This window comes from Desulfocurvus sp. DL1XJH-121 (assembly GCF_054819825.1).
This window is the reverse complement of sequence record NZ_JBTVWW010000010.1, coordinates 1-112,932: the sequence shown is the minus strand read 5'-3', so window position 1 is coordinate 112,932 and position 112,932 is coordinate 1. Positions and strand designations below refer to the sequence as shown.

The window sequence follows — 112,932 nt, the reverse complement described above, 5'->3', positions numbered from 1 at the left end:
CACCAGGCCCGGCGAACTGCTGTCGGCCTACATGGCCGGGGGCGACGATTTCTATTCCGGCACGGCCCAGGCCATCGTCAGCGAGCTGCGGGCCATGGAGTCCGGCGGCCGCCGCGACGATCCCGACCATGCCGAGGCCGTGCGCGCCCAGTGCGTGCTGCTGTTGGCCTATACCCGCGAGCAGGCCCTCATGGAGGTCGGCGGACTGGACTCCGGCGTGGAGGGCGCCTGGGAGGACATGGGCCGCAGCCTGGGCCTGGACGAGGAGGACGCGCGGGAACTGGCGCGAAGCGCCGCCCCCGGGTTCCTGCCGGACCTGGACACCTCCCCGTATGCGGCTCCCGGGGACTGGGATCCCGTGCTGGAGGCCTTCCTGCGCCTGCTGCCCGCGGACGCGGCCCTGTGCCTGGACGACGAGGGCGTGGCCCAGGCCCTGCGCGAGCGCGGGGTGGCCTTCGCCCCGGCCGGGGACGACGCCCCGCCCCAGGAGGACCCGCAGGCCTGGGCGGCGGCCCGGGCCACCGGCTACGCCCTGCTGGGCAGGCGCGTGGGCCAAGACCCCGCGCTGCTGGCCGAGCGCCTGATACTGACCCGCTGAACGCAACCGATTGACGAGCGAGACGACGTGCTGATTTGCAATGATTTCCTGGATTCCGGTTTTCTGGATGGCCTCAAAGGCGTGGCCTTCGACTGCGACGGGGTGCTCTTCGACTCCTGGGAGGCCAACAAGGCCTTCTACAACTCCATCCGCCAGTCCTTCGGCCTGGGGGTCATGGACGCGGCCATGGAGCATTACGTCCACGCCCACGCCGTGCGCGAGTCCGTGGCCTGCGTGGTGCCCGAGGACAAGCTGGAGGAGGGCCTGGCCATGGCCCGGGGCATCGACTACCGCACCCTGTTGCACCACATGATCCCCGAGCCCGGGCTGGAGGAAACCCTGACCTCCATGCGCGAGGCCGGGCTCAAGCTGGCGGTGTTCACCAACCGCACCAACACCATGGAAACCGTGCTGGAGCTCTTCGGCCTGGAATCCTATTTCCATCCCGTGATGACGGCGGGCAAGGTTCCGCCCAAGCCCCGGCCCGACGGGCTGGTGCGCATCGGCGAGGCCTGGTGCGCGGACCCCGGCGAGATCGCCTTCGTAGGCGATTCCAGCCTGGACCAACAGTCGGCCCGGGCCGCCGGGACCCGGTTCTGGGCCTACAAGGCCCCGAGCCTCGGCGCGGATCTGCATCTGCCCGATTTCTGGTCTCTGCGGCGCCACGTGTTGCGCCGCCGGGGGGCGGGCGGGGCCGGGCAGAGCTAATTTTCCCTTGATAACCGGCATGGTCTGTGCCAACAATTTCACCTACGTCGCCCTCCCGGTTCCCCTTTGGACGGCGGCGGGATGCCTGTTCCAAGGAGGTTACATTGGGCCTGTTCATCCGAGGTATCGCCGAAGTTCTCGCCATAGTCCTGAATTTGTACATGTGGGTGGTCATCATTTCCGCCCTGTTGAGTTGGGTTAATCCCGATCCCTACAACCCCATCGTACGCACCCTGAGGAATCTCACGGAACCCGTGTTCTGGCGCCTTCGGCGCTGGCTTCCGTTTCTCAACATCGGGGGGCTGGACCTGACGCCCATCGTGGTGCTTCTGGCCATCGTCTTCCTGAAGACGTTCCTGGTGGGCAACCTGTACAACCTTTCCATGATGTTCTGATGGGGGACGATCCATGTCCGTGAGCAAAATCGACGTCCTGAACAAGATATTTTCCCGTTCCTTCCGCGGCTACACCTGCGTGGACGTGGATGTGTTCATGCAGGAGGCGGCCGAGTCCCTGGGGGCCCTGGCCCAGGAGCGCGACTCCCTCATCGAGCGCGTGGAGCGCCTGGAGGAGGCCCTGGAGGAGCACAAGAGCAGGGAGCAGACCCTGCGCGACACCCTGATGACCACCCAGCGCATGATCGACGACATGAAGGCCAACGCCCAGCGCGAGGCCCAGCTGATCATCGACGCTGCCAACTCCAAGGCCGAGGTCATGCTCCAGCAGTCGCACCAGCGCCTGGCGCAGCTGCACGGGGACATCACGGAACTCAAGAAGCAGCGCACCCAGTTCGAGATCAAGCTGCGCTCCATCCTCGACGCGCACATCCGCATGCTCGAGGCCGACAAGGAGGAGCAGGCCGAACTGGATGCGGCCGAGTCCAAGCTGAAATTCATGGCCAAGGCCGGAGCCTGATGCGGGGGGCCGGTGCCGGAATGCCTGGGAGGCGGCCATGACCGAGCCGCAATACGCGCGGCCCGAAGGGGCCGGAGCGTGGCTGCTCACGGTCTGGGTGCAGCCGGGGGCCCGCAAGTCAGAGGTGGACGGGGTCCACGACGGCAGGCTCAGGATCAGGCTGCAGGCCCCGGCCGTGGAGAACAAGGCCAACAAGGCCCTGGCCGCCTTCGTGGCGGAACTTTTCAAGATACGGAAGAACCGTGTGACCTTGGTGCAGGGCGAAAAGAGCCGCGCCAAGACGTTGCGCATAGAATCGGAAACCACACCCCTCTGGCCGGCGTGAAGCCGGTAGTCGGCGGGCCTGCCGCCGTGGGGGCGGGAACCACAACCACCAGGAGATGGGTCAATGGAAAAGACTGATCTGGAATTGATCGCTGTACTCTCCGAGCGGAACCCCGAGATCAAGATTCTATGGGAGGAGCACCTCCTATACGAGAAGCAACTGGATAAGTTGGAAAAGAAGGCCGTACGCAGCCCCGAGGACACGCGGGTGATCAAGGAACTGAAGAAGAAGAAGCTGCTCGGCAAGACCAAACTCGACAAGTTATTGGAAAAGTACCGCTCGGAGGAATGATATGGAGCTCACTGGGGCTCAGATCTTACTGGAAAGTTTGAAAAAGGAAGGAGTTGATTCGATATTCGGGTTCCCTGGCGGGGCCGTCATCGACATATACGACGAACTTCCCAACCATCCGGAACTCAAGCATTACCTGGTGCGCCACGAGCAGGGGGCCATCCATGCGGCCGACGGCTACGCCCGGGCCACGGGCAAGGTCGGCGTCTGCCTGGTGACCTCCGGCCCGGGCGCGACCAATACGGTCACGGGCATCGCCAACGCCTACATGGATTCCATTCCCGTGGTGGTGTTCACCGGCCAGGTCCCTTCCCCGCTCATCGGCAACGATGCGTTCCAGGAAGTGGACATCGTGGGCATCACCCGCCCCTGCACCAAGCACAACTATCTGGTCAAGGACGTGACCAAGCTGGCCCGGACCATCGCCGAGGCCTTCTATCTGGCGCGAACGGGCCGCCCCGGGCCGGTGCTGGTGGACCTGCCCAAGGACATCCTGCAGCAGAAGACCTCCTACAGCTATCCGCGCTCCGTGTCCCTGCGCAGCTACAACCCCAACGTCAAGCCCAACGCCAAGCAGCTGGCCAAGGCCGTGGACCTGCTGGCCAAGGCGGAGAACCCGCTGTTCTACGTGGGCGGCGGGGTCATCAGCGCCGACGCCCACGCGGACCTGACCTGGCTGGCCAAGACCCTGAAGGTGCCGGTCACGGCCACCCTCATGGGGCTCGGGGCCTTCCCGGGCAACGAGGACCTCTGGCTGGGCATGCTGGGCATGCACGGCACCTACGCGGCCAACCGCGCGGTGCAGGAGTGCGACCTGCTGGTGGCCGTGGGCGCGCGTTTCGACGACCGCGTCACCGGCAAGCTGGACACCTTCGCGCCCAACGCCATGGTGGTCCACGTGGACGTGGACCCCACGTCCATCCGCAAGAACGTGCATGTGGACGTGCCCGTGGTGGCCGACTGCAACCAGGCCCTCGCGGGCATGCGCAAGCTGGTGGAGGGGGCCAAGGGCTCGCGCCGCAAGGCCCACCGCGACTGGCTCAAGCGCATCGCCAAGTGGAAGAAGGACCACCCCCTGAGCTACACGCCCGGGGAACAGGGCGTCATCAAGCCCCAGTCCGTGGTCCAGGCCCTGTACGAGCTGACCAAGGGCGAGGCCATCATCTGCACCGAGGTGGGGCAGAACCAGATGTGGGCGGCCCAGTTCTACGACTACCACAAGCCCCGGACCCTGATCACCTCGGGCGGGCTGGGCACCATGGGCTACGGCTTCCCCGCGGCCATCGGCGCGCAGGTCGCCTTCCCGGACAAGCTGGTGGTGGACGTGGCCGGCGACGGCTCCATCCAGATGTGCATCCAGGAGATGGCCACGGCCATCTGCTACGGCCTGCCCGTGAAGATCGTGATCCTGAACAACGGCTACCTGGGCATGGTCCGGCAGTGGCAGGAGCTGTTCTACGAGCGCAACTACTGCGCCACGTGCATGGACGTGACCCCGGACTTCGTCAAGCTGGCCAAGGCCTACGGGGCCGAAGGCTTCCGCGTCTCGGACCCCAGGCGGGTCAAGGCCGTTCTCAAGAAGGCCTTCGCCACCCCAGGCCCGGTCATCGTGGATATCCCGGTGGCCAAGGAGGAAAACGTCTATCCCATGGTCCCGGCGGGCGCGTCCCTGTCCGAGATGCTGGTGGTCTAGGAGGTCGCCATGCCGAGACATGTGTTGTCTGTTTTGGTGGAAAACGAGCCCGGAGTGCTGTCGCGCGTGGCCGGGCTGTTCAGCGGGCGCGGCTTCAACATCGAATCCCTGAACGTGGGGCCGACCCAGGAAGAGGGCGTGTCGCTCATGACCATCACCACCTCGGCCCCCGAGGTGGTCATCGAGCAGATCATCAAGCAGCTGCGCAAGCTGGTCACGGTGATCCGCGTGGTGGACATGAACGAGCACCGCTCCGTGGAGCGCGAGATGCTCCTCGTGAAGGTCGACGCCGTGGACTCCAAGCGCGCGGAGATCCTGCGCATCGTGGACATCTTCCGCTGCAAGGTGGTGGACGTGTCCCCGGACGAGCTGGTCATCGAGAGCACCGGGGACCGGGGCAAGATCGAGGCCATCCTGGACCTGCTAGTACGATTCGGGATCAAGGAAATCGCCCGAACCGGTACGGTTGCCCTCAAGCGAAGCATGCAGTAGGGAAATCCAAGGCCGGGCGACCCCGGCCAGCCACTTTCAGACAGAAACGATAGTCGGGCAGCCGCCGGGGGACCTCCGGGCGGCTGATTTCCGTCTGCACATTCATACATGAACAAACCAAACGATTAGTGAGGAACCCATGAAGATGTATTACGACAACGACGCCGATCTCGGTCTGCTCAAGGGCAAGACCATCGCCGTCATCGGCTACGGCAGCCAGGGCCACGCCCACGCCCAGAACCTGCGCGACTCCGGCCTCGACGTGATCATCGGCCAGCGCCCGGGCGGCGCCAACTACGAGCTGGCCAAGGAGCACGGCTTCGAGCCCATGCCCGCCGCCGAGGCCGCCGCCAAGGCCGACGTGGTCATGATCCTCTTGCCCGACCAGGTGCAGGCCTCGGTGTACCGGCAGGACATCGCCCCCAACCTCAAGGCCGGGGACCTGCTGCTCTTCGCCCACGGCTTCAACATCCACTTCTCCCAGATCAAGCCCGCCAAGGACGTGGACGTGGCCATGATCGCCCCCAAGGGCCCGGGCCATCTGGTGCGCCGCGTGTACACCGAGGGCGGCGGCGTGCCCTGCCTCATCGCCGTGGAGCAGGACGCCTCCGGCAAGGCCCACGACATGGCCCTGGCCTACGCCCGGGGCGTCGGCGGCACCCGCGCCGGCGTCATCGAGACCACCTTCAAGGAAGAGACCGAGACCGACCTCTTCGGCGAGCAGGCCGTGCTCTGCGGCGGGCTGTGCAGCCTGATCCAGAACGGTTTCGAGACCCTCACCGAGGCCGGGTACCAGCCCGAGATGGCCTACTTCGAGTGCCTGCACGAGATGAAGCTCATCGTGGATCTGATCTACGAGGGCGGCCTGGCCAACATGCGCCACTCCATCTCCGACACCGCCGAGTACGGCGACTTCACGCGCGGACCGCGCGTGGTGGACGCGGAGTCCAAGGCCGAGATGAAGCGCATCCTCACCGAGATCCAGGACGGCCGCTTCGCCAAGGAATTCATCCTCGAGTGCGCCGCGGGCCAGGCTTCCATGCACGCCATGCGCAAGCAGACCGCCGCCCATCCCATCGAGGTCGTGGGCGCCAAGCTGCGCGGCATGATGAGTTGGCTGAAGAAGTAGCGACGAGCCCGGGGTAGGGGTGCCCCGGCTGAAAAGCACATGAACCGCAAAGGCCGCGTCCCGCGAGGGGCGCGGCCTTTTGTCGTGCCCGGGAGGGGGCGGCCCTGGGGGGCGGGTCGGGAAGGTGAATTGCCAGACTGTATCGATGATATGATACTGTTGACGGCGTGTTGTTTTAATCATCGCTATTTCCTTGATTGCCAGTACGTTTTGGAGAATCAAAAAGCCTTTATTTTGTCGCGTGGAGACTGCGTGCGGTTGCAGCGGGAATAATGATTCGGGCCATAGGTCTGTTGTTGGCCGCCCCGGCGGGGAGTACAAGAATAAACGTATTGTGTATGGACATGAATAAATGGTGCTGATAGGGTGTATACAATAGTTTGTCCGGCGTTTGCGCACCATTATGGCGCAAAACGACGATAAGGAGCGTCAATGTCCAAGGCTTTTGTGATTCATGAGTACGGCGGCCCCGAGGTCCTGTCCTGGGAGGACGTGGCCGTGGGGCGCCCCGGGCCGGGCCAGGCCCGTGTGCGCCACAAGGCCGTGGGCCTCAACTTCATCGACGTCTATCACCGCACGGGTCTCTATCCGCTGCCTTCGCTGCCCTGCGTGCCCGGCCTGGAGGCCGCCGGGGTCGTCCTGGAGGTGGGGCCCGGGGTCCAGGGCCTGAAGCCCGGGGACCGCGTGGCCTACGCGGGGGTGCCGCCGGGGGCCTACGCCGAGGAGCGGCTGATTCCCGCCGACCGCCTCGTGAGGCTGCCCGAGTCCATTTCCTTCGAGCAGGCCGCGGCCATGATGCTCAAGGGCATGACCGCGCGCTACCTGCTCTACGGCTGCTTCAACGCCACGGCCGGGAACACCGTCCTGGTGCACGCCGCTGCCGGCGGGGTGGGGCAGATCCTGGTCCAGTGGGCCAAGGACAAGGGCGCCACGGTCCTGGCCACGGCCGGATCGCCGGAAAAGGCCGACGTGGCGCGGGCCCTGGGCGCGGACCACGTGATCCTCTACAAGGACGAGGACTTCGCCGAGCGCGTCAGGGAGATCACCGGCGGCCGGGGCGTGGACGCGGTCTACGACGGGGTGGGACGGGCCACGTTCATGAAGTCCCTGGACTGCCTGCGGCCCCTGGGGCTCATGGTCAGCTTCGGCAACGCCTCGGGCCCGGTGGAGCCCTTCGACCTGGGCCTGTTGTCGGCCAAGGGCTCCCTGTTCCTCACGCGGCCCTCGCTCATGACCTACACGGCCCGCCGCGCGGACCTCCTGGACCACGCCCGCGACCTGTTCGACGTGGTGGAGCGCGGGGCCGTGCGCATCGACGTGGGCCGGACCATGCCCCTGGCCGAGGCCCCCCGGGGCCACGCGGACCTGGAGGCCCGGCGTACCGTGGGTGCCACCGTGCTCGTGCCCTGAGCCCGTTCTGTTTTTACGCCGAAGAAAAAGGCCGCCGGGTTGAACCCGGCGGCCTTGTTTGCTTCGTGTGTAGTCCGGTTCGCCGGCTTTACGCCTCGGCGGCGTCGGTGTTGGTGTCCGCCCCGGTGAACAGGTTCTTGATGACGATGGAACTCTCGATGATCATCCAGATCTCCAGGACGAAGACGATCAGGCCGAGGGTGAACAGCATCCAGTTGCCCTTGGCGTAGAAGTTGGCCAGGTTCACGATCATGGCCCAGCCGGTCATGACGACCATGAAGACCAGAGGCACGGCCGTGAAGACCACGGGCTTCTGCTTGCGCTTCAGATACACGGTGATGACCAACAGGGCCATGGCGGCCAGGAGCTGGTTCACAGTGCCGAACAGGGGCCACAGGGACAGGGCCGCCTTCTTCACAGCGGTAACCTCGAAGCCGCCGTTGAAGCAGATCAGGGCGGCGGTGCCCACGGCCACCAGGGTGGCGCCGGAGGGAGTGGTCAGAGGCTTGATGTTGTAGGCCTCGGCCAGCTCGGCCACCACGTAGCGCTGGATGCGGGTGGCGGTGTCCAGGGTGGTGGCGGCGAAGCTCACCAGGAACACGCCCATGATGGTCAGGGCGATGTCCTTGGGAATGCCGTAGGCCACCATCATGTTCGCGGAACCCTGCACGAAGGCGCCGAGCTTGGCGCCCAGGCCGGCCGCGCTGGACCAGTTGGCGTAGTGGGTGGTGAAGGCGGTGACGCCCGTCAGCACCTGGCCGTCGGACGTGTGCAGGCCCAGGCCGATGCCGCCGCCCACGGCCACGATGACCAGGGTCGCCAGGGCGGCCTCGGTGAGCATGGAGCCGTAGCCGATGAACAGGCTGTCACCCTCGGTCTCGCACTGCTTTGCGCTGGTGCCGGAGCTGACCAGGGAGTGGAAGCCCGATATGGCGCCGCAGGCGATGACCACGTACAGGAAGGGCAGGATCGGCGGAGCGCCGGCGGGATGCAGGTCCAGGGCCGGGGCCACGAAGGTCGGATGCGCCACGAGCACGCCCAGGCAGAGCAGGCCCAGAGCGATGAGCAGCTGGTGGCCGTTGATGTAGTCGCGGGGCTGCAGAAGCACCTGTACGGGCAGGGTCGAGGCGACGTAGGCGTAGACCAGCATGATCAGGATCCACATCACCAGCGGGTTCAGGCCGAGCATGGTGGGCAGCTTGATGGGGATGTAGGCGCCCATGAAGACCGTGATGTACATGGCGATCACGGCCACGATGCCCAGGATGGTGATGTTGCCGCCCTTCTTGTAGATCAGGTAGCCCAGGATCACGGCGATGGGGATCTGGAACCAGACCGGGAAGACCGAGGCCGGGTACATGGTGAACAGGATGCCGATGATCAGGGAGAACACGGCGATGACGATCATCAGGGCGAAGAAGATGATCAGCTGGAACAACAGGCGCGCCCTGGGGTTGATCAGGCTGGAGGCCACGTCGCCCACGGAACGGCCCTTGTTGCGCATGCTGACCATCAGCGCGCCGAAGTCGTGCACGGCGCCCATGAAGATGGAGCCGAACACGGTCCAGATGACTGCGGGCACCCATCCCCAGATGATGGCGATGGCCGGTCCCACAATGGGGCCGAGGCCCGCGATGGAGGTGAAGTGGTGGCCGAACAGGACTTCTTTCTTGGTGGGCACGTAGTCCGTGCCGTCCTCAAGGGCGCTGCTCGGGCATTCCCGTGACGGGTCCACGTCGAAAATTTTCTTGGCAAGGAACTTGCCATAGGTGTGGTAGGCCACCACGTAACCTACGAAACACAGCAGGGCAATAATGAGTGAGTTCATGCGTTTCCTCCAAAAGTTGGTTTGCCCGTGATATATTCCTCTCCACTCCGGTGTCCCCGAGACCCCGTCCGGTTCCTTCCGCGCACTGCAAGCGGACCGCAGGAGCCTTGCGCCCCCCATTGGTCGCAATGATCTCGCCGACTTTGTCCGATCGCGGTGTGCGGCATCGTCCGTTCTATCCGGTCCCCCGGTTCTATTTGTAGTTTTCTCTATGGCAACGAACAAAAAGCGTCAATGAACATCCCGGTATTTTTAGTTTTTTGCACTTTTAGACGCTTCACCTGTCGGTTTTTGCGTTTGAAGTGCACGGGCCCTGGGCACGTTTTTGTTGGTGCGTTGGCGTATTCGGGGGATATCTGCGCCCTTCTCGTGGCGGATGGTGGTCGGGATGGAGAGTCTTTTAGGCCAGCCCATCTGGTATGTCAATTTGAGTATCCAGACGAGTTTTCGGCCCGGAGATAGAGATTCCAGTGGTTCGTATTGCAGATGTCGAAGGGCTGGTTTCCGGCCGGTGGGGCATAAAAAAGGGCCGCCGGCTGATGCCGGCGGCCCCGTGCGTGGCTCGGAAGGGGGGTTAGGCCGGGGTCGTCCCCGAGGGTTCGGGCCCCGTAGCCAGGGACTTGAGCACGATGAGGCTCTCGATGATCATCCAGATTTCCAGCAGGAACACGGCCAGGCCGATGAAGAACAGCATCCAGTTGGCCTTGGCGTAGAAGGTTCCCAGGTTGATGACCATGGCCCAGCCCGTCATGACGACCATGAACACCAGGGGCAGGGCGGTGACGAAGGTGGGCATCTTCTTGCGCGCCAGATACACCGTGATCACCAACAACGCCATGGCGGCCATCAGCTGGTTCACGGTGCCGAACAGCGGCCACAGGGCCAGGGCTCCCTTGGTCACGGCCTCCTTGGCGAAGCCGTTGTGGAAGCAGACCAGCGCGGCCGAACCCACGGCGATGAGGGTCGCGCCCACGGGGGTGGCGGCGGCCTTGACGTTGTAGGCCTCGGCCAGCTCGGCCACCACGTAGCGCTGGATGCGGGTGGCGCTGTCCAGGGTGGTGGCGGCGAAGCTCACCAGGAACACGCCCATGATGGTCAGGGCGATCTCCACGGGGATGCCGTAGCTCTCCATGAGATTGGCCGAGCCTTCCACGAAGGCCTTGAGCTTGGCGCCCAGGCCGGCGGCGCTGGACCAGCTCGCATAGTGGGTGGTGAAGGCCTCCGGGCCCGTGAGCACGGTGCCGTCGGCCAGGTGCAGGCCCATGCCGATGCCCGCGCCCACGGCCACGATGACCAGGGTGGACAGGGCGGCCTCGGTGAGCATGGAGCCGTAGCCGATGAACTGGCAGTCGCGCTCGTTTTCGCACTGCTTGGCGCTGGTGCCCGAGCTGACCAGGGAGTGGAAGCCCGAGATGGCGCCGCAGGCGATGACCACGAACAGGAACGGGAAGATGGGCGGCGCGCCCGCCGGAGTCATGTTCACGGCCGGGGCCACGAAGGTCGGATGGGCCACCAGCGCGCCGATGCACAAGAGGCCCAGGGCCACCAGCAGCTGGTGCCCGTTGATGTAGTCGCGCGGCTGCAGCAGCGCCTGCACCGGCAGGGTGGAGGCGATGAAGGCGTAGACCAGCATGATCAGGACCCAGATCACGATGGGGTTCAGGCCGAACATCTCGGGCATCTTCAGGGGCACGTACGCGCCGATGATCACCGTGAGGTACATCAGGATCACGGCGGCGATGCCCAGGCCCGTGTGCCCGGCGCCCTTCTTGTAGATCAGGTAGCCCAGGGCCACGGCGATGGGCACCTCGAACCAGACCGGGATCACGGCGGCCGGGTACATGTTGAAGAGGATGCCGATGATCAGCGAGAACACCGCGATGACGATGAGCAACTCGAAGAAGATGATCAAGAGGAACAGGGTCCGCACCCTGGCGCTGATCAGGCTGGAGGCCACGTCGCCCACGGAGCGGCCCTTGTTGCGGATGCTGACCATGAGCGAGCCGAAGTCGTGCACCGCGCCCATGAGGATGGAGCCGAAAAAGACCCACAGCACCGCGGGCACCCAGCCCCAGATGATGGCGATGGCCGGGCCCACGATGGGCCCCAGGCCCGCGATGGAGGTGAAGTGGTGGCCGAACAGGACTTCCTTCTTGGTGGGGACGTAGTCCTTGTCGTCCTTGAGGGAGCAGCTGGGGCATTCCAGCGCGTCGTCCACCTTGAAGATTTTTTTGGACAGGAACCTGCCGTAGGTGTGGTAGGCCACGATATAGCCCACGAAGCACACCAGGGCGATGACGAGTGAGTTCATGCTACCCCTCCGGAAGTTGGATGGCCATCAGGTATATCTGCAATCAACAGTGCCGGGAAGGCACTGAATGATTCCAGTGTTCCTGCATGGATGGAGAGAGGGAGAGGGGGTTGTCCAGCTGTAACGTGAACCGTTGCGCGTCGCAGGCGCCGTGTCGTCGGATGCAGTGGCTCCATGCCTGGCGAACAGGCTCTGGCCCATTCTGCTCTGTTGCGTATGACAATGCGAAGGGACAGTCAATGATAAAGGACGGTTTCTTTGACCTTTCCTTGCGATCGGAGGCCGGGGCGACCGTTCAGCGTGGCAGGCCGTAGCGGCTCATGATGCGGTCGATGGAGCCGTCCTCGCGCATGGCGCGGATCACCTCGTCGAATCGGTCCAGCAGGCCGGCGGGGGCGCAGCCCTTACGGATCAGCAGGTGGAAGGGCTGGTAGGAGATCACGGCCCCGGTGGACACCTGCTCCACGCTGTCCTGGACCCCGGCCTCCCGGATGCCGGGCCAGGCGCTTTCGGGCCATTCGATGGCCAGGTCTCCGCGCCGCCCACCCAGCATCAGCCAGACGTTTTTCAGGGTCGGGGTCCGCAGGCAGGGGATGTCCGCGGACTCCACGAGCAGCCTGTTCCAGCCGTTGCCGGAATTGGTGACCACGGTGAAGCCCCCCTTCTTGATGTCGGGGATGCCCCGGATGGCGCGCAGCTCCTCCATGCGCGGATGCCCCGCGTAGGTAAACAGGTGCAGGGGCTTGAGATAGAAGGGCTCGTCGTGGGTCACGGTATAGGCGCTCCGTTCCGGCGTGGGCACGGTGACCAGGGCGTCCTGCCTGCCTTCGCGCACCAGGGCCTGGCAGCGTTGCCAGGGGTAGGGCGACCAGGCCAGGGGCACGCCCATGCGCGTCTCCAGAGCCTCGCTGATGATGTCGTGGAAGAAACCGTGCATGGCCCCGCCCTCGTCCCGCCAGAAATAGGGCCGGTATTCGGGAAAGGCCACGCGCAGGGGCTCCCGCGCCGCCAGGGGCGGGGCGGTCAGCGGGATCATGGCCGCTAGGGCGGCGGCGAACAGGGCGGGAAGCCTCATTTTCCTCATCCTGGCTCGTTGGCGGGGCTTCGCGCCCGGCGGCTGTCGGGGCGCGCCGGGCGTTGGTTTGGAGTGCTGATATGCTACTCCCGGTTTCGCCTTCTGTCGATATGCGGGGCGGCACGGTTTCTGTCGAGTCCTGCGAAGGGAGGGCGTGTGCCCGCTGCTCCGGATCGGGGTTTCCGTCAACACGAAAGTCCCGGGTTTTCCGATGCGGCGGTCGTGTCCAGAACATCCTTGATTTTGCCTTGCGAAAATGTAGGGTTTTGGGCATCGTCCATTGTTTTCCAGCGGAACTGCTGGGGTGTAGAGTGGAGAGTGAATTAAGACGTCGCCAATCATATGAGGAGGCATCATGAAAAGGTTCGCATTCATCCTGTTCGCCGCATTCCTGTGCGCGGCCCTGACGGTCCCCGCCTTTGCGGCCAAGCTCACCGTGGGCACCGACACCAACTTCCCGCCCTTCGAGTTCAAGGATCCGGCCAGCGGCAAGCACACCGGGTTCGACGTGGAATTGTGGGACGCCATCGCCAAGAAGATCGGCGCGGACTACGACCTGCAGCCCATGGACTTCAACGGCATCATCCCCGGCCTGCAGTCCGGCCAGCTGGACGCGGGCATCGCGGGCATCACCATCAAGCCCGAGCGCGCCAAGGTCGTGGACTTCTCCGACGGCTACTACAACGCGGGCCTGCTCGTGCTGGTGAAGAAGGACAACGCCGACATCAAGGATATGGAGTCCCTCAAGGGCAAGGTCGTGTCCACCAAGCTGGGCACCACCAGCGAGGACTACGTCAAGGCCCACGCCCAGGCCAAGGAAGTGAAGCTTTTTCCCAACAACGACGCCATGTTCATGGAGCTCATGGCCGGCGGCGCCGACGCCGTGGTCTTCGACTCCCCGGTCATCGCCGACTTCATGCGCAAGGCGGGCAAGGGCCAGGTCAAGGTGGTCGGCCCCCTGTACCAGGGCCAGTCCTACGGCATCGGCTTCCCCAAGGGCAGCGCCCTGGTGGCCAAGGTCAACGAGGCCCTCAAGGCCCTGAAGGCCGACGGCTCCTACCGCGAGCTGTACGTGAAGTGGTTCGGCACCGAGCCCAAATAGGCGCGGTTTCCTGATTCTTTCGGCCGGGGGCGGCCCTTCGCCCCCGGCGCATCCCCGATTTCGAGGCGCACATGGCTTTTCAGTTTGAACCGAGCGTGATGATGGACACCCTGCCCATGCTGGGGCGGGGCCTCAAGTGGACCATCGTCATCACCCTCGGCGGCCTGTCCCTGGGGTTCGTGCTCGGCGCGGCCGCCGGGCTCATGAAGCTGTCACGCGGCCTGTTCACCCGCAAGGTGGCCGGGGCCTACATCGAGACCATCCGGGGCACGCCCATGCTGGTGCAGGCCATGTTTTTGTATTTCGGCGTGCCCATGGCCCTGGGCATGCGCATCCCGCCCCTGGTGGCGGGCATCGTGGTCATCGCCGTGAACTCCGGGGCCTACATCGCGGAGATCGTGCGCGGGGCCGTGCAGTCCATCGACCGGGGGCAGGTGGAGGCCGGGCGCTCCATCGGCCTGAGCCGCGCCCAGACCATGGGCTACATCATCTGGCCCCAGGCTTTCCGGCGCATGATCCCGCCGCTGGGCAACCAGTTCATCATCAGCCTCAAGGACACCTCGCTTCTGGCGGTCATCGGCGTGGGCGAGCTCCTGCGCACCGGCCAGGAGATCGTGGCCGTGAATTTCCGGGCCTTCGAGGTCTACCTCACCGTGGGCCTGGTGTACCTGTGCATGACCATGGCCATCGCCTACGGCCTGCGCAGGCTGGAGAACCGTCTGGCCAGCCGATCCCGCTAGGAGTTTCGCCATGATCCATATCCAGAATCTGCACAAGAATTTCGGGGACCTGGAGGTCCTCAAGGGCGTGGACCTGCACGTGGCAGCGGGCGAGGTGGTCTGCATCATCGGGCCCTCGGGCTCGGGCAAGTCCACGGTGCTGCGCTGCATCAACCGCCTGGAGGCGCCCACATCGGGCCGCGTGGTGGTGGACGGCCACGACATCACCGACCCGGCCACGGACATCAACATGGTGCGCACCGAGGCGGGCATGGTCTTCCAGCAGTTCAACCTCTTCCCGCACATGACCGTGCTGGACAACGTGACCCTCGGGCCTGTGAAGGTGCGCAAGATTTCCCGGGCCGAGGCCGAGGACAACGGCCGCAAGCTCCTGGCCAAGGTCGGCCTGGCGGAAAAGGCCGGGGCCTACCCGGACCAGCTGTCCGGCGGCCAGAAGCAGCGCGTGGCCATCGCCCGGGCCCTGGCCCTGCAACCCAAGGTGATCCTCTTCGACGAGCCCACCAGCGCCTTGGACCCCGAACTCGTGGGCGAGGTGCTGGAGGTCATGAAGAAGCTGGCCCGCGAGGGCATGACCATGGTGGTGGTGACCCACGAGATGGGCTTCGCCAAGGAGGTCGCCGACCGGGTGCTCTTCGTGGACCAGGGCGTGATCCAGGAGCAGGGCCCGCCCCACGAGTTCTTCGGCAACCCCGCGAACCCCAGGTTGCGGGATTTTCTGGGCAAGGTCGTCGCCCACTAGCGGGTTGCCCCAAGCAGCACGTCTGCCGCGTCGCTTAGCGGCTTCGCTGCCGCGAAAACCACAACCCTTCGCGTACTGCCCGTACGCGAGGGGTTGTGGTTTTCTTGCGCTTTGCATCCGCCATTTGGAGGCAGCCTGAGCGCAAAAAATCGTTTCGGGCCTAATGTTCCCCCGGGGGCGGCCGATACGAGAGGAAGAGACGGTAAGTTGTGCCCTCTTGCCGCGCCGGTTGCGTCCCCGAGCCGGGCGTGGCATTCTGGAGCCGAGGCGGAACCGTTCAAACCCAAGCGAGTGGAGCCTATGCCTTTTTTGAGCGCCGGCGGCCCGAGCGTGGCCTCCCAGTCCACGGTGACCAACAGCGGCACCAAGATGACCAAGGCCACCCTGCGGGACAAGGTGGCCAACGGCATGGAACTGACCGTGTCCGACGCCACGGCCGCGTCCTATATGTGGTCCCGGGAGGTCGGCACCCAGTATCCCAGCATCCTGGACCTGCCGCGCCGCAGCCCCATCGCCGCGGAGCACCTTCTGGGCCTGATCCGCAACCTGCGGACGTAGCCCCCGTTTCCCGCCCCCCGCACCCCTGACCACGGCCGCTTCGCGCGGCCAGGGATTCCCCATGCTCAGTTCCACGCAGATTGAAGAATACGCCCGGATCATGCTCTGGGCCCTGGACGCATCCAGGCCCGAACCCGTGGCCCCGGGCCAGGCCGTGCTGGTGCGTTTCGACGCTCCGGGCATGGAGTTGGCCGAGGCCGTGCACCGCGCCCTGGTGGAGCGCCGCGTGAACCCCGTGGTACGCCAGAACCGCACCAGCGTCATGGAGCGCGACTTCTACCTCGCGGCCTCGCCCAAGCAGCTGGCCTTCGTGCCCCCGGGCACGCGGGAGCTGTACGAGGCCGTGGCCGGGTCCATCCACGTGCTCGCGCCCAGGGAGCTGACCCACCTGGCCGACGCCGACCCCATGGACATCGCCGCGGCCGCCCGGGCGCGCAAGCCCTTCCGGGACATCCTGGACCGGCGCGAACTGGCCGGGGAGTTCTCCTGGACCCTGTGCCTGTATCCCACCCTGGGGCTGGCGGAGAAGGCCGGGCTGGACCTGGACGAATACGCCCGCCAGGTGGCCAGGGCCTGCTATCTGGACCGGCCCGAGCCCCTGGGGGAGTGGAAGAGGACCATGCGCGAGGTGCGCGAGCTGCGGGCCTGGCTGGACGCCCTGCCCGTGCGCTCCCTGCGCGTGGAGTCCGAGCATGTGGACCTGGAGGTCACGCCCGGGGAATCCCGGCGCTGGGAGGGCCTCACGGGCCACAACATCCCCAGCTTCGAGCTCTATCTCTCCCCGGACTGGCGCGGCACGCGCGGGGTGTACTACGCGGACCAGCCGTCCTTTCGGGGCGGGAATCTGGTGCGCGGGGTGCGCCTGGAGTTCGTGGACGGACGGGTGGTGGACGCTTCGGCCGAGCAGGGCGGGGGCTTTCTCGCGGCCCAGCTGCGCACGGACGAGGGCGCTTCGCGCCTGGGCGAGTTCTCCCTCACGGACCGCCGCTTCTCGGGCATCGACCGCTTCATGGCCATGACCCTGTTCGACGAGAACTACGGCGGCGAATTCGGCAACTGCCACGTGGCCATCGGCGCGTCCTATCCCTCCACCTACGCGGGGGACGCGTCGGAGCTGGACGACGCGCGCATGCGCGAGCTGGGCTTCAACACCTCGGCCCTGCACTGGGACCTGGTGAACACCGAGCCCAAGACCGTCACCGCCCGCCTGGCCGGGGGCGAGACGCGGGTCATCTACGAGAACGGCGAATTCAGGAACTGAGGCCCCGGGCCCCGTCCGCCTAGTCCTTGGTCCCGTTGCAGTGGCGGTAGACCAGCACCTGCACCGTTTCGCGCACCACCAGGCCCTCCTTGATGATGGCGTTGATCCTGGGCAGGAAGGCGTCGATTTTGGCCGGCGAATCCACGATTTGCGTCATGATGGGCAGGTCCTCGGACAGGCGCAGGATCTTGGTGGTGTGCACCAGGCTGTTGGCCCCGAAGCCGGAGATGCCGCGCAGCACCGTGGCCCCGGCCAGGCCGTTCTTCCTGGCGTCCTCCACGATGACCTCGTGCACGGGCCGGCCCTCGAACAGGTCTTGCTCGCCGCTGTAGATGGTCAGCCGTTCGGCTTCCTGGGGATTCTTGATCTGGCAGCTATCGGCGATGGACATGGGAAACTCCTTTTAGGATGCGTATCGGGCCAGCGCCAGGCCCGCGAACACCAGGACCAGGCCCGCGACGTTCTGACCCACCATGTTCAGGAGGGCGTAGGCCCATTGTCCGGCCCGCAAGAGGCCCGCGCTTTCGAAGGCGTATGTGGAGAAGGTGGTGAAGGCGCCCATGAAGCCCGTGAGCACCAGCAGCCGCGCCTGGGGCCCCAGGACGGCGCGGTTCTCGGCCAGGCCCCAGATGAACCCGAAGAGCAGGCAGCCCAGGGCGTTGACCGTGAAGGTGCCGAAGGGGAAGGAGCTGCCGGCCAGGCGCTGGGCCCAGCCCGCCACGAGATAACGGGCCAGGGCTCCGCAGCCCCCGCCCAGGACGACGAAGAGAAGCTTCTGCAAAACACGTTTCCTTTGGCGTCGTTGCGGTCCGGGGCGCGAGGGTCTATCCTGCCGGGGACAGGAGGTGCGGCCATGCCCATGGAGACGGAACTCAAATACCTTGATGCGGACCTGGACGCCGTGCGCAGCAGCCTACATGCTTTGGGTGCGGATTTCCAGGCCCGCCGCTTCGAGACCAACGAGGTCTTCGACGACGCGAAGAAAAGCCTTTCCGGGCGTGGGGTTCTGGTGCGCCTGCGCAGCGACGGCCGCAATATCCTGACCCTCAAGCAGCCCCCGGACGAGCCCGTCCCCCAGGGGGTCAAGGCCATGCTGGAGGAGGAGACGCAGGTGGACGACCCCTGGGCCGTGCGCGCGCTGTTCACCGCCCTGGGCCTCAGGCGGGCCTTCAGCTACGAGAAGCTGCGCGAGGAGTGGGAGTACGGGGGCTGCCACATCTGCCTGGACCACCTGCCCTTCGGGGACTTCGTGGAGATCGAGGGCGAGCCCGAAGCCCTGCGGGCCGCGGCCCGGGATCTGGGCCTGGACGCCCTGGAAACTTCCACGGCCAACTACCACCAGCTGAACAGGGAGCACCGGGCCCGCCTGGGCCTGCCCCACGAGGACGGCTTCGCCTTCGATCCGGACGAGGCCGAACGCCTGCGCGCGTGAGAGCGCAACCGGTCCGCATCTGGACAAATTCCGCGCCGGTCTTAGCATAAGAGCGTGTCGGGGCCGTTTTCACTTTACCTGCCCGGGCGATTTACGTATCGTGAACATACTGGCGGAACCCTTTCCCCGCCTAGGCGGAGAAAGGTTCCGGGAACAAGGAGGAACCAGTGGCGGATCCTTTCGCGCGGCCCGGGGAGCCCGGCGTCTACATAGAGGACGAGGTCCGCGAGCCGCGCAAGTACAAGGTGCTGCTGCACAACGACGACTACACCACCATGGAGTTCGTCGTGAAGGTTCTCAAGACCGTGTTTTCCAAGACGGAAGCCGAGGCCATGGACGTCATGCTCAAGGTCCACAACGAGGGTGTCGGCGTCTGCGGAATCTACACGGCTGAGGTGGCGGAGACCAAGGTCGCCCTGGTGCGGCAGATGGCCGGCCGCGAAGGGTTTCCCCTCAAGTGCACCATGGAAGAGGTATAGATGCTCTCGAAGCGCCTGGAAAACGTGCTCGGTTCGGCTGTCAAGGAAGTCAAGCGACGCAACCATGAATACCTGACCCTGGAGCACCTGCTGTACGCCCTGCTGCTTGAGGAGGCGGGCCGCGACATCATGGTCAACTGTGGTGTCAACGTCATCCGGCTCAAGCATCAGTTGGAGCGGTTCTTCATCGACCACATGGAGATCCTGCCCGACGACTCCTCCACGGAGGTGGTGCAGACCCTGGGAGTGCAGCGCGTGTTGCAGCGCGCCATCCTCCAGATCCAGAGCGCGGGCCGCGACGAGGTCCGCGTGGGCGACGTGCTGGCCGCCCTGTTCGAGGAGGAGGACTCCTACGCGGTGTACTTCCTGCGTTCCCACGGGGTCACGCGCCTGGACGTCCTGGACTACATTTCCCACGGCGGCGGCAAGGAGCCCCGCTCCGGATGGGACGCCCCGGGCCTGCCCGGCAAGCCCGCGTCCGCGCCCGAGGCCGAGCGCCCCGGCGTGGAGGGCGGCGGCATGCTGGAGCAGTTCACCACGGACCTCACCGAGCGCGCGCGGGAGGGCGGCATCGACCCCCTCATCGGCCGCGGCCACGAGATCGGCCGCGCCGTGCAGGTGCTCTCGCGCCGACGCAAGAACAATCCCCTGTTCGTGGGCGACCCCGGCGTGGGCAAGACCGCCCTGGCCGAGGGCCTGGCCCTGCGAATCGTGGAGGGCAAGGTCCCCGAGGACTTCCGCCAGGCCCGCATCTTCGCCCTGGACATGGGCGCCATGCTGGCCGGGACCAAGTACCGGGGCGACTTCGAGGCCCGCATGAAGGGCGTCATCAAGGAACTGGTGGCCATTCCCGGGGCCATCCTCTTCGCCGACGAGATCCACACCATCGTGGGCGCGGGAGCCACCACCGGCGGCACCATGGACGCCTCCAACATCCTGAAGCCCGTGCTCCAGTCCGGAGAGATGCGCTGCATCGGCTCCACCACCTACGAGGAGTACAAGAACCATTTCGAGAAGGACCGCGCCCTGTCGCGCCGGTTCCAGAAGATAGACGTGCCCGAGCCCTCGGTGGACGAGACCTTCGAAATCCTCAAGGGCCTGGCCCCGTACTATGAGAAGCACCACGGCGTGCACTACACCTCCGGGGCCCTGCGCTCGGCGGCCGAGCTGTCGTCCCGCCACCTGGCGGACCGCTTCCTGCCGGACAAGGCCATCGACGTCATCGACGAGGCGGGCGCGGCCTACAAGCTGCAACCCCGCCGCCGCAAGGCCGACGACATCCGGCCCACGGACATCGAGAAGGTCATCGCGCGCATGGCGCGCATCCCCGTGGACCGTATCACCACCACGGACCGCGAGCGCCTGCGCGAACTGGGCGAAACCCTCAGGGAGCAGGTCTTCGGCCAGGACGAGGCCGTGGGCATCGTGGCCCAGTCCATCAAGCGCGCCCGCGCCGGGCTCCGGCAGCAGGGCAAGCCCACGGGCAGCTTCCTGTTCGTTGGCCCCACGGGCGTGGGCAAGACCGAGCTGGCCCGCCAGCTGGCCCAGTGCCTGGGCGTGAACTTCGTGCGCTTCGACATGAGCGAATACATGGAGAAGCACGCGGTCTCGCGGCTCATCGGCGCGCCTCCGGGCTACGTGGGCTTCGACCAGGGGGGCCTGCTCACCGACGCCATCCGCAAGAATCCGTACACCGTCCTGCTCATGGACGAGATCGAGAAGGCGCACCCCGACGTCTTCAACATCCTCTTGCAGGTCATGGACTACGCGACGCTTACGGACAACAACGGCCGCAAGGCCGACTTCTCCCACGTGATCCTGCTCATGACCTCCAACGTGGGGGCCTGGGAGGCCAGCGGCAAGGCCTCCATGGGCTTCGCGGGCTCCAAGTACGAGGACCGCTCGGACAAGTGCCTGCAGGCCGTGGAAAAGGTCTTCAGCCCCGAGTTCCGCAACCGCCTGGACGGGGTGGTCTCCTTCTCCAACCTGACCCCCGACGTCATGGGCCGCATCGTGGACAAGTTCATGGACGACCTCAACGCGCGCATGGCCGAGAACCGCGTGTCCGTGCGCCTCACGCCCGGCGCGCGGGCCTGGCTGGCCGAAGAGGGCTACGACAACGCCTTTGGCGCGCGGCCCCTGGCGCGGCTGATCCGCAAGGAGATCGAGGACCCCCTGGCCGACGAGCTGTTGTTCGGGTCCCTGGTCTCGGGCGGCGAGGTTGTGGTGGAGGCCCCGCGCGGCAAGAAGGGCGGCAAGAAGGGCGGCAAGCCCCGGTTCAGGCTGCCCGGCCAATAGGCGGGCGGGTTTTTCAAAAACCAGCGGCGCGGGCGGCCAGCCGTCCGCGCCGCTTTCGTTGCGGACCTTTTGATGCCCCTGGAATACATTCCCCCGGGTTCCCTGTGGTTCCCCGACCCCGAGCGGGGCGGGCGCGACGGGCTCTTGGCCTTTGGCGGGGACCTGGCCGTGCGCACCCTGGTGCTGGCCTATTCCAAGGGCCTGTTCCCCTGGTACGGCCCGGGAGACCCCATCCTCTGGTGGTCGCCGGACCCTCGCCTGGTGCTTGCGCCCGACGAGCTGCACGTGCCCCGGTCCCTCAGGCGGGTGGTCAATTCAGAGCGCTACGAGATCACGCTGGATACGGCTTTCCCGGACGTGATCCGGGGTTGCGCCACGGCTCCGGGGCGCGGGATCGAGGGCACCTGGCTGCTGCCGGAGATGATCGCGGCCTACGAGGCCCTGCACCGCGCCGGGTTCGCCCACAGCGTGGAGGCCCGCCTGGACGGCGAACTGGTGGGGGGGCTGTACGGCGTGGCCGTGGGCCGGGCCTTTTTCGGGGAGTCCATGTTCTTCCGCGCGCCCGACGCCTCCAAGGTGGCCTTCGTCTGGCTGGCGCGGCTGCTCGGGGACTGGGGCTACGGCATGATCGACTGCCAGCAGACCACCGGGCACCTGTTGCGCTTCGGCGCGCGCGAGGTCCCGCGTTCGGAGTTCCTGGAGCGCCTGGCCGTGTTGCGCGGCGTGTTTCCGGACGCCGGGTCCTGGACAGTGCCCGAGCGTTTTAAACCTCTTTGAGGGTTTCCCACGATCGCCCCGGTGTGGTACAGGGCCGGTTCCCGGCCGCGCCGGGGAACGGCCGTTGCCTAGTGTTCTTTCTTATATTTTTAATAATTCGAACCAGTTCATGAATCGGGAGAAAACGCCAATGCGCGGTATTTGCATCTGTCTTGTTCTGGCCCTGGGGCTGATGTCGGCTGCCCCGGCCTTGGCCGCCGACGCGGGCCCGGCCGTCCGGCTGGAGGCCCGCGCGGGCGTCGCCGCCCCGGCGGACTTCGACGACCGCGACGGCGGGGTCTCGGTGGCGCGCGCCGGGGTTTCCGCTTTCGTGGACCGCTTTCGCCTGGACTACGACCTGCGTACCTACCATTGGGACGACGGTGGCGAGCTGCCCCTGGGCGGCGGCTCGGACGAGCCCTGGGACAGCCTGCATTCCCTGGCCCTGTCCGCGCAGGGCGGCGGCCACCTGGGGGGCGCGTGGGGCTGGTTCTGGACCGCCCGGGGCGGCGCGGCCTGGGAGGAGGAGATGGACGACGCCTTCAGCGCGGCCGCCGGAGGCGGCGTGAGCTACGCCCTGGGCCGGGACCTGAGCCTGCGCGCCGGGGGCGTGCTCGCCCTGGGCCCCCTGGGCTGGAAGGCGCTGCCCTTGGCGTCCCTGGCCTGGCGCGAGGGCGCGGAGCAGGGCTTTTCCGCAGGCCTCGGCCTGCCCGGCAGCCACGTGACCTATCGCTTCGATTCGGCCTGGGCCCTGCGCCTGTCCGGGACCATGGAGGACGGGGTCTGGCGGCTGGCAGACGACAGCGCCGTGGAGCGCAAGGGCTACCTCCGGGAGTCGGGCATCCGCGCCGGGCTCTACGCCCTGTGGTCGCCCCTGGAGAACCTGGACCTGCGCTTCGGCCCGGAATGGACCTTCGCCCGCTCCATGAGCGTGTACAACGACGACGGGGAAAAGCGGAGTTCCTACGGCCTGGGCTCCGCCCTGGGCGCGTCCGCAACCCTGGGCTACCGCTTCTAACCCCGGCCCGCAGCAATCAAAAAGGCCCCCCGCCGAGAGGCGGGGGGCCTTTCATTTTAAGGGAAAGGGCGGTTGGCTAAGTTTCACAAGGTTGCCGTGCGCAGGCCGCTCAAAAATAGTGAGATGCAAGGCGCAAGAAAAAATCAAGACCGAAGCGTACTCCCCGTACGCGAGGTTTTGATTTTTTCGCAGCAACGCAGCAGATCGCTGTTTTTCAGCGGCCTGCGTCAGCGGTTGGTGAGGCGGGCGATGGCCGTGAGCACCACGTTCATGTCCGCCAGGGGCTTGATGAACACGTCGTCGTAGGTGACGCCCACCTCCCGAAGCTCTTGGGGCAGCTTGTAGTTGGTGGATCCGGTGTGGACGATGAACTTGGTGTCCGGGCTGACCTTGTGGGCGCGGACGATGAATTCGCTGCCCGCCATGCCCGGAAGGCGCATGTCGATGATGCCCACCTGAACGGAGTTTTCGGCCAGGATGCTCAAGGCCTTTTCCCCGTTGCTGGCCGTCAGGGGCGTGAGCCCCTCGTCCTCAAGGAACGCCTCCAGGTTTTCTCGAACCATCTGTTCGTCGTCCAGAACGAGAATGGTGATTCCGGTCAAATCCGTCATGGCCGTCTCGGTCCGTTTGAGTTTCCATTGCCGCCGCTGATACGCCTGGGGGCCCGTCGGCACTGCCCTGACTTGCGGTCGGTTGCAGTTTCTTTGGTCGGACTGACCCTTGTATACCAAAAAGTATCGTCACAGTGAACAGAAAAACAATTTGGTTCGGCTGCATTCGGAAACGGGATGGCCCGGACGGGGCGGGCAGGGGGACGATCCTCCCGCAGCCCGTGCTTTGCGGGGCTTTATCCGTTTCGCCGCGTTTCGGATCGACATGAAATAGTCACCGGATTTCCATGCGCGCGACCATTCGCCCGGCCGGGATTGGGCTAACGCATCGGCATGAAGGTCGGCGGGCGCTGCGGCGCAGGGCGTTTTTCGCGCCTCCCGCCGCCGAAAGAACCATCAGGAGATTGTGACATGTTGGAGGCCGTGAGGGGATTCGGCTCCGGGCTATTCGCCAGGGACCAGGCTGGACAGGCGCAGGAGGACGGGAACAAGGGCTCGCAGCTGTCGTTCATGCGACCGGGAGGCCGGGAGCGCATCGAGGCCTTCCTGGACACCGGAAGCGTCATGGCGCTGTTCTACGTGGAGGTGGAGAACTTCCAGGTCTTCAACGACATCTACGGCAGCCTGGCCGGGAACCGCATCCTGGCCGCCGTGGACGAGGAGCTGAAGAACCTGCGGGTGGAGCTCCTGGGCGGCTGCCGCATTCATTTCCTGGAACGCCTGGAGCCCGGGCGCTTCCTGCTGTTGTGCGGGGACGCGGGCTGGGAGCAGAAGCAGCTGGGCGACCTGGTGCTCAGCCTGCGCCTGAAGCTCAAGAGCCGCGTCAAGCAGGAGGCCCTGAACCTGAGCGGCCAGGGCCTGAACGTCCTGGCCGGGTACGGGGCCTTCAGGCGGGTGGAGACCAGCCTGGAGGACACGGTGTACGCCGCCCTGTCCGACGCCAGGCGCGTGGCCGCCGGGCTTCTGGACGTGAGCAAGCTCGCCCTGCTGCGGGAATTTCGCGAGATCGTGGGCGGCGAGGCCCTGCAGCCCGTGTTCCAGCCCATCGTCAGCCTGGACAACGGCGGCATCAAGGCCTGGGAGGCCCTGACGCGCGGCCCCGTGGACTCGCATTTCCATTCCCCGGCCGTGCTCTTCGACTTCGCCGAGGAGGTGGACCAGGTCTTCGCCCTGGAGCGCTGCTGCCGCGAAGGGGCCATCACCCGCCTGGGCACCCTGGGCCAGGACCAGTGCCTGTTCCTCAACGTGCACCCCAGGACCCTGGTGGACCCGGATTTCAGCTCCGGGGAGACCGCCGCGCTTCTGGGGCAGGTGGGCCTCACGCCCCAGGACGTGGTCCTGGAGATCACCGAGCGCCACAGCGTGCGCGATTTCGAGCTCTTCCACCGCACCCTGGACCACTACCGCAGCCAGGGCTTCAAGGTGGCGGTGGACGACGTGGGCACGGGCTATTCCGGGCTCTGGACCATCGCCAACATCCGCCCGGACTACCTGAAGGTGGACATGTCCCTGGTGCGCGGCATCAACCACGACCCGGTGAAGCGCGCGCTGCTCGAAACCCTGGTCACCTTCTCGGACAACATCGGCTGCAGCCTCATCGCCGAGGGCATCGAGAGCGAGGGCGAGCTCATCAGCCTGATGCGCATGGGCGTGCACTACGGCCAGGGCTTTTTCCTGTCCCGGCCCGGGAACCCCAAGCCTGGCCTGTCCCCGGAGGTGCAGCGGCTGTTCTCGCGCTCGGGCAGGCCCGTGCGCGGGGACCGGGGCATCGTCTCGCCCCTCAAGGAGCTGCTTGACGACGTGCCCCACGTCTCGCCCGAATGCACCGTGGCCGAGGTCAAGGAGCTGCTCAGGGGCGCCGGGCCCATGGGCTCCGCCGTGGTGGTGGACAACAACCGGCCCATGGGTCTGGTCATGCGCCACCACCTGGACCGGGCCCTGTCCTCCCAGTACGGGGTGGCCCTGTACCTGAACCGGCCCGTGAGCCTGATCATGGATCCCTCGCCCCTGTACGCCGAGAGCACCCTGCCCGTGGAGAACGTGGCCCGCGAGGCCATGAAGCGGCCCAAGGACAAGGTCTTCGACCACATCGTGGTCACGGAGCGGGGGCTGCTCTCCGGGGTGGCCTCGGTGCAGGGCATCATGGGCGTCATCGCCACGGCCCAGGTGGAGATGGCCAAGGGCGCCAACCCCCTCACCGGACTGCCGGGCAACGTGGTCATCGAGCTGGATCTGGAGCGCCGCTGCAACACGGGCGACGCCTTCGCCATCATCTATGCCGACCTGGACAACTTCAAGGTCTACAACGACACCTACGGCTTCAAGAACGGCGACCAGATCATCAAGCTCATCGCCACGGTCATGCAGTGGGCCGTGCGCCGCCACGGCGACTCCAGCAAGGATTTTCTGGGCCACATCGGGGGCGACGACTTCGTGGCCATGTGCAGCCCGGAGCGCGCCGAGCGCATCTGCCAGGGCGTGATCCGCTGCTTCAAGCGCCTGGTGCGCGGGTTGTACACCCCGGCGGACCGGGAGCGGGGCTGGATCGAGGCCAGGGGCCGCGACGGCAAGGTCCAGCAGTTCCCCCTGGTGTCCGTGTCCCTGGCCGTGGTGGATTGCCGGGGCCTGTGCGACCTCTCCCTCCTGGGGCACCGCGCCGCGGAGATGAAGAAGTACGCCAAGGGCATCCAGGGCAACTCCTTCGTGCGCGACCGCCGGGGCGTCATCGGCCATGTGCCGGGCGAGGACGGCGGGGAGGAATCGGAAGGAGAGGGGAGGGAGGACATGTCCGCGTCCCCGCCCTGCCTGTGCGTTCCGCCCGCGCCCGGAGTGGAGAGCGTCGCCTAGGCCCGTCCGCCGGGGGCTTGCCCCGGCTCCCGCCTGGACACGTTCGCCGTGATCCGGTAGATAACCCTATTATGCGAAAGTCTGTTCGGAAGGCCTGGCCGCGCCTTGTCTGCGGCGTTTTGCTGGCCGCGCTCGCCCTGGGCGCGCCGCCGCCGTCGGCCGCCGCCGAGGCGCAGCGGGTCTACACGGTGAGCTACGACCCGGGCGCGCGCATCCACGTGCTGGTGCGCGACCGGCTCATGGCCGTGTACGGCCGGGTCGGGCTGAACGTCAGCTTCCTGCCCATGCCCCACAAGCGCTCCCTGCACTGCGCGAACGCCGGCCAGGTGGACGGCGAGGCCGGGCGGGTCTCGAACATCTGCAAGGCCTATCCCGACCTGCGCCGCGTGGACGTGCCCGTGGCCCGTATGGTGGGCGTGGCCTACGTGCTGCGCGGCAGCGGCATCGGCGGCTATGCCGACCACCTCCTGGACTCCGCGCGGGTGGGCTGCGTGCAGGGGGTGCTCTGGACCGAGAAGCTGCTGGCCGGGCGGCCCGCCACCCTGGTCAAGGATTACGAGGGCCTGTTCGATCTCCTGCTGCGCGGCCGCGTGGACATGGTCCTGGGCTCCCGCTACAGCTCGCGGTCCGTTCTCTCCAGGCTGGAGCAGGGGGCCGGGGACGTGCGGGAGCTGCGGCCCGTGATCAACGACACCTATCTCTACCATTACGTGCACAAGAAGAACGCGGCCCTGATCCCGCTGCTGGAGCGGACCTTGCGCCAGCTCTGGAGGGAAGGGCGCTGGGACGACCAGGACGCCAAAGTGCCCGTGGATTCCCTCCAGCCTTAGAGCCCGCCCGCGCCATTCATCCCCGCCGCCCCGTCATGGACAAACGCGTTGCATTGCTCTATGCCTTGCGGTCACGTGTGCTGGAAAATCGATTTTTGGAGGCATAATGAGCAAGACCGTCTACTACATCGAGGGCGACGGCATCGGACCGGAAGTCTGGGCCGCAGCCAAGCCCGTGCTGGACGCCGCCGTGGCCAAGGCCTGCGGCCCGGGCGAGGCCATCGACTGGGTGGAGCTGCTGGCCGGGGAGAAGGCCTTTGCCGAGACCGGCGAATATCTGCCCCAGGCCACCCTGGACGCCCTGTCCGGGGCCGAGCTGGCCATCAAGGGCCCCCTGACCACCCCCGTGGGCAAGGGCTTCCGCAGCCTGAACGTGACCCTGCGCCAGACCCTGGACCTCTACGCCTGCATCCGGCCCATCCGCTACTACGAGGGCGTCCAGTCCCCGGTGAAGCGGCCCCAGGACGTGGACATGATCGTGTTCCGCGAGAACACTGAGGACGTGTACGCGGGCATCGAATACGCCTCCGCCACCCCCGAGGCCCAGCGGCTCATCGCCTTTTTGCGCGACGAGATGGGCGCCAACGTGGACCCGTCCGCCGGGGTGGGCATCAAGCCCATGACCGCCCGCTGCTCCAAGCGCCTGGTGCGCAAGGCCCTGGCCTACGCCGTGGCCCAGGGCAAGCCCAGCGTGACCATGTCCCACAAGGGCAACATCATGAAGTTCACCGAGGGAGCGTTCCGCGCCTGGGGCTACGAGGTTGCCGCCGAGGAGTTCGCGGACACGGTGATGACCGAGGAGGAGGCCGCCAAGGGCGGCGCCAAGCCCGTGGTCATCAAGGACCGCATCGCCGACGCCATGTTCCAGAACGTGCTCATGTACCCCAAGGATTACAGCGTCATCGCCACCACCAACCTGAACGGCGACTACCTGTCCGACGCCCTGGCCGCGCAGGTGGGCGGGCTGGGCCTGGCCCCGGGCATGAACATGTCCGACGGCCTGGGCTTCTTCGAGGCCACCCACGGCACCGCCCCGACCATCGCGGGCCAGGACAAGGCCAACCCCGGCAGCGTGACCCTGTCCGGCGCGCTCCTGTTGGAGCACGCGGGCCTGGGCGAGGCCGCCAAACTGGTGCACGCGGCCGTGGACAAGGCCGTGGCCGGACGCCGCGTGACCATCGACCTGGCCTCCCAGATCGAGGGCGCCGAAGTGGTTGGCTGCAAGGAGTTCGGGGAGATCATCCTTTCGAACCTCTAACGGCCGTTGAAAAACAGCGATCTGCGGCGTCGCTACGCTGCTGCGGAAAATCCAAACCCTCGCGTACGGGGAGTACGCGTCGGCCTTGAATTTCCCTTGCGCCTTGCATCTCACTATTTTTGAACGGCCTGCACCCAAGCTGGAGCGGCTTTCAGAAAACTCTGTAAGGCCTTCCTTCCCTGCCTTTCGAGCCCCCGCGCGGAATCCGCGCGGGGGCTTTTTCGTGACGTTTTTAGTCAAGGGTTACGGTCCTGTGGACTTTGCGTGACGTCTGGCCCGCCCCCCTTTTTTTTTATCCAAATTTACATACGTTCGGTGGCTGAACATTTGTGCGCGCCCTGCGGCGCGCCTCGGGAGGCCATGTGAACAAGGAACTGGAAAGGGACGAGGCCCTGAAGGCCAGGGTGGCCTGGGCCTACTACAACGAGGGCCTGACCCAGGCCCAGATAGCCAAGCGCATCGGCATCAGCCGGGTGCGGGTGAACCGGCTTTTGCAGCACTGCCGCGAGGTGGGGCTGGTGCAGGTGTCCATCAACTCCGGGCTTTCGGCCTGCGCCGGGCTGGAATTCGACCTGGAGCGGGCCTTCGGCTTGCGGCGGGCCGTGGTGGTGCCCACCCCCGAGGACCCGGGGGCGCTCTACAAGGCCGTGGGCGAGGCCGCGGCCGGATACGCCGCCGCCGCCCTGGAGGAGGGCCAGGCCCTGGGCCTGGGCTGGGGCGCGACCCTGCACGGCAGCCTGGGCGGGGTTCCCTACTACAGCGGCACGCGGGACAACACGGTGGTCTCCCTGTTCGGGGGGCTGCCCGTGAGCATCGCCACCAACCCCTATTCCATCGCCTCGGAATACGCCAAGCGCCTGCGCGCGGCCAAGTGCCTGTACATCGCCGCGCCCATGTACGCGCCGTCCGTGGAGATTTGCGGGGTGCTGCGCGCCCAGGCCGGGTTCTCCGAGGTGCACGAGCAGGCGGCGCGCGTGGACGTGGCCCTGGTGGGTTGCGGCGACATGACCGCCGCCTCCACCAACGTGGTCCTCGGGGCCCTGTCCCCGGAGGAGGGCCGGGCCCTGCACGACGCCGGGGCCGTGGCCGAGATCTTCGGGCATTTCATCGGCGAGGACGGGGAGGTCGTGGACCACGAGGTCAACGCCCGCTTCACCGGGCCGACCATGGAATCCCTGCGCTCCATCCCCATGACCATCGTGGTGGCGGGCGGCCCGCAGAAGACTTCGGCCCTGAGGGCCATGCTGCGCGGGCGCTACGCCACGGTGCTGGTCACGGACGAGGATTCGGCCAGGGCGGTGCTGGCATGAGCGGCGCGCAGACCGTGGCCGGAGTGCTCTGGGACATCGACGGCACCCTGATCCTCACCGAGGACCTGCACTTTCGCACGATCCTGGATTTCTGCGCCTCGCGCGGGGTGGTCCTGACCCCCGCGGACAACGCCGCGCTCCTGGGCAAGACCATGCCCGAGAAGTGGCGGCACCTGCGCGACGCGCACCGCATCCCCGACACCCTGGACGCCTTCCGCTACGCCTGTCTGTTGACCTACCGCCGGGGCCTGCCGGGCTGCGCGCACAGGCCCGGGCCCCTGTCCGTGCTGCACGCGGCCCACGCCCGGGGCCTGGCCCAGGGCTGCGTGTCCAACGGCGACGCCCAGGTGGTGGACGCCAACCTGGAGGCCCTGGGCATCGGGTCCATGGTGCGCTTCGCCCTGCACTGCGGGGACTACGGCCGGGGCAAGCCCGATCCCGAGCCCTACGCCCTGGCCTGCGAGCGCCTGGGCCTGGACCCCGGGCGTTGCCTGGCGGTGGAGGATTCCGCCGTGGGCGTGCTCGCCGCGGCGCGCGCCGGGCTCACCGTGGTGGCCTGGCCCGACCCCGTGCACGGGCCCCTGGACGCCGATTTCTCGTCCGCCGACTACGTGGTCGGCTCCCTGAACGATTTCCCCCTGCATTTGCTGGGGCTTGCAATCACCGAACTGGAGGTGCGCCATGAGAATAGAAGTCCGGAATCTGTGCAAGCGCTTTGACGAGCACGAGGCCCTGAGGGACGTGGGCTTCAGCGTGGAGAGCGGCCAGCTGCTGGTGGTGCTCGGCCCCTCGGGCTGCGGCAAGTCCACGCTGCTGCGCCTGCTGGCCGGGCTGGACCGGCCCGACTCGGGCGGCATCCTTTTCGGCGGCAGGAACGTCACGGCCCTGCCCCCGGCCCAGCGCGGCTTTTCCATGGTCTTCCAGAGCTACGCCCTGTTTCCGCACCTGAGCGTGCGCGAGAACATCGTCTTCGGCCTGCGCACCCGCAAGCGCGGCCGCGAGGTCATCCAGGAGCGCCTGGACAAGGCCATCGGCCTCCTGGGCCTGGACGGGCTCTTGTCGCGCAAGCCCGGGGAGCTCTCGGGCGGGCAGCGGCAGCGCGTTGCCCTGGGCCGGGCCATCGTCTCGGAAAAGCCCATCTGCTTCATGGACGAGCCCCTGTCCAACCTGGACGCCAAGCTGCGCGAGGCCATGCGCCGCGAGATCCGCAAGCTGCAGCAGGACCTGGGCATCACCATGATCTACGTGACCCACGACCAGACCGAGGCCATGACCATGGCCGACAGCATCCTGCTGCTCAAGGACGGGGCCACGGTGCAGCACGACGCCCCGGCCGACCTCTACGAGCGCCCGGCCTCGGTGTTCGCGGCCCGGTTCATCGGCACCCCGCCCATGAACCTGTTCACCAACGCCCAGAACGCGGCCTTGCTCACCGGGGTGCGCCCGGAGAACGTGCGTCTGGCCAAGCGCGGGCTGCCCGCCCAGGTGCAAAAGACCGAATACCTGGGCGCGGATACCCTGGTCAGCTGCGCCATCCGCGGCGGGGAGGAGGTCTGCGTGCGCTGCCAGGGCAAGCATTTCCTGGCCCCCGGGCAGGAGGTCTGCCTGAGCTGGGAGCCGGAGCATCAACATCTTTTCGACCGCGCCAGCGGCAGGAACGCCCAGCCCTCCATCCAGGAGGCCTGGGCGCAGAGGGGAGCCGCCTGACGGTCGGCGGACCTGGCCCAAAAATACTCGAGACCCGAACCATCAAACCCGACGGAGATTCATCATGCGTAAACTGTGGAGCATCATTGCGGCCTCCCTCGTCCTGAGCATCGCGCTCGGGGCCCAGGCCATGGCCGTGGACCTGACCATGTACTACCCCGTGTCCGTGGGCGGACCCATCACCAAGATCGTGGACGGCCTCATCGCCGACTACGAGAAGGACAACCCCGGCGTGCGCATCAAGGCCGTGTACGCGGGCAACTACGACGACACCCGCACCAAGGCCATGGCCGCGCTGAAGTCCGGCGAGCCCGTGCAGCTGTCCGTGCTGTTCTCCATCGACGCCTTCGACCTGCGCGACCAGGACCTCATCGTGCCCTTCGACGAGCTGGCCAAGACCGACGCCGACCGCCAGTGGATGAAGAGCTTCTACCCCGGCCTGATGGAGAACGGCCAGATCGACGGCAAGGTCTGGGGCATTCCCTTCCAGCGCTCCACCATCGTCATGTACTACAACAAGGACGCCTTCCGCGCCGCCGGCCTGGACCCCGAGCACGCCCCGGCCACCTGGGACGAGCTGGTCTCCATGGGCAAGAAGCTGACCAAGCGCGACGCCTCGGGCAAGGTCTCCCAGTGGGGCGTGGAGATTCCCTCCACGGGCTACCCCTACTGGATGTTCCAGGCCCTGTGCATCCAGAACGGCCAGAAGCTGATGCAGGACGGCAACAAGGTCTTCTTCGACTCCAAGCCCGCCGTGGAGGCCCTGACCTTCTGGAAGGACCTGGGCGGGAAGCACGGCGTGATGCCCCAGGGCACCGTGGAGTGGGGCACCCTGCGCCAGACCTTCCTTGAGGGCAAGACCGCCATCATGTGGCACTCCACCGGCAACCTCACCGCCGTGAAGAAGAACGCCTCCTTCGACTTCGGCGTGGCCATGCTCCCGGCCAACAAGCGCCTGGGCAGCCCCACGGGCGGCGGCAACTTCTACGTCTTCAAGCGCGCCTCCGCCGAGGAGCGCGAGGCGTCCCTGAAGTTCATCCAGTGGATGACCGCCCCCGAGCAGAGCGCCAAGTGGTCCATGGGCACCGGCTACGTGGGCACCTCCGCGGCCGCCTACCAGACCGAGGCCCTCAAGGAGTACGCCGCCGGGTTCCCGGCCGCCGCCGTGGCGCGCGACCAGCTGAAGTACGCCGTGGCCGAGTTCTCCACCCACGAGACCGCGCGGGTGAAGAAGTTCCTGGACGACGCCATCCAGTCCACCCTGACCGGCGCTTCCGACCCGGCCAAGGCCCTGGCCAAGGCCCAGAAGTCCGCCGAGCGCGTGCTGCGCGGCTACAAGTAGCATCACAACCGGCCCCGGGAAGTCCCAATGCGCGTATCCAGACAAGTCTACGGCTGGCTCCTGTTTTCGCCCGCCGCCATCCTCCTGGTGGCCTTCACCCACTATCCCATCCTGTCCACCATCCGGGCCAGCTTCTTCACCACGCCCAAGGGCGCGTCGCCCGCCGAGTTCATCGGCCTGGAGAACTACGCCTGGCTCCTGGAGGACGAGGTCTTCCTGAAGACCCTCGGCAACAATTTCCTCTACGCCCTGGGCACCATCCCGGCCAGCGTGGGCATGGCCCTGGCCATGGCCCTGTGCGTGAACGCCAGGCTCGCCGGGCGCGGGTTCGTGCGCGCCGCGTATTTCACTCCCACCATCCTGCCCATGGTGGCCGTGGCCAACATCTGGCTGTTCTTCTACACCCCGCAGGTGGGGCTGGTGGACAACGTCCTGGCCCTGTTCGGCGTGCATTCCCACAACTGGCTGGGCGACCCGTCCACGGCGCTGCCCTGCCTGATGGTCATGGCCGTGTGGAAGGAATCGGGGTTCTTCATGGTCTTCTATCTGGCCGCGCTCCAGGCCGTGCCCCCGGAGCTGCTGGACGCCTGCCGCATCGAGGGGGCCGGGCGCTGGCGCACCTTCCGGCGCGTGGTCTGGCCGCTGCTCATGCCGACAACGGTCTTCGTGCTGGTCAACGCCACCATCAACTCCTTCCGCGTGGTGGACCAGCTGTTCATCATGACCAAGGGCGGGCCGGACAACGCCTCGTCCCTGCTCTTGTACTACATCTACCAGACGGCCTTCGAGTTCTGGGACACGGCCTACGCCTCGACCCTGACGGTGGTGCTGCTGGCGCTGTTGGCCGCCATCGCCCTGGCGCAGTTCTTCTATCTTGAGCGGCGCACGCACTACAAATAGGGAGGCTGACATGAAGTTCTCGGACATCCTGACCCAGGCCGGGGCGTGGCTCCTGGCCGCGCTCTGGGCCTTCCCCCTGCTGTTCGCCTTTTGGGCCGCGTTCCATCCCCCGGCGTATCTGGCGCATTTCGACCTCTCCGCGCCGCTGACCCTGGTGAATTTCCGCCACGCCTGGAGCACCGCGCCCTTTGCGCAGTATTTCCTGAACACGTTCCTGTACACCACCATGACCCTCGCGGGGCAGTTCGTCCTCTGCACCCTGGCGGCCTACGCCTTCGCGCGCTTCAGGTTCCCGGGGCGCAACACGGCCTTCGCCCTGGTGCTCCTGCAACTGATGATCATGCCCGACCAGCTGATCGTGGAGAACTACCGCATCATGAGCGGGCTGAACCTGGTGGACACCATTGCGGGGATTTCCCTGCCCTACGTGGCCTCGGCCTTCGGCATCTTCCTGTTGCGCCAGGCCTTCATGCAGGTGCCCCAGGAGCTGGAGGACGCGGCCCGGGTGGAGGGGGCCGGGCCCCTGCGCACCCTGTGGAAGGTCTTCGTGCCCGTGTGCAAGCCCACCTACGTGGCCTACGGTCTGGTGTCCGTGAGCTGGCACTGGAACAACTTCCTGTGGCCCATCATCATCACCAACTCCGTGGGCACGCGGCCGCTCACCGTGGGCCTGGCCATCTTCGGCGCGCCCGAGTCCGGGGTGGACTTCTCGGTGATCTCGGCGGCCACCCTCATGGCCGTGGCCCCGCTGTTGGTGGGCTTTCTGCTCTTCCAGCAGCAGTTCGTGCAGAGCTTCATGCGCGCTGGCATCAAATAGGGGAGGGCGGACATGCTCATCGCACAGATATCCGACAGCCACCTCACGGCCACGGGCACGGCCTGCGGCGTGGCGGACACGGCCGGGGCCCTGGCCCGGGCCGTGAACTGGCTGAACGCCCTCGACCCCGCGCCCGACGTCGTGGTGCTCACGGGCGACGTGGCCGACTCGGGGCAGCCCGAGGGCTACGAGGCGGCAGCGGGAATTCTCGGCGGCCTGGACGCGCCGTGCCTGGCCCTCCCCGGCAACCACGACCAGCGCGCGCGCATGCGTTCTGGCCTGGCGGCGCTGCCCGGGGCCTGCGGCCGGGGGCCGGGCGGGCGCATCCAGTTCGCGGAGGACGCGGGCGGCGTGCGCCTGGTGGGCCTGGACACGCTGGTCCCGGGCCGCCCCGGGGGCGCGCTGGACGCCGGGGCCCTGGACTGGCTGCGCGGGGCCCTGGACCACGCCGGGCCCGTCATGCTGTTCATGCACCATCCGCCTTTCGCCGTGGGCGTGCCGGGCATGGACCTGGCCTTCGGGGGCTCCGGGGAATTGGCGGCCGTGGTGCGCGGGGCGGGCAACGTCCTGGCCGTGTGCTGCGGGCATCTGCATCTGCCCGTGGCCACGCGCTTCGCCGGAGCCCAGGCCTGCACAGCGCCCTCGGTGGGCATGCCCCTGCATTTGGACCTGGCCACGGACGGGCCGCCGCAGTTCATGACCGAGCCGCCGGGCCTGGCCCTGCACCTGGCCGGGCCAGGACAGGGCGGCTGGCGCGTGGCCACGCATTTCCCCCTGGTGCCGGGGGGCGGTTTCGAATTCGCCGGGCCGCACCCGTTCACGGATTCCGCGCTGCCCGTTTGAGCCGGACCGCGGACAAAAGGACCGCCGCCCCTCCGGGGGCGGCGGTCCTTTTCCCGTGCGTCGCCAGCGCGGGCTCAAGTGGCCAGGTCGTCGATGACGGTGTTCAACTCCTGGGCCAGCTGAGAAAGTTCCAGAACGGCCCGCGAGGCCTGTTCCATGGCCTCGGCGGTCTCGGCGCTGATGGTGTTCACCGCGTCCATGGACTGGGTGATCTCCTCCACGGCGGCGGACTGCTCCTCGCTGGCCGTGGCCATGCTGGTGATCCGCTCGCTGGTGGCGCCCACGATGTCCACGATCTCCCTGAGCATGCTTCCGGCCTGTTCCGCGAAGTCCGAGCTCTCGTCGATGCTGGCCAGGGTCTCGTCCATGGCCTTGATGTTGCGGGTGGTCCCCTGTTGGATGCGGTTCACGGCGTCGCCCACTTCCTGGGTGGCGCCGGTGGTCTTTTCGGCCAGCTTGCGCACCTCGTCGGCCACCACGGCGAAGCCGCGCCCGGCGTCGCCCGCGCGGGCGGCCTCGATGGCCGCGTTGAGCGCCAGGAGGTTGGTCTGGTCCGCGATGTCCGTGATCACGTTCATCACCGAGCCGATGTCCTTGGCGTGGCGGCCCAGGTCGCCCAGGCTGTCCTTGAGCTCGCTGGACTGCTCGCGCAGCTTGGCCATGGCCGCCAGGGCGTCGTCCATGATGCCGCGCCCGGTTTCGGCCTTGTCGCGGGCGTCCTTGGCGTTTTCGGCGGACAGGCCCGCGTTGCGCGCGATCTCGATGATGGAGGCGCTCATCTCCTCCATGGCCGTGGCCGCCTCCACGGTGCGCTGGCGCTGCTGCCGGGTGCCCGTGGCGGTCTGCTCCACCTGGGCGGAGAGCTCCTCCGAGGCGGCGGCGGTCTGCTGGGAGATGCGCCCGGCGTGCTCGGCGGCCTCGGTGATGTTCTTGTTCTGCTCCACGATGTGGCGTTCCTGGCGCTTGGCCACGCTCATGTCGGTGTAGATGCCGAAGGCGCCCACGCGGTTCCCGTCCAGATCGTCCAGGGGGTAGAGGTTGGCCAGCACGTCCACGATGCCGCCCTTGCGGCCCTCGATCTGCACGTCCAGGTTCACGAGGCTTTCGCCCTGCTGGATGCAGCGGCTGATGAAGGTCTTGCGGCTGGCGTCCTCGTAGAAGATTTCGGCCATGGTGCGGCCGTATTGGCGCTCCACCGGGCCGCCCAGTTCCAGCATGTTCAGGCAGGCCTGGTTCGTGAGCATGCAGCGCTCGTCGGCCCCCATCATCAGGAAGGGCATGGGCAGGTTCTTGACCACGCTTTCGGCGCGGCCCACGCGCAGCTTGAGGGCGCCGAGCAAGCCCCGCACCGCGTCGCGGATTTCGAGCATCTCGCGCGGCATGTCGCCCTCGGCCTTGGCGTTCATGTCGCCGGCGGCCACGCTGTTGATGGCGGTTACGAGGATGGAGGAGGAGGTGCGCAGAGTCCTGAGGGCCCACATGGAGGTGGCGCAGGAGACGCCAAGCCCCGCCACGGCCAGGGTGGCCATGATCTTCTCGGGTGGCAGGCCGCCTACGTCAGGCAGCGCCTCCCCCCAAAAACCCTTGATCGCAATGGCGGCCAGAAGCGCGCCCAGGATCACGAAACCGGAAACCAGAATGGACTTGATGCTGCCGACACGAGACATACGGTGCTCCCTTGCATCGCTGCCTTTGTGGCCCGAACGTGTTTCCTGGATACACCTGGGGAGGGGGGGATTGCAAGTGTAAAATCCAAGGATTCCAGAGTATTGAAATTGGTTTTTCGCGGACGGGAGAGCCCGGGTTGGAGTGATTGATTGTTCAATCAATACAGGCGGCTAGATGAGGCCCGCAAGGTGGGCGCAGGGGAAATAGGGTTGGCTGGCGCGGGAAAATCCGCATCGGGGTCGGTCCGGGCCGCATACCCCTTGACTCCGCGCGGGGCCTTGCGTAGGAATTGCCGGTCATAGCCGGAGTGGCGGAACTGGTAGACGCAGCAGACTCAAAATCTGCCGCCTGTATGGGTGTGGGAGTTCGATTCTCCCCTCCGGCACCAAAGGATTTCAACAGGTTGACGGTTTGTCTGGGCGGGAGCGGTCTATTTGCTAGGTGGACGACTCCCCCCTGACTCCCCCCTCGGGGGCCGTCAGCCTGTTCGTTTTTTGAAGAGGTCGGCCACGCCGGGGGCACGATCCTGCCCGACCATGGGACGGATGTAGCGGTCTGTGGTGGAGTAGTTTCGGTGGCGCAGAAGGTCATAGGCCGCGCCGATGCCGAGCTCCTTGCCCACCACGGTGGCGGCAAAGCGTCGGATGGCGTGGAAGCCCTTGTATTCGACGCCTGCACGCTCCGCGATGGTCTGGAGCATGTGCGTGTCCCGGCTGAAGGGCTCGCGGGTTTCAAGCCGGCGGCCGCCCACCATGCGTACCACCGGCCGGGTGAAGACGTGTTTTTGCGGGCCTACGCGCAGGCGATGCTCGCGCAACATGTCGCATACGTAATCCGGCAGGGGGCAGAGGTCGCTTTCCATGCCTCCGCGCCGCTTGCGTGTGCGCAGGCGCATGGTTTTGGCCTCCAGGTCCACGTCTTGCCAGAGCAGGTGGAACAGCTCTTGTTTGCGGGCGGCCGTTTCGATGTAGCAGGTGAGCATGACGCGCCAGTCGTCATCCGCCGCCTTGAGCAGCTTTTCCAATTCCTCGCCCGAGTAGACGGGGCGGCGGGGCTCCTCTGTCTTGAAGGGCCGGGTTTCCCATTGGCCGGTTGGCGGGAATTCGCATTCATATCTCGCCCAATTCCAGCAGCCGACGATGAACACCCGGATGCGGTTTGCCCGCTTGGGGCCTTTGCGACGGGCCAAGCCCTTGAGGAACTGCGCCACGGAGCCCTTGCGGATATCCTGGGCCGGGGTATCTGCGCCCATGGCCAGAACAAACGCCGTCAGGCCCCGGGCCACGTCCTGGTAGTGGCGGTGACTGCAACGGGCTTGCACATCATCCAGATAGGAGTTGGCCAGCTCACGCAGGGATACCGTGTCGGGTTGGTTCCAGTTCGTCGAGGCTGCGGCCTTGAACGCCGCTTCCCAAGCGCGCGCTTCGGCCATGGTTTTGCACTTCTTGGCGCGTTCCTGCCCCCGGATGCGCACCCGGCCATAGATCGCTATGCGGCCGTGCTTGTCCTTCTTTCTGATTGGCATTGTAATCCTCCTTGGGATTACAGGCACTTCGATTGTCAAAGAGCATGTCCCATACGTCGGGGTGGAAGTACCAGGATCGCCCCAGCTTCTTTCCTCCCCATTCCTGCGCATGAGCATTTACCGTGCCTACCGTGAGGCCCAGGGCCTTGGCAACCTCGCTGGCGGGTATGGGGGGTTGTTTCTTTTGCTCGGTGGTCATGGGCTACTCCTGAGTGGCTTTTCGTGCAGCAGGTCGCATAGTTTGCGTACGCACCCTTTCTTGCCAATGTGCGGCTTCATTGTCCGGTTCGCAGCCAAGCTCTTTGCGGACGGCCAGGAACTCCCCTGCCGTTATTGTTTTCATGACATTCTGTATGAGGCTGTGGCCGCAATAATGCTGTGACGGCATTGGACCGCTGCCTTCATGTCGGATTGCGAAAAGTTCCTATGTTTCTTATCGGGCAGACAAAATCGCTTTTACCATGGGTCATTTGGCATGTACCATTCATAAATTCATACATTTATAGCTGTGGAGGTATGTGTCATGTCTAGACTGCCATGGAATTGTATGACCTGCGATCGGCCTTATAGGGTTGTGCTGCTCAAGGTGCCGGCGAATTGCTTTTATGCTTGGACTCCGGCAGGGGAGATTATGGGGCGGGCCAAGTCCATCTGCCGCGACGACTGCCGCTTGGGAGGTTGGGTTCCCGCCCGACGTCCCAAGCCCGAGGACTGAGTGCAACCGGGTGGGCATGGAGCGGGTGCCTGGCCGTATGGTCATGCCGCTTCCGGACGCCATTTGATGAGCACGCCTCGAAAAGGCAGGCCGTGGGTCTTTTCGAGCCAGGCGTACATGGACGTGACGTTCTCAAATCCGTCGTCGCGCGCGAGGGCGCGGATCTCGGGGCGGGTGAGGGGGTGGCCGGAGACGGTGACGTGGGGTTGGCCGGTGGGGCCGGAATAGGCGATGCGCACGGGCTCCACGCTGGTGCAGATCGGGTCCGGGTTCACCAGCTTGCGGCAGGCCTTGGTCATCATGCCCGTGTAGAGCTGCACGCGTTCGCCCGGGCGGGCGTGGCGGCGCTTGCCGTCGGCGCGTATGGTCTGGCGCTTGTCGCCGCTCTCCACCTTGCCCGCGAATTGCTTTTGGAAATTATAGGCGCTCATTCGTCCTCCTTGGCGTTCCAGAGCAGGGCCGCGAAGATCAGGGCGGCCAGGAACAGGACCGTCAGGCCGCAGGGGGTGGTCAGTATGTCCCACAAGGTCGGGGGCGGTTCGGGGATGCGCAGCATGGGGCTCCTATGGTTTGAGCAAGGCCGCGAGGGAGAAGAACATGGCGGCCTGGGCAAATGCAGCCGTGCGGTAGGCCCGCCACCCAAGGACAAAGCACCAAATGGAGGCGAGTGTGACCACGAGGTCAAAATACGGTCCCGATGCCGCTAGCAATTCCTGCATGTCCCACCCTCCCCGCGCCGGGTGACGGCGGTTACTTCGGCCTGGTCGCCCGCGGCGGACTGGAAGCGGCGGCGGGCGTCCCGGCGGGAGCGGGCCAGCACGGGGGCCGTGCGCGCGGCGCCCTGGTGGGTGTATTCGACGTCGTAGGTGCGCAGGCCGCCACGGTCCGGGCCGGGGTTGGTCATTCTCGGGCCCTCCTTGGGGTTCCTGGCCACGGCCCCGGCGTCCTGCAGGGCGGCCTCGGCCAGGAAGTGGGCCAGCAGGCTCAGGTCCTGCGCGCCCATGGTCACCAGGGCCTCCAGTTGCGCGCGCTCGGGGGATGTGGGGCGGGACATGGTCAGGCCGCCTCTACGCCGCCGGGGGCGGCGGGGTTTCGTTTAAGTGGTTGATGAGGGCGGCGGGGCGGAGAGTGCGCATCTTGGCGCGCAGCTCCACCACGTTGGGGGCCGTGACGCCGCGCACGGGGCGTCCGCCCACGAGGGCGCGCAGGCGCGCCTCTTTGGGGTGGGTGAGGTCAAGCGTTGGCGTGAAGGGAATGATGTCGCACATGTTCCGCTCCTTGTTTTTGCTTGATGTTTGATGCGGCCTTTGTAAGTGTTCTCCTATTATGCAAATGCCGAATGTAAAAAATGTGGTGAAGGACGATGAACACGGCGTAACTTATGAAGTTTTGGCCTACAGAAAGATTAGCCGCGCCGAGGCCGATTATGCCGTCCGATTTTACTTGAGCCAGCAGAAGAGGCCGAAGCCCGGCACCACCGTGCGAATAGTTTCTGTAATTGGTTGTAACGATTACTAACTGGGGCGATGTCATGCGTGTGTGGGTGGCAAAGCATGCTGTTGTTGTCTTGTTCGTCGTGAATGTCGCTGCTCTGGTCGCGGGGAGCGTGTGGGTGGATGTGAGGATGAACAGGATCGAGGCCGCGATTTCGAGGACCGAGTTTTTTTCACGGATGGCTGACCATTCCATGGACGAGAAGTTTTCCGCCCTGGCCGCCTCGCCGCAGTTCGATGCGGCGATGAGAGAAGCGCTGGCGAAGAAAAGCGGAATCTACGCCCCAGGCCTCCCGGAACGGGTGGCTCCCAGCAAGTAGTCGGCTGTCAAAGAACTCCCAACACCAGCCTTGATCCGATCCGGCGCTGGCCGTTTCCCCGGTGCGATGTCGCGGGGACGGTCGCCTGGCGCTCGGGCAAGATGTTGCGCCTGATGTTGAATATATGTTGCCAGCAGGAAACATTGCGGTCAACAAAAAATTTCGAAGTGCGCAACAAACCGAGGAGAAGGGGAAACAAAAGCCCCGCCGAGTGGGCGGGGCGATGGTGGCGGGGGCAGAAATTATTATTTCATTGCCGCGTTGAGTCTTGCGAGTTCCGCCCGGGCTTCGCGCTCGGCCTTTTCTTTTTCCTGGGCGGCTAGCTTCTGATCGAGGATGAGCTCGATCATGGTTTTCATAAGCGGAAAATGCGCGCGGCATTCATCGTCGGAAAGTTCATGGACGCCCTTGCTGAGAACGTTGTAGAGCGCAGCCTTATTCTCCACAAGAATGGGAGGAAGGGCGTCCCCTACCATGCCGATGCGTTCCGTCACGCGTTTTCCTTGAAGGTCTTCTGGCTTTAGCTGTCCGGAACCAACAGCGTCTGTTACCGCCTCGTCCACAAGGGTTTCAAAAATCCTTCGCAGATAAACAAAAGCCCCTGTTCCGATCCCATGGGCGGCAAGACCTATGGCTTTGTTTAGTTCGGAAAAGTATGGTTTATCGAGAGCCTTGCTGTATTTTTTGGCAGCAGCAATTTTGATGTCGGCGAAGGACGGGTGTTGGCCTACTTTCATAAGAGTGAGATATTCGAAATTATGTGGCGTAAGCAGGAGGTCAAAATGAAATCGTGAATTGCATCTCTGGCATTTAAATTCAATTTGAATAAAGATTGGTACTAGAATGACTATTTGTCTTAAAGGTTTGTCAATGTTTCTTAGGCCCATTTGATTTATCAAAAAAGAGTTGTTTTTACATTGTGGGCAATATGCCTCAATGGTTTTATCTGGCTTGTCTAACTCGTCAATGATTGTTTCAAGTTCTATAGTTTCGCCAGTTTCCGCATCGTAGGCATAATCTTGATCGGTGTTGATCTCTTCATAGAGAGGCGTATCGATCAGAAAATTTTGTAATCTCAATTTATACTCCCTCCAGCATTGTGCTTAAGGCCTTTACTGTGCTGCCCCCAAAGGACGTTTCCTAAACTAATGGCGTCATCCATCGTTAAACGCGCCGTTCCGTTGCGGATGGTGCGCCAGCGGCGGCCGGGGTCGCCGTGGTTTGGCCAGGCGCGGCGGGCAAGCTCCGAGTGGGAGAGGCCGAGGGTCTGGGCTCGCTCCACGCAGCGGGCTACGAAGGCGCGTTCATAGGCGTGGGCGTTTGGCATGGTGCGCGGCTAGGCTTGGCTGCCGTTTTTCAGGGCCTGGAGCTTACCGAGGAGGTCCTGGTACTGGTAGAGGCCTTTCATGATTTCCTGGGCAAAGAGGATGGCCACGTCCAGTTCGTCGGGGCCGATGGCCGTGTAGTCCCGGGCCTCTACGTGGGCCGCGTCGTTGCCCAGGATGCGCAGCTCCTGGGCGGCGTCGAGGAGGGCCATGGGGAGAGTGACCTTGGTCTTCAGGTCGTCGAGGCGTTGGAAGAGGTTGCCCCCTTGCGCGCCCACGTCGTCGCAGATCACTTCCAGGGTGCGGCGCACCATGATGGCCGAGGCAATGAAGCAGTTGTTGGTGCGGCAGGTGAGGGCCTCCTGGAAGCAGGCGCAGACAGATTCAGGTATGCCCGATGTGTCGAAGGGAATTGCTTCTTGGGGATATGAGGCTAGGACGTCGGTTCCCATTCTAATAAGGAATATAATTCCTTTGCATTCTACGTTTGTGCAACGATTTATGCTGACATGGTAAGGCCCATTGTTGATTTCATAATTTGCAATAAGCTGAAGATTTGTGTGGCGTTTGCAAAATGGGCAAAATATAGACGCTCCGGGAATTCCAACTTTATTTGTTTCGCTGCAGTAAATATACATTATCTCTTCTCCTTTCTCCATTTCGCAGGGAAAACAACTTCGGCGCCAGGGGCGTAGAAGCCGCAGGCTGCAGCTTTGGCCTCGGCGTTGGCGGCCTTGAGGGCGTCCAGGTGCTTCTTGTTGGGCTTGTAGTAGACCGGGAAGGCCAGGCCCGCGCGGGCCAGCTCCAGGTTGAGCATTTCGCCGTTGGACCAGACGTAGGCCAGAAGCCGATGGTAACGGTCGTGTTTGTCCAAGTCGTATTCCAGATCCAGCAGGCCGCGCAGGCAGAACGCGCGCACGAAGTCCTTGGCCTTGTCGCCCCAAGGGTCCTGGTCGTACTCGGGGGCGTCCACGCCCAGGAGACGGACCTCGGTATGCACGCCGTGGAGCTCCACAAGGATGGAGTCCCCGTCGATGGCCTTGAGGAAGTGGGCCTCCTCGGCGTGGGCGGGGAGGCCCAGGAGCAGGAGGAGGGTGATGGTGACGTAGATTCTATGCTTCATCGTCCTGCGGCTCGTTTCTGGGGTCCAGCTTGAAGAGGATGCTTTCTATGATGGTCAGCTCGCGGGCGAATGTAAAGAACATGCTTGGGTCTTTGGCCCTGCTTTTGGCCTCGTTGAGGAAGAACACCGGGTCCAGCTTTGGGCGCAGGTGCAGGCAGATGAAGAACGTGGCGGCGGCGGCCAGGATGAAGGGGTACTGTTCGCGGTAGATCAGCATGCCGGCCACGGGGAGGGCCACAAAGAATTGCAGCCCGGAGAGAAAGGCGCTGATGCTGCGTGAGCCGAAGGGGTATTTGAAGAATAGCGGGTACTTGAGGATGACTTCGATTTCCTCCCGCAGGAAGGTGTCCGGGTTTGGGGAGAAAGTCGAGGAGGCCATGATCTGTGGGAACAGGAAATAGCCGGACGCAATCAGGATGACCACGGAAATAGCGGCGGGGAAAAAAAGTCCCAGGATCAGCAATATAAGATTGAATAATATTGCAAACATCGTCCCCCCCCCTCTCCATTTTTGATTTGTTTTCCGATTAAATCACCATGAAAAAAGGCCGCTTATATTCAATGGACGTATCGCGTGCGCGCAAAAAAGTTCCTCCAGGACAGGGTCTTGTCCTCTCATGTTTGCAGGGTGTCGTCTTCTTTGCTTGGTGCCGTGTAGGGCTTTTTGGGCTCCTGGACGGATGCGCGGTGCGGTTCGCGCACGCAACCGCCGTAGGGCGTGGCCGTAGGGTCCGCGCGGCGGGCGCGTAGCCAGGCGCGTAGTTCTTCCTGGATTTCCGCCTCGGGCAGGCCTGCGGCGGTCAACTGTTCGCGAATCTCGGCCAGTTCGCGGCCGATGTCCGTGGATAGCGCGCCTTGGGCGGCGTTGGCTGGCGAAGAGGGGAGGCCTGGCAAGCCAAGCAGTTTCCGGTACCTGGTCATGTCGTCCTGGGCAACCTTCCTGCCGCCATAGCCGGAGAGCCACTTGGTGATGGTGGACCGGTCTACGTCAAGCATTCTGGCTATCTGGGCCTTCTTGGTCCCGGCGGCGACAAGCGCGCGCACGGCCTCGATAATTTCATCCCAGCCCTGCTGATAATCCGCTATTTGTTCCATACAAGTTTCCTTTCTCGCAACTTCTAGCAGTATTTTTGTTTCCAGGAAACCGCACGATGTGTTGACAGATTGTTTCCTCTGCGCAACAATTCGGGTATGAAAAAATTTGCTCAGCCTGCCGAGCGGTACCGCAAGCGCGTGCTGCTGTTCATGTCGGAGAACGATTTCAATCTGTCGCGGTTGGCCGAGGCCTCCAGGGTGCAGAAGTCAACCCTTTCCAAGTTCTTGCGCGGGAAGGACATCCTTTTGTCCACATGGGGCCAGATCGAAAAGGCCATGAGGAATTTGAAGAACGCAGCCTAAGCATACCACTTTTTGCGCGGGAGGCGAGGACGGCATGACTCGGAAACGGACATGGGGGACGTGGGAGATAATGGGGGCGCTCAGGCGCGTGGTGGGCGTCGTGGGGTTTGGGCAGGCCATGGGCGTAGGGGAGCGGCAGGCGCAGCGCTACTGCGCGAATCAGCTTTTTTCCGAACAGCCGGAGCGCAACCCGCTGGACAAGCTGGGGGACCTGCTGGCCCTCGCACAGGCGGCGCAGACCGATGCCAGACCGGCGCGGATAGCGGAGATAGACGCGCTCATCGACGCGGCGCTCACGGCCATGGCGCGGCCCGTGGGGCGCGTGGTGGAGCGGGAGCGGGTGGAAGCGCCCGCAGACATGACCATGGGTCAGGCCCTGGGCGGCGTGCTGGAGGCCGTGGGCATGCTGCCCGGCGGGGTGGGGCTGTACCCGGCGCATGTGGACGGGGCCGTGGCCCGGGCCGTGGCCGCGCTGCGCGTGTACGCGGCGGTGTACGAGCGGGAATTTGCGGCGCGGGGCCTGGACGTGCGGCTCTCCGCCGGGGACTTCGAGGACCCGGAGGCCGAGCGGCTGGCCGGGCTGGCGCGCAGGGGGCGGGGGAGTGAAGTCGGAGCGCAGCCAGGGTTTCTGCGTAGGTTGTTACAATTTAAAATTTGATGTGGTGGGTAGTTTTTTGAATATATTGTGGCGTAATAAGTAATAAATACTAATAAGTACAATTTTTGATTTTAAAAAATTAGTTCAATGATCAGTAAAATAATGGAAATGATTATTTTCCAAAGATAATTATTTTTTTTCACAACAGAATAATTTTTAACATTAACAACAATTTTACAATTTTTAAATTTCATAATTCATTAACCTCCATTTAATTTTTAATTAAAAAACTTCCCCAACACTTTTATAAAATATCATGCGTATGTTGATTTCGTAAACCAACGCTCAAAAAAAGTTTGTAGTTCATTGTGTTTTTTGGAGGTTTGATGCGCTGCAAATATCAGCCTGTCATGAACATCCCCATACGAAGAGGGAAAAACACCCTCGTTGTTTTCCATCTTTTTCCCGCCAGGTATTGGGATTCCGGGGCCGGGGAGGGGCTTTTCCGCGTGATGCGCGGGGAGGCCTGGGAACGCGGCACGGCCGGGCGGGCCGGGGTGTTCGACATGGGGGCCGTGGCGCTGCTGGTCCAGGAGGCGGCGTGCGGGGAGTTGGGGGTGGCGTTTGCGGCCTTCGCGCCCACGAGGCCGCCTCGCATCCCGCGCGGGACGCTGGTGCGGGTGAACATGTCCGGGCCCGTGGTGCGCGAGCACGACGGCAGCCAAGCCAACGCCAAGCAGGCCCGGGTGCGGGCCGCCGGGGAGGCCGGGGCCACGCTCACGCGCACCAAGACCGAGCCCTGGCACGACGGGCGGCAGTGGTTCGTGGACGTGGTGGGCATGGCCGGGCCGGTGCCCTGCACGGGGCTGGAGGTGGTGGGGTGAGTCTGCCCGTGGGCCGCATTCTGGTTGGCGACGCGCTGGAGGTGTTGCGCGGCCTGCCCGAGGACTCGGTGCATTGCGTGGTCACTGATCCGCCCTACGCCCTGACCGGAGGCCAGAACTACCGCAGCGCATCGCCGAACCCAAAGAACCGAAACAGGGTCGCGCCCCGTACCGGGTTCATGGGCAACGCCTGGGACGCTGAGATTCCAGACGTGGAGCTATGGGCCGCTGTCCTGCGCGTGATGAAGCCAGGGGCGCACATGGTCGCCTTCGGCGCCCCCCGCACGTTCCATCGGCTGACCTGCAACAGCGAGGACGCCGGGTTCCAGATCCGCGACGTGCTTTCCTGGCTCCACGGCCAGGGCTTCCCCAAGTCTAAAAACCTGGGAAGCCTCGGGACAGCTCTCAAGCCTGCCTGGGAACCTATCATCCTAGCCCGCAAGCCGCTGGCCGCAGGCTCCATCGAGGCGAACTACGAGGATCACGGCACAGGGCTCTTGGATATCGACGCCTGCAAGTCCGCATCCGGTCGTTGGCCTGCGAACGTGGCCCTGGACGAAATGGCGGCTGCGGCCGTGGACGCCGAGAGCGGAGAGCGAAAGGCCGGGGGCAGTATTTCCAAGAGCACCTTGTCCGCGCCTCACAAGAACACTTACCAGGACAGACAGCACGTAGGCTGGGACGGCTACGGCGATTCAGGCGGGGCCTCGCGATTTTTCTTTTGCTCGAAGGCGGACTCCAGAGACAGGGGCGAAGGCAACGAGCACCCCACGGTCAAGCCCCAGGCCCTTATGTCGTGGCTGGTCAAGATGGTTTGCCCGTCTGGCGGCGTAGTCCTGGACCCGTTTGCCGGATCTGGGACTACGTGTCTGGTGGCCTCGAAATTGGGTCGCCGGTACGTGGGCATTGAATTGAATCCGGCCTACGCGGCCATGGCCGAGGAGTGGATACGGCGCGAGGCGGGATTGCTGGCGGTTTGAACAACACGCGGGACGAAACATGGCTGTTCAGGACATTCGCATCGCCCTTTCATTCGCGGGGCATCGCAAGAGGCGGAAGCTGGCGCGGCTGCTCGGGCGCGGGCCCGGGGCCACGGACTACCTGTTGGACCTGTGGCTGGCCACGGCGGCGAACCATCCGGACGGGGTGCTCGTGGGGATGAGCGCCGGGGACGTGGCGGACGAGGCGGGGTGGCCCGGGGAGCCGCAGGCGTTTGTGGACGCGCTCAAGGCCGCCGGGTTCCTGGACGAGGCGGGCGGGGTGTATGCGCTGCACGACTGGGGGGAACACCAGGGCTGGGTGGTCAACGCCGGCCGTCGCAGCCAGGCCGCGAAAAAAGCGGCGGCCGCGCGCTGGGAGCGGCCCGGGCCGGGGCCCGAGGCAGGGCAGGACGCTCCGGAAAACGATGCCCTGGGCATGGCCAAGGCAAGCGTTGAGGATGCGGACGGCATGCGGGGCGCATGCGAAGGGCAATGCGGAGCGCATGCGAAGGGCAATGCGGATTCTGAAACGGGCAATGCCCCTCTTCCATCTCCATCTCCTACTCTTGTACCTGTATCCACCGCTAGTAAACCAGGACAAGGCAAGTATTCCGCATCGGCTGCGCCGGATGCGGGGCGCGTCTATCTGACCCGCAAGAAAAAAAAGCTCCAGGGCAAGCGTCTGGAGTGGTTCGAGCGGTTCTGGGCCGCGTTCGCCTGGAAGAAGGGCAAGGCCGAGGCCGCGGATGCGTGGCTGGAGATTCCGGAGCTCACGGACGCGCTGTGCTCGCGGATTGTGGCCGCCGCAGCCCTGGAGGCCCGGCGCAGGGTGGAGTTGCTGGACAAGGGCGGGACGCCCAAGTGGGCCGAGGGCTGGCTGCGCGGGCGGCGCTGGGAGGACGAGGACCTGCAACCGTCCCCTCCGGACACGCGGGCCGAAGAGCAGGCGCTGGAGAAGCGGGAGAACAACAGGGCCACAGCCCGCCAGATGGACGAGGCGCAGGCGAGATGGGATGGCCTGAGCGAGGAGGGGCGGCGGTATTACGTGGACCTGGCGATTTGCGCGCCCGGGCCGATGGCGCGGGCCGTGGCTCGGTATGAGGCGGACGAGGGGGCGCGTGCGCAACTGGAAACCTTTGCCAGGACCAAGTTTGCGCAGGGCGCCGGGTATGCGGAGCCGGACCCCAAGGTGGCGGCGGCGGCGCGGGAACAGGCCGAGGATATTCTGGCGGAATTCCGGCCGGAGCGGGCCGTGGGGGGCTAGGTGGCCGGGCCCGAAACCAAGCGCTGCCCTTGCGGGAAGATCATCGAGCGCAAGGCCGAGTGGTCGGACGAGCGTTGGGCGGCGATAAAGTGTTGCAGCGCGGACTGCTTCAATGGGCGGTTCCTGGCCAGCGACGGGCACAGGGTGAAAAAAGAGGAGGCGCCGGATGGCGATACTGACGAAAGCAGAAGTGTTTGACCGGCTGATGGAGAAGCGGTGCGTGAAGCCGCAGCCCGGAGCCGGGGAGCAGGAAAAGCCAAAGGAGAGCGGCATGGCGAAGACGGCGCGGGGAATATGCGTGGCGTGTGGGCGGGAGATGGCCATTGTGAGCCGGGACAAGTGCGGGACGTGCTACGCCCGGGAGCGCAAGGGGCAGATCGTCCTGGTGGACGGGGTGTGGACCTGGGACAAGGGCCGGGTTGCGGACTACTGGCTGGAGCTGGGGTTGCCCGTGGCGGCGCATCTGCTGCGCGATGACGGGGCCGGGGACGAGGGGCGGGCCGTGGGCCTGGGGTCCGAGGCGGCCGAGGAGATGCTGGACGCCGCGGAGTCGCCGGGGCCGCGTTATCCGGCTGCGGCGTTGCTTGACTCCGGCGTGCTCACGCTGGACGAGCGGGCTGCGCTGGCCGGGGAGGAGCGGGCGGGCGAGGCCGAGGCCGGGGAGCCGGAAGGGTTGCTGTTTCTGGCCGGGTTCTGCCTGGAGCGGTTCGATCCGCGCCCGCCGCCGCGCGTGGAGGCCATCGTGAGAGAAACCGGCAGGGTGGGCAAGAAGCGTTTGGCCCTGCGGCTGACCGTGGGCGCCATGCAGGCGTTCGGGGTGGAGAAGCGGCGCAACGTGGTGCTGTTCTACAGCGCTGCCGATAGGGTTCTGGGGATGCGGTTCGAGCGGGAGAAGACGCCGTGGAGCATGTCGGTCACGGTGGAGAAGCAGGGGCTGGGGCTGGTGAGCTGCCATACGTTCCTCACGGCCAAGGGTTTGGAGCCGGGTACGGTGTTCCCGCTGCGGCTGGTGAAGGACGGCGGGGTTGAGGCCGTGCTCGGGCAGGCGTCGGTGGACGACGTGGAGGAGGCGGCGTGATGGAAGCCGTGGCGCAGGCCTGGATCGCCGTGCTCGGGGGCCTGGCCGTGTGGCTGGTGGGGTCGTCCGGGCCGTGGCGGCGGTGGGGGTATGTGCTGGGGCTGGCGTCGCAACCGGCCTGGATCTGGACCGCCGTGCGGCACGAGCAATGGGGCATCCTGGCCTTGGCCGTCTGGTACACGCTGGGCTGGGCGCGGGGGCTGCGGAACTACTGGAAACAGGAAAAAAGGTCCCAGAATCCGGCAACGGGAAAGATCGGGGAACATAGTGCGCAAAGGTGAACACAGGTTGCGAGAGGTAGCGCAAAGTCAAAGCGCGGTGCGCAGGTGCGCACCTGAGCCTCCAAAGCTGCCCGGAGAGGTCGAGCGCCGGGCCCTGGCGCGGCATGTTTTGCGGTGTTTGTGGGGTGCTGGAAGTTTTTGCGTTTCAGGCGGTTGTGGGAAAAAGTGCGCACCGCGCGGGTGAAGGTGCGCATGCGCACTTTTTGCGCACCTGGAGGATGTGACATGAAGATTCGACGGTGCCCGATCTGCGGGCGCACGTCCGCCGGGGCGAGGCCCTGGAGCAGCGCGGGCGGACGGGCGGGTGGCGTTCGTTAGACGGACACCGTCTTTGTTTCGGGCAGGCGCGTAAGCGGGGCGTTGGGCCCTGTCGTGGGAGGATGCCTAAAGTATCATGGCGATCAAGCCTACTGCAATCAATACAGGCGTCAGTATGTCGAGGAAAAAGATAATCTTTTCGTGGTAAAATTGTTTCTTGTGTGGCGGGAAACCACATTTTCCTTGGACTATCAAGTCATCACATATTCGAGCAAGAAACATGTAAAAAGAGTATTGCCAGAATAAGAACAGCATGGTCAGGATGATATTTTTATCGTCAGCGTTCGCGTTGCTTACTGTTATTGAGAGCATTGAAACGCTGAACTGTCCGCTGATGCGAGTTATTGCGATTATCGCAAGAGATGCGAGGACAAGATTCCTCCCTTGCTTTTTCGTTATTTCAGAGATGCTTAATGCTTCGTGTCCGTTGCTTGGCATTGTTATGCTCCTCTTTAGTATAGCTTGTGTAGCTTTTGTGTGCTTTCTAAGGATCTTAGTTGACGTTTCGCGGATTGTCTACAGGGCGATACGGACAGGTCCGGGGGGATGTCATGGCCGGTTGCAGGCCTTTTGATCATCACGAGATTCCTCTGCTGCTCGCGGAGCTGAGGGGGCGGTGGCGGGCGCGGGACCGGGCCTTGGTCGTGGTGGGCTGCAATTCGGGGTTCCGGATCTCGGAGCTCCTGTCACTGCGAGTGGGTGACGTGTTCGCGCGAGGGCGGATGCTGGCGCGGGTGCGGGTGGAGCGGGCGGCCATGAAGGGCGGCAAGGCCTCGCGCACGGTGCTGTTGAACAAGGCGGCGCGCGTGGCCCTGGCCGGGTGGCTGCGGGTGATGTTCTCGCGGGGGCTGGTGGGGGTGGACCAGTATCTGTGGCAGAGCCAGGCCGGGGGAAACCGGCCCATCAGCCGGCGGCAGGCCGTGCGCATCGTGGGGCGGGCGGCGCGGACCCTGGGCCTGGAAGGCGGAATAGGTACGCATTCCTTGCGCAAGACCTTCGCCTGGGCTGTGTACGAGCGCGAAAAGCGGTTGTATGCCAAGGATTTCAGCCGGGAACTTCCTATCCGTGTGGTCATGAAGGCCCTGGGGCATCGCAGCGTGGACGTGACGGAGCGATACTTGGGGTTGGACGAGGCGCAGGTGGACGAGGCCGTGGAGTCTTTGAACATCGGGATGGAGTCGTATGGCGAAGCTATCTGATGACGAGTTTGGGGTGCTGGCCGGGGTGCTGGAACGGCTCTCGGACGAGGAGCGGGCGCGGGTGGCGCGGGAGATGGTGGCGGAACCGCTCCTCACCACGGCGCAGGCGGCCAAGAACCTGGGGCTCTCCCCGGAGAGTATCCGCAGGGCATGCCGCGCCAAGCGAATCCCGCACAAGGTCTGGGGCATGGTGACGGGCAAGCCCAAGAGCGGGGATTATCGATTCGGTCTGGATGATCTGGTTCGGATACGCGAGATGATGACCGTAGACGTGGAGCCGGAGGGACGGGGATGAGTGAGATTTGTCTTGTTGGAACCGAGGAAATCGGCAAGGCCATCGGCGTGGGGCGCAACGAGGTGGCGCGGCTGGTGCGGGAGCAGGGATTGCCCGCCTGGCAGGAAGGACCGCGCGGGAAATGGCGGGCGCTGCCTGAGGATCTCAAGGCCTGGCTGAGAGAGAGGCGTGAAAAGATGTGTAAAATTGTGTAATTATAGATAGGTTGCAAATTAACTAAACTTTTGGGATAAAATTCAAATTGTGAGGCAATAATTTCCGGAGCGAATTTTGCTGAAGTGTATTTGCTATCACATTTTTGCCAAAATGATTTATACAAGATAAACTTCCTTTCCCGTGATACGAATAGGCCTCAGACCTTCAACTCGTGAGGCGATCCTATGCAGCCTGTGCCCCAAGAAAAGTTTGGTCCGTTAATCAAGGAAATTGCTCGGCTCGCATCTGAGGGGCCACTCAGTCCTTTTGATTTTCGTCGTTTTGAGTTCGAAGCGAAAAAAATGATGCAATCGTTCCCTGGTGAAGCGCATATCATCTTGGGAACGTTGGCTTGTTTGCGTGAAGATGTCGAAGACATGGATAAGCACTACCAAATAGCCTTGCAGCAGATGGGCAGAGATATCAACTCAGTATTCAATTACGCAGTTTCTCTGTCTCGGGTTGATGACTGGCAGCGGGCCTTGCCGTTGGCCAGAGAGGCTTATGAGATGAAAGGTGATAATTTTACCTTGGGTTTTTTCGTAAAAACTGCTGAGTATTGTGGCGAAACCGACTTGGTCGTCGAGCTGCAGAAGAAGTGGGACGACAACGATATGGAATATTTGAATAGAATAGAAAGTTTTTTGACGTCGCTGGAAAACGTCTGCTGTGAACATCCGAATGAAATCGTTGCGCCTGATCCTCAGGTGGTTGCTTTGGCCGAAGAACTCATTGAAGGAGTTGAGGTATAAGATATGCCGGGGGGGTGGGGACTCTTTTTTTACCGTTATTTTGATGAACAGTACAAATTGCTTGTGGACGATGTTAAAGCCTTGCGGGCCAAAGACCCCAAAGGATACAAACAGCATCCTTTGACAAAATTTTTGGCTAAGGTTCACAGGACGATTTTTGAACGGGTACCTCGAGACCCCGCTCACAAAGAGTTCCTCCTCGGCAATACCCTTGGCAAAAAATACAGGCATTGGCGTCGGGCAAAGAATGATTTGCCCCATCGTCACCGTCTTTTTTTTCAATTCTCGTCGGGTGATAAAAGGATTATTTATTGCTGGCTCAATGATTCGAATTCTCTTCGCCGGGCCGGGGCACAAAATGATGTGTATGCAGTATTTCAAAGATTATTAGAATCTAGTGAGATTCCGAATAAATATGAGCAACTGCTCAAATTTGCCTCCCCCTGTACTAAGCCCGCCTAGCGCGGGCTTTTTGTTTAGCTCGTTTTCTCCCTGTCAATAGTCTTTTTTTGCCCGCTGGTGCATTGTCGCGCCTTTTCCTGCATGCCGTGAAAAACCGGGGTTACGCTTGCTCCTGACCTGGGGGCCTCCGGCGCGGGGGGCGGTACCGTCCTGCGCATCCCTATCCCACTTCTCCGTCCTGCCCAAACCGGAGGTCCCCACCCCTAACCAGGAGGCGGGCATGCTGCCGGAACACATCGATTACATCATCGTACATTGCGCGGCCACGCGTCCGTCCATGGACATCGGCGCGTCCGAAATTGACGGCTGGCACCGTGAGCGGGGCTTCGATTGCTGCGGCTATCACGCAGTGATCCGGCGTGACGGGACCCTGGAGGGCGCGGAGGAGGGCTGCCGCCCCATGACCCGTCCGGGGGCGCACTGCCGGGGGTTCAACTCCCGCTCCATCGGCGTCTGCCTGGTGGGCGGCGTGGACGAGGACGGCAAGCCCGAGAACAACTTCACGGACGAGCAGATGACCACCCTGGGCCGCGTGCTCGCGGATCTGCGCAAGCGGTTTCCGCAAGCCGTGGTGCGCGGGCATCGGGACATGCCGAAGGTCAAGAAGGCCTGCCCGTCCTTCGACGTGGCGGCCTGGCTGGCCGGACGCGAGGAGGGCGAGGCGGCATGATGAAACGCATTCTTTCCTGGCTTCAGGCGCGCTGGGAGAACGTGGAGCGGCGGACGCGGCGTGTCTGCGTCTGCATCCTGGCCTTGATCCTGGCGGGCGGGCTGTTCCTGGGCGGCTGCTGGCTGGCGGTGTCCCTGGTTCTGGACACGGTGCTGGCCGGGGGCATGCTCTGGCTGGCCGGGCTCAGGATGTAGGGGGGCGGACATGAGCTTGTGGAATCCTCTTTCTTGGTTCTCCGAGTTGGCGAAGGCCGTGTCCGAGCCTGTGACGGCCTGGGTCAAGGGCCGCGAGGAGCGCCTGACAACCAAGGCCGCGTCCGAGGCCAAGGTGGCCGAGACCAAGGCCCAAGCCCTTCTGGAGGCCGCGCGTACCGGGAACACCATCGCCATCCAGGAATCCAAGGGAGCCTTGGATTGGGATCAGGAGGCTCTGCGGCAATCTCAGTTTTCGTGGAAGGACGAGTATCTGCTCATCCTTTTCACTCTGCCTGTGATCTGCGCATTCATCCCCGGTCTGGCCGGGTACGTGGAGCGCGGCTTCGAGGTCATTTCCGGGATGCCCGTCTGGTACCGCTGGTGCCTGCTGGGCATGGTGGCGGCGGCCTTTGGGCTGCGTTGGATCATCGCGCCCTTGCTGGGAAGACAAGCGAAGGCGTGAGCATGGTTGAGCGGAATTCATCCGGGAAGATGGTCGTGCGGTGGGAGTTTTCGGCGGTGGCCATGGTGGGCTGGATTCTCACCGTGGTCTGGATGGCCGCGGGCATCAACCGCGATGTGCAGGCCAACACCGAGTTCCGCAAGGCCGCGGCACCGCGCATCGAGCGCATGGACACCACCCTGCAGCGCGTGGACCGTAATGTGGAGCGGCTGCTGGGAGAAGCCAGGAATCATTGATCGCAACACGAGTGGCTAAGGCACCTGTCTGAAGAGAGACTCTCGTCATGCATCTGCTTCTCTAACTGTATACCGCCGCACTGCGGCAAAGGAGACGAAATCATGGAAATCAACACCCCCGCGACCCAGAGCGAAATCGTCAACGTCATCGAAGAGGCCGGGTTGACCCCGGACGGCGCGGACCTGACCCAGCTGGCCCAGGCCATCAACAAGATCGCCGAGGACAAGGCCGTCAGGTGCCTGAGCCCCGACAGGATGCTCATCGTCCAGGACCAGAAGCCCCAGGGCGTGAGCGGCGGCGCATCCACCGCGGGCGTCTGGATCACCCGGGACCTGAACGCCGTGGTGCGCAATACCATCTCCGGGGCCTCCCTGAGCAGCAACGTGGTCACTCTGCCCGCCGGGGACTACTACATCGAGGCCTCGGCCCCGGGCTATTTCATCAACGGCCATCAGGCGCGGCTGTACGACACCACGGCCGACGCCGTGCTGTGCAACGGCCTGCCCGCGCTCGCCAATGACAGCTACGCCATCCCCCTGAGGTCGTGCGTCAATGGTTTCTTCACCCTGGAGGAGGAGTCTGAGCTTATCCTCCAGCAGTACTGCATGAAGACCTTCACGTACGGCCATGGGCAGGCCTGCAACATCGACACCGAGATCTACTCGGAGGCCAGGATCTGGCAGTTGTAGAACACCACCACTGACGCCGGCGCCGGGTCCCTCGGGCCCGGCGCTGGGCTGAGGCGCGGAAACGGGAAGGCAGATGGGTAAGCAGCGGCGATACGACTGGGAGAAGATCGAGAGCGAGTACCGGGCCGGGCAGAAGTCCATCCGGCAGCTCGCCGCCGAGTTCGGCCCGGCCGAGTCGACCATCCGCAAGCGCATCACCCGCGAGGGGTGGACCCAGGACCTGACGGAGCCCGTGCGCCAGCGCGTGCGGGAGAAGATCGCCCGGGACGCCGTGGCCGAGGAAAGCAGGGACCAGGCGGACCAGGCCGCAGTCATCGAGGCGGCGGGCGAGCGCGGGGCGGGGCTGGTGCGCGAGCATCAGGTGATGCTGTCGCGGTTGCGCAGGACCGGGCTCAGGCTGATCGAGGAGGTGGAACGCAACCTCCTGGTCGAGGACGAGAACGGGGAGCTCAAGGCCGTTCAGGTGGACCTCCTCAAGTCCCTGGCCATGGTCCACGCCCGCGCCACCACGTCGATCTGCCGAGTCATTCCGCTGGAGCGCAAGGCGTTCAACCTGGACGACGACGACGGCACGGGAGAGCACGAGGCGTCGTTGGAGGATCTGGAATGAACGCCCGTGAAAAGCGTATCCGCCAGCTCCTGCGCGACGATCTTATCCACTACGCGGCCAAGTGCCTCAAGATTCGCCTCAAGGGCGAGGCCGGGGCCGTGGGTGGCATCGCGCCCCTGAACATGAACCGGGCGCAGCTCTACCTGCATCAGCGCCTGGAGGAGCAGCGCGCCAAGACCGGCAAAGTCCGGGCCTACGTGCTCAAGGGGCGGCAGCAGGGGTGCTCCACGTACATCGCCGGGCGCTTCTACCACCGGACAACGCATTTGAAGGGCGTGTCCACGCTCATCCTGGCCCACCGGGCGGACGCCACGGACAACCTGTTTGCCATGGTGGACCGCTTCCATCGCAATCTGCCCGCCGTGGTCAAGCCCAAGACACGCTATTCCAGCAAGAAGGAACTCCGGTTCAGCACGCTGGACAGCGGGTACAACGTGGGCACCGCCGGGGCCGGGCAGGTGGGCCGGTCCCAGACCAACCATCTGTTGCACGGCTCGGAGGTCGCGTTCTGGACCAACGCCAAAGAGGTTGCGGCCGGCGCCCTGCAGACCGTGCCCAACGCCCCGGGCTCGGAGGTCATCTTCGAGACCACGGCATACGGGCCGCAGGGGTTCTTTTTCGAGGGCTGGCAGCGCGCCGAGGCCGGGGACGGGGAGTACATCGCCGTGTTCATCCCCTGGTTCTGGCAGCCCGAATACAGCGCGCCCGTGCCCCCCGGCTTCGTGCTGAAAGCCGAAGAGGCCGAGTACATGGAACAGTACGGCCTGCGCCTCGGGCAGATGGTCTGGAGGCGGGCCAAGATCGCGGAGCTCGGGGACCCGCTTCTGTTCTGCCAGGAGTACCCCGCAACGGCTGCGGAGGCCTTCCAGAACACCGGGGCGGACAGCTTCATTCAGGCTCGGGACGTGCTTCTGGCGCGCCGTGCGAGCGAGGCCGTGGGCTGGGGGCCGGTGGTGGCCGGGGTGGACCCGGCGCGCTTCGGCGACGACTCCACGGCCCTGGCCGTGCGCCACGGGCGCAAGGTCCTCTCCCTCAAGCGGCACCACGGCCTGGACACCATGCAGGTGGCCGGGATCTGCCGCGTGATGCTGGAACGCTACGAGCCGCGCATCGACAGGATGTTCATCGACGCCGGGGGCCTTGGCGCCGGGGTGGTGGACAGGTTGCGGGAGATGGGGTTCGGCGAACGCATCACGGCCGTAAATTTCGGAAACAAGGCTACGCGCAGGGAGCGCTACCGCAACAAGCGGTCGGAGATGTGGGGCGAGATGCGGGACTGGCTCACGGACGAGTTGCCCGCGGACATCCCGGACGACGACGCGCTGCACGCGGACCTCACGGGGCCAGGCTACTCCTACGATAGCGAGGGCCGCCTGGTCCTGGAGAGGAAGGAGGACATGCGCAGCAGGGGGCAGCGAAGCCCGGACGCCGGGGACGCCCTGGCCCTGACCTTCGCCGCGCCCGTGCGCAGCAACGCCCGCAGGCAGGAGTACGCGGACACGGGGAAACGGGTGCTCATCACGCAACCGGAACTCGGAAACCACCAGAGGCAAGCCTATGCGGACTGAGTTGCGCATGCTGGAACTGGGCACGCGGCCCGAGGCCATCAAGCCCGAGGAGTGCGGCGGCGGGCGGGCCTGGACGTTTTTCAGCTCCGACGTGGGCGGGGAGCATGCCGGGGTGGCCGCCCTGGGCGTGGCCGCCACCGGCGGGGACGCCTTGCTCATCATCAAGCCCGCGTCGCTGTCACCGCGCGTGCTGCGCACGTTCCTGGCGGGGATCATGCCCGCGTTCAAGGATCGGGCGCGGCAGGCCGGGGCGGCGCGCATCATTTCCGTCGGCGGTGCCGAGGACACGGGGTTTCTGAAACTCACCAGGGCCGCGGGGTACGAGAGCTACGTGCAGATAGCGGCCATCAATCTCGCGGAGGACGGCCATGTGCGGCGGTAGCAACTTCTTGTCCAGCATTTTCGGAGGGGGGAAGGTCGAGACCCCCACCATCCAGACCGTGACCGTGCCCGAGACCGTGGACAGCACGGACGAGGACATGGCGAACGCCAAGGAGGCGGCGAAGGCGCGCAAGAAGGCGCTGGCCGCCCTCAGGGCCACACAGACGGTTTTCACCACGGACCAGGGGTTGCTCGGCAGCGGCAGCGGCAGCGGCGGCGCCAAGACCCTGAAAACCCTGCTTGGGGGTGCGTAGATGAAGGCCTGGCCCAACGATTCCAAGGAGATCGCCAAGGAGGTCTTGCAGCGCGTGGACGACATGGCCGCGCAGCGCGACCCCTGGAACGGCCTCTACGAGGACGTGGCCAACTACGTGGGGCCCTGGTTCAAGGGGTTCACGGGCAAGCCCGCGCATCCTTACAAGCCCGATGACAGGATGCTGGATTCGACAGCACGGCGTGCGGCGCGGATCTTCGCCGCGGGCATGCTCTCCGGGGCCTCGTCGCCCTCGCAGCGCTGGTTCGGCCTGACCCTGGCCAACAGGGAGTACGCCAAGGCCCTGTCCCCGGCCGGGCGGTCGTGGCTGGAGCATGTGGAGGATGACGCCTACTCCAGCCTGTTCCTGTACGGCTACTACCCGGAGCAGTTCGTCTGCTACGGCCAGGCCGGGGCTTTCGGCTGGCAGTGCATGTTCGTGGACGAGCCCCTGGAGCACTATCAGGGCCTGCGCTTCCGGGCCATACCCCTGCCGGAGCTGTACATCCAGGACAACGCCATGGGCGAGCCCGACACCGTGGGGCGCAGATTCATGCGCACGCCGCGCCAGGCGGCCCAACTCTGGGGCGCGGACAACCTGCCCGAGAAGGTCAAGAAGGCCCTGGACGACAAGAATTCCTCCGAAATGGAGTTCATCCACTTCGTGCTGCCCGACGAGGAGACGCGGGGCTTCAGGCGGGCGCGGCGGATGCGCTACCGCTCGTTCTACGCCTCGGTGATCGACGAACAGGTGATCACCGAGGGGGGCTATTTCGAGCAGCCCTACATCGTGACCCGCTCCTACCGCCTGCCGGGCACGCCCTACAGCTACAGCCCGGGCACCGAGGCCCTGGGTGACGCGCGCATGATCAACGAGATGAAGCGTCTCATCCTGGAGGCCGGGCAGCTCAACGTGGCCCCGCCGTATCTGGTGCCGGACGACGGCTTTGTGGGGCGCTTCTCCTTCGAGCCCCGGGCCATGAACTACTACCGCCGGGACGGCAACACCACGGCCAACGACTTCGGGCCGCTGGGCGTGGGCGGGGACCCGCGTTTCGGCTGGGACCTGCTGCAATCCACCAAGGGGGACATCAACGAGGCGTTCTACGTGGACCTGTTCATGGCCATCCGCGAGCGCATCAAGGCCGGGGCCGTGCCCACGGCCCACGAGGTGGCGGAACTGGCCGGGGAGCGCATGTTCCTCTTGGGGCCCATGCTGGTGAACCAGCAGCGCGAGAACTTCCGGCACCTGTTCGACCGGGTTTTCAGCCTGCGCATGGAAAGCGGGGCGCTGCCCCCGCCGCCCGCCGAACTCGTCAACCAGGAGCTCGACGTGGAGTACACGTCCAGCCTGTTCCTGGCCCAGAAGCAGCAGCAGACCAAGGCCATCATGCAGACCTACTCCGACGCGGCGGGCATGGCCGAGCTGGGCGCGCCCGAGGTGCTGGATATCTTCGACCACGACGCGAACATGCGCCGCATCATGGATCAGCGGGGATTCCCGCAGTCCGGTGTGCGCAGCGAGGGCGCCGTGCAGGAACTGCGCAGCGCGCGGTCCGAGGCCAACGCCAAGGCCGAACGGGAAGCCAAGGTGCTGGAGATCGCCAAGGCCTACCCAGGGCTGGCCCGGGGTGCGGAGCCGGGCAGCCCGGCCAAGGCGCTGGCGGGCGGGGAGGGTGAATGAAACCCGAGGACCTGGACAAAATCCCGGCGGCTGACCTGGCCCTGCATCTGCGCACGGCGTTCTCCACGTCCAGCGGCCAGGTGCTCCTGGCTGTGCTCAGACGGCACTGTTTCATGGAGCCCCGGGGCGTGAAAGTGGCCGGAAACCAGGAGCAGATCAACACCCGTTACGGGCGGATGACGCTTTTCCTGACGTTGGAAGAAATAATGAACCATCAACCCAAGGAGTGACCATGGACCCCCAGAATAACGCCCCCGACAACGGACAAGGCGGCGGGACAAGTCCGGACAATTGGCTGGAGACCATCCCCGAGGACATGACCTTCGAGGTCAAGGGTGACGACGGCGAGGTCAAGACCATCCCCCTGCGCTCGCACGACAAGCTCAAGGAGTTTGCGGAGCAGGGGGTGGGCGGCCTGGCGAAGTCCTTCCTCGAAGCCCAGAAGCTCATCGGCCAGAAGGCCGGGCTGCGCGCGCTGCCGGAGGATGCCACCGACGAGGACAAGGCGGCCTTCGACAAGGAATTGCGGAAACTGGTCGGCGTACCGGAGACCCCGGAAGGCTACGACATTCAGATTCCCGAGGGCCAGGAGCGCGACGAGGAGATGAGCGGCTGGTACGCGGGCACGGCCCACGAGCTGGGGCTTTCCCAGGCCCAGGCCCAGGCCCTGTCCGATGCCTTCAACACCTTCGTCAGCGGGCGCATCGCGTCCACGGAGGAGCGGAACAAGGCCGCCGTGGAGGCCGCCTCCAAGGCCCTGGAAAAGGCCTGGGGCGCGGACATGGCGGCCAACGTGGAGACCGCCAAGCGCGGGTTCCACGCCGTGGCGCAGGAGGCGGGCCTGGAAGCCCAGGAGGCGGGGGCCTTCTTCGAGGTCCACGGCAACGATCCCCTGGTGCTGCGGGTGTTCCAGAAGGTCGGGGAACTGCGGCGAGAACACGGGCTGCCCGACGACGGCAAAGGGGGCGCGGCCCCCGGCGCGAAGGACAAGCCCATGGACACCGAGGAATTCCTCAAGAGCGAGGTTTTCCACGGCAAGTAAAGGAGAACGCACATGGCGGACACCATCACCGGCACGCTCAAGGAACTGTCCAACGAGTACGCCAAGAAACAGCCCAAGCAGGTGGACAACATCACCGAGGAAACCCCGGTGCTGGCCTCCGTGCCCTTCGAGGCCGCGTCCCACGCCCTGTGGAACGTGTACGACGAGGTTTCGGACATCAGCGGCGGCGGGTTCGTGGACATGGACGCGCCCTTGCAGCTCATGGAGGTCAACTCCAACCTCAAGCGGGTGGACCTGCAGATCATGGGCGGCAAGATGTGGTGCCCCGAGGACAAGGCCAAGGCCTTCGGCGGCAAGGAGAAGTACTTCGCCAAGAAACAGCCCAAGGCCCTGCGCAACCTCGGCGTGACCACGGAACAGGCCATCATCTACGACAACCTGCTGGCCTACTCCCAGGATCAGGGCAAGCTCCTGGACGCCGGGGCCACGGACAGCACCGGGTTTCTCATCCTGGCCGTGCGCTGGGTGCCCGGCGAGACCACCGGCCTGTACAGCCCCGACGGCTTCAAGCAGGGGGCCATGCTGGACACCCAGGCCATCAACGGCGGCAACCTTTACGAGAACGCGGACGGTGTGCTGGGCTACGGCCTGCGCATGAAGGGCTACTTCGGCATGCAGATGGCCAACCCCGAGACCGTGGCCGCCCTGGTCAACGTGAACCAGGCCCACATGCCCACGGCCATGCAGGTGGACGACCTGCTGGATATGGTCCGGGCCGCCAGCAACACCCACCTGTACTGCCACCGCAAGGCGCTTTCCATCCTGGCCCAGGTGGGCAAGGGAGCTGCCTTCCAGATGGTCCCCGGTGACCAGCACGTGGACAGGCGCATCGCCGAGTGGAACGGCGTGGGCATCACCACCAGCTACAACTTCGCGGACGGCGCGGAGACCTACATCGAGGTTCCGGAATAGCGGGCCGGGGGCTTCGGCCCCCGCTTCGCCGGTTCCCAGAACCTGGGAGGCACTATGTACGAGCACAAAGTGAAGGTTCACGGCCAGTACCTGGCCAAGGCCCAGGACATGCCCCAGAACGCCAGCGCGGCGGGCAACGGCGCTGTGGTGCGACTGGGCGGCACCATGGGCGGTATCGAGATCGAGGCCAAGGTGGTGGAGGCCCTGGCCCTGGCGGACACCAAGGTCGCCAGCATCATCGTGGAGCACTCCAGCGACGGGTCGAGCTTTTCGACCCTGGGCACCCTGTATTCCGTGACCGCCGCCGGGGCCATTACCGTGGCTGCGGGCACCGTTCTGGGCCGTATGGTCCTGCCCACGGACTGCAAGGACTTCGTGCGCTGCACCCTGACCACGGACGACGAGGCCGCCGACGGCTCCGTGTCCGTGTATCCTACCTACCTGCCCAGGTAGGCCGGAGCGCGGAGAGAGCAACCGGGCGGGGGCCGCAAGCCCCCGCCCATGAACGGAGGAAACAGCCATGAAGGTGAAACTCGCCAAGGACGCGGCGCTGCATTTCCTGCCCACGGGCAAGCGGACCAAGAAGAAGGGCGAGGTCGTGGACTGGCCCGAGGACCTGAAGCTGCCGCCCTGGGCCGTGGCCGTGGAGGACGAGGCCGAGGAGGCCGCCGAGACCCCGGCCAAGAATGCCACCAGGAAGAAAGACCAGGCCAAGAAGGCCAAGGCCAGCAACAAGGATCTGGAGGCCCTGCGCAAGGACGCCGACGAACTGGGCATCCAGTGGCAGGAGGACTGGGACGCGGCCGCTTTGACCGCGGCCATCGCCGAGGCCCTGGGCAGCGGCAAGACCGAATGATCGTCCGGGCGGGGGCCGCACGCTCCCGCCCGTGACTGGAGGAGGATATGGCCGAGGTCACGCGCGTGAGCGTCATCAACAAGGCCCTGGTGCATCTGGGCGAGGATCGGGTCACGGCCGAGAACCAGAACACCTTGTCCATCCTCGTTGATGGGGAAATGGACGAGGAGTTGTTGGCGCTTCTGGAGGAGCACCCCTGGAACTTCGCCGGGCGCACGGCCACCCTGGCCGAATCCGGGGACACGGACGACGAGTGGCGCTACGTCTACACCCTGCCCACGGACTGCGCGGCCCCGCGTGATCTGGTCTACGGCACGGAGCCCAGGCCGTACTATGAAATCCGGGGAGGCAAGCTCTACACCAACGAGCGGCGCAGGAGCCTGTCCTACACCCGGGTGGTGTCCGACTTCAACGATATGCCCGCCACCTTCCGCGCGGCCCTGGCCTTGCGCGTGGCCGTTGTGGTGGCCCCGAAGGCGGGCAAGAAGACCGCAGAGGTGGAGGCCAAGTACCTCACGGCCCTGCGCACGGCCAAAACCGTGGACGCGCAGACCGGCGGGCACCAGAAGCCCGTGCGGCCCAACCATTTCGCGCAGGCCAGGGGAGAGAGCGCGTGGCAGGATTGACGCCCATGATCAACAGCTTCGGGGCGGGCATCCTGTCCCGGAAGCTGGACGGCCGCACGGACTTCGAGAAGTACTACTCCGGCTGCAGGGAGTGCCTGAACTTCATCATCATGCCGCAGGGCGGGGCCTACTGCAGCCCGGGGTCGCGCTTCATCCACGCGGCCAAGAACGCGGCCACGGCAGCGCGGCTCATCCCCTTCGACTTCAACGCCACGGCGGGCGAGAGCTACGTCATCGAGGCCGGGGACGAGTATCTGCGGTTCTACTGGGGCGACGGGCTTGTCCTGGATGCCGCGGACGCAATCCATGAGTTGGCCAGCCCCTGGGGCGAGGATCTGCTGCCCAACCTGCGCTGGGGCCAGATCGGGGACGTGGTGTATTTCGTATGCAAGGGAGTGGCGCCCTATGTGCTGACCCGCTCGGGGCACGCGGACTGGACCCTGGCGTCCATGCTCTTTGTGGACGGGCCCTGGAGGACCAAGGAGTACGGGGACGACGCCATTGTCCTGACCCCGGGGAACCGCACGGGCACGGGCGTGAGCCTCGCGGCCTCGGCTGACCTGTTCGAGGCCGGCCATGAAGGGGCGCCCGTGCGACTGGGCTACGTGAATCCCGACGACGTGGACGAGATCAACTGGGGCTGGGGCACCATCACCGCCGTGGCCGACGCACAGAACGCCACCGTGGACATCGAGGAGGCCCTGGGCCTGGAATACATCACGGACCCGGAGTTCGAGGTTGGGCTTACGGGATGGGAGGAGAAATCCACCTCGCCGTCCAGCATCAGCCACGACGCGGCCAACAAGTACCTGATGCTCAACCGCGACGCCTCGGGAGGCTACGCCGCCGGAGAGTTCCATGCCGAGGTGGAGTCCGGCGTCACGTACCGCCTGACCGTGGACGTGGCCGTGGTGGGCACGGAGGTGCGGGCCTACGCGGGCAGCTCCAGCGGGGCGACGGGATACCTGGGCGTCAAGACCATGACCGCCGCCGGGACGTACACCTGGGAGTTCACGCCCTCGGGCGAGGACGTGTACCTGCGCCTGGACAACGCCAACGCCACGGCCGGGGACGCGGACGCCATCAATTCCGTGAGCCTGGCCAAGGCCGACTTTTCCACCAACGAGTGGCGCCTGGGGGCCTTTTGCGAAGCCTACGGCTATCCCGAGGCCCTGGGGTGGTTCGGGGAACGCTTCCTCATGGCCCGGGGGCGGGAACTGTTCGGCAGCGTGCCCGCGCAGTTCGAGAACTTCGCCTTCACCAGCCCGGCCGAGGCCGACGACGGTATCAGCCACAAGATCAACAGCAAGCAGGTGTCGAGCATCAAGTGGATGGTGGAGGAGGAGAACCTGTTCGTCGGCACCAACGCGGGGGAATTCGCCCTCATGTCGGAGACGGAGGGAGCCATCGACGCCACCGAGGTTTTGCGGCCGAAGCGGCATTCCTCCTACGGCAGCGGCGAGTTGGACGTGGTGCAGGCCGCATCGCGCACCCTCTACGTGTCCAACACGGGCAAGAAGATTCGCCAGCTCACCTATGACGCCGTGTACTACAAGTACCTGTCTCCCGAGGCCTCGGTGCTGGCCGAGCACCTGTTCATGGACGGGGTGGTGGAGATGGCCTACGCGCCGGAGCCGGACGGCATTCTCTGGTGCGTCACGGCTGGCGGGGAGCTCCTGGGATGCACGTATCTGCCCGATGAGAAGATTCTGGCCTGGCATCGCCACGTCCTGGGCGGGGACGCCAAGGTGGAGAGCGTCTGCTGCGTGCCCGGGGATGGATACACGCAGGTCTGGCTTCTGGTGGCGCGGCGAGTGAACGGCGCGGTGGTGCGCTACGTGGAGCGGCTGGCCGAGGCCTTTGACGGTACGGACGAGTACGACGCGGCGGACGCCTTCATGCTGGATTGCGGGCTGTCCACGGAGCCCGTGGGCGCCATCGCGGCGGCAACGCAAGCCAGCCCCGTGCAAATCACCACGGCCGAAGCCCACGGCCTGAGCACCGGGGACGAGGTGCTCATCCGCGATTGCGAGGGCATGACCGAACTGAACCGCCGGACCTTCACCGTCACCGTGGTGGACGCAACCAGCTTCACCCTGGACGGCGAGGACGGCACGGCCTACGGGGCGTTTTCCCTGCGCATCGGTGAGGACAGCCGGGGCGAGGTCTGGAAGATGGTGTCCACCCTCACGGGCCTGGACCATCTGGAAGGCGAGACCGTGCAGGTCCTGGCCGACGGGGCCGTGCAGACGGACAAGACCGTGTCCGGCGGGTCCATCACCCTGGACGACGCCGCGGGCATCGTCCACGTGGGCTACGCGCACGAAAGCATTCTGAGGCCCATGCGCCTTGAGGTGCAGACCCAGACCGGCACGCTGCAGTCCAAGCGCAAGCGCGTCACGGCCGTGTCCGTGCGCGTACTGCACAGCGTGGGCGGGCAGATCGGAGACGGCGAGGAGCCCTCGTCCTGGAACGACATCTACCAGTGGCCGGTGCCCGCGCCCGCCGGCGCACCGCCCTTGTTCACCGGGGACAAGTCCCTGACAGTGGCCGGGGGATGGGATTCCGACGCCATTGTCACCGTCCGCCAGACGGCCCCCCTGCCGCTGACCGTCATCAGCCTGGTGCCCGAGATAGGGGACGTGGCGTGAGGCGTATCATGGTCCGCGCCCTGCGGCCCGGGGACCTGGAGGCCGTCAACGCCGGGCCCTACGCCCGGGTGGCCTTCGCGGCCCTGGGGGAGGTGTCGCTCAAGGCCCTGGTGGACATGGCCGTGGCACACGGCCCGGCCTGGGCCGGGCTGTTGGACGGCGCGCCCGTGATCGTGGGCGGGGTGTGGATCTGGAACCCGGGGGCCGTGGCCTGCACGGGCGAGGCCTGGGCCGTGGTGGACATGGACAGGGCTTGGCGCGTGAAGGTGGAACTGTCCCGCAAGGTGCGCCGGTTCCTGGACCGGGTGCAGGCGGACAAACGGGTGGCGCGCATCAACGCCGTGGTCGAGGCGGATTTCAAGGCCGGAAGGAAATGGGCGCGGGTGCTGGGATTCGAGCATGAGGCCGTCATGCGCAAGTGGTTGAACGGCCGGGACTACTGCCTGTTCGGGAGGGTTGTCTGATGGAAATGGCGACTGCGGCGCTGATTCTGGGCGGGGTGAGTACGGGCATATCGGCCATCGGCAAGTATCAGGAGATATCCCAACAGGCCAAGATGGCCGAGTATTCCGAGGAGGTGGCGCGGACCAACGCGGCGCAGACCACGGCCTGGGGCGAGTATCAGGCCAACATGGCCCTGGAGGATGCCGCCTACGAGAAATCCGTGAAGGCCAAGGATCAGCGCCAGGCGGCGGCAAAAAAGCGTTTGGCCTTCGCCTCATCGGGCATGGCCGCGGATTTCGGTTCTCCACTGGAGGCACTGTCCAGCGCGGCGGCGGACGACGCCATGACTCTGGCGGCCATCGAGCGCCAGGGCAAGGTCAATGCCCAGAACATCCGCTATCAGAGCGCGGTGAACGCCACCAGCTACACCAATCAGGCCAACGCCTTCGCGGCGCAGGCCAGCAACCTGAAGAGGTCGCGCACGTCGGCGGTGTTCAACACCCTGCTCCAGGGCGGGATGAGCACGCTCATAGGCTACGGAATGATGCCGGGCGCGAGTAGCTACATTCCCGTTTCCAGCTCCACGGGCGGCGGGGCTTTGCTCTCCGGCAACTGGCACTAGGGGGAGACCATGCGCATCGGTTCGGCTCCGGACTTCACGATTCAGGCCCAGGCGTTGCAGAACACCGGGCAGACCCTGGGCAAGGTCAGCGACATGCTCACGACCTTCGCCCTGGAGCGCCGGGCCGCGCGCAACAAACGCGACCTCGCCCATGCCCGCGTGGAGATGGCCCGGGAGTTCTCGGCCCTGGATCAGCAGTTCATGGCCGACCAGGACTTCGAGACCGCAGAGCAGCGCTGGGAGGAGGGCGCGGCCGCAGCGCGCAACCGCGTGCTCTCGCGCGTGCAGGACCCGGAGCTGCGCGAGGACGTGGGGCTGGAACTGGAGTTCTCCACCATTCGTTACCGCAACCAGTTCAGCAAGGATGTGTTTGCGCGGGAGCGGGACATGACCCTGGCGCAACTGGACGAGGACACGGAGCATTACCTGAACCAGTACGTGAACGCGCCCTCGGACGAGGCCGCCGCGCAGGCCGGGGCGGACTTCCGGGACGCCCTGGACGGGGCGCGGCGCTTTGCGGGCAATGCAGAGGCCTTGAAACGCCTGGATGCCTTCGAGGACGCCGCGCGCTACGGCCGGGCCATGCGCATCGCCGAACACGGGGACTACGAGGGCCTGGACATGGCGGAGTATCAGGACCTCTCGCCCGAGCAGCACGAGAGCCTGCGCGGGGCCCTGGACAAGCGCAGGCATTCCGAGGCCGTGGACGCCGGGTTGGCCGGGGTGAAGGGCCTGGCCTACGTGGATCAGCTCGAAGCCGCGCGCGGCATCCAGGACAAGGACGTGCGCGACGAGGTGGTGCAGGAAGTGGAGCGCGTCCACGCCCTGGACGAACGGATCAAGAGCGAGCGCCAGACGGCGGCCTACGACGACGCCTGGGATCGCGCCGTGGACACGGCCCAAGGCAAGGCGGACAAGCCCCTGACCATCCCCGAAATCCGCGCTTCGGACTTCACCCCCGCGCAGAAGGAACATCTCATGGCCATGGTCAAGGGCGGAGCCGACGACCAGGCCAAGGCCATGGATTATCACGCCTACGGCCTGGAGCGCCGCATCATCGCCGGGGACGGCAACGTGGATGACAGCTACATCTGGGCCGAGTACCGGGCCGGGCGCCTCACCAAGGAGGGCAAGGGCAAGCTCATCGCGGCCTGGCAGGATCAGAAGACTTCGCCCTCTCTTGGCTGGGCCAAGGAGGTTTTGCTGGCCGAGTTCCCCGAAGCGGACGAAAAGAACCGCGAGACCTACACGCTGCTGGACGGAACCGAGGTCGAAACCACGCCCAAGGCGCGGTATCTGGAGAGCCTGAACACCTGGCTGCGGCAGTTCAAGGAGGACAAGGGCCGGGCACCGGACCAGAACGAGATTCTGGACATGGGACGCAAGATCATGCGGCCCGAGGTGGAGGGCTCTTGGTTCTTCGGCGTGGGCGAGGTGGCCGCGCCGTTCAAGACGGGCAAGAGCATGCGCGATTTCCAGGCCGAGGACCTGGGCCGGAGCGTGGGCACCGAGGTGCGCTGGGACGAGGAGGGGCGGTTCTTCTGGTGGGTGCAAAACGGCAAGACCTTCGCCCAGCGTCCGGACGGAAGCCGGGTGCAGATCAAGACCGGCGCGGGAGGCGGCCATGAATAAGCCCACGCCGGAAAGCATTCGGCAGGCCATGGCGGCCGGGGATTATCAGGTTGTGGAGCCCGGGCAGATCGCCGGGGCCGGGTTGGAGTTCGTACCCGTGCCCGGCCTGGACGTGCGCAACGCCTGGTCCCTGACCCGGGACGCCAACCCCGACGAGGTGGCCGAGCGCTCAAAACTCGCGCGGCAAATGGGCCTGGACGCTGTGACGGCGCGGACCATGGACCTGCACGAGTTGCGCATGCGCGCAGACCTGGGCGCGGACTTCGACGTGCTGCAGGCCGAAGCGCCGGGGCTCATGGAGTGGGCCGCGCGGCCCGAGAACATGGCCGTGGCCCGGGACGACCTGTCCAACCTGCGGGCCGTGGAGGGAGAGATTCGGCAGGCTCCCTTGCCCTACACCCTGCACGACCTGGAGGAGGGGGCCAAGGACGTGGCCCGCAATCTGTTGGGTTCCGTGAAGGGCTTGGCGGATTATTTCCGCGAGATGGACCGCCGGGCCCTGGCCGGATTGAGCCCCGAGGCGCGGGAAAAGGAGATCGCAAGGCGCGAGGGCATGAGCGACCTGGCCAAGACCTTCGCCCTGGGGCCCGAGGACCTGCGGGCGGTGAGCGACTGGGCCGCAGAGGGCGTGGCGGACGAGAAGCTGGAGCGCCTGGACTTCCCCACGCGCGAGGGCTTGGCGGGCTACTGGGACGACGTGGTGCGCACGGCTCCGCAGATTATCTCGCAAATCTTGACCACCACCGCCGCCGGACACGTGGCGGGCATGGCCTTCATGGGCGCGCAGATCGGGGGCGGCCAGTACCTGGACCTTACGTCCCGGGGCGTGGACCCGGTGCGGGCCTTTCACGCCTCCCTGGCCAACGCCTCCTTGCAAGCGCCCCTGGAGCAGATCGGTATCGGCCGGGCCCTCAAGGTCTGGAAGCCCGGCGCGGGCGTGGGCCGTGTGTTTCGTGGCTTGTTGGAGGGTGGCGGCACGGAGTTTTTCACCGAGTGGCTGCAGAAGTATCCCGAGGCGGCGAGCGAGATTTGGGGCCTTGCCCAACAGAAGGGCCAGACCCCGCAGGAGCAGGTGGACGAGTTCTTCAACCGTTTTGGCGAGTTCACGGCTCAAGGCATCTACGAGGGCCTGGTGGCCATGCCCTTCGGCGGACTGACCGGCGGCGTCAACGCGGCGGCGCAGACCTCCATTGAGCGCGCCAAGGCCGCCGATCTGGCCGTGCATCTGGAACGCCTCAAGGAGTTGGCCGGGCTGTCCAAGCTGGCCACGCGCGACGATGCGCGGTTTGCGGACTTTGTGGACCGGGTGAGCGCCGAGGAAGGGTTCAGCCACGTCTACGTGCCCGCCGAGGCCGTGCAGCGTTTTGCTCAGGCCGCCGGAACGGATGCGGAGGCCTGGATAGAGGACTACGGCGTGGACTGGAACGAATGGGCCGAGGCGCGCATCACCGGCGGCACCGTGCGTCTGCCCGTGGGGCAGGTGGTGACGCATCTCACGTCCGACGACGTGCTCCAGGAGTTGCGCCCCATCATGCGCCGCGAGCCCGGGGATTGGTCCGAGGGCAGCCTGGACGAGGAGGCTGCGGACGCGCGCGAGGCCCAGGCTCTGCTGCAGCAGCGCTACCAGGAGGAAGAGAAGCGCATGGCCGCGCCCGAGGCCGTGCGGCAGATCCGGGACCAGATTCAGGCCATGGGCTACACGCCCGAGCAGGCCGCGCTCCACGCCGCGCTCTACGAGCACCGGGCCAATACCTGGGCACGCAAGAGCGGGGGCACGGCGGCGGATTGGTTTGCGCGCAAGAACCTGCGTTTTGAGCGCGGGGCAGCCCCGGAAGGCGGGTATGCCCAGGCGGCCATGTATCGCAACGACTTGTCTTTGGGCGATTTCGTGGCTCGGGCCTTGGAAGAACCGGGCGCAAAGGACTCTTGGGTGCCTGTGGGCACGACGCCCCAGGGCGAGGAGATAGGCCTGTCGGCCAGCGCCGTGCGGCACATCAGCAAGGGGCATCCCGAATATGCGGATTGGGAGCGGATCGGGGACGTGGTGGCCGGGGCCGACGAGGTTATCACGGGGCGTAAACCAAAGCGAAAGGTGTATGTCTCGTATGACCAGGGGCAGGGCCACGCCGTGGTGCTGGAGCAGGCCAAAAACCGCGCTTTTGTGGTCACGGCGTTCAAGGGCGGGAAAAATGAAATTGAGGCCTGGGCCAGGAGGAAAGCAAAGGAAGTGTCTGGTGACCGGCGGCTGCCCCGGCGTGCCCAAGCTCCGCAAGGCGGAGACGACATCCAGATCACTTCCTCTGTACCAGAAAACATAACCAGCGCGAGCGACCAGGTCAAGGGGGTTTGGGCGGCCGTGGCGCCATTCCAGACCACGGCGGTCAACGCGCTGCCCCTGCGCGTGGTGGACACGGAGGCGGAACTGCCCGAGGCCCTGCGCGCGGCGCACCAGCAGGGGGACGGACCCCTGCGCGGCGGCGTGGACCAGGGCGTGGTCTGGCTGGCCGCGGAACATCTGGCCACGCCCGAGGAAGCACAGAGCCAGTGGCGGCACGAGCAGGGGCTACACCGTGGCCTGCCCGGATTCTTCGGCGTGGAGGCGGGCGGCGAGCGGGCCGTGCTGGCCTCGCGTCGGCTGGACGGGTTCCTGGACCGCGTGTTCGAGCACGGTGGGGAGGAGAGCTTTCAAATCTACCGGGACGAGTACGGCCTGGACTTCTCCAAGCCCGAGCATCGGCGCATCGCGGCGGAGGAGCGCCTGGCGCGCATCGCAGAGCGCCTGGACCTGGGCGAGGACCTGAACGCCGCAGACCGCTCCGCCTGGGACGCCTTCCTGGCCTTCCTGCGGGATCTGGCCCGGGACATGGGCCTGGACCTGGCGCTCACGGATGAGGAGATCATCGCCACGGTGCGCGGGGCCATGCGCTGGACCATGGAGGGCGAGGGGGGGGCGCAGCGATACGCGCAGCCCATGAATCCCGGCCTGGACCCGGACATGGAGATGCGCGTCATCGAGGCCGAGCCCCGGTTCCAGGGGCAGAACCCCCTGGTGCTGCGCAAGCGCTTTCCCCGGGAAATCGTGGACGCCATCCTGGACAAGGACGCGGACGGCCAGCCGCGCCCCGTGCGCAACGAGCACACGGGCTGGGACATCGAGGTTACCAAAAGCGGGGTGGACCACGCCGTGGGACGGACCGGCGGCCACGCGGGGGAGTCCACGGAAACCATGCTGGGGCGGCTGGAAGTGCTGCCGCATTTGCGGGACATCCTGCGGCATGCCGTGCTGATCGAAACCCACGCGGACCGCAAGGACCAGTTCGGGATCGGGGACATCCACCGCTTCTACGCGCCTGTGCGCATCGGTGACGACCTGCACGCCGTGCGGGTGACTGTGAAGGAGTCGAGGAGCGGGGGGAGCCGCGTGGAAGCCGTGGACGTGAAGCGCTTCTATTCCGCAGCCGTGGACAAGACCATGCCCGCCGGTACCTCCCAGGCACGCCCGGAGGCTATCCCTGGGCCCTCGGCGGGCATGACTATGATAAAGATACGCACCCTGTTGGATGGAGTCAAGGATGCGTATGGGGAATCCTATGTTCCCGCGCAGCGCTACGCGCAACCGGCAAACGCCGACGTGGACCCGGACATGGAGATGCGCGTCGTGGACCTCTCGGACGTTGCGCCCGTGACCATCGGCGGCCCGCAGGGCAAGGCCTGGGCGGCGCAGTGGGAGGGAGCGCCCCTGGAGATCGAAACCCGCACCCGCGGGCGCTGGACAGCCCGATTGCGGGGCCGCAAGACCAGGGACAAGCAGCATCCGTTCTGGTCCAGCCGCCAGGGCCGCCCGCGCCAGGACACGGCGCGGCGCAAGGCCTTGGCCGCCCTGGACAAGGTGCTGGACGCAACGGTGCTCATCGAGAGCTTCCCCAACCGCAAAACCGACGGCAAGCCGGACGTGGAGACGGTGCATTGGCTCTACGTTCCCGTGCGCACGGGCGGGAAAACATCCCTGCTGCGGATAACGGCTTTCGAGAGGAAGGGAACAACGCCCCAGATTGACGGGGTGGAGGTCTACGACCTGCTGCCTAAAGGAAAACTCCCCACGGCGGCGACATCCAAAAGAGGACGAGGAGCCGGACCCGAGGGGAGCACAATTACGATACGAGCCATGCTGGCGCGTGTCAAGGACGCCGACGGAAATCCTTATGTCTTCTCCCAGGGAGACCGGGCCGAAGTCCTCTTCCGCCAGGCCGAGACCGTTGTGCGCACTTTCAACGGGGCGAACCTTTCCAGCCTGTTGCACGAGAACGGGCATGTGTTCCTGGAGGACCTAGCCGAGAGCGCGGCGCAGGGGGTGGAGGAGCAGGAGTTCGAGGACATCAAGGCCTGGTTCGAGCGGAACGCAGCCCAGGTGGTGGTGGAGTTGCGCGGGGACGCGGAGATTTCCCAGGCGCTCGGGGAGCGCGGCGGGGCGGACTATGTGGCCGGGCTGGCCAGGGGGCTCTCCGGGTTCGCCTCCAAGGATGCCGTGGATGCGGCCGTGCTGGCCCGGTTCCATGAAATGTTCGCGCGCGGCTTCGAGGCCTGGCTGCGCGAGGGCAAGGCCCCGTCCCTGGAACTGGACGGCGCGTTCGCCCGCTTCCGGGCCTGGCTGGTGCGCATCTACCGCTCGGTGCGGGGGCTCAGCGTGAACCTGGACGACGAGGTGCGCCGGGTCATGGAGCGCATGCTGGCCACGGAGGAGCAGATCGAGGCGGCAGCCCGGGTGCGCGGGATGGTGCGCATGATGGACGGCCTGGAGGAAGTGGGCATGAGCGAGGTCGACGCGGCGGAGTATCGTCGCCTGGCCGCCGAAGCCCAGGCCAAGGCCGCCGCCCGCCTGGAGCGCGAGAAGAACCGGGACCGGAACGCCCGCCTGCGCGCCTGGCGCGAGGAGATAGAGACCGAGGTGGACGAGCGCCAGGGCATCCGCACTGTGCGCTGGCTGTCGCGCGGCGAGGGGCCGCGCACGCCCAAGGCCAAGGCCGTGGAGATGGAGGCCGCAGGGCGCAGCCCGCAGGAGATCATGGACGCCACGGGCTGGTATCGCACTGAGGCCGGGGGCTGGGGCAACCGGGCCATGATCGGCCCCGGCCTGAACAAGGCCGATTTCCTGGTGCGCTACGGCATCGAGGACGTGGAGAAGCTGCCGCGCACTGTGCCGCCTCTGTTGCGTGACGACGGCCTGCCCCTGGACATGGCCGCCGTGGAGGCCGGGTACGAGACCGCCGACGACATGATGCAGGACATTTTCAACACCAAGTCCCGGGCGCAGATTGTGGAGGAGACCCTGCGCGCGAGAGAGGCGGCCTGGGACGGCCAGGCGGACCCGCAGGCGCAGCTCGGCGGCGAAGACTACGCGCGGCTGCTGGAGCTGGAGTCCGAGGCCCTGGCTCGCATGGCCGGGAACGGCAAGGGCAGGGCCATGCAGGCCCGAGCGCTGCGCTCCTGGGCCGAGTCGCAAACCGCGCAGGCGTCCCTGTCCGAGGCCCGGGACGTGGCAAAGCTCCTGGCCGACGCCAAGCGCAACCGCGTGGCCGCCATCCGGGCGCAGCGCGAGAACCGCTACGCGGACGCCTTTGCGGCCAACGAGAACCTGCGGCGCATCGAGGCCTTGCTGGCCGTGCGCTATAAGGTGCGCACCGAGATTCCAGATATCCTGCGGCGCATGAAGCGCCTGGCCCGGGGCAAGCGCCTGACCAACGCCTACCGCGAGCAGATCCTGGGCGTGCTGGAGCGCTACGGCCTGGGCTCGCCCACCATGCGGCCCAACGATCCGGACGGGCGGTCCCCGCTGTTCCGGTTCCTGGCCCCGGGCGGGGGCGGGGTCATGGACGTGCGCCCGGATTTCCCGGACTGGCTGCTGGGCGAGCAGCGCGCCGGGGACTACAGCAAGACATTCACCCTCGGGGATCTGCGCGACGCGGACCGCCTGGTGCGCCATTTGGTCGTGCGGGGCCGCATGGCCGCGGACGAGGCCCTGTCCAAGGACGGCATGCGCATCAGTGAGCGCGCGGCCAGGCAGGCCGAGGCCATGCACGGTCTCGGGGACAAGAAGGTCTGGGCCAAGGGCAGCGTCATGCGCACCCTCACGGCTCCGGGCCGCAAGTGGCTGCCCGAGATTTCCAATCAGCTCTACATGCTGAAAATGGCCGACGGCTGGAGCAACCAGGGCCCGGACGGTGCCATGGGGCCCAACGAGGAGATGGCGGGCTGGATAATCGAGGCGTTGAACGAGGAAAAGCGCCTCTGGGCGCGGTTCGGCGTGGAGTTGCAGCCGCTCTTGGACCACTTCTCGCGCCGGCTGGCCGAGGAGTCCAAGCGTCTGGACCTGGGCGTGCCCGTGACCAAGGCCATGCGGGAGCACGGCATCGAGGCCTGGACTATGGAAATGGTCTTCGCCGCGGCGCTCAACTGCGGCAACAACGGCAACCTCCTGGCCTTGGTGGACGGCTACGGCCTGGTGGAACAGGAGACCCTGGACCAGGTGCTCAAGCAGGCCAAGCAGATGCGCATGAATCCCGAGGAGACCAAGCGCCGCGTCCAGGACGTGAAGGTGCGCCTTGGCTGGGAAAAGGTCCGCAAGCTGTGCCAGCCCCTCACGGACGAGGATTGGCGCGTGATCCAGGCCACCTGGGACCTCATCAATTCGGCCTATCCCGTGCTGGACGCCACGTACAAGAAGATGACGGGCGTGCCCATGAAGAAGGTGGAGGCGCGGCCCTTCCTGGCTCCGTCGGGCTCGGGAGTGGCCTTGATGGGCGGGTACTATCCCCTGGTCTTCGACGGGCGCTTCGCGGACAGCGTGAAGACCTGGCAGGAGGTGGAGGACTGGCTGGACGGGGAGGGGCAGTTCCAGACCCCCTCGGCGCGCTCGGGCTTCGTGAACGAGCGTGTGGGCACCAGCCTTCCCCCGCGCCTGGACCTGGGCGTCATCTCCCAGCACCTGGGCGACGTGCTGCACTACGCCACGCATGCGCCGGTCCTGAAGGACGTGGACCGTATCACGCGCGAGGCGGCCTGGGCGGACGAGTTTAAGCGCGTGTTCGGCGTGGAGGCCTACGCGCAGATAAGGCCCTGGCTCAAGCACATCGCCAGGCGCGAAAAGCCCCCGGTGGGGCAGTTCCACCAACTCGTGGAGCAGCACCGCAGGCTGGCCACCATCGCCATTCTCGGACTCAATACCTCGGTAGCCCTTAAGCAGCCGTTCTCCCTGTTCGGCGCGGCCACGGAGATGGGCTGGGGGCCCATGCTCGCGGGCGTGGGCATGGTCGCCGCGCGCCGTGGCGAGATGGTGGCCCAGGTCAACGAACTCTCGGTGTACATGGCCCAGCGCTCCTCGGCCTGGGACCGCGAGATTCAGGCCGCGCTCATGCGCAGCCAGGTGGACAAGCGCTCCGTGTGGATCAAGGGCAAGGAGTACGGCTGGCGCGATGTGCAGGACTTCTCCTTCGTGCTCATCCGCATGATGGACTCGGCCACGGTCTATCCCATCTGGGCCGGGGCACACGCCAAGGCCGTGGCCGAGGGCATGGCCCCGGACGAGGCCGTGGCCTACGCTGACCGCATCGTGCGCGACACACAGCCCAGCGCCGACGCCGTGGACTTGGCCGCGTGGCAGCGCGGGCACGGCATCTACCGCCTGTTCAGCATGTTCATGACCTTCACCCTCAAGTGGGGGCAGCGCCAGCGGTTCTATCTGGGCGGCTGGCGCCAGGGCAAGGTCAGCACCCGGCGCATGATGCGGCACGTGGCCTACGAGTGGCTGCTGCCGCCCATGGTCATGTCGCTGATGCTTTCCTTGCTGCGCACGGGCGAACCGCCCGAGCCCAAGGATTTGCTGCTGGAGATGCTGGGCTATCAGGTGGCAGGCTATCCCATCCTGAACCAGGTCCTGGGCGCGGTGCAGTACAACCGCGGGCTCATGGAGAGCCCGGCCAGCCGGGGGGTGGACATCCTCTGGACGGCGGCGCGCAAGGGCTTCGACGCGGCGCGGGGCGAGGTGGACGAACGTACGTTCTGGGCCCTGGGCGAGGCCCTGTCCTATTCCTCTGGCCTGCCCGTGGCCAAGGTGCTCAAGACCGCGCGCGACGGCCTGGACAGCAACAACCCTTTCAACCTCATCATGACCAACCCCAAACGACGGAGGTAGGGCCCCATGATTACCGAAACCACGCCGCGCACCAGCTATCCGGGCAACGGCGCCACAACGGAATTCCCCATCTCCTGGCCCTGGGGCGGCGAAGAGGAGGTCAAAGCCAAGATCACGGGCGGAGCCGAGGACGTGGCCCTGGTGCCGGACACGGATTTCAGCCTCACGGGCGGGGACGGGGCCTCCGGGACCCTGACCCTGGCCGGGGACCCCTTGGAGGAAGGTCTGAACCTCGTCATCTGGCGCGAGACGGCCCTTAGCCAGACGCGCAACTGGGGGGGGCTCTCCAGCGTGGACCCCACGAAGGTGGGCGAAGGACACGACAAACTGACGCGCATTGCCCAGGACATCTCCATGCGCCTCGGTGATGTGGAGGAGGGGGTCGAGGATCTGGACTCGGCAGTGAGCGAAGCCGAGGCCGCGCAGGTGGCGGCCGAGGCGGCGGCCGTGGGCCTAGCTGCCGCCGTGCTCGCGGCGCAGGAGGCTCAAGAGGCGGCCGAAGCGGCGGCAGCAGCGGTGGCACTGCCGGCGACGGGCGCGGCAAATGCTTTCCTCACGGTCAATGGGGATGGCGATGGGCTGGAGTACGCTGGCGGGGCAGCCGCGCGGGCTAAGCTGGGCCTGGGAACGGCGGCGGTGGCGGACACGGGCGTGGCGGCGGGCAACGTGCCCGTGCTGGACGCGGGGGGGCTCCTGGACCCGGGGCTTGTCGCGGACATGCAGGGGGACGCGGGCGCGGGTGGGGCGCGCGGGCTGGTGCCCGCTCCCGCTGCCGGAGACGCGGGCAAGGCACTCCTGGGCAGCGGTGCGTGGGGAGTGATGCCATCCGTGCCCTCGGGATGCGTGGCCTGGTTCGGCGCGCACTCGCCGCCGGAGGGCTGGCTGGAATGCGATGGAGCGGCCGTGTCGCGCACCACTTACGCGGACCTGTTCGCAGCCATCGGCGAGATCCATGGCTCGGGCGACGGTAGCACCACTTTCAACCTGCCTGACCAGCGCGGTCAGTTCGTGCGTGGCTGGGACAACGGCGCAGGTGTGGATTCGGGGCGCGCGTTGGGCAGCAGCCAGAGCGACCAGAACCTTTCTCACGCCCACACCTGCACCAACGTGTCCGCCGGTACGATTATCGGGAACCAATACGGGGGGACGCCGGGATATTACACCGTGTCCGTGTCGAGCGGCGCCACTGGCAGCAGCGGTGGCACCGAGGCCCGCCCTAAAAACGTGGCGCTCATGGCCATCATCAAATACTAGGAGGCGCGCATGCAGATTTACAATTACGATCCGGACAGCGGCGAATACCTGGGAGAGAGTGCGGCGCGCCTGGACCCCAAAGAGAGCGTGGCCCAGGGGCAGGATGTGTATCTGACCCCGGCGAACGCCACCACCGAGGCCCCGCCCGAGGCCGTGGCCGGGTACGCCCGTTGCTACGTGTCCGGGGCCTGGGTTCAAGTGGAGGATCACCGGGGCGAGACGTACTACAGCACTGCCACGGGCGAAGCCGTGACCATCGAGGACCTGGGCCCGCTGCCCGGCGAGATCACCGACACCGCGCCTGGCGAACAGCAGATCTGGGACGCAGCGGCCGGGGCTTGGGTGGACGACCAGGCGGCCATGGACGCGGCCGTCCTGGGGGCAATCGACGCGCAGCTCGCGGCCCTTGACTTGGCAGCCGTGCGCCCCCTGCGCGCCGTGCTGGCCGCTGAGCAGGCGGGAACGACTCCAAACGCCGAAGACGTGGCCATGTTGGCCAGCCTGGAGGCCCAGGCCGTGGCCCTGCGCGTGGAGCGGGCCGGGTAGGTGGTGGAGTAGGGAGGGGCGAACCCCGGTTTGATACTGGGACGGTTAATATCCTTGTGCGAAGTCAGGCTCCCCTTTGACTCCCCTTGCAACTCCCCTTGTTCACGCTGTTTGACGTGTTTTGAAGTTGTCGAAGTGCCTGTAATCATTGTTTAGATGTTTTACAGGTGGCCTCAAAATCTGCCGCCTGTATGGGTGTGGGAGTTCGATTCTCCCCTCCGGCACCACATGGAATTAAAGGGCTTTTCGCATCAGTGTCGACTGAGCGGGAAGCCCTTTTGTTTGCTGCCTGACGTTGTGGCTCTAGCCTAGCCATTGGCGCAAGGTTGTTGCGTAATTTGAGATGAGGTGGCGGTGTTATCGCGTGCAAAGGTTATGTGAATTAAGAGTGTTGATTGGTTGTTACACGAGTATGTGTGGGGGGGCGGCGTGGGGCGAAATGAGGCTTGAAGCTGGTGTGGGAGTAAAGGTTGCTCGTCTAGTAGGAAGGGCCGAACGATAATTACGCGCCCTGTCCGAGGAAGTGACGGCGTGGTGGAAGGACAGACTGGTTGGATTTCTTGAAAGAGAAGAGCCCGGATATCCGGGCCCTTAGCTCACTTGTTTGCGGGGTTCTCCCCCGTTGCGGAAAGACGTCTTGCTTAGGAGGGTCTTACTCCTCTTGATTCGTTCGCGAATCTCTTCCGCCTGTTTTTCAAGTGTCTTGCGATCCATCGGCTCCTCACCATTTGTCATCCAAGAGCCTCGCTCATTAACGCATTCAGTCTTGGAATTCATGTTGCCTCCATGCTTCTTTCGACCCTTTTGCGCATCATGTGCAAGCTATGCTCCAATATAAGACGGCGCTGCATTTTGTCAAAGACAAATGTGTAATATTGCTTGGCCCATGTTCGATCTTTGAAATATCCCGGGCTTTCGGGAGCATATACACAGATGGCGAGACGGACTTCCCGGAGATGGGGGATAACAACCGGGTAACAAATCATTGAGCCACGTCGCGTATCGTCGGGTTCTCGGTAAAAATTGATGCCCTGTTTCGTTTTTGAGGTGTCCGGCACAATGACCAATTTTTTGGTTTTGATCGCCTTTGCAATGGGGGTGCCGGGACCGTTGAGCTTATCGATCGGAGTCGTGGGGTACGAGTCGCTTGGAGCGTAGGCGATTGGCTGATCGAGAACTTTCTTATCTTTAATGTAAAAAATAGCAACTTTTAATTTTGTGTTTGCCTGGTCTAAGGCCCTAAAAAACAGGAAAATAGATTGAGCTATTTCCCTTATTTGCGATTCTGGTTGCGTTATTTCAAGGAAAACTTTGGCACCGAATTCTGGTCCCTTTGGGTGACCGTTGGTGGCGGAGAGTTTTTTTGCTATTTCGCAAAACCGATCAAGCTTTGCCGAGACTGGCCGCTCGATGACATCAAGGAATGCGAGAAGACCGTCGTCTTGGAGGGGTATACCAGAGCAATATGCTGATTTTAAAGGAAAAAGTGATAGGCCGCTTAGGATGAAAGCGATAGTGGAACTACCTAAAACAGCCCAAACGGGATGGCCCGTAAGCCATGCATGAAGACTAGGGTATTCTGTGAATATTATTTCTGCAACGGCCGGTGTGTTCGGGTTGTAGAAGTGCGAAGGGAGGTTTACAACGAAGCCAGCAAGGAGCCATAACCCGAGTGCCCATTTGATTTTCCAAACATGTTTAATGATGCGCTTCATCCTGGCTCCAAATTATGTGTGCCACGCCTTTTATATAAAATGAAATACTGCGTCAACGTCTATACAAGAATAGCCATAGGCGCATTCTTTGCGCAGGGTTAGCTGCTCGGCGCAACTCCCTGTCAATAGCCAATTTTTGCCAGCTAGCGCACTGTCGTGCCTTTTCCTGTACGTCTCGAAGAGTCGGGTTGAGGCTTGTCTCTATTCTGGAGGGGGCTGCGCGGCGGCCGGCCGAAGGACGCAAGTCCGGGGAAGGCGATAGGAGCCCTTGTGGATGGAGTGTGAAAGGGTGCAACCAGGAGCTTTTCAGGTCGGAAGAGCCCTGGCCGTGCTCTAGAACCCGTCGAGATCCGCCAGCTTCTTGCCGGTCAGATGGATCGTGACCCCGGGATGGGCTTCGGATTCGCCTGTGCCCGAGAAGTCCTCGCCATGGATCTTGCCCCTGAACAGGAGCACGGCCTCGTCCACGGGGCCGAACAGGCTTTCCCGGACGTCGGTCCAGCGCTTTTCATAGACCACGGCCATGAGCGTATCCTCCGTGACACAGTACGATCCATAGTAGTAGTAGCTGTGGTCGCCGCCGTAGAGCTTTCCGTTCTTGATGACGATGGTCGTGAAGAAGGATTCGTCCTGTGCCCTGTACTGGACCCCGTACAGCCCTTCGATCATTGCCGCCTCCATGTGGTTGAGAGGGGAGAGTGGAGCCAGCATAGCATGGCGGGCGGGCTGACGGGAAGGGAAGAAGGGACGCGCGCGGCGGCCGAAGGCCCCGGCATGGATCGTCGGCGGGGAAATGCCGCCCGCCCCTAGGACAGTTCGGCGTGGCGGAAGCAGTCCACCAGGTGGTCGTTCACCATGCCCACGGCCTGCATGAAGGCGTAGCAGATGGTCGGGCCCACGAAGGTGAAGCCGTCTTTTTTCAGGGCCTTGCTCATGGCTTCGGCCTCGGGGGTGGAGGCGGGGACGTCCTGGCTGGTTCGCCAGGCGTTGACCCTGGGCGCGCCGTCCGCGAAGCGCCAGACATAGGCGTCGAAGGAGCCGTATCTGTCCCGCGCGGCCAGGAAGGCGCGGGCGTTCTGCACCGTGGAGGCGATCTTGAGGCGGTTGCGGATGATGCGCGCATCCCGCGCCAGCTCGGCCAGGCGGCGTTCGTCGTAGCGGGCCACGGCCTCGGCGTCGAAGCCGTCCAGGGCCGCGCGGTAGCCCTCGCGGCGCTTGAGGATGGTCAGCCAGGACAGCCCGGCCTGCGCGCCCTCCAGGATCAGGAATTCGAACAGCCGCGCGTCGTCGTGCTCGGGCGCGCCCCATTCCGTGTCGTGGTAGGCGATCTCCAGCTCGTGCCGGGCCCAGGGGCAGCGTGTGCGCATGAGGCGGTTCCTTTTCGCGGTTGCGGGGTGTGGGCATGCAGGCTAGCAGCGGAGCCCGGAGATGGCAAAGGCCGCGCATCGTACCCCTGGCGCAACGCGCGCAAGGCGTGTATGCATGCCGTGAAGCGTCATATCCGGAGGGTGGTTATGTGTAGAGTCGTGTTGCGGTTGGTGGTCCTGGGGCTGGTCCTGGCCCTGGCTGGGGGCTGTGTCTCGAGCAGGGCCCCGAAGAAAGCGGCGGCCGAGCCCGTCAAGACCGATCCGAGGCAGGCCCTGGGCGCGAAGATGTTCGTGCTCAAGGACGCCCGGGACATGCGCCTGGCCATCATCCGCCTGTCCGGCAGGGGGCTGGACAGGGACGCCCTGCGCACGGCCGCCAGGGACATGACCATGGCCGATCTCGAAGCCTATCTGAAGCCCCGCTGCCAGGCCAAGCGGCTGGCCTACCTCGGCTCCGGGCGGTTCCGCCTGGACGCCCTGCGCCTGGTCATGGGCGACGCGGCCATCGCCGAGGCCTCGTTCCTGCTGCGGGTCAAGTCCTTCGAGGTCCAGGAGCACGACATCGACAGCGTGATCCTGGAGCAGATGGTCCTGGACGGCGAGGACCTCACCGCCGCCGGATCGCTGGCGTTGTATATGGAATTGCTGGAAAACAAGCTCGCGCCCTAGCAGGTCGTCCAAAAACAGCGATCTGCTGCGTCGCTACGCTGCTGTAAAAAAATCCAGACCCTTGTGTATTGGGATACACGTCGGCCCTGGATTTTTTTTGCGCCTTGCATCTCAGCGAAGCGCTATTTTTGAACGACCTGCTTGGGGCGGGCTGGTCGGAAAATGAAAGAGGGTGCGCCTTCCCCGGGAAGGCGCACCCTTTTCCATGATTCTTGCGCTGCGCGGCTGGCGTCGCTACTTGGCGTCGGATTGGCGCACGGCCGTGCCGTAGCAGGAAATGTACTTGCTGCCGTCGGGGTGGAAGGCCACGTTTTCCTGGTAGCCCACGATGGCGTTGGCCCCGTTGGACAGGGCGCGGGTGATCATGCCGTAGAAGGCCTGTTCCATGTCGTAGCCCCGGAAAGCCGCCAGGCCGACGATGCGCCGCACCGTTTTGCCGGGCATGTCCTTGGTGGTCACCACCGGGAACTGTCCGCTGGTGAACAGGTCCTTGGCGCTTTGCAGTTTTTCCTTCTGGGGCGAATCATGTTCGGGTTTCTTGAGCAGCGAAAGCATGGGTATCCTCCTGTGTAACGCTGGTCCACGTGGCAGTGTGTTCGGGGCCGTCCGCTTGGCGGCCCTCGCCGCACGTGAACAGCAAATTTCCTGCCAAGCCCGGAAAGCGCTTGGTTTTCCTCGCTCCAAAGGGCTTGCGCCCGGCCCGGCGCCCCCGGGGGCGCGCCTCGCGCCAAAAATACGGCGCTTTGGGCGATTTCCCCTCGACAGGCCAGGGGGTTGTTTTTAGAAAGGGAAAGACACGGACAACCCCGGCCGCCAGCCGGGCAACATGCAGGACCTGAGGATGCGAAAGGGAGTCAAGATCTTCGGCTTGTTCGACGGGGTGTCACCCGAGGCATTCGAGAGCTTGGAAGAGCATCTGGATTTTGACGAGGTGAGCTACGAGGACGGCCGGATCGTCGTGGAGCACGACGGTCCGTACGACGAGGTCGAGGACGTCATCACCCTGGTCATGGAAGCCATGGACGAGGGCTACGAGAGCAATCTCGACGTCATAGACCACGACGAGAACGTGCTCATCCGCTACGTCATCGAGGCCGACGGCTTCCGCGCCAAGCGCATGGATATCGATGATGTCGTCCAACCCTATCCCCACTCCCAAGCCTAGCAGGCTGTCCACAAACGCACGTCTGCTGCGTTGCTTCGCAAAAAGCAAACCCTCGCGTACGGGGAGTACGCGTCGGTCTTGTTTTTTACTCGCGCCTTGCATCCGCACATTTGTGAACAGCCTGCTCACTGGCGGGGTGGATCAAGAAAAGAAAGGCCGGGCGTCCCGTTTTGGGGCCCGGCCGTGATTTTTGATATGTGCCGAAGGGTTAGAGGGCGCGGATGACGGCGTCCAGCAGGGCGGCGAGCTTGCCGGCGCTGGCGCCCGCCATGGCGATGACCTCGTCCAGGGAGGTCTCGGCCATGCAGTCCGGCAGGTTCTTGTTGGTCAGGCACGAGATGCCCAGGACGTCCAGGCCCATGTGCCTGGCGGCGATGGTCTCCAGCACCGTGGACATGCCCACGGCGTCCGCCCCCAGAATCCTGAAGGCCCGAGTTTCGGCCGGAGTCTCAAGGTTTGGGCCGGTTACGCCGATATAGATACCACGCTCCAGGCGCAGGCCTATCTCCCCGGCCTTGTCCAGGGCCAGATCGCGCAGCGCAGGGGAGTAGGCCCGGCTCATGTCCGGGAAGCGGTCGCCCCAGGCGTCCTCGTTGGGACCCGTGAGCGGGGAGCGCCCGGTGAAGTTGATATGGTCCGTGATGACCATCAGCCCCCCGGCGTCGAACTGGGGGTTGAGGGCCCCGGCCGCGTTGGTGATGACCAGCCGTTTGACCCCGAGTTCCGCCATGGTGCGCACGCCCATGCAGACCTCGTGGGGTTCGCGGCCCTCGTAGAGGTGGAAGCGCCCGCTCTGGATCCACACGGGCTTGTCCCCCACCAGGGCCGCCGTCAATTTACCGGCGTGGCTCTCAACGGTGGAGCGGGGGAATCCGGGAATGTCGGCGTAGTCGAAGGTCTGGACCGTCGCGAGGGCCTCGGCCCAGCCGCCCAGGCCGGTGCCCAGGACGATGCCGGTTTCCGCAACATGGGGCTGGCGCAGGTTTTTTTGCACGTGCTGCGCGGCCGTGAGGACGTCAGTATGATTTTGCATTAATTTTTGATAACGTTTATACAGGGTTTCACGAACCCGGGCCCGTCCCGGACGGAAAACATAGTCGGCACAATCCGCCGTCGTGTCAACGCCGCCAAGCTAGGTACCGGAGATTCTTCACATGGATATAGCGACTCTATTCGGTTCCATCATCGGCTTCGTGCTCGTGGTCGCCGCCATCATGATGGGCGGGGAACTGTCCCTTTTCTGGAACGGCCCGGGCGTGCTCATCGTGGTGGGCGGGACCTTCGCGGCCATCTGCGTGACCTTCCCCCTGGGGGACGTGGTGGAGTCGCACATGGGCGCCCTGTCCATGTTCATGAAGAAGAAGGGCAAGGTCGAGGACGTGGTCAACATCATGGTCCGCATCGCCGAGATTTCCCGGCGCGAGGGCCTCATCGCCCTGGAGAATATCCAGACCGAGAACCCCATCCTCAAGAAGGCCTGCCAGCTCATCGCCGACAACGCCGACCCGCAGCTCATCCGCGACACCCTGTCCATCGAGATTTCCACCATGCGGCGGCGCCACAACATCTCCGTGGAGGTCTTCCAGAAGCTCGCGGGCTACGCCCCGGCCTTCGGAATGATCGGCACCCTCATCGGTCTGGTGCAGATGCTCTCCAAGCTGGACGACGCCGCGTCCCTGGGCCCGGCCATGGCCGTGGCCATCCTGACCACCTTCTACGGCACCATCATGGCCAACCTCGTGTTCCTGCCCTTCGCGGGCAAGATGCGCGCGCGCACCGCCATGGAGGAGCTGCACCTGCAGATCATCTTCGAGGGCGCGAAATCCATCCTCGAGAACAACAACCCGCGTCTGGTGTACGAGAAGCTTTCGTCCTTCGAACCTCCCAAGGAGCGCAAGTCCAGTGGCAGATGACGATCTCCACAACTCGGCGCTGGACACGGAGCAGCCGGATGTCGAATCCAACGAGTGGCTGACCACCTTCGCGGATTTGACCATGCTGCTGCTCGTGTTCTTCGTGCTGCTCTACTCCATGTCCACCCTGGACCCCAAGAAGTTCACGGATTCGTTTCTCTCCGTGAAGAAGGCCCTGGGCAGCAAGGACGACCAGCTCATGACCGCGCGGGTCAAGAGCGAGGAGGCCGCCATCCTGGACACGGTGCGCATGCAGAAGCAGCTCATCGAGGCCCAGCGCAAGGTCTTCTCCGACGTGCGCACCTTCATCACCCGCAAGGGCGTGGAGGGCGTGGTGGGCGCGGTGCTGGACGAGGGCACCATCACCCTGCGCCTGCCCGGGGACGTGCTCTTCGCCAGCGGCCAAGTGGAGCTTACCCCCCAGGGCAAGCACGTGGTCAAGACGCTCAAGGATTTTCTGTCCCGGTCCGTGGACCAGCACATCAACATCAAGGGCTACAGCGACGACGTCCCCCCCGGGCCCAAGAGCCGCTTCAGGGACAACTGGGAGATTTCGTCGCTCCGGGCCATCTACGTGCTGCGCTATCTCATGGAGCTGGGGCTGGATCAAAAGAGGTTGACAGCCACCGGGTTGGCTGATTTAGAACCTCTGTTCCCCAACAACACCGACGAGAACCGGGCCCGGAACCGTCGGGTTGAAATCGTGCTTGAAAAACGAGTGAGTAAGTAGCCGTGAGTGCTTCAGATTTCGACTTTTCAATCGGCGGGGAAGAAAAAGGCGCGCCGCGCCGGGCTTTTCGAGCCAAGATTCCGGGGTTGACCATCCATGTGCCCGACAAGGGCAAGTCCTACGCGGTGGCCGACCTCTCGGCCATGGGCTTGGCGTTCATGGACGAGTCCCGGGGCTTCAAGGAAGGCCAGGTCGTCGAGTTCGACCTCTTGATCAGCAAGAAGGTCTTTTTGAGCAAACTGACCGTGAAGGTCATGCGCCTCCTGGACAACGGCCTGGTGGGCTGCAACTTCGAGGGCGTGGACTACCGCAAGGAGGCCAAACTGGACAAGCTGGTCCTCGAGGTCCAGAAGCGCATGATCGCTCTGAAGAAGAAATCACGCGAATAGCCGACGAGGTAGTGTTGAGCAAGCACAAGGTTCTTATTGCCAACAGAGGCGAGATCGCCATGAGGATAGTCCAGGCCTGTGACAAGTTGGGCCTGGACTTTGTTTGTGTGTACACGGGCGCGGACAGCGAGTCCGGCCATGTGCGCCTGGCGCGGGAGAAGGGCGGGGAAGGCTCCCTGTACCGCATCTCCTCCTACCAGGACGACAACGAGATCCTGGCCGTGGCCGACGTGTCCGGCGCCACCGCCGTGCATCCGGGCTACGGCTTTTTCGCCGAGGACTTCCGCTTCGCCCGCCGGGTCACCGAGCGCAGGCAGGGCCTGCTCTGGATCGGCCCGTCCTGGCGCGTGATCCGTGACCTGGGCGACAAGATCAACACCAAGCGCCTGGCCCGCGGCCTGGGCGTGCCCACGGTTCCCGGGTCCGACAAGCCCATCTACGACGAGCTGGAGGCCGAGGAGGTCGCCCGCAACCTGTTCGCCTTCCAGAAGGAGCAGGGCGTGCCCCAGCCGGTGGTGCTGGTCAAGGCGTCCGCCGGCGGCGGAGGCATGGGCATCGACGAGATCCACCACCCCGACGCCTTCCGCAGCGTGTACCGCCGCATCCGCAACTACGCCAAGCGCCAGTTCGGCGACGAGGGCGTGCTCGTGGAGCAGCGCATCTTCGACTTCAACCACCTGGAGGTCCAGATCCTCTGCGACCGCCACGGTTCCGAGCCCCTGCACTTCGGTACCCGCAACTGCTCCGTGCAGTCCACGGGCCGCCAGAAGCGCATCGAGGTCGCCCCGGGCTTCGCGCCCGGCGAGATCGGCTACGGGTTCGACGCGGCCAAGGTCATGGACGAGATCAAGGACCACAGCCTGGCCATCGCCCGCGAGGCGAAATACGACAGCGTGGGCACCTGGGAATGGATCGTGACCCCCAAGGGCGAACCCTTTCTCATGGAGGTCAACACCCGCATCCAGGTGGAGAACGGCGTGTCCGCCGTGATCTCGCGCATCAAGGGCAAGAACGGCGTGGACCTCATCGCCGAGCAGCTGCGCCTGAGCCTGGGCGAGAAGCTGGAGTATTCCCAGGACGACATCTCTTTCGAGGGCGTGGGCATCGAGTACCGCATCATAGCCGAGGACCCGGACAACAAGTTCACCCCCTGGTCCGGGACCATCGACGCCTTCAACTGGAAGGCCGAGCCCTGGCTGGGCGTGCACACCCAGGTCCCCACGGACACCGAGTACCGGATTCCCACCGACTTCGACCCGAACCTTGCGCTAGCAATTATTTGGGGGCAGGATCTGGCCGAAGCCAAGGCCCGGGGCCTGGAGTTCCTTGACAACCTGGTGTTGCGCGGCAAGGATTCCAGCGGTGGAGGCCTCAAGTCCAACGTGGCGTTCCTGCGCGAGAAGACCGACCAGTTGCTCGTTTTCGCCTGAAACCAAACGCATAACGCTTCGCCCCCGGGGGCCGCGCAAGCGGTCCGGCCGGGCAGGGCTGAGAGCGGGGAATCATGGATATAGAGAAGAGACTCGACGGCCTCACCCAGAGGCTCGGCTACATAAAGGACATCTTCGGGGACCGGGAGAACGTCAACGTCGAACTCCTGCAGTCCAAGCTGGCGGACTTCTCCGAGCGCCAGGGCTCCATGTCCGAGGAGGACCGCGAGCGCCAATTGAGCGCCCTGGAGGACCTCTACGTGTTCCTGGAGCGCAAGCTGGAGCGCGGGCTCAGGCCCATGGACCGGGTGCGCATCGTGCGCCACCCCCAGCGCATCTGCCTCAAGGACATCCTGGAGAACGTCTACGACAACTACACCGAGCTGGGCGGCGAGGGCGAATACAACATCGACCCCAGCATGCTCATCGCCCGGGCCTACATCAGCCGTCGCGTGGGCGGCAAGGTCTACAACCAGCCCGTGATGGTCATCGGCCAGGAAAAGGGCCACGGCGAGGAGTTCCGCAACGGCGGCTCCGTGAAGCCCTGGGGCAACGCCAAGGCCCTGCACTACATGGAAGTGGCCGAGACCGAGAACATCCCCATCCACACCTACGTCTTCACCCCGGGCGCGTATCCTCTGGAGGACTGGCCGGGCGCGGCCCAGCAGATCGCCAAGAACCTCTACGGCATGGCGGGCCTGCGCGTGCCCATCATCAGCGTGTTCTCCGAGGGCGGCTCGGGCGGCGCCGAGGCCATCAGCCTGGCGGACATGCGCCTGATGCTGTCCCACGGCTACTATTCCGTGATCAGCCCCGAGGGCGCGGCGGCCATCGAGGGCCGCGTGCGCGGGGACCAGCGGGCCAGCGCCGAGCTGGTGGAGCGCTGCGCCGAGCAGCTCAAGATCACCGCCGACGACAACCGCGCCATGGGCTACGTCGACCGGGTGGTGCCCGAACCCGCTTTGGGCGCGCGGCCCAACCACTACGACTTCTTCCGCATGCTGCGCAACGAGGTCATCAGCGCCACGGACGAGGTCATCCTCAACGTGCGCGGCTGGAAGTTCTTCCGCGCCATGAGCCTGCACACCCGCAAGAAGCGCAGGGACGCCAATGCGGAGGACATCTACGTGCGCTGGAGCATGTCCGCCGGCGCGCGCGAGCGCATGGTCTGGCGGCGCTACCAGCGCCTGCGCAGGATGAGCCACGGCGCGTGCATCGACCGCACCCCCTTCAGCCAGAAGATCGAGCGCCTGATGCGCGAGACGGGCTGGGGCGTGTATTCCTTCTTCAAGTACGATTTCCTGCGCAAGCACCAGAAGCGCGTGGCCCAGGTCATGGAGGAGATCGGCAGCGAGATGCAGGTGGTCAAGGACACGGCCGCCGTGCCCGCCAAGTGGGTGCGCAAGGCCCTGGGCCGGGACAACGGCAAGGGCGCGCTCAAGGAAGCCGAGAAGAGCCTGACCCAGCTGTCCTGCTGGGACGAGGACGACTGCGGCACCGGGGCCGCCTACGTCAGCCCCCAGGCCCGCGAGGATCGCGCCGTGACCTGCCCCAACACGGGCACCCACGGCTGCAAGGACCTCTGGGCCCCGGACCTGTATCGCGATTTCGCCGGGGTCTGCTCCAACTGCGGGCACCATTTCCCCATGGAATACCAGTGGTACATGCACAACCTCTTCGACTACGACTCCATCTTCCAGTTCTCGCGCAACGTGGAGGCGGGCAACCCCCTGTCCTACGACGGGCTGGACGCCAAGCTGGAGAAGGCCAAGGCGGCCACGGGGCTGAAGAGCGCCTGCCTGACCTTCGAGGCGCGCATCAAGCACGTGAACCTGGTTTGCGCCATGCTGGTGGGCTCGTTCCGAGGCGGCACCGTGGGCGCGGCCGAGGGCGAGAAGTTCGTGCGCGCCTGCGAGCGCGCGCGGCGCAAGCACTATCCGCTTCTGGCCTACGTGCACGGCACCGCGGGCATACGCATCCAGGAGGGCGTCAACGGCGTCATCCAGATGCCGCGCTGCACCATGGCCGTGCGCCGCTACATCGAGGCCGGCGGCCTGTACATCGTGGTCTACGACACCAACTCCTACGCCGGGCCGGTGGCCAGCTTCCTGGGCTGCTCGCCGTATCAGTTCGCCATCCGCTCCGCCAACATCGGCTTTGCGGGACCGGGCGTGATCCGGGAGACCACGGGACTGGAACTGCCGCCCAACTACCACGACGCGCATCAGGCCCTGTCGCGCGGCCACATCCACGGCATCTGGGACCGCCGCGAGGTGCGCGAGAATCTGCATCAGGCCCTGCTGACCATGGGCGGCCGCAACCTGTACTACCGCTAGCCCGCGGCTGACAGCCAACGAAAACACGGACGGAACCGATAGTGATAGACGTCAAGGCACTCTTGGACGAGATGAAGGCCTCCCCCTACAAGGTGGTGGAGGTGCGGGCCCCGCATACGGGGGTGGTGGAGTTCCAGGCCTCCGAGCCGGGCACGGCCGTGCACGGGGTGTCCGGCAACTGGCGCGAACGGCCGGGCACGCTCCTGGCCACCCTGGAGCGCGAGCGCAACAAGAAGCCCGTGTACGCCCCCCTGGACGGCGAGATCGAGGAGGTGCGCGGCGAGTTCGACGGCGCCTTCGTGGAGGAGGGCACGCTCTTGTGCTCCATCCGCCACTATCTGACCCGCGAGGAGGTCATCGCGGCCATCCTCAAGAAGACGCTGTACCTGTTCCACGCCCCGGAGCAGGCCAAGTACTATTTCGTCCCCGAGGTGGACGTGAAGGTCAAGACCGCCGGTCCCCAGACCGTGCGCGTGGCCGACGGCATGGAGCTGTTCATCGTCTCGCGCATGAAGCGGGAGACCCCCCTGGCCTACACGGGTCCGGAGGGCATGATCTACGCCTTGTATTTCAAGCACAACGAGAGCGTGGAGGCGGGCGCGCCGCTCATCGGCGTCTGCCCCGAGGACCAGCTGTCCCAGATCCAGGACGTGGTCAGCAGGGTGCAGAGCGAGTGGGAAGAACGCTAGGGCAGAACGGGGCGCTTGTCGCCCGTGTGGCCCGCCGCCGTGCTCGGGGAGGGTTCCCATGGGCAGGTTTCTGCAGATCCGCGTGAGCGCGTCCACGTTCCGGCCGGAGGACGTGTGGCGCGCCTGGCCCCGGCTGTCGGCCCTGGCCTGGCCGTATCCCCCGGTGGTCGCCGGGCCCCCGGCGCAGGAGCGCGGGGTGCTGGAGCTGGTTGCGACCCTGGGGGACCGCGTCCGCTTCGAGCTGGAGCAGGGGGAGCTCAATCCCGATTTTCTTTCCGGCATCGAGACCGCCCAGGCCCTGTGCGCGGATATGGATTCGGCCCTGGCGGACTGGGACGCGGGCCGCGCCAACAGCCTGAGCCAAGAGATCGAGGCCGCCCTGGACGACCTGGAAAGGCTTGCCCCGGAGGCGCCTTTTGTCGTATCGAAGCCCGATGCGGATTCGGGGAAATCCCGGTCGCGCCGGCAGGAGGGCGGAGCCGCAAAGGCTCGCTCCGGCGATTCGCAACCCAGAGGAATTTTTCGTTTTTTCAAGCGTTGAAAGCTAACCGAGGAGACTGATATGGCTTCTTTGAACCGGGTGATGCTTATCGGCCGCCTGGGCGTGGACCCCGAGCTTCGCTACACCCAGTCCGGCCAGCCCGTGGCGAATTTCCGCATGGCCACGGACGAGTCCTATCGCGGCCAGGACGGCAACATGGTGGAGCGCACCGAGTGGCACCGCATCGTGGTCTGGGGACGCCAGGCCGAGCCCGTGGCCAACTATCTGCACAAGGGCAGCATGGTCTACGTGGAGGGCTCCCTGCAGACCCAGAAATGGCAGGCCAAGGACGGGTCGGACCGCTACACCACGGAGATCAAGGCCATGCGCGTGCAGTTCCTGGATCCCAAGAGCGCCGGGCAGGGCGGTTACGACGGCCCCCGCGCCCAGGGCGCGCCCCAGCAGGGCGGCAACCGCAGGCCGGCCCCGGCTCCGCAGGGCGGCGGCTACGAGGACGAAGACCTCGGCCCGGCCTTCCCCAGCGAGGCCAGCGGCATGGACGACGTGCCGTTTTGATGATTCGTGTTTAGTATGTGTCCAGTTAGGGGGACGGCAATAGGCTGTTAGTCCCTGACTGGCAAGGCTTAAGTGAGATTACAGAGGGTGGTTCGCCACCCTCTTTTTTTGTCTTAATTGTTGCCGTTTACTTCGTTTTTAAATCTGATTAGTATTGTTTCTAGTGTCGGTCGTGGCTCCGATCACCACCAGAATACATTGCCTAGCGTCGTCGGCCCGGACATTGAAATAGACGCCATCGGCCCAGAGGTAGACGTAGCGTCGTTCTTTCAGTGAACGTGTGAGCCACTCGCGGTGCTCGTCCTGCCAGCTCTGCTTCAACCGACTGATGGTATTGGCTGACAACCCTTTTGCTCCAGGACCGCGAAGGGCCGCAAGTGCTTCAGAGAAGTCGCCGGTGGACACTCCGCGTAGGTACAGCAACGGGGCAAGAACACCTCGATCCGCTCCGCGCGTTTGAGGTAGGGCGGCACGAGGCGTGAAGTGAACTTGATGCCCCGGCCCAGCCTGTCACGCACCTTCGGAACTCGCACTGTGACCGGGCCTGCGCCGGTGAGGATGTCCATCTCGGGCAGGTAGCCGTTGCGGACGACACTTCTCTTGCCGCCGGGCAGAGCCAGGGAAATGCTTGCCAGCAATTCCTGCAATTTGGCTTCCAGTGCCTGGGCGATGATCCTTCGCGCTCCTTCCCGGACCCGTTCCGTCAGGGCATCCAGGCCTGACGCTTGTCCGTTGAGGTTAGAAACGATAGCCTTGCTCATGGGTGGTGTACCACCGATTGTCGGTTATTCATTGTGGATTGCTCACCCGACAGGGTACGTCACCCTCTTTACGGCTTCAAACACCAGAAATTGTCATAACTCCCAGCGGATGCTGAGGCAACGTTCCGGCTGCCATTTGGATGGTTGGGAACAAACCCATCAAAAGGGAGAACTTCTTCATTTTCAAGAGGAAGAGTCAGATCAAGTCGGGCCTTGCCCACCTGACGGATCCATTGTTCCAGTTGAGGCTGGGATGTCGCCAACAGTATCCATTTAGAACCGCATCATGGGAGGGCCATCACCTAACTTGCTTTTTCATCGAATTAATTGAAGTCACCCGAGAGTTTTGATATGATTATCCGAAAAGTAACCAGATGAAAATCAAAACATTTTTTAAAATGACTAACAATTTTTTGGAAATGCACAAAGCCATCCTCGGGTCCATTCGCGAACCATTGATCCTCCTGGATTCGGGCTTGATAATAGTGACGGCCAATCCCGCCTTTTATCAAATGTTCCAGGTCAAGCCCACCGAGACAGAGGGCTTGCTGATCTATGATTTGGGCAACCGACAATGGGACATCCCCCGACTAAAGGTGCTGCTGGAAGATATCCTTCCTCAAAACACCAGTTTTCACGATTTTGTGGTGGAACACGACTTTGAAGCCATCGGGCGCAAGGTCATGAATTTGAACGCCAGGCGGATTTACGACGAAGGGGGCCACGGTAACCTGATTTTGCTGACCATCGCGGATGTGACCGAGCGTGAGCATTATACACAGCATCTCGAGGAGCTGGTTGAAGAACGAACGGCCGAAATTCGTAAACTCAAGGAGCAGCTTGAAGCCGAGAAGGCCTATCTTCAGGAAGAGATCAAGCTGGTTTACAATCACGAGGATATTGTCGGCAATAGCGACGCGCTTAACTATGTGTTTTTCAAGGTAGAGCAAATTGCCTGCACCGATACGAACGTGTTGCTTCTCGGAGAAACCGGAACAGGCAAAGAATTGGTGGCGAGAGCCATTCACGTCGCAAGCTTGCGCAAGCATCGCGCCCTGGTCAAAATGAATTGCGCGGCGCTGCCTTCGAATCTTATAGAAAGTGAACTCTTCGGCCATGAAAAGGGCGCGTTCACCGGCGCGCAGGCTAGGCGGCTGGGGCGCTTTGAAGTTGCCAACGGCGCGACGCTTTTTTTGGACGAGATCGGCGAATTGCCTCTGGAACTCCAGCCCAAGCTGCTCCGCGTGATCGAAGACGGAGAGTTCGAACGCCTGGGCAGCTCGGAAACCAAAAAAGTGGACGTGCGCATCATTGCCGCCACCAATCGCGACCTGCAGGCGGAAGTCCAAAAAGGCTCCTTCCGGGAGGATTTGTGGTACCGACTGAACATCTTTCCGATCACCATGCCGCCTCTGCGCGATCGCCTGGACGACATCCCGCTGCTGGTCAATTTTTACATCGACCGGATTTCAAGAAGACTGGGCAAAACCATCAGGGTGGTACCGGAGGGTGTGATGGACGCGTTGCAACAATACCACTGGCCCGGCAATGTTCGCGAACTGGAAAATGTCCTTGAGAGGGCGGTGATCAACTCCTCGGGTCCCAAGCTGCGGTTGGTGGATGACCTGAAAAAGCCTCGCAAGGACACATCCAGGCTTGAGCAAACTCTGGAGCATGTTGAACGGGATTATATCACGCGCGTGCTTGAACAGACCGGCTGGAAGGTGAGCGGCAACAACAGCGCCGCTGAAATCCTGGACCTGGACCGCAGCACCTTGCGCGCGCGTATGCGCAAACTCAACATCCGTAAGCCATAACATTTCAATCAACGTCCCGATCCGAGCGGTTCCGTTCATGGGCCCTTGTGACAATCCGCGGTTGTGACATTGGTCAAGCATCACCCCCCCCCGGTGTGCTGAGATGGTTATCACCTGACAGTTGGCCATGAAATGAGCGTGGTCATGACGTTCTCCTGGTTAAAGGTTGGTGAAGTTTCGCAACTCCAGCCGTACCCCAACCAAGGGCGGCATGACCACTTCGCTTTTGTGGTCTACTGTCAGGTGATAACTAAATCAGCACATACTGGTGATTGCAGCTGGCGGTGACGGCGCCCATTTTAAGATGTCATCCATTACTCACCCTTCCACCGTTTTCATTTCTTCGTTTCCAACCTTATCTTCTGAGTGTGAAGTAGGAACCACAGGACCCTTTTCGCGTGTGGTGATCTCCAGCATTTGTCTGAGCTCTTCGCCTTGCACGCTCTCCTTTTCGGAAAGCATATGGGCCAAATCGTCCAGGACGGTTCTGCGCTCCGCGAGAATGTTACGCACTCGCTGATGGGCTTCGTCGACTAAACGCGCGACCTCGTCATCTATTTGCGAGGCTTTGGCTTCGCTGTAATTTGTCTTTGTCTGGGAAAAGCCCTCTGGCAGAAACATCGCCTGGCGCGGACGCTCATAGCTTACCAGGCCCAGCAGATCGCTCATGCCGTATTCCGTGACCATGGCCCGGGCGATGTCGGAAGCCCGCTGCAGGTCGTTTTGCGCTCCGGTGGAAACTTCATTGAACACCAACTCTTCCGCCACTCGGCCGCCCAAAAGGACGGCCAGACGATCATTCAGTTCCGAGCGCGTCAATAAGTAACGATCCTCGGTCGGCTGCTGTTGCGTGTATCCGAGCGCGGCAATGCCCCGGGGGATGATGGATATTTTGTGAACAGGGTCTGCATGTTCGACAGATTCGGCCACAATGGCATGCCCGGATTCATGAAATGCGACAATTTCTTTTTCCTGCGCGTTCATCACCCGGCTTTTTTTCTGCAGTCCCGAAACCACCCGGTCGATGGCCTCGTCGAAATCGACCGACTCCACGGCTTCTTTATCGTTGCGGGCCGCCAGCAGCGCGGCCTCGTTGATGATGTTGGCCAGGTCCGCGCCCACGAAGCCCGGGGTGCGGCCGGCGATCTGGCGCAGATCGACGTCGGGGCCTAGCGCAACGTTTTTGGAATGTATTTTGAGGATGGCCTCCCGGCCGTTGATGTCCGGGCGGTCCACCAGCACCTGCCGATCCAGGCGCCCCGGGCGCAGCAGGGCCGGGTCCAGGATTTCCGGCCGGTTGGTGGCGGCCATGATGATGACGCCCTTGTTGGTTTCAAAGCCATCCATCTCTACCAGAAGCTGGTTCAGCGTTTGCTCCCGTTCGTCATGCCCGCCCATCACATTCATCCCCCGGGCCTTGCCTAACGCGTCCAGTTCATCAATGAAGATGATGCAAGGCGCTTGCGCCGCAGCCTGGGAGAACAGATCGCGAACGCGGGCCGCTCCCACGCCGACGAACATCTCCACGAATTCAGACCCGCTGATGGAAAAAAAAGGCACTTTGGCCTCCCCGGCGACCGCCCGGGCCAGAAGGGTCTTGCCGGTTCCCGGCGGCCCCACCAGCAGCACCCCCTTGGGAATTCTCCCCCCCAATTTTTGAAATTTTTTGGGGGTTTTCAAGAATTCGACCACCTCAGCAAGCTCTTCTCTGGCTTCATCGATGCCGGCCACATCGGCAAAAGAGACCTTGGTGTCGCTTTCCGCGAAAATCTTGGCCTTGCTCTTGGAAAATGACATGACACCCATGCCCGGCCCCATCTTCTTCATGATGAATCTCCAGATCAGGTAGAAAATTCCAAGGGGTATAACCCAGGAGAGAAGGCTGGTCAGGAATTTATTCTCATACTTGCCAGCATAACTGATACTGTGCTCATCAAGATTCTTCACCAACTCCGGATCAGGCACTCGAACAGTGGTGAATGATCTTTTCGGCGATCCTGCGACCTCGCCAGTGATGTTATCCGGTCCGATGACCAATTCCCCCGCGATTTTCTGGTCGACATACTGTTTGAACTGACTGTAGGAGATCGTCTCTGTCTTTGAAGAAAACATAAGCTGCTGTATATAAGGGAGTGCAAGCATGATCAGCACAAAGTAGAAAAGATTGAATCGCATCTTGCCTGGCGGAGTAGTCTGCTTTTTGGGATGGTTGCTGAATCCTAAGAATGCACGCAGTTTATCCGCTATATTGCCGAGCGTATATTTGGGGTCATTGTGGGCCATTTCTATTTTTCTCTTTTGTACAAAGGGTTCTGGCGACAACAGGAAATGCACTGACCGATTTACTTGTCGCAATTGCAGCGCAAGCGATCAATTTGTGAATTTCATCGTCGCCTATTTATGCTTTTCCTTTTGTTTAATATCGCATCCACTCTGAGCTTCTGGTTTTATATTTTCAAGTGTATGAACACGAATTTCCAATGGTAAACGCTCACAATAGCTAACGGCATGGTCATAGGCAAAACTATTTACTTTTGGATGCCTCCTCTGCTGGCGCATCTTTTCGCACCACTGGGGTAGATGGGATCTGAGCGTTGTTTGGATTTGCGTTTTTGATGTATTGATAGAAGTCGCTGTCAGTTGTCAGAATCAGCACAGAATTCGGATTTGTCTTGTCCTTGTAGCTTTCAAGAGTCCGAAGAAACGAATAGAACTCTGGGTTCTTGTTATACGCTTGGCCGTATATGCGCGTGGCGTCAGCGTCGGCCAGGCCTTGAATCTCCTGCACCCGACGGTAAGCGGTGGAGCGGATTTGACGCAGTTCTTTTTCCATTGTGCCCAGGATCTCTGCGCTGCGCCCCTCGCCTTCGGAGCGAAACTGCGCTGCGATGCGTTTGCGCTCGGAGATCATGCGCTCGTAGACCTTTTCGCGAACGCTTTCCACATAGTCGAGCCGCTTGATGCGTATGTCCACCAGCTCGATGCCGTATTGCGGGATGATCTTTTGTGCTTCAGCCAGTATCGTGCGGGTGATTTCCTCCCTGCCACGAGCGATCTCTCTCTTGAGCTCTTCTTCACGTTCCTTTGGAACTTCCTTCAAGGCTTCGCCCTTGGGCGCTTCCCATGAAGCGCTGCGCACGAGTTCCACGAGCTCGCTACTCGACACTTGGTCGCGGACCACGGAATCGAGGATATCGTTGAGGCGCGACTGAGCTCCTTCTTCGCTGGCCACGTTCTCCAGGAATTTTTTGGCGTCAGCAATCCGCCAGCGGGCGGTGGTATCCACCCAGATGAACTCACGTCCCTTGGTGGGGACTTGGTTCGGGTCACCGTCCCAGACCAGTAGACGTTTTTCAAATCGGCGGACCTCCTGCACAAAGGGCAGTTTCATGTGCAGCCCCGCCTCGGTGATTGGCGCTCCGACCGGTCGGCCGAACTGGACGACGATGGCCTGCAGCCCTTCTTCCAGCGTGTACAGGCCATTATACAGTACTATAGCGACCACCACTGCGAGCGCGATGCTTATTGTTTTCACGGTATATTTCATGGCTTGTTTCCTTGTCCTGCGGGCTGCGGTGCACTGGATTCAATTGGAAGCCAGGGCACCATTGCCTTCTGGTCTTGATCAACAATATAAAGCCCTTTCATGTACGACAGGAAACCGGTCATGGCCTCCAGATACAGCCGGCGTCGCGTAACCTGCGGGGCTTGCAGGTACTCTCCAAGAATGGCCTCGAATCGCGTGGCCTCTCCTTCGGCGCGATTTACGCGTTCCAGGGCATAGCCTTCGGCCTCGCTGATGCTCTGCGCGGCCACGCCCCGGGCTTTGGGGATTTCCTGGTTGGCCTGTTCCTGGGCTCTATTGATGGTGCGCTCTTTGTCCTGGCGAGACTCGTTGACCTCATTAAAGGCCGGCTTGACCGTATCCGGCGGGGTGACATCCTGGAGCTCCACCGTTACCAGACGGACTCCAGTGTCATAACCAGTGAGAATTTTTTGAATTTCTGCTTTTGCTTCACTGGCCACCGCCACCCGCCCGGTGGTCAGCACATCACTGCCAAGGCGATTGCCCACTGCGCGACGCATGACAGCTTCAGTGGTATCTCGGATGGTTTTCGATGTATCTCGTACATGAAACAGGTAACGGATAGGGTCTTCGATGCGATATTGGACGATCCATTGGACATCAATGACGTTTAAGTCTCCGGTGAGCATCAGCGATTCGTCTTTATATTTTCCGTGAGTATCATAGCGAGTTTTTTCACCGGGAACGGTGGACATCGTTCGAAAACCGAATTCTTCTTTCAGCACCCGCGCCGTGGGCACCAAGCGGACTGTTTCGATGCTGTATGGCAGTTTGAAATGTAGCCCAGGGCTGGCTGTACGCATGACCTTACCGAACCGTTGAACAATTCCAGTCTCCTCGGGCTGAACTGTGAACCATGCGGTCCATAAGCTTATCACCACGAAACCGGCGACAAGGATGAGAATTGGACCACCTTTGATTCTTCTCGAGTTCTGCCGAATGTTTTCCAGCACATTTTCCAGTGTCAGCGTAGAGCCTCCAGGGGAGTGATTCAATTCAGACATAACCTGCCTCCTGATTCATGCATCGAGTATTGGCATGGATTCTTGTTGGTTCATAGGAATTGCTGATACTCATGTTGCGGCTTTTTACTGAATATGCAGTTCGCATATCCTCCGGAAATGGTATCCGTAGATGGCCAGGGTTACCGCCAACGGAAACATTCTTGGCCTCCGCGTCAGCGTCCATGCCAACAGTCGCCAGTATTGGAACCGCTCTTTGCCCAAAATGCCGAGCCGCACGCTGGCGCGCCAAAACGCGAGGAATCGCTGAAATTCCACGGGAGTGGTCGCCACCGGCGCCTTGAGAACCCCCAAGAATCGCTTAACCCGTCGGTAGTAGAGGCGTGGCGAGTAAATTTCCTTCATGATGGCGCGATATCCAGCGATCAGTTTGTCGAGCCCCATGGCCGGGATGATATTGGTGCATCCGTCCACATTGTCGCCGGAAAACTCCCCGCTTACGCGCTGCTCTCCCACAAGGCGATCAAACAGCCGTGTTCCCGGAGGGGCCTGGAGCATGCCCACCATGGCTGTTACGATGCCGCTTTGCTGAATGAAATCTATCTGGCGTTGAAAAATCGACGGTGGGTCATTGTCAAAGCCCACGATGAAGCCGCCCATGACTTGCAATCCGGAGCGATGCATTGTTATGACATCTTGAATCAAGTCTCTGTTTTTATTTTGGGTCTTTGCGCATTCGGTGAGGCTGCCCACGTCCGGCGTCTCTATGCCAACAAATACGGAGTCGAATCCCGCCTGGGTCATCATGTCCATCAACTCGGGGTCATCGGCAAGATTGATCGAGGCTTCCGTAAAGAAAACAAATCCCTTTTTACCCTGGCGCCATTTGATCAACTCAGGCAGCAAGTGGTTTTTGAGGGAAGATTTGTTGCCGATAAAATTGTCGTCCACGAAAAAGACATTGCCCCGCCAGCCTGTCTGATACATGGCGTCCAGCTCCGCGACCACCTGTTGTGGCGTCTTGGTGCGTGGGGTGCGCCCGAGCAGTGCCGTGATATTGCAGAATTCACAATTGAAGGGGCAGCCACGGGAATACTGAATGCTCAACGAGGCGTAGTGGCGTATATCAATCAAGTCCCACATGGGGATAGGGCTGCGGCGAATATCGGGGTAGTCGGCCGCCTGGTAGAGGGGGTTCGGGCGCCCATTATTCAAATCGGCTAGAAACGCAGGCAGCGAGGCCTCGGCTTCGTCCAAAACCAAATGGTCCACCATCGCAAAATCATTAGGTTGCGCAGTGAAAAGCGGCCCGCCGGCAACGATTGTCAGGCCCTTGGCCTTGCACCGGTCAATGACGTCCATGGCCGACTGGCGCTGAACCGCCATCGCGCTGATAAAAGCCATGTCGGCCCATGCCAGATCGTCGTCGCCAAGGGCGTCCACATTCAGGTCGACAAGGCGCAGTTGAAAATGATCCGGCAACAGCGCCGCGACCGTGATGAGGCCAAGGGGTGGTAACGCCGCTTTTTTGCGGATGAACCGTAACGCGTAGGAGAAAGACCAAAACGTATCGGGAAATATTGGATAGATTAAGAGAATATTCATATGGTAAGGCTCCAATGTTATTACTGTTTTATATGCTTATAGTCTTGAGGTGCCTTGCTTTGTAAACGGAATTTATTCCCTCTGATGATGAAACCGTATGAATTGCAATGTCCAGTGCTTCACGTAAAAGCGTGTTTGTTCCCATCAACACGCTGAATTGATGAGACGTAAAATACAGTTCAAGATCCTTGCGGTTTTCCCACTCTCCCAGCAGGCTGAAGCGATTTTTGTCTTCAAGTTCACAATAAATGTCGAATCTCAAGCATCCTGTTTGTCCCGTAGCGTTTTTCTCTATCGTGAGAAGTGTTTGTTTCAGCTCAAGTTGCTTTTCAGGTGTTGATGTCATGGATATTATAGTGAGTATCATTAAATGAACCTCTTATAAATACGTTCTTGCTAATCTAATTGATTTTGTACGCATGAATGTTAGATCATGGTGAAGATTTATAATTACTGAATGAAGAGCATCGCAGCTCGGCGCAATTTTCTAGCTGGATTCTGAAGGCGATCAGCCACCTCATGGATGAATCTTCTCTTTATGAATAATGCTTGAGGTGAATCTTTCTTGAGTAGTAGCAATATATGTACCACATTTTATTCTAAACATTATCTTGTGCATCAAGCTGATTTATATGAAGAACCTTTCATGTGAATGCCCGCTGGCTACACCACATGCTTGTGAATATCGTGGTCATATTCGACCATTGGTCAGATATGGCCTAGACAGTGTATTTGTGGCACGTAAGCCCAATCAGAATAGTATGTATTCTCTGTTTAAAACAGAGTTGAACGGTTTGACTGGATTCTGAAGCGTCAAAATTGAAGTGGTGTACTTTGTTTCAAAGGTTCTCTTGGATTTTACAATATTCTTCTAGGAATCAGGAAAGAGTTTTCACAACGCGGGTTAGTGCTCGCAACGTATTGCTGCGAACGCAAACCGTCAACGCGCGTAGCTGGTTGCATTACTCGTAGCCTTCAGAACGGACACACCGTAAGCGGGGTCAGGTGATGATAGTAGCGGGGGTGCCTCATCAATCTTTTGCGGGCTGGCAGCTCCCCCGCTGTTCAGCTCAACGCAACCTCTACGTGATGCTCCTGGTGGTCGTCCACGAGGGGGAGCAAGCCTTGTGGGCGTGCAATATCCTTGATGTCTGGACTTGGGACAGCGACTCCATCCAGAGTGACGCGGAGCAGTTGTTCAGTTGTTTCCCCAACGCGGTTGACGGTAATGTGATAAACGGTTTCTCGATAGCGGTAGTGGACTACGTAAGACTTCCAGTGCGCTGGCACGCACGGCGCTATTCGCAACCGATCCACCTCAAGGCGCAGTCCCAGGAACTCCTCCACGATCAGGCGATACATCCAGCCTGCGGCGCCAGTGTACCAGGTCCAGCCCCCTCTGCCGGTGTGCGGCGGCGTGCTGTAAATATCAGCGCACATCACGTAGGGTTCGACCTTGTATCTTTCAGCATCTTTTAGCTGGAGCCCGTGATTGATGGGGTTGAGCATGGCGTAGAGCTCCCATGCCCGGTCCTCGTCGCCCATCATGGCAAAGGCCATCGCAGCCCAGATGGCGGCATGGGTGTATTGGCCGCCGTTTTCACGCACGCCGGGGGCGTATCCTTTGATATATCCAGGCTCCAAGGTCGAGACCTCGAAGGGTGGCGAGAACAGCTGGATCAACTGTGCCTCGCGTCGCACCAATCGTTCATCCAACGCCGCCATGGCACTGCGGGCTCGCGACGGGTTGCCTCCGCCCGAAATGACCGCCCAGCTCTGACTAATGGAGTCGATTTGGCATTCCTTGCTGTCTGCCGAGCCCAGAGGGGTCCCGTCATCGAAGTAGGCGCGCAGATACCAATTCCCATCCCAGGCATGGGCTTCGATGTGTGCGGCCAACGCGACGGACTGCTCCGCGCAAAGATCGGCAAACTCCGTATCACCCCGGTCCCGCGCCAGGCCAGCGAACAGGTGGAGGGTTTCGTACAGAAACCACGCGAGCCAAACGCTTTCGCCCTGGCCTTCAGCGCCCACCAGGTTCATGCCGTCGTTCCAGTCGCCGCTGCCCATTAAAGGCAAATGGTGCGCGCCAAAGCGCAGGCCGTGTCGGATTGACCGCCTGCAGTGTTCGTAGAGGCTTGCGGCCTCGGTCGAACGCTGCGGTTGGTCGTAGTAGGCCTCTTCCGTGGGGGACAGCTCGCGACCCTCCAGGAACGGCGCCAACTCCTCGAGCACGCCCGTATCGCCGGTGGCGAACACATACCGGCAGGCCGCATAAGGCAACCACAGGTAGTCGTCGGAAATATGGGTGCGGACGCCTTGGCCATTGGGCGGATGCCACCAGTGCTGAACGTCTCCCTGGAGGAACTGGCGCCCGGCGCAGCGCAGCAACTGCTCGCGGGCGAGCCACGGCGTCGCGTGGATCAACGCCATGGTGTCCTGCAATTGGTCGCGGAAGCCGTAGGCGCCGCCGGACTGGTATGTCCCGCTGCGCCCCCATAGCCTGCAGGAGAGCGTCTGGTAGACCAACCAGCCGTTGGCCAGCATGTCCAGCGCGAGGTCCGGCGTGCTCACCTGCACCGCACCCAGGGTGTGGTTCCAGTATTCCCATACCGATTCCAACGCCTGCCGCGCCCCGACCGGTCCGCCGAAGCGCTGGGAATAGTGCCGCGCCTCGTCGGTGTTGCGGGCCGAGCCGAAGACGAACACGATCTCGCGCTCTTCCCCGTCGACCAGATCGATTTGGGTTAGCATCGCGGCGCACGGGTCTGGGCTGGCGCCCGTTCTGCCCGACAGACGTTTACGGCGCATTGCCGCTGGGCTAGCCAGGGAACCGTTGCGGCCGATGAACTCCGTTCGGTTTCCGGTTGCCGAGCGTTCCAGCTCGCTGACTTGCGCAAACGTGATCCAGTCGGAAAACTCTCGGCTGAAGGCATTGCGGGCAAACAATGCACCGCTTTGCGTATCCGTTTCGATGACGATGTGCATCAGATTGGTGTGTCGCCATTCGCCAAGCACCAGCTCCCAATACCCGGCAAGCGACAATCTGCGCGGCCGACCTGAATGGTTTCGGAGCGTAATCACTACGAGCTTCACGGGTGCGTCCATTGCCACGTATGCGGTTAGCTGCGAGGAGATGCCTTCTTCGAAATGCTCGAACACGCTGTAGCCGAACCCGTGCCGACAAACATACCCCGAGCGGCCGCGGGCAGGCAGCGGCGTTGGCGACCAGAACACGCCCGTGTCGTCGTCGCGGATGTAGAAGGCCTCGCTGCTGCTGTCGCTCAGCGGGTCGTCGTGCCACGTGGTCAATCGGAATTCGTGGGCGTTTTCAACCCAGGTGTAGCCGCCACCGCTTTCGGTGACGACCGTGCCTATGTGCGGACTGGCGATGACATTGGCCCAGGGCGCGGGCGTGTTTTGCCCCGGCTCCAGGGTGATGACGTATTCGTGTCCATCTCGGGTGAAACCGCCAAGGCCGTTAAAGAAAATGCGCTCACGCTCCAGCAGGGGATGAACTTGTCCCGCAGTCTGCCGTTCCTGGGGTGCCAGATGATATGCCCCGGGCCTTGCCGACTGGCGGCGTTCAGGCGGTTCCACCGAGGTTTCGACAATGTCGGTAAGCACGACGCGGGCCACAGCCTGAAACAAGACTCGATCCGTCTCGGAAAGCTCGTCGGCTCGCCGCAAGAATACACCGCCTGGCTTGTCGACAACCTGCGCTTCGGATCCGCTGTTGATCAATCTAACGATTTCGTCTTGCAGGACCGCCCGGTAGCCCGAGAAATCCTCGTTCATGATCACCAGGTCCGCCGCAAGGCCTTTCATTCGCCAATAGGCGTGGGCCTGCAGCATCTGTTTCACCAGGTCGATTCGTTCAGGGCCGTCAATCCGAATGAGCACGATAGGCATGTCGCCCGAGATGCCGAAGCGCCACAACCCAGACTGGCCAAGTCTGTTGCGGGCGATAAGGCTTGGCGCGGCACGGTGCAAGTCACTGGAAAAAATGACTGAGGAAGCTAGGTGGCCGAAAATCTGCGCATCGGCCTCGTTCGCGTTGAGGTGACGCAGCACTTCCTGGCTCTGGAACCAAGCCATTTCAAAGGCACGTTCGACAAAATGGCGGTCGCAGTACTTTTCCAGCAACGCCAGCGCCGCGTTCCGCGTTTCCGCCACGCCGGTGATGATCTGCACGGTGGCAGATTCGTCCGGCGGCAAGTTAACCGTGCGACGGATGGCCACGATGGGGTCGAGCGTCGAACCAGCCGAATTTGAAAGCAGTGCGGGGCTGTTGCCCTCTTGCAAGGCCGCCGGATTTGCCGTCGTCCGTCCCCGCCCAATGAACTTGGCTCGGTCTGTCTCAAACGAGGCGTCGTCAATGGCTACGCCCGGCGCTGCCATCAGATGAAACATCCAGGGCGGCTTCTCCCCTGGGGAGCGGGGCCGCCGCGTGCAAAGAATCGCCTGCCGGTCATGCAGGATTTCGGTTTGCACGAACAGGTTGCTGAAGGAACGATGGGCCAAGTCGGCATTCAGGGGCGCCAGCACCACCTCCGCGTAGCTCGTCACCTCGATGAGGCGCTGGCGGGAGGACTGGTTCGCCAGTGTGACGCGACGGATCTCCACATCGTCTTCCGGCGAGACGCTGATCTCGGTGTGTGTTTCGATTTCCTGGTCGCGCCGTCGGAATTCCGCGCGCGCCTGCACGAAGGTTGCCTCGTAGCGATCCGCCTTGCTCCGCGTGGGCTGATGCGCCACGGACCAATACCGCTCCGTTTCGCGGTCGCGCAAATAGATGAACGCGCCCCAACAGTCGCATGTGGAATCCTCCCGCCAGCGGGTCAGGGCCAGGTCACGCCACCGGCTGTAGCCCCCGCCGGCGTTGGTCGCCATGACGTGATACCTGCCATTGGACAACAGATGCACTTCGGGGATGCGTGTGTCCGGAGTTGCGTACGCCCGCATGATCGCCCCCGCAGCGGCAACGGGTGGTCGCGCCGCAGCGTTCACTTCCGGGACATGGGGGTAGACCATGCCGCCTGATTTCGGCACACGCTCCTGCAACAGCAGTTCCGTAGCCCGCGTCAGGGGGGCGGACATGAATCGGCGCTGCATCGGCCTGTCCAGCAGCACATGCCCGAAGGACAACAGGCTCATGCCCTGATGATGCGCCATGAACGCGCGGACCATGGCGTTATTGTTGCCTGGCAAAACACGCGACGGCGTGTAGTCCAATGCTTCATAGAACCCATAGCTGCCAAGGCCCCCCATTGTGGCCAGTTCCTGCAGGTTTCGACATGCTTCCCGGGGCGCCACGGTCAACGCGAGCGCGCTGGCATACGGGGCAATGACCAAGTCCTCGCCTAAACCGCGTTTGAACCCCAAGCCAGGCACGCCGAACGCCCGGTACTGGTAAATATGGTGCATATCGGTGGTGTTGTAGCACGACTCGGAAATGCCCCAGGGCACGGCGCGTTGCCGGCCGTATTCGATCTGGCGCGACACCGCGGCTTTGCAGGTTTGGTCCAACAACGTGTTCTCGTAGCTTGGCAGCATCAACTGCGGCATCAGATACTCGAACATGGAGCCGCTCCACGATATGAGGCTCACGTCGCCGCCATGGCTCGTCAGCAGCCGGCCCATGGAGAACCAATGCTCCTGTGGCGCCTGCCCTTGCGCGATGAGCAAGAAGCTGGTCAGGCGGGCTTCCGATGCGAGCAGGTCGTAACAGGTCGGGTCGCGGTGGAGCTCACCCACGTCGTAGCCGATTGCCAGCAAGTCGCGCGTGGAATCGTAGAGAAAGTCAAACTCCATATCGCCCAGGCGGTCGCATCGTTGCACCAGGGAATTGATGACCCTGAGTCGTTCCAAGGCCCCTCGATAACGATCCGGCGCTGGCGTCTCCGTTCGTGCGGAGGAGGATGGCGAGGTCTCAGCCGCAGCCCTTTGCAACAACTTCGCAAGGGTGGGGATGTCGTTGGATTGCCGCGGCTCAGGGATCAACACTCGCAAATCATTTCGCAAATCGATGACTTGCTGATGAAGAGTTCGAGCCCAATAATGCCACTCTTCGTCACCATGCGGATCACCGACCAGAGAGGCCAGAAGCCCCTCGCCAGCGCGGTGAAGTGTTCCCAGCGTACTCTCAGCCTCGGACAGCGTCCGTGGCCGTTCGTTCCTTGCGCTGACGTGCAGGAGGTCCTGCAGGCGCTCGATACTCTGTGCAATAGTCGCAGGCGGCGACTGCGGCATGTATTCCACAAGCACCTGAAAGGTGTCCCGCAGCCCCTGGATGGCGTTCGGAGAAAGAACCGGGCGGTCTTTCAACTCGACCAGCCCTGCTTGCAGGGTGAGCAAGCAGGCGGCCAGGTTGCCGCTGTCCACCGCAGATACGTACTGCGGGCGAAGCGGCTGCAGTGTTCGGGTGTCGTACCAATTGTAAAAATGACCCCGATATCGCTCCAACTTCTCCATCGCAGCCAGGGTGGATTCGGTCCTGCGTAGCAGCGTTCCGGAGGAAATGTATCCAAAGTCGTAGGCTGCCAAGGTGGACAGCAGCGACAAGCCTATATTCGTGGGCGAAGTGCGCGAGGCGGTGGCCGCCGCTGGATACTCCTGAAAGTTGTCGGGCGGCAGCCAATTGTCCTGGGGGCCGACGAAGTCCGTGAAATAACGCCATGTTCTCCGGGCTGCCCCTCTCAGAAACGTTGCCTGCTCGGAGCTCACGTCCAGTCGGGCGGGCACGAGCGGCTTGCTGAGCCACCAGCCCGCAACCGGCGACGCCAGCCAGAGCATCGCAATAGGCGTCCAGGCGGGCCAAGCCATGGCCTGGTCGCTCCCCAACACACACGCCAACGCCAATGCCAGGGCCGGGGCAATCCACATCTCCACGAAATAATCGCCCACAGAGTGGCGCGCGTTGCGACGGGAGTATGACCGCATATGCCAGAGCAGCAACCCGCGTCTGGTATACAGCATCCGCACTCCAGACCGCAGAATGGCGTCCAGGCAGATCAACGCGTCGTAAGGCAAGAAGAGCAGTGACAGCATGGCGCGGGTCATCGGGCGGCCCGCGGATTGCTTCATCAACGTGAGCTGCACCCGCCACGAGTACTCTTCCGGCTTGCGGATAAGCTCGATCAGCGTTCGCAGCAGGGGGGGCAAAAACACCACGCCAACGGCCGCCAGGCTCCAGAGCCACGCCGCCCCCGGCCCGAACAGCCATCCCACTGCCAGCAAGGCCAGCAACGCCGGCGGCACAAGGCTGCGCCTGAGGTTATCGGCGATCTTCCATACCGAGAGCGGAGAAAGCGGATTTGCTTGCCGCTTCGCCTTCACGCCCACACACCCGGCAGGGCCGGGTACGCGCCGGAGCAACCAACCGGCAAGCTGCCAGTCACCGCGGATCCAGCGGTGTCGACGACTGGATTCGACGGCGTAGCTGGCCGGGAGTTCTTCGATGAGATCTACGTCGCTCACCAGCGCCGAGCGGGCGTAGCTGCTTTCCAACAAATCGTGGCTGAGAATGAGGTTTTCCGGAAAACACCCGCCGGTTGCCAGGCGAAACGCGTCGACATCATAAATGCCCTTGCCGAGGAAAGAGCCTTCCCCGAAAATATCCTGGTAGGCATCCGAAACCTCGCGGGTGTAGGGGTCAATGCCCGAATCCCCGGCGAACAGCCTGGCAAAGCGTGACCGACTTGCGCTTGCAAGGCTGATCGACACGCGTGGCTGCAGGATCGCATAGCCTTTGACAACGCGCTTCTTCACCGCGTCATACACTGGGCGATTGAGAGGGTGCGCCATGTTGCCGACAAGCTTGCGCGCCGTGTCGCGGGGCAGCTGGGTGTCGGTGTCCAGGGTAATGACGTATTGGATCGAACTGAGGATGGACAAATCACCGAGCATATCCGAGAACGCTTCGCGCCCCTCTCCCCGCAGTATGGCGTTGAACTGCTCCAGCTTGCCACGCTTGCGTTCGTAGCCCATCCATACTCGTTGGCAGGCGTTCCACGTCCGCGGGCGGTGGAAAAGATAAAAGGGATGTGTTTCTGGGTGCTTATCATTGAGCCCTCTGATGCCTGCGCGGGCCCGGTCCAGCAAGGCATCGTCGCCTGGCATGCTGCGCTCGGGCGCGTCGTGAAAATCGGTCAACAAGGCGAAGAACACGTTCTGATCGCGGTTGCCCAGATATCGAATCTCAAGGGCTTCGATCAGGTCATCCACCTCGTCTTGTTTATTCAACAGCGTGGGGACGACAACCATGGTCCGATGGGCAGAGGGAATTCCATTTGAGAAATCCAGTCGTGGAATAACGCGAGGCGGCAAGAGGAGCGTGGCCGCCAAGTTCACCAACGCGACGGCAACCGACGAGGCACAAAGAGCGCCGATGGCCGCAAAAAGCCAATACCGCCAGTCAGAAATCCCGAGCCTGCCCAAGGGCAAGAGCGTCATCCATGTCGCCAGCGCGGTGAGTATCAGAATGGGCCCAAGGTAGAGGGTAAGGCAGAACCGTCGCCCCGCCCTGCGCATCCGAGTCAGCCACGGCAGGTGATAGCCGAGGGCGCGCTCCAACAAGTCGCGCCCTGTTTCGACAAGATAGAAGCCGACATGCATCGAGCGGTCGCCGGCGTCCGATCGTTCCGCGGCAGTCTGTGCGAGGGCAATGGCCGCATGCGCCACCGCCGATTCACTGCGAGAAATGCCCCGTGCCAGATCCTCGATGACGTTCCGATAACGGTTGCGGGTTGTGAAATCCTGGGCGGTATGTAGTCCCGCCGGGTCGTCTGACAGGATGCGTTCGACGACACTGAGGGATTCGACAAAATCCTTCCAGTCCATTGCCCCGATGAACCGCAGGCTGCCGATGCTGTTCGCGATGGAGATCTGATTGGCCGCGGCGGTTCGGCCAGCCACGGCTGACAACTGCTCCGCAGTCACTCCCTGCTCACGCAGCTTCTGTTCGATCCAGGTTTCTATGAAGGCCATGACGTCCGCTTGCGTCTGAAGCCTGGCATAGAACTCTTCCACAAAGGGAGCCGTCAGTGGCACATCGGCATCGGCAAACTTAGCGAGCAGAAGAATGAGCTGTTTTGGGTCGTTGTCGGCGGTAGAAAGCATGCGGTCCGCCCACAGGATGGCTGCTTCGCGCTCCTTTCGCTGGTTGGCGATCCGTTTCCCGACGCGGCGCAGGTTTTCCAGCAGGGCAAGCTGCAGCATGATCGGAAAGGCCCACAGCTCGCCCAGCGTTAACGGCTCGACGGACTGGTACGAGGCAACTATCCGGGTGGCGTTTTCGTTGTCCACGCGGCCATCCATGTGGGAGATCAATTCCAAGGCCAAGTCATAGATGCGCGGGAATCCAGCCGACGGCCCTTCGGCTAATCGCGGCAGCCTCCGACTGTAGCCGCGCGGCAGGTGTCTGCGCGCCAAACTGATCTGCTGTTCGATGAGATAAAAGTTGTCGAGCAGCCACGCCTCCGCCGGCAAAATCCGTTGTCCTGGCGTAGCCTCTCCCGTCACCACCCCATACGCTGCCAGCAGAACGCGTTCGTTATCGGCCAGTCTCGAAAGAAGCTTGTCTTGTCCAGGAGTTGGGTCAATCTTGTGCATGCCGGCCAGGGCGGCCGCGTGGATCTCCAATTGTTTGATGCTGAGCAACTCAGATCGTAACAGTCCGGTCTCTGGGCCAGGATGCTGGGCTTTTTGGGCGCCTGCCGTGAACGCAAAATGCTTGAACGCCATGGCGTTCTCCTCGTTAATGGCTGAAAATCGTGATGAAGGTCAGTCGTTAAAAAGATACACCTTGAACAACGGAGAGTAACTCTGCGTGAATTTCATCATCCATTACAATAGAACAGAGGAAATCGTTCCAATATGCCTATGTGGAAACAACATTTTTAATATGCAAGTGAATTATTTCTGGTGATCCATGTCGTATGCCACGGAGGATTGCGCTTGCGAAAATTGTTTGAGGCTGATTATTTTCAGCAGAGTTGCATTACATGTTTTGTCGTTGAATGCATGCACTTTTTGAAAATGCATTCTTTAATTCGCTCGTCGAGAGACAAGGCACACACAGTACATTGCTAGGCATGATAGGGCATGTTATATAATAGAAACAGTAAATGCATTTTTGTCGTTTATGCCGCCAACTTATGTGTTATGTATAATAAACCGGTGCCAGAAGAGGCGAAATGCTTTGCAAGTATTCTATCAATGTATGAGGCAAGTTCATCGTAGATGGTTTCAACCTCACCCTTGCTTACGCTGGGTGTGTCCTCCGACGCGGCTTTCAGCTGATCAAACTTTTTCACAAGGCTATCCTTCTTGGCCTTGAACTCGGCAAGATGGGCGGTAGCGTCCTTCGCAACTCTGGGCTGGTTTCCCTTCTGGCAATCAAGTTAAGCTTATTGATTTTTTCATCCAGTTCCTCGATTCTGGATTTTATCTCGTCGAGATACTCTTTCACTTCGCCTCTCCTTACGCTGATTGTGTATGATTATATGTGCATTATAAAATATTTTTGGAAAAGGCAGCAGGTTAATATTGCTCAATGTTTCTTGTCCTTGTAGGAGGTTCAACTACTGTTAAAGAAATTTCAAGTTTGCACAACTTGCAGTTGGTATGACCTGCAAGGCTTGGGCTTCCCAGTGATGGATTACTAAAGGTGCTACGTTTAATATATGCTCTTCTTCATTTCTTTTGGCAAGACAGCAAAAGAAAAAAAGCCAACGACCCTGGCGGGGTGATTTCTAGGCGGCCGCCTCGGCCACCTTTTCTTTGTCCGTTTCTGCTTTACACGTGGCCTCTTGGTGTGGTTTTGATTAAGATTATCCAATGTGATTTGTTTTTGGGGCTGTCCTAGCTAAGAGTTCAGCTTACAGTTAGGATGGCCCCATGTACGAGAGGAAGAGTCGGCTCAGCATTCACAAGCGTTCACGCTTGATGGAACACTTCGTCGCCGGGACAACTGCCCGTGCTGCGGCCCAGCTCGTGGGCGTAAACAAGAACACGGCGGTTTCATTCTTTACTCGGCTGCGTAAGGTTGTTGCCGAGGAGATGGAGAAGGCTTCTCCTTTCTCCGGCGAAGTGGAAGTGGATGAGAGTTACTTCGGTGGACGCCGAAAGGGTAAACGGGGGCGTGGTGCGGCCGGGAAAGTGCCTGTTTTTGGGCTGTTGAAACGTGGATGCAAGGTCTACACGACAATGATTCCCAATGCCCAGAGGGCGACTTTGCTGCCGGTAATTGAGCGGATGATTTTGCCCGACAGCATCGTCTACACGGACGCTTTAAGCAGCTATGACGCCCTGGACGTGTCAGGCTTTCATCATGTCCGGATCAACTGTACAGAGATAGTATTCACCTGACACTGCCACCCCTGGCGGGGTGATTTCTAGGCGGCCGCCTCGGCCGCCTTTTTCTTGGTCTTCTCCGGCTTGGGCAGGCCGTCCAGGAAGGCCTGGTTCGGGGTCCTGCCGTTCATGTTCCGGCCCTGGTGCGTGCGCTCGTGGTTGTAGTGGCGCAGGTATTCGTCCAGGTCGGCCTGCATCTCCTCCAAGGACTCGTACCACTTCTGGCGGCCCTTGATGCGGAAGTGCTCGTCCAGAAGCGTCCTGTGCAGGCGTTCCACGAAGCCGTTGCTTTGCGGCCTGCGCACCTTGGTGGTGCGGTGTTCGATGCCCTCCAGTTGCAGGAAGAG

The 112,932-nt window shown here is 63.5% G+C and carries 107 protein-coding genes, 1 tRNA gene and 2 pseudogenes (1 of these 110 only partly in view); 78 read left to right on the top strand and 32 right to left on the bottom strand.

Annotation, left to right across the window (positions count from 1 at the left end; genetic code table 11):
- The 10 genes from ACYYG1_RS09125 to ACYYG1_RS09080 all read left to right on the top strand — a co-directional run.
- Window positions 1-598: the 3' portion of a hypothetical protein gene (locus tag ACYYG1_RS09125; RefSeq protein WP_461209994.1), read on the top strand. 197 nt of this gene lie to the left of the window's left edge; 598 of the gene's 795 nt are visible here — the last part of the coding sequence; the start codon falls outside the window, past its left edge; its stop codon occupies window positions 596-598.
- 27 nt (window positions 599-625) lie between these two features.
- Window positions 626-1,306 carry an HAD family hydrolase gene (locus tag ACYYG1_RS09120; RefSeq protein ID WP_461209993.1) on the top strand — a complete coding sequence of 227 codons (681 nt, stop codon included), beginning with the start codon at window positions 626-628 and terminating at the stop codon, window positions 1,304-1,306.
- A gap of 104 nt (window positions 1,307-1,410) precedes the next feature.
- Window positions 1,411-1,701 (top strand): YggT family protein, encoded by a 291-nt coding sequence (locus ACYYG1_RS09115; protein WP_461209992.1) that lies wholly within the window; start codon window positions 1,411-1,413, stop codon window positions 1,699-1,701.
- A 13-nt stretch (window positions 1,702-1,714) separates the two neighbouring features.
- Window positions 1,715-2,221 (top strand): DivIVA domain-containing protein, encoded by a 507-nt coding sequence (locus tag ACYYG1_RS09110; RefSeq protein WP_461209991.1) that lies wholly within the window; start codon window positions 1,715-1,717, stop codon window positions 2,219-2,221.
- 37 nt (window positions 2,222-2,258) lie between these two features.
- Window positions 2,259-2,546, top strand: coding sequence for a DUF167 domain-containing protein (locus ACYYG1_RS09105; RefSeq protein ID WP_461209990.1), 288 nt, complete (start codon window positions 2,259-2,261; stop codon window positions 2,544-2,546).
- Window positions 2,547-2,609: 63 nt separating this feature from the next.
- Complete coding sequence (locus ACYYG1_RS09100; RefSeq protein WP_461209989.1) at window positions 2,610-2,837, top strand: DUF465 domain-containing protein; 228 nt, start codon at window positions 2,610-2,612, stop codon at window positions 2,835-2,837.
- 1 nt (window position 2,838) lies between these two features.
- Window positions 2,839-4,530 carry a biosynthetic-type acetolactate synthase large subunit gene (ilvB, locus tag ACYYG1_RS09095; RefSeq protein ID WP_461209988.1) on the top strand — a complete coding sequence of 564 codons (1,692 nt, stop codon included), beginning with the start codon at window positions 2,839-2,841 and terminating at the stop codon, window positions 4,528-4,530.
- A gap of 9 nt (window positions 4,531-4,539) precedes the next feature.
- Window positions 4,540-5,022 carry an acetolactate synthase small subunit gene (gene ilvN, locus ACYYG1_RS09090; RefSeq protein WP_461209987.1) on the top strand — a complete coding sequence of 161 codons (483 nt, stop codon included), beginning with the start codon at window positions 4,540-4,542 and terminating at the stop codon, window positions 5,020-5,022.
- Window positions 5,023-5,161: 139 nt separating this feature from the next.
- Window positions 5,162-6,151, top strand: a complete 990-nt coding sequence (ilvC, locus tag ACYYG1_RS09085) for a ketol-acid reductoisomerase (protein ID WP_461209986.1) — start codon at window positions 5,162-5,164, stop codon at window positions 6,149-6,151.
- A gap of 432 nt (window positions 6,152-6,583) precedes the next feature.
- A complete protein-coding gene (locus ACYYG1_RS09080) occupies window positions 6,584-7,561 on the top strand; it encodes a quinone oxidoreductase family protein (protein ID WP_461209985.1) in 978 nt (325 codons plus the stop codon).
- 88 nt (window positions 7,562-7,649) lie between these two features.
- Here the strand turns inward: ACYYG1_RS09080 and ACYYG1_RS09075 are convergent, their stop codons facing one another.
- From ACYYG1_RS09075 to ACYYG1_RS09065, 3 genes are all read right to left on the bottom strand, one after another.
- Entirely contained in the window at window positions 7,650-9,389 is a 1,740-nt protein-coding gene (locus ACYYG1_RS09075) for a carbon starvation CstA family protein (protein WP_461209984.1), read from the bottom strand.
- Window positions 9,390-9,963: 574 nt separating this feature from the next.
- The gene (locus tag ACYYG1_RS09070) at window positions 9,964-11,700 is read right to left on the bottom strand and encodes a carbon starvation CstA family protein (RefSeq protein ID WP_461209983.1); all 1,737 of its coding nucleotides are present in this window, start codon (window positions 11,698-11,700) and stop codon (window positions 9,964-9,966) included.
- Window positions 11,701-11,995: 295 nt separating this feature from the next.
- Window positions 11,996-12,775 (bottom strand): substrate-binding periplasmic protein, encoded by a 780-nt coding sequence (locus tag ACYYG1_RS09065; protein WP_461209982.1) that lies wholly within the window; start codon window positions 12,773-12,775, stop codon window positions 11,996-11,998.
- A 355-nt stretch (window positions 12,776-13,130) separates the two neighbouring features.
- Between ACYYG1_RS09065 and glnH the strand changes: the two genes are divergently transcribed.
- From glnH to ACYYG1_RS09040, 5 genes are all read left to right on the top strand, one after another.
- Window positions 13,131-13,877 carry a glutamine ABC transporter substrate-binding protein GlnH gene (gene glnH, locus ACYYG1_RS09060; RefSeq protein ID WP_461209981.1) on the top strand — a complete coding sequence of 249 codons (747 nt, stop codon included), beginning with the start codon at window positions 13,131-13,133 and terminating at the stop codon, window positions 13,875-13,877.
- A 71-nt stretch (window positions 13,878-13,948) separates the two neighbouring features.
- Entirely contained in the window at window positions 13,949-14,617 is a 669-nt protein-coding gene (locus tag ACYYG1_RS09055) for an amino acid ABC transporter permease (RefSeq protein WP_461209980.1), read from the top strand.
- A gap of 10 nt (window positions 14,618-14,627) precedes the next feature.
- A complete protein-coding gene (locus tag ACYYG1_RS09050; protein WP_461209979.1) occupies window positions 14,628-15,356 on the top strand; it encodes an amino acid ABC transporter ATP-binding protein in 729 nt (242 codons plus the stop codon).
- 300 nt (window positions 15,357-15,656) lie between these two features.
- Window positions 15,657-15,914 carry a hypothetical protein gene (locus ACYYG1_RS09045; RefSeq protein ID WP_461209978.1) on the top strand — a complete coding sequence of 86 codons (258 nt, stop codon included), beginning with the start codon at window positions 15,657-15,659 and terminating at the stop codon, window positions 15,912-15,914.
- Window positions 15,915-15,975: 61 nt separating this feature from the next.
- Window positions 15,976-17,175, top strand: a complete 1,200-nt coding sequence (locus tag ACYYG1_RS09040; protein WP_461209977.1) for an aminopeptidase — start codon at window positions 15,976-15,978, stop codon at window positions 17,173-17,175.
- Between the two features lie 19 nt (window positions 17,176-17,194).
- Here the strand turns inward: ACYYG1_RS09040 and ACYYG1_RS09035 are convergent, their stop codons facing one another.
- Together ACYYG1_RS09035 and crcB are read right to left on the bottom strand one after the other, a co-directional pair.
- Window positions 17,195-17,566 (bottom strand): DUF190 domain-containing protein, encoded by a 372-nt coding sequence (locus ACYYG1_RS09035; protein ID WP_461209976.1) that lies wholly within the window; start codon window positions 17,564-17,566, stop codon window positions 17,195-17,197.
- Window positions 17,567-17,578: 12 nt separating this feature from the next.
- On the bottom strand, window positions 17,579-17,956 hold the full coding sequence (crcB, locus tag ACYYG1_RS09030) for a fluoride efflux transporter CrcB (protein ID WP_461209975.1): 378 nt from the start codon (window positions 17,954-17,956) through the stop codon (window positions 17,579-17,581).
- Window positions 17,957-18,028: 72 nt separating this feature from the next.
- Between crcB and ACYYG1_RS09025 the strand changes: the two genes are divergently transcribed.
- The 5 genes from ACYYG1_RS09025 (at window position 18,029) to ACYYG1_RS09005 (ending at window position 23,158) form a co-directional block, all read left to right on the top strand.
- Window positions 18,029-18,607: a class IV adenylate cyclase gene (locus ACYYG1_RS09025; protein ID WP_461209974.1), complete on the top strand. Its 579-nt coding sequence runs from the start codon at window positions 18,029-18,031 to the stop codon at window positions 18,605-18,607.
- Between the two features lie 167 nt (window positions 18,608-18,774).
- Window positions 18,775-19,086, top strand: coding sequence for an ATP-dependent Clp protease adapter ClpS (gene clpS, locus ACYYG1_RS09020; protein ID WP_461209973.1), 312 nt, complete (start codon window positions 18,775-18,777; stop codon window positions 19,084-19,086).
- Entirely contained in the window at window positions 19,087-21,384 is a 2,298-nt protein-coding gene (clpA, locus tag ACYYG1_RS09015; protein ID WP_461209972.1) for an ATP-dependent Clp protease ATP-binding subunit ClpA, read from the top strand.
- A 72-nt stretch (window positions 21,385-21,456) separates the two neighbouring features.
- A complete protein-coding gene (aat, locus tag ACYYG1_RS09010; protein WP_461209971.1) occupies window positions 21,457-22,161 on the top strand; it encodes a leucyl/phenylalanyl-tRNA--protein transferase in 705 nt (234 codons plus the stop codon).
- A 130-nt stretch (window positions 22,162-22,291) separates the two neighbouring features.
- Complete coding sequence (locus ACYYG1_RS09005; protein WP_461209970.1) at window positions 22,292-23,158, top strand: hypothetical protein; 867 nt, start codon at window positions 22,292-22,294, stop codon at window positions 23,156-23,158.
- 227 nt (window positions 23,159-23,385) lie between these two features.
- Here ACYYG1_RS09005 and ACYYG1_RS09000 read toward each other — a convergent pair whose 3' ends face one another.
- On the bottom strand, window positions 23,386-23,769 hold the full coding sequence (locus ACYYG1_RS09000; protein WP_461209969.1) for a response regulator: 384 nt from the start codon (window positions 23,767-23,769) through the stop codon (window positions 23,386-23,388).
- Between the two features lie 411 nt (window positions 23,770-24,180).
- On the opposite strand from ACYYG1_RS09000, the gene ACYYG1_RS08995 reads away from it, so the two are divergent.
- The 10 genes from ACYYG1_RS08995 to ACYYG1_RS08950 all read left to right on the top strand — a co-directional run bounded on the left by ACYYG1_RS08995 (window position 24,181) and on the right by ACYYG1_RS08950 (window position 35,623).
- A complete protein-coding gene (locus tag ACYYG1_RS08995; RefSeq protein ID WP_461209968.1) occupies window positions 24,181-26,616 on the top strand; it encodes a GGDEF domain-containing protein in 2,436 nt (811 codons plus the stop codon).
- 119 nt (window positions 26,617-26,735) lie between these two features.
- Window positions 26,736-27,446: a substrate-binding periplasmic protein gene (locus tag ACYYG1_RS08990; RefSeq protein ID WP_461209967.1), complete on the top strand. Its 711-nt coding sequence runs from the start codon at window positions 26,736-26,738 to the stop codon at window positions 27,444-27,446.
- Between the two features lie 106 nt (window positions 27,447-27,552).
- A complete protein-coding gene (icd, locus tag ACYYG1_RS08985) occupies window positions 27,553-28,704 on the top strand; it encodes an NADP-dependent isocitrate dehydrogenase (protein WP_461209966.1) in 1,152 nt (383 codons plus the stop codon).
- A 362-nt stretch (window positions 28,705-29,066) separates the two neighbouring features.
- Window positions 29,067-30,014: a sugar-binding transcriptional regulator gene (locus ACYYG1_RS08980; RefSeq protein ID WP_461209965.1), complete on the top strand. Its 948-nt coding sequence runs from the start codon at window positions 29,067-29,069 to the stop codon at window positions 30,012-30,014.
- Complete coding sequence (locus ACYYG1_RS08975) at window positions 30,011-30,733, top strand: HAD family hydrolase (RefSeq protein ID WP_461209964.1); 723 nt, start codon at window positions 30,011-30,013, stop codon at window positions 30,731-30,733. Before ACYYG1_RS08980 ends, ACYYG1_RS08975 begins: the two co-directional genes overlap by 4 nt.
- On the top strand, window positions 30,696-31,721 hold the full coding sequence (locus ACYYG1_RS08970) for an ABC transporter ATP-binding protein (RefSeq protein ID WP_461209963.1): 1,026 nt from the start codon (window positions 30,696-30,698) through the stop codon (window positions 31,719-31,721). The genes ACYYG1_RS08975 and ACYYG1_RS08970 overlap by 38 nt, the downstream gene beginning before the upstream one ends.
- A 64-nt stretch (window positions 31,722-31,785) precedes the next feature.
- Window positions 31,786-33,063, top strand: coding sequence for an ABC transporter substrate-binding protein (locus ACYYG1_RS08965; protein WP_461209962.1), 1,278 nt, complete (start codon window positions 31,786-31,788; stop codon window positions 33,061-33,063).
- A gap of 27 nt (window positions 33,064-33,090) precedes the next feature.
- Window positions 33,091-33,963, top strand: a complete 873-nt coding sequence (locus ACYYG1_RS08960; protein WP_461209961.1) for a carbohydrate ABC transporter permease — start codon at window positions 33,091-33,093, stop codon at window positions 33,961-33,963.
- 10 nt (window positions 33,964-33,973) lie between these two features.
- A complete protein-coding gene (locus ACYYG1_RS08955) occupies window positions 33,974-34,780 on the top strand; it encodes a carbohydrate ABC transporter permease (RefSeq protein WP_461209960.1) in 807 nt (268 codons plus the stop codon).
- Window positions 34,781-34,792: 12 nt separating this feature from the next.
- Window positions 34,793-35,623, top strand: a complete 831-nt coding sequence (locus ACYYG1_RS08950; protein ID WP_461209959.1) for a phosphodiesterase — start codon at window positions 34,793-34,795, stop codon at window positions 35,621-35,623.
- Between the two features lie 74 nt (window positions 35,624-35,697).
- Here the strand turns inward: ACYYG1_RS08950 and ACYYG1_RS08945 are convergent, their stop codons facing one another.
- Window positions 35,698-37,290 carry a methyl-accepting chemotaxis protein gene (locus tag ACYYG1_RS08945; protein ID WP_461209958.1) on the bottom strand — a complete coding sequence of 531 codons (1,593 nt, stop codon included), beginning with the start codon at window positions 37,288-37,290 and terminating at the stop codon, window positions 35,698-35,700.
- A 302-nt stretch (window positions 37,291-37,592) separates the two neighbouring features.
- On the opposite strand from ACYYG1_RS08945, the gene ACYYG1_RS08940 reads away from it, so the two are divergent.
- A tRNA-Leu gene (locus ACYYG1_RS08940) sits at window positions 37,593-37,679 on the top strand.
- Window positions 37,680-37,769: 90 nt separating this feature from the next.
- On the opposite strand, the gene ACYYG1_RS08935 is transcribed toward ACYYG1_RS08940, so the two are convergent.
- From ACYYG1_RS08935 to ACYYG1_RS08915, 5 genes are all read right to left on the bottom strand, one after another.
- Window positions 37,770-38,816 (bottom strand): tyrosine-type recombinase/integrase, encoded by a 1,047-nt coding sequence (locus ACYYG1_RS08935; protein ID WP_461209957.1) that lies wholly within the window; start codon window positions 38,814-38,816, stop codon window positions 37,770-37,772.
- A gap of 756 nt (window positions 38,817-39,572) precedes the next feature.
- On the bottom strand, window positions 39,573-39,962 hold the full coding sequence (locus tag ACYYG1_RS08930) for an ASCH domain-containing protein (RefSeq protein ID WP_461209956.1): 390 nt from the start codon (window positions 39,960-39,962) through the stop codon (window positions 39,573-39,575).
- Window positions 39,959-40,087, bottom strand: a complete 129-nt coding sequence (locus tag ACYYG1_RS08925) for a hypothetical protein (RefSeq protein WP_461209955.1) — start codon at window positions 40,085-40,087, stop codon at window positions 39,959-39,961. Before ACYYG1_RS08925 ends, ACYYG1_RS08930 begins: the two co-directional genes overlap by 4 nt.
- A 147-nt stretch (window positions 40,088-40,234) precedes the next feature.
- Window positions 40,235-40,585, bottom strand: coding sequence for a hypothetical protein (locus ACYYG1_RS08920; protein WP_461209954.1), 351 nt, complete (start codon window positions 40,583-40,585; stop codon window positions 40,235-40,237).
- A 13-nt stretch (window positions 40,586-40,598) separates the two neighbouring features.
- Window positions 40,599-40,799, bottom strand: a complete 201-nt coding sequence (locus ACYYG1_RS08915) for a hypothetical protein (RefSeq protein ID WP_461209953.1) — start codon at window positions 40,797-40,799, stop codon at window positions 40,599-40,601.
- Between the two features lie 356 nt (window positions 40,800-41,155).
- On the opposite strand from ACYYG1_RS08915, the gene ACYYG1_RS08910 reads away from it, so the two are divergent.
- On the top strand, window positions 41,156-41,344 hold the full coding sequence (locus ACYYG1_RS08910) for a hypothetical protein (protein WP_461209952.1): 189 nt from the start codon (window positions 41,156-41,158) through the stop codon (window positions 41,342-41,344).
- A 245-nt stretch (window positions 41,345-41,589) separates the two neighbouring features.
- Here the strand turns inward: ACYYG1_RS08910 and ACYYG1_RS08905 are convergent, their stop codons facing one another.
- The 5 genes from ACYYG1_RS08905 to ACYYG1_RS08885 form a co-directional block, all read right to left on the bottom strand.
- Entirely contained in the window at window positions 41,590-42,423 is an 834-nt protein-coding gene (locus tag ACYYG1_RS08905) for a hypothetical protein (RefSeq protein ID WP_461209951.1), read from the bottom strand.
- Window positions 42,424-42,680: 257 nt separating this feature from the next.
- Window positions 42,681-43,121, bottom strand: coding sequence for a DUF4145 domain-containing protein (locus ACYYG1_RS08900; protein WP_461209950.1), 441 nt, complete (start codon window positions 43,119-43,121; stop codon window positions 42,681-42,683).
- Between the two features lie 185 nt (window positions 43,122-43,306).
- Window positions 43,307-43,792, bottom strand: coding sequence for a thermonuclease family protein (locus ACYYG1_RS08895; RefSeq protein WP_461209949.1), 486 nt, complete (start codon window positions 43,790-43,792; stop codon window positions 43,307-43,309).
- Window positions 43,782-44,255: a hypothetical protein gene (locus ACYYG1_RS08890; RefSeq protein WP_461209948.1), complete on the bottom strand. Its 474-nt coding sequence runs from the start codon at window positions 44,253-44,255 to the stop codon at window positions 43,782-43,784. The genes ACYYG1_RS08895 and ACYYG1_RS08890 overlap by 11 nt, the downstream gene beginning before the upstream one ends.
- Window positions 44,256-44,407: 152 nt before the next feature.
- On the bottom strand, window positions 44,408-44,887 hold the full coding sequence (locus ACYYG1_RS08885) for a helix-turn-helix domain-containing protein (protein WP_461209947.1): 480 nt from the start codon (window positions 44,885-44,887) through the stop codon (window positions 44,408-44,410).
- Between the two features lie 373 nt (window positions 44,888-45,260).
- Here ACYYG1_RS08885 and ACYYG1_RS08880 point away from each other — a divergent pair, with 373 nt between their 5' ends.
- The 6 genes from ACYYG1_RS08880 (at window position 45,261) to ACYYG1_RS08855 (ending at window position 50,275) form a co-directional block, all read left to right on the top strand.
- Window positions 45,261-45,848 (top strand): hypothetical protein, encoded by a 588-nt coding sequence (locus ACYYG1_RS08880; protein WP_461209946.1) that lies wholly within the window; start codon window positions 45,261-45,263, stop codon window positions 45,846-45,848.
- 449 nt (window positions 45,849-46,297) lie between these two features.
- Window positions 46,298-46,672 carry a hypothetical protein gene (locus ACYYG1_RS08875; RefSeq protein ID WP_461209945.1) on the top strand — a complete coding sequence of 125 codons (375 nt, stop codon included), beginning with the start codon at window positions 46,298-46,300 and terminating at the stop codon, window positions 46,670-46,672.
- Window positions 46,669-47,652 carry a DNA-methyltransferase gene (locus tag ACYYG1_RS08870; protein ID WP_461209944.1) on the top strand — a complete coding sequence of 328 codons (984 nt, stop codon included), beginning with the start codon at window positions 46,669-46,671 and terminating at the stop codon, window positions 47,650-47,652. Before ACYYG1_RS08875 ends, ACYYG1_RS08870 begins: the two co-directional genes overlap by 4 nt.
- 19 nt (window positions 47,653-47,671) lie before the next feature.
- Window positions 47,672-48,916: a hypothetical protein gene (locus tag ACYYG1_RS08865; RefSeq protein ID WP_461209943.1), complete on the top strand. Its 1,245-nt coding sequence runs from the start codon at window positions 47,672-47,674 to the stop codon at window positions 48,914-48,916.
- 325 nt (window positions 48,917-49,241) lie between these two features.
- Window positions 49,242-49,994: a hypothetical protein gene (locus tag ACYYG1_RS08860; protein WP_461209942.1), complete on the top strand. Its 753-nt coding sequence runs from the start codon at window positions 49,242-49,244 to the stop codon at window positions 49,992-49,994.
- A complete protein-coding gene (locus tag ACYYG1_RS08855; protein WP_461209941.1) occupies window positions 49,991-50,275 on the top strand; it encodes a hypothetical protein in 285 nt (94 codons plus the stop codon). The genes ACYYG1_RS08860 and ACYYG1_RS08855 overlap by 4 nt, the downstream gene beginning before the upstream one ends.
- A gap of 384 nt (window positions 50,276-50,659) precedes the next feature.
- On the opposite strand, the gene ACYYG1_RS08850 is transcribed toward ACYYG1_RS08855, so the two are convergent.
- Window positions 50,660-51,031 (bottom strand): hypothetical protein, encoded by a 372-nt coding sequence (locus ACYYG1_RS08850; RefSeq protein WP_461209940.1) that lies wholly within the window; start codon window positions 51,029-51,031, stop codon window positions 50,660-50,662.
- A 113-nt stretch (window positions 51,032-51,144) separates the two neighbouring features.
- On the opposite strand from ACYYG1_RS08850, the gene ACYYG1_RS08845 reads away from it, so the two are divergent.
- From ACYYG1_RS08845 to ACYYG1_RS08710, 28 genes are all read left to right on the top strand, one after another.
- The gene (locus tag ACYYG1_RS08845) at window positions 51,145-51,792 is read left to right on the top strand and encodes a tyrosine-type recombinase/integrase (RefSeq protein WP_461209939.1); all 648 of its coding nucleotides are present in this window, start codon (window positions 51,145-51,147) and stop codon (window positions 51,790-51,792) included.
- Window positions 51,776-52,087 carry a helix-turn-helix domain-containing protein gene (locus ACYYG1_RS08840; protein WP_461209938.1) on the top strand — a complete coding sequence of 104 codons (312 nt, stop codon included), beginning with the start codon at window positions 51,776-51,778 and terminating at the stop codon, window positions 52,085-52,087. Before ACYYG1_RS08845 ends, ACYYG1_RS08840 begins: the two co-directional genes overlap by 17 nt.
- Window positions 52,084-52,281 (top strand): helix-turn-helix domain-containing protein, encoded by a 198-nt coding sequence (locus ACYYG1_RS08835; RefSeq protein WP_461209937.1) that lies wholly within the window; start codon window positions 52,084-52,086, stop codon window positions 52,279-52,281. Before ACYYG1_RS08840 ends, ACYYG1_RS08835 begins: the two co-directional genes overlap by 4 nt.
- A gap of 186 nt (window positions 52,282-52,467) precedes the next feature.
- Entirely contained in the window at window positions 52,468-53,034 is a 567-nt protein-coding gene (locus ACYYG1_RS08830; RefSeq protein ID WP_461209936.1) for a hypothetical protein, read from the top strand.
- 3 nt (window positions 53,035-53,037) lie between these two features.
- Complete coding sequence (locus tag ACYYG1_RS08825; protein WP_461209935.1) at window positions 53,038-53,496, top strand: type II toxin-antitoxin system YhaV family toxin; 459 nt, start codon at window positions 53,038-53,040, stop codon at window positions 53,494-53,496.
- A 220-nt stretch (window positions 53,497-53,716) separates the two neighbouring features.
- On the top strand, window positions 53,717-54,166 hold the full coding sequence (locus tag ACYYG1_RS08820; protein ID WP_461209934.1) for an N-acetylmuramoyl-L-alanine amidase: 450 nt from the start codon (window positions 53,717-53,719) through the stop codon (window positions 54,164-54,166).
- The gene (locus tag ACYYG1_RS08815; protein WP_461209933.1) at window positions 54,163-54,360 is read left to right on the top strand and encodes a hypothetical protein; all 198 of its coding nucleotides are present in this window, start codon (window positions 54,163-54,165) and stop codon (window positions 54,358-54,360) included. Before ACYYG1_RS08820 ends, ACYYG1_RS08815 begins: the two co-directional genes overlap by 4 nt.
- Window positions 54,361-54,370: 10 nt before the next feature.
- Window positions 54,371-54,823, top strand: coding sequence for a hypothetical protein (locus ACYYG1_RS08810; protein WP_461209932.1), 453 nt, complete (start codon window positions 54,371-54,373; stop codon window positions 54,821-54,823).
- Between the two features lie 35 nt (window positions 54,824-54,858).
- On the top strand, window positions 54,859-55,059 hold the full coding sequence (locus ACYYG1_RS08805; RefSeq protein WP_461209931.1) for a hypothetical protein: 201 nt from the start codon (window positions 54,859-54,861) through the stop codon (window positions 55,057-55,059).
- A gap of 102 nt (window positions 55,060-55,161) precedes the next feature.
- Window positions 55,162-55,749: a hypothetical protein gene (locus ACYYG1_RS08800; protein ID WP_461209930.1), complete on the top strand. Its 588-nt coding sequence runs from the start codon at window positions 55,162-55,164 to the stop codon at window positions 55,747-55,749.
- A gap of 73 nt (window positions 55,750-55,822) precedes the next feature.
- Window positions 55,823-56,359 carry a hypothetical protein gene (locus tag ACYYG1_RS08795; RefSeq protein WP_461209929.1) on the top strand — a complete coding sequence of 179 codons (537 nt, stop codon included), beginning with the start codon at window positions 55,823-55,825 and terminating at the stop codon, window positions 56,357-56,359.
- A complete protein-coding gene (locus ACYYG1_RS08790) occupies window positions 56,356-57,927 on the top strand; it encodes a terminase large subunit (protein WP_461209928.1) in 1,572 nt (523 codons plus the stop codon). The genes ACYYG1_RS08795 and ACYYG1_RS08790 overlap by 4 nt, the downstream gene beginning before the upstream one ends.
- A complete protein-coding gene (locus ACYYG1_RS08785) occupies window positions 57,917-58,309 on the top strand; it encodes a hypothetical protein (RefSeq protein ID WP_461209927.1) in 393 nt (130 codons plus the stop codon). Before ACYYG1_RS08790 ends, ACYYG1_RS08785 begins: the two co-directional genes overlap by 11 nt.
- Window positions 58,296-58,562, top strand: a complete 267-nt coding sequence (locus ACYYG1_RS08780) for a hypothetical protein (protein WP_461209926.1) — start codon at window positions 58,296-58,298, stop codon at window positions 58,560-58,562. The genes ACYYG1_RS08785 and ACYYG1_RS08780 overlap by 14 nt, the downstream gene beginning before the upstream one ends.
- On the top strand, window positions 58,563-60,245 hold the full coding sequence (locus tag ACYYG1_RS08775; RefSeq protein WP_461209925.1) for a portal protein: 1,683 nt from the start codon (window positions 58,563-58,565) through the stop codon (window positions 60,243-60,245).
- Window positions 60,242-60,475, top strand: coding sequence for a hypothetical protein (locus ACYYG1_RS08770; RefSeq protein ID WP_461209924.1), 234 nt, complete (start codon window positions 60,242-60,244; stop codon window positions 60,473-60,475). Before ACYYG1_RS08775 ends, ACYYG1_RS08770 begins: the two co-directional genes overlap by 4 nt.
- A 2-nt stretch (window positions 60,476-60,477) precedes the next feature.
- Window positions 60,478-61,287, top strand: a complete 810-nt coding sequence (locus ACYYG1_RS08765; RefSeq protein ID WP_461209923.1) for a hypothetical protein — start codon at window positions 60,478-60,480, stop codon at window positions 61,285-61,287.
- Window positions 61,288-61,299: 12 nt separating this feature from the next.
- A complete protein-coding gene (locus ACYYG1_RS08760) occupies window positions 61,300-62,220 on the top strand; it encodes a major capsid protein (RefSeq protein WP_461209922.1) in 921 nt (306 codons plus the stop codon).
- Window positions 62,221-62,274: 54 nt separating this feature from the next.
- Window positions 62,275-62,673 (top strand): hypothetical protein, encoded by a 399-nt coding sequence (locus ACYYG1_RS08755; protein ID WP_461209921.1) that lies wholly within the window; start codon window positions 62,275-62,277, stop codon window positions 62,671-62,673.
- A 67-nt stretch (window positions 62,674-62,740) separates the two neighbouring features.
- Window positions 62,741-63,076, top strand: a complete 336-nt coding sequence (locus ACYYG1_RS08750; RefSeq protein ID WP_461209920.1) for a hypothetical protein — start codon at window positions 62,741-62,743, stop codon at window positions 63,074-63,076.
- A gap of 47 nt (window positions 63,077-63,123) precedes the next feature.
- Window positions 63,124-63,702: a phage connector family protein gene (locus tag ACYYG1_RS08745; RefSeq protein WP_461209919.1), complete on the top strand. Its 579-nt coding sequence runs from the start codon at window positions 63,124-63,126 to the stop codon at window positions 63,700-63,702.
- A complete protein-coding gene (locus ACYYG1_RS08740; RefSeq protein ID WP_461209918.1) occupies window positions 63,690-66,353 on the top strand; it encodes a ubiquitin-activating E1 FCCH domain-containing protein in 2,664 nt (887 codons plus the stop codon). Before ACYYG1_RS08745 ends, ACYYG1_RS08740 begins: the two co-directional genes overlap by 13 nt.
- Window positions 66,350-66,817 carry a hypothetical protein gene (locus ACYYG1_RS08735; RefSeq protein WP_461209917.1) on the top strand — a complete coding sequence of 156 codons (468 nt, stop codon included), beginning with the start codon at window positions 66,350-66,352 and terminating at the stop codon, window positions 66,815-66,817. Before ACYYG1_RS08740 ends, ACYYG1_RS08735 begins: the two co-directional genes overlap by 4 nt.
- Window positions 66,817-67,419, top strand: a complete 603-nt coding sequence (locus ACYYG1_RS08730) for a hypothetical protein (protein WP_461209916.1) — start codon at window positions 66,817-66,819, stop codon at window positions 67,417-67,419. Before ACYYG1_RS08735 ends, ACYYG1_RS08730 begins: the two co-directional genes overlap by 1 nt.
- A gap of 9 nt (window positions 67,420-67,428) precedes the next feature.
- Window positions 67,429-69,051, top strand: a complete 1,623-nt coding sequence (locus tag ACYYG1_RS08725) for a hypothetical protein (RefSeq protein ID WP_461209915.1) — start codon at window positions 67,429-67,431, stop codon at window positions 69,049-69,051.
- Window positions 69,044-77,239: an LPD3 domain-containing protein gene (locus tag ACYYG1_RS08720; RefSeq protein ID WP_461209914.1), complete on the top strand. Its 8,196-nt coding sequence runs from the start codon at window positions 69,044-69,046 to the stop codon at window positions 77,237-77,239. The genes ACYYG1_RS08725 and ACYYG1_RS08720 overlap by 8 nt, the downstream gene beginning before the upstream one ends.
- A 6-nt stretch (window positions 77,240-77,245) precedes the next feature.
- Window positions 77,246-78,493: a phage tail protein gene (locus ACYYG1_RS08715; protein ID WP_461209913.1), complete on the top strand. Its 1,248-nt coding sequence runs from the start codon at window positions 77,246-77,248 to the stop codon at window positions 78,491-78,493.
- Window positions 78,494-78,502: 9 nt separating this feature from the next.
- On the top strand, window positions 78,503-79,039 hold the full coding sequence (locus ACYYG1_RS08710) for a hypothetical protein (RefSeq protein ID WP_461209912.1): 537 nt from the start codon (window positions 78,503-78,505) through the stop codon (window positions 79,037-79,039).
- Window positions 79,040-79,630: 591 nt separating this feature from the next.
- Here ACYYG1_RS08710 and ACYYG1_RS08705 read toward each other — a convergent pair.
- From ACYYG1_RS08705 to ACYYG1_RS08690, 4 genes are all read right to left on the bottom strand, one after another.
- Window positions 79,631-79,816 (bottom strand): hypothetical protein, encoded by a 186-nt coding sequence (locus tag ACYYG1_RS08705; protein ID WP_461209911.1) that lies wholly within the window; start codon window positions 79,814-79,816, stop codon window positions 79,631-79,633.
- Window positions 79,813-80,754 carry a hypothetical protein gene (locus tag ACYYG1_RS08700; protein WP_461209910.1) on the bottom strand — a complete coding sequence of 314 codons (942 nt, stop codon included), beginning with the start codon at window positions 80,752-80,754 and terminating at the stop codon, window positions 79,813-79,815. The genes ACYYG1_RS08705 and ACYYG1_RS08700 overlap by 4 nt, the downstream gene beginning before the upstream one ends.
- A gap of 333 nt (window positions 80,755-81,087) precedes the next feature.
- Window positions 81,088-81,423, bottom strand: coding sequence for a hypothetical protein (locus tag ACYYG1_RS08695; RefSeq protein WP_461209909.1), 336 nt, complete (start codon window positions 81,421-81,423; stop codon window positions 81,088-81,090).
- A gap of 137 nt (window positions 81,424-81,560) precedes the next feature.
- Complete coding sequence (locus ACYYG1_RS08690) at window positions 81,561-82,121, bottom strand: DNA-3-methyladenine glycosylase I (RefSeq protein ID WP_461209908.1); 561 nt, start codon at window positions 82,119-82,121, stop codon at window positions 81,561-81,563.
- A 147-nt stretch (window positions 82,122-82,268) separates the two neighbouring features.
- On the opposite strand from ACYYG1_RS08690, the gene ACYYG1_RS08685 reads away from it, so the two are divergent.
- A complete protein-coding gene (locus ACYYG1_RS08685; protein WP_461209907.1) occupies window positions 82,269-82,790 on the top strand; it encodes a hypothetical protein in 522 nt (173 codons plus the stop codon).
- 234 nt (window positions 82,791-83,024) lie between these two features.
- On the opposite strand, the gene ACYYG1_RS08680 is transcribed toward ACYYG1_RS08685, so the two are convergent.
- Complete coding sequence (locus ACYYG1_RS08680) at window positions 83,025-83,345, bottom strand: heavy metal-binding domain-containing protein (protein WP_461209906.1); 321 nt, start codon at window positions 83,343-83,345, stop codon at window positions 83,025-83,027.
- Window positions 83,346-83,631: 286 nt separating this feature from the next.
- Here ACYYG1_RS08680 and ACYYG1_RS08675 point away from each other — a divergent pair, with 286 nt between their 5' ends.
- The gene (locus ACYYG1_RS08675) at window positions 83,632-83,955 is read left to right on the top strand and encodes a hypothetical protein (RefSeq protein ID WP_461209905.1); all 324 of its coding nucleotides are present in this window, start codon (window positions 83,632-83,634) and stop codon (window positions 83,953-83,955) included.
- 208 nt (window positions 83,956-84,163) lie between these two features.
- Here ACYYG1_RS08675 and ACYYG1_RS08670 read toward each other — a convergent pair whose 3' ends face one another.
- Window positions 84,164-84,988 (bottom strand): purine-nucleoside phosphorylase, encoded by an 825-nt coding sequence (locus ACYYG1_RS08670; protein WP_461209904.1) that lies wholly within the window; start codon window positions 84,986-84,988, stop codon window positions 84,164-84,166.
- 121 nt (window positions 84,989-85,109) lie between these two features.
- Between ACYYG1_RS08670 and ACYYG1_RS08665 the strand changes: the two genes are divergently transcribed.
- The 8 genes from ACYYG1_RS08665 (at window position 85,110) to ACYYG1_RS08630 (ending at window position 92,499) form a co-directional block, all read left to right on the top strand.
- Window positions 85,110-85,868, top strand: coding sequence for a motility protein A (locus ACYYG1_RS08665; protein WP_461209903.1), 759 nt, complete (start codon window positions 85,110-85,112; stop codon window positions 85,866-85,868).
- Window positions 85,858-86,598: an OmpA/MotB family protein gene (locus ACYYG1_RS08660; RefSeq protein ID WP_461209902.1), complete on the top strand. Its 741-nt coding sequence runs from the start codon at window positions 85,858-85,860 to the stop codon at window positions 86,596-86,598. The genes ACYYG1_RS08665 and ACYYG1_RS08660 overlap by 11 nt, the downstream gene beginning before the upstream one ends.
- A 2-nt stretch (window positions 86,599-86,600) precedes the next feature.
- Complete coding sequence (locus tag ACYYG1_RS08655; protein ID WP_461209901.1) at window positions 86,601-86,987, top strand: PilZ domain-containing protein; 387 nt, start codon at window positions 86,601-86,603, stop codon at window positions 86,985-86,987.
- Window positions 86,988-86,998: 11 nt separating this feature from the next.
- A complete protein-coding gene (locus ACYYG1_RS08650) occupies window positions 86,999-88,417 on the top strand; it encodes an ATP-binding protein (protein ID WP_461209900.1) in 1,419 nt (472 codons plus the stop codon).
- A 74-nt stretch (window positions 88,418-88,491) separates the two neighbouring features.
- Window positions 88,492-90,753: a carboxyl transferase domain-containing protein gene (locus tag ACYYG1_RS08645; protein WP_461209899.1), complete on the top strand. Its 2,262-nt coding sequence runs from the start codon at window positions 88,492-88,494 to the stop codon at window positions 90,751-90,753.
- Between the two features lie 41 nt (window positions 90,754-90,794).
- Complete coding sequence (locus tag ACYYG1_RS08640) at window positions 90,795-91,442, top strand: biotin attachment protein (RefSeq protein ID WP_461209898.1); 648 nt, start codon at window positions 90,795-90,797, stop codon at window positions 91,440-91,442.
- Between the two features lie 58 nt (window positions 91,443-91,500).
- Window positions 91,501-91,983, top strand: a complete 483-nt coding sequence (locus ACYYG1_RS08635; RefSeq protein ID WP_461209897.1) for a hypothetical protein — start codon at window positions 91,501-91,503, stop codon at window positions 91,981-91,983.
- Between the two features lie 21 nt (window positions 91,984-92,004).
- Complete coding sequence (locus tag ACYYG1_RS08630) at window positions 92,005-92,499, top strand: single-stranded DNA-binding protein (protein WP_461209896.1); 495 nt, start codon at window positions 92,005-92,007, stop codon at window positions 92,497-92,499.
- 171 nt (window positions 92,500-92,670) lie between these two features.
- Here ACYYG1_RS08630 and ACYYG1_RS08625 read toward each other — a convergent pair.
- Window positions 92,671-93,260: pseudogene (locus tag ACYYG1_RS08625) on the bottom strand (transposase); the annotation flags it as partial.
- A gap of 374 nt (window positions 93,261-93,634) precedes the next feature.
- On the opposite strand from ACYYG1_RS08625, the gene ACYYG1_RS08620 reads away from it, so the two are divergent.
- Window positions 93,635-95,077: a sigma-54 interaction domain-containing protein gene (locus ACYYG1_RS08620; RefSeq protein ID WP_461209895.1), complete on the top strand. Its 1,443-nt coding sequence runs from the start codon at window positions 93,635-93,637 to the stop codon at window positions 95,075-95,077.
- Window positions 95,078-95,395: 318 nt separating this feature from the next.
- On the opposite strand, the gene ftsH is transcribed toward ACYYG1_RS08620, so the two are convergent.
- The 6 genes from ftsH to ACYYG1_RS08590 form a co-directional block, all read right to left on the bottom strand.
- Window positions 95,396-97,252 (bottom strand): ATP-dependent zinc metalloprotease FtsH, encoded by a 1,857-nt coding sequence (ftsH, locus tag ACYYG1_RS08615; RefSeq protein WP_461210022.1) that lies wholly within the window; start codon window positions 97,250-97,252, stop codon window positions 95,396-95,398.
- A gap of 349 nt (window positions 97,253-97,601) precedes the next feature.
- Window positions 97,602-98,624, bottom strand: a complete 1,023-nt coding sequence (gene hflC, locus ACYYG1_RS08610) for a protease modulator HflC (protein ID WP_461209894.1) — start codon at window positions 98,622-98,624, stop codon at window positions 97,602-97,604.
- A complete protein-coding gene (gene hflK, locus ACYYG1_RS08605; protein WP_461209893.1) occupies window positions 98,621-99,667 on the bottom strand; it encodes an FtsH protease activity modulator HflK in 1,047 nt (348 codons plus the stop codon). The genes hflC and hflK overlap by 4 nt, the downstream gene beginning before the upstream one ends.
- 84 nt (window positions 99,668-99,751) lie before the next feature.
- Entirely contained in the window at window positions 99,752-101,230 is a 1,479-nt protein-coding gene (locus ACYYG1_RS08600) for a B12-binding domain-containing radical SAM protein (RefSeq protein WP_461209892.1), read from the bottom strand.
- A gap of 28 nt (window positions 101,231-101,258) precedes the next feature.
- Window positions 101,259-101,597, bottom strand: coding sequence for a putative quinol monooxygenase (locus ACYYG1_RS08595; RefSeq protein WP_461209891.1), 339 nt, complete (start codon window positions 101,595-101,597; stop codon window positions 101,259-101,261).
- A gap of 698 nt (window positions 101,598-102,295) precedes the next feature.
- Window positions 102,296-110,974, bottom strand: coding sequence for a glycoside hydrolase family 94 protein (locus ACYYG1_RS08590; RefSeq protein WP_461209890.1), 8,679 nt, complete (start codon window positions 110,972-110,974; stop codon window positions 102,296-102,298).
- Window positions 110,975-112,129: 1,155 nt separating this feature from the next.
- Between ACYYG1_RS08590 and ACYYG1_RS08585 the strand changes: the two are divergent.
- Window positions 112,130-112,576: pseudogene (locus tag ACYYG1_RS08585) on the top strand (IS1595 family transposase); the annotation flags it as partial.
- Between the two features lie 50 nt (window positions 112,577-112,626).
- On the opposite strand, the gene ACYYG1_RS08580 reads toward ACYYG1_RS08585, so the two are convergent.
- On the bottom strand, window positions 112,627-112,932 hold a 306-nt coding region (locus ACYYG1_RS08580), incomplete at its 5' end, for an integrase core domain-containing protein (protein ID WP_461209889.1).

Coding starts and splice junctions, on each gene's coding strand:
- ACYYG1_RS09080 (WP_461209985.1), top strand. CDS start 6,584: ATGTCCAAGGCTTTTGTGATTCATGAGTACGGCGGCCCCGAGGTCCTG.
- ACYYG1_RS09075 (WP_461209984.1), bottom strand. CDS start 9,389: ATGAACTCACTCATTATTGCCCTGCTGTGTTTCGTAGGTTACGTGGTG.
- ACYYG1_RS08670 (WP_461209904.1), bottom strand. CDS start 84,988: ATGCAAAATCATACTGACGTCCTCACGGCCGCGCAGCACGTGCAAAAA.
- ACYYG1_RS08595 (WP_461209891.1), bottom strand. CDS start 101,597: ATGATACTCACTATAATATCCATGACATCAACACCTGAAAAGCAACTT.
- ACYYG1_RS09065 (WP_461209982.1), bottom strand. CDS start 12,775: ATGAGGCTTCCCGCCCTGTTCGCCGCCGCCCTAGCGGCCATGATCCCG.
- ACYYG1_RS08685 (WP_461209907.1), top strand. CDS start 82,269: ATGTGTAGAGTCGTGTTGCGGTTGGTGGTCCTGGGGCTGGTCCTGGCC.
- ACYYG1_RS08895 (WP_461209949.1), bottom strand. CDS start 43,792: ATGAAGCATAGAATCTACGTCACCATCACCCTCCTCCTGCTCCTGGGC.
- ACYYG1_RS09000 (WP_461209969.1), bottom strand. CDS start 23,769: ATGACGGATTTGACCGGAATCACCATTCTCGTTCTGGACGACGAACAG.
- ACYYG1_RS08680 (WP_461209906.1), bottom strand. CDS start 83,345: ATGCTTTCGCTGCTCAAGAAACCCGAACATGATTCGCCCCAGAAGGAA.
- ACYYG1_RS08815 (WP_461209933.1), top strand. CDS start 54,163: ATGATGAAACGCATTCTTTCCTGGCTTCAGGCGCGCTGGGAGAACGTG.
- ilvC (WP_461209986.1), top strand. CDS start 5,162: ATGAAGATGTATTACGACAACGACGCCGATCTCGGTCTGCTCAAGGGC.
- ACYYG1_RS09025 (WP_461209974.1), top strand. CDS start 18,029: ATGCCCATGGAGACGGAACTCAAATACCTTGATGCGGACCTGGACGCC.
- ACYYG1_RS08760 (WP_461209922.1), top strand. CDS start 61,300: ATGGCGGACACCATCACCGGCACGCTCAAGGAACTGTCCAACGAGTAC.
- ACYYG1_RS08620 (WP_461209895.1), top strand. CDS start 93,635: ATGAAAATCAAAACATTTTTTAAAATGACTAACAATTTTTTGGAAATG.
- ACYYG1_RS08755 (WP_461209921.1), top strand. CDS start 62,275: ATGTACGAGCACAAAGTGAAGGTTCACGGCCAGTACCTGGCCAAGGCC.
- ACYYG1_RS08785 (WP_461209927.1), top strand. CDS start 57,917: ATGCGGACTGAGTTGCGCATGCTGGAACTGGGCACGCGGCCCGAGGCC.
- ACYYG1_RS08710 (WP_461209912.1), top strand. CDS start 78,503: ATGCAGATTTACAATTACGATCCGGACAGCGGCGAATACCTGGGAGAG.
- ACYYG1_RS08830 (WP_461209936.1), top strand. CDS start 52,468: ATGCAGCCTGTGCCCCAAGAAAAGTTTGGTCCGTTAATCAAGGAAATT.
- ACYYG1_RS08800 (WP_461209930.1), top strand. CDS start 55,162: ATGGAAATCAACACCCCCGCGACCCAGAGCGAAATCGTCAACGTCATC.
- ACYYG1_RS08900 (WP_461209950.1), bottom strand. CDS start 43,121: ATGGGAACCGACGTCCTAGCCTCATATCCCCAAGAAGCAATTCCCTTC.
- ACYYG1_RS09100 (WP_461209989.1), top strand. CDS start 2,610: ATGGAAAAGACTGATCTGGAATTGATCGCTGTACTCTCCGAGCGGAAC.
- ACYYG1_RS08750 (WP_461209920.1), top strand. CDS start 62,741: ATGAAGGTGAAACTCGCCAAGGACGCGGCGCTGCATTTCCTGCCCACG.
- ACYYG1_RS08885 (WP_461209947.1), bottom strand. CDS start 44,887: ATGGAACAAATAGCGGATTATCAGCAGGGCTGGGATGAAATTATCGAG.
- ACYYG1_RS08725 (WP_461209915.1), top strand. CDS start 67,429: ATGCGCATCGGTTCGGCTCCGGACTTCACGATTCAGGCCCAGGCGTTG.
- ACYYG1_RS08600 (WP_461209892.1), bottom strand. CDS start 101,230: ATGAATATTCTCTTAATCTATCCAATATTTCCCGATACGTTTTGGTCT.
- ACYYG1_RS09055 (WP_461209980.1), top strand. CDS start 13,949: ATGGCTTTTCAGTTTGAACCGAGCGTGATGATGGACACCCTGCCCATG.
- ACYYG1_RS08925 (WP_461209955.1), bottom strand. CDS start 40,087: ATGCTGCGCATCCCCGAACCGCCCCCGACCTTGTGGGACATACTGACC.
- ACYYG1_RS09105 (WP_461209990.1), top strand. CDS start 2,259: ATGACCGAGCCGCAATACGCGCGGCCCGAAGGGGCCGGAGCGTGGCTG.
- ACYYG1_RS08695 (WP_461209909.1), bottom strand. CDS start 81,423: ATGATCGAAGGGCTGTACGGGGTCCAGTACAGGGCACAGGACGAATCC.
- ACYYG1_RS08630 (WP_461209896.1), top strand. CDS start 92,005: ATGGCTTCTTTGAACCGGGTGATGCTTATCGGCCGCCTGGGCGTGGAC.
- ACYYG1_RS08865 (WP_461209943.1), top strand. CDS start 47,672: ATGGCTGTTCAGGACATTCGCATCGCCCTTTCATTCGCGGGGCATCGC.
- ACYYG1_RS08910 (WP_461209952.1), top strand. CDS start 41,156: ATGAACAGGATCGAGGCCGCGATTTCGAGGACCGAGTTTTTTTCACGG.
- ACYYG1_RS08645 (WP_461209899.1), top strand. CDS start 88,492: ATGGATATAGAGAAGAGACTCGACGGCCTCACCCAGAGGCTCGGCTAC.
- ACYYG1_RS09040 (WP_461209977.1), top strand. CDS start 15,976: ATGCTCAGTTCCACGCAGATTGAAGAATACGCCCGGATCATGCTCTGG.
- hflK (WP_461209893.1), bottom strand. CDS start 99,667: ATGTCTGAATTGAATCACTCCCCTGGAGGCTCTACGCTGACACTGGAA.
- ACYYG1_RS08930 (WP_461209956.1), bottom strand. CDS start 39,962: ATGAGCGCCTATAATTTCCAAAAGCAATTCGCGGGCAAGGTGGAGAGC.
- ilvB (WP_461209988.1), top strand. CDS start 2,839: ATGGAGCTCACTGGGGCTCAGATCTTACTGGAAAGTTTGAAAAAGGAA.
- ACYYG1_RS08960 (WP_461209961.1), top strand. CDS start 33,091: ATGCGCGTATCCAGACAAGTCTACGGCTGGCTCCTGTTTTCGCCCGCC.
- icd (WP_461209966.1), top strand. CDS start 27,553: ATGAGCAAGACCGTCTACTACATCGAGGGCGACGGCATCGGACCGGAA.
- ACYYG1_RS08945 (WP_461209958.1), bottom strand. CDS start 37,290: ATGTCTCGTGTCGGCAGCATCAAGTCCATTCTGGTTTCCGGTTTCGTG.
- ACYYG1_RS08935 (WP_461209957.1), bottom strand. CDS start 38,816: ATGCCAATCAGAAAGAAGGACAAGCACGGCCGCATAGCGATCTATGGC.
- ACYYG1_RS08715 (WP_461209913.1), top strand. CDS start 77,246: ATGATTACCGAAACCACGCCGCGCACCAGCTATCCGGGCAACGGCGCC.
- ACYYG1_RS08950 (WP_461209959.1), top strand. CDS start 34,793: ATGCTCATCGCACAGATATCCGACAGCCACCTCACGGCCACGGGCACG.
- ACYYG1_RS08745 (WP_461209919.1), top strand. CDS start 63,124: ATGGCCGAGGTCACGCGCGTGAGCGTCATCAACAAGGCCCTGGTGCAT.
- ACYYG1_RS08665 (WP_461209903.1), top strand. CDS start 85,110: ATGGATATAGCGACTCTATTCGGTTCCATCATCGGCTTCGTGCTCGTG.
- ACYYG1_RS08770 (WP_461209924.1), top strand. CDS start 60,242: ATGAAACCCGAGGACCTGGACAAAATCCCGGCGGCTGACCTGGCCCTG.
- ACYYG1_RS08775 (WP_461209925.1), top strand. CDS start 58,563: ATGAAGGCCTGGCCCAACGATTCCAAGGAGATCGCCAAGGAGGTCTTG.
- ACYYG1_RS08970 (WP_461209963.1), top strand. CDS start 30,696: ATGAGAATAGAAGTCCGGAATCTGTGCAAGCGCTTTGACGAGCACGAG.
- ACYYG1_RS08995 (WP_461209968.1), top strand. CDS start 24,181: ATGTTGGAGGCCGTGAGGGGATTCGGCTCCGGGCTATTCGCCAGGGAC.
- ACYYG1_RS08955 (WP_461209960.1), top strand. CDS start 33,974: ATGAAGTTCTCGGACATCCTGACCCAGGCCGGGGCGTGGCTCCTGGCC.
- ACYYG1_RS08700 (WP_461209910.1), bottom strand. CDS start 80,754: ATGAAGCGCATCATTAAACATGTTTGGAAAATCAAATGGGCACTCGGG.
- ACYYG1_RS09035 (WP_461209976.1), bottom strand. CDS start 17,566: ATGTCCATCGCCGATAGCTGCCAGATCAAGAATCCCCAGGAAGCCGAA.
- aat (WP_461209971.1), top strand. CDS start 21,457: ATGCCCCTGGAATACATTCCCCCGGGTTCCCTGTGGTTCCCCGACCCC.
- ACYYG1_RS09005 (WP_461209970.1), top strand. CDS start 22,292: ATGCGCGGTATTTGCATCTGTCTTGTTCTGGCCCTGGGGCTGATGTCG.
- ACYYG1_RS08810 (WP_461209932.1), top strand. CDS start 54,371: ATGAGCTTGTGGAATCCTCTTTCTTGGTTCTCCGAGTTGGCGAAGGCC.
- ACYYG1_RS08590 (WP_461209890.1), bottom strand. CDS start 110,974: ATGGCGTTCAAGCATTTTGCGTTCACGGCAGGCGCCCAAAAAGCCCAG.
- ACYYG1_RS08795 (WP_461209929.1), top strand. CDS start 55,823: ATGGGTAAGCAGCGGCGATACGACTGGGAGAAGATCGAGAGCGAGTAC.
- ACYYG1_RS08765 (WP_461209923.1), top strand. CDS start 60,478: ATGGACCCCCAGAATAACGCCCCCGACAACGGACAAGGCGGCGGGACA.
- ilvN (WP_461209987.1), top strand. CDS start 4,540: ATGCCGAGACATGTGTTGTCTGTTTTGGTGGAAAACGAGCCCGGAGTG.
- ACYYG1_RS08920 (WP_461209954.1), bottom strand. CDS start 40,585: ATGTCCCGCCCCACATCCCCCGAGCGCGCGCAACTGGAGGCCCTGGTG.
- ACYYG1_RS08845 (WP_461209939.1), top strand. CDS start 51,145: ATGGCCGGTTGCAGGCCTTTTGATCATCACGAGATTCCTCTGCTGCTC.
- ACYYG1_RS08840 (WP_461209938.1), top strand. CDS start 51,776: ATGGCGAAGCTATCTGATGACGAGTTTGGGGTGCTGGCCGGGGTGCTG.
- glnH (WP_461209981.1), top strand. CDS start 13,131: ATGAAAAGGTTCGCATTCATCCTGTTCGCCGCATTCCTGTGCGCGGCC.
- ACYYG1_RS09050 (WP_461209979.1), top strand. CDS start 14,628: ATGATCCATATCCAGAATCTGCACAAGAATTTCGGGGACCTGGAGGTC.
- ACYYG1_RS08975 (WP_461209964.1), top strand. CDS start 30,011: ATGAGCGGCGCGCAGACCGTGGCCGGAGTGCTCTGGGACATCGACGGC.
- ACYYG1_RS09110 (WP_461209991.1), top strand. CDS start 1,715: ATGTCCGTGAGCAAAATCGACGTCCTGAACAAGATATTTTCCCGTTCC.
- ACYYG1_RS08820 (WP_461209934.1), top strand. CDS start 53,717: ATGCTGCCGGAACACATCGATTACATCATCGTACATTGCGCGGCCACG.
- ACYYG1_RS08965 (WP_461209962.1), top strand. CDS start 31,786: ATGCGTAAACTGTGGAGCATCATTGCGGCCTCCCTCGTCCTGAGCATC.
- ACYYG1_RS08850 (WP_461209940.1), bottom strand. CDS start 51,031: ATGCCAAGCAACGGACACGAAGCATTAAGCATCTCTGAAATAACGAAA.
- ACYYG1_RS08880 (WP_461209946.1), top strand. CDS start 45,261: ATGGGGGCGCTCAGGCGCGTGGTGGGCGTCGTGGGGTTTGGGCAGGCC.
- ACYYG1_RS09045 (WP_461209978.1), top strand. CDS start 15,657: ATGCCTTTTTTGAGCGCCGGCGGCCCGAGCGTGGCCTCCCAGTCCACG.
- ACYYG1_RS08720 (WP_461209914.1), top strand. CDS start 69,044: ATGAATAAGCCCACGCCGGAAAGCATTCGGCAGGCCATGGCGGCCGGG.
- ACYYG1_RS08780 (WP_461209926.1), top strand. CDS start 58,296: ATGTGCGGCGGTAGCAACTTCTTGTCCAGCATTTTCGGAGGGGGGAAG.
- ftsH (WP_461210022.1), bottom strand. CDS start 97,252: ATGCGATTCAATCTTTTCTACTTTGTGCTGATCATGCTTGCACTCCCT.
- ACYYG1_RS08675 (WP_461209905.1), top strand. CDS start 83,632: ATGCGAAAGGGAGTCAAGATCTTCGGCTTGTTCGACGGGGTGTCACCC.
- hflC (WP_461209894.1), bottom strand. CDS start 98,624: ATGAAATATACCGTGAAAACAATAAGCATCGCGCTCGCAGTGGTGGTC.
- ACYYG1_RS08635 (WP_461209897.1), top strand. CDS start 91,501: ATGGGCAGGTTTCTGCAGATCCGCGTGAGCGCGTCCACGTTCCGGCCG.
- clpA (WP_461209972.1), top strand. CDS start 19,087: ATGCTCTCGAAGCGCCTGGAAAACGTGCTCGGTTCGGCTGTCAAGGAA.
- ACYYG1_RS08705 (WP_461209911.1), bottom strand. CDS start 79,816: ATGAATTCCAAGACTGAATGCGTTAATGAGCGAGGCTCTTGGATGACA.
- ACYYG1_RS08915 (WP_461209953.1), bottom strand. CDS start 40,799: ATGTGCGACATCATTCCCTTCACGCCAACGCTTGACCTCACCCACCCC.
- ACYYG1_RS08790 (WP_461209928.1), top strand. CDS start 56,356: ATGAACGCCCGTGAAAAGCGTATCCGCCAGCTCCTGCGCGACGATCTT.
- ACYYG1_RS08835 (WP_461209937.1), top strand. CDS start 52,084: ATGAGTGAGATTTGTCTTGTTGGAACCGAGGAAATCGGCAAGGCCATC.
- ACYYG1_RS08825 (WP_461209935.1), top strand. CDS start 53,038: ATGCCGGGGGGGTGGGGACTCTTTTTTTACCGTTATTTTGATGAACAG.
- ACYYG1_RS08730 (WP_461209916.1), top strand. CDS start 66,817: ATGGAAATGGCGACTGCGGCGCTGATTCTGGGCGGGGTGAGTACGGGC.
- ACYYG1_RS08690 (WP_461209908.1), bottom strand. CDS start 82,121: ATGCGCACACGCTGCCCCTGGGCCCGGCACGAGCTGGAGATCGCCTAC.
- ACYYG1_RS09070 (WP_461209983.1), bottom strand. CDS start 11,700: ATGAACTCACTCGTCATCGCCCTGGTGTGCTTCGTGGGCTATATCGTG.